Origin of the sequence: Rhizobium sp. GN54 (genome assembly GCF_021026345.1) — a bacterium.
In the GTDB taxonomy this organism is placed as follows: domain Bacteria; phylum Pseudomonadota; class Alphaproteobacteria; order Rhizobiales; family Rhizobiaceae; genus Mycoplana.
This window is the reverse complement of the sequence record NZ_JAJNCZ010000001.1, coordinates 167,906-281,369: the sequence shown is the minus strand read 5'-3', so window position 1 is coordinate 281,369 and position 113,464 is coordinate 167,906. Positions and strand designations below refer to the sequence as shown.

Genomic DNA, 113,464 nt, shown 5'->3' with positions numbered 1-113,464 from the left:
GGCCGGCTGATGGTCAGCCCGAACGTGGAGCCCGAGGTGATTTCGCTCGCCGCCGCCAAAGGCATGGTGACGATGCCCGGCGTCTTCACGCCGACCGAAGCGCTGGCCGCCGCGCGCGCCGGCGCCACGGGGCTGAAGTTCTTCCCGGCCAGCGTCCTCGGCCCGTCCGGCATCCAGGCGATCCGGGCGATCCTGCCAAGCGAGCTCGAGATCGCCGCCGTCGGCGGCGTCTCGGAGACGAATTTCGGCGACTATGCCAAGATCGGCGTGAAGAGCTTCGGCCTCGGCTCCAGCCTCTACAAGCCAGGCATGGGCGCAGCCGAGGTGGCGGAGCGAGCGCGCGCCACGGTCGAGGCCTACGACCGCGTCTACGGGGCGGGACGATGACTGGGACGATAGCTGGGACGACGAGCGAGACCCTGCCTTTCGCCGGCGGCATCCTCTGCCACGTCAACAGCGAACTCGGCGAGGGCCCGAGCTACGATCCGGCGACCGATACCGCCTGGTGGTTCGACATCAAGGGCCGCAAGCTGCATGAACTGCACCTCGGTTCCTCGGCCAAGCGGGTGCACGAACTGCCCTTCATGGGCAGCGTCCTTGCCGTCATCGACCCTGCCCGGCAGCTCATCGCCTCCGACGAAGGCCTGTTCGTCCGCCATGTCGACGGCGGCAGGCTGGAACGGCTGGGAGCGATCGAGGACAAGCCGGAATGCCGCTCCAACGACGGCCGGGTCCACCAGAGCGGCACGCTCTGGATCGGCACCATGGGCCGGTCGGCCGAAAAGGGCGCCGGCTCGATCTACCATGTCGCCGGCACGACGGTAACGAAGCTCTATGCCAATGTCGGCATCCCGAACGGCATCTGCTTCTCGCCGGACGGGGCCACGGCCTATTTCACCGATTCCGCGGTCAACCATTTCATGCGCGTCGCCGTCGATCCCGCCACCGGCCTTCCCGTCGGCTCGCCGGAGATCCTCAGCGACGAGAGCGGTTCACCCGGCGATATCGACGGGGCGGTGTGCGACGCCGACGGGCTGATCTGGAACGCCCGCTGGGGTGCGGGGACGATCGACGTCTATCGGCCAGACGGCACCAAGCTCCGCCGCCATGCCGTTCCGGTCACCCAGCCGAGCTGCCCGGCCTTCATCGGCGCCAGGGCCGACCGGCTGCTCGTCACCTCCGCCTGGCAGGGCCTGGACGAGGCCGGCCGGGCGTCGGATGTCCATGCCGGTCGCACGCTCGAGCTGGGCGTCGCGGTGCGCGGCCGTTTCGAGCCTGCCTTCCGGCTCTAGCACCATCCCTGCCGATCTTGACGGCGCTGCAGCTTCGGATTGTCGTCCGGAGCTGTTTTTCCTTGAGAAATTCCCCCACCCTGCCGTCGAATTTTCTGCGGAACCATTCCAGCTTGCGTGAGTTTTCCAAGCATCAGCCCGGTGCGGACGGACAACCATAACGGTTCCGCCGCTCCAAGACCGAAAGCAAAGAAAGGCAGGTTCGACATGACCAACAAGCTTCTGACTTCCGTTGCCGCTGGTGCCATTTTCCTCGGTGCAGCCATCGCTCCCGCGGCCTTTGCGCAGGACACCACCCAGCCGCAGACCGCCCCGACCATGGAGGCTCCGGCAACCGCCCCTGACGCTGCCCCGGCCACCGGCGCCGATGCCGGCCAGGCCCAGCCGATGGACGACATGAACAACGCCCAGACGGAAGCCCCGGCGGCTGCCGACCCGGCAACCGATACGGCAGCGTCCACGACGGACACGTACCTGACCGAACAGGCCGAGACGCAGATCAGCGCCAACACCTATATCGGTCAGTCGGTCTATAACTCCGCCGACGAAAGCATCGGCTCGATCAGCGACCTGATCCTCGAGAAGGACGGCGGCATCACCGCTGCGGTGATCGGCGTCGGCGGCTTCCTCGGCATCGGCGAAAAGGCCGTGGCGGTACCGTTCAACAACATCACCGTCATCCAGGCCCCGGACGGCGGCGAGGTCAAGCTGACCACGACGGAGACGGCCGAGAGCCTGCAGGCAGCACCGGAATTCAAGACGCTGTCGCAGAAGGTCGCCGAACGCGAGCAGGTCGACACCTCGACCACCTCGTCCACCGATCCCGCTCCGGCAACGGCACCCGCTGAATAATCGGCGGATCGGAGCTTCGAGGCCCGGCGACGCGAAAGCGCCGCCGGGCATTTTCTCGTCCTGCCTCTGGGACGCAGACTCATAATCGCGTAGCCACACGGATTGCGACAGGATGCGTGAAAGAGGAGATTTCCATGGACAGGCTTCGTTACCGCAGGGCCACCGCAGCGGACGTGGAGACGATCGTCGCGATGCTGGCCGATGACGTGCTCGGTTCGTCCCGGGAAAGTGCGTCGCCTGAAGGGATCGAGCGCTACCACCAGGCCTTCGCCGAGATCGATGCAGACCGGAACCAGTTCCTTTGCGTGATCGAGGACGGGCAGCAGATTGTCGGAACCCTTCAACTGACCTTCATCCCGGGGCTCGCTCGCAATGGCGCCAAACGCGGACAGATCGAGGCGGTGCGGATCGCGAGCGATCGTCGGGGCGAGAACATTGGTCAGGCGATGTTTGCCTGGGCGATCGATGAATGCCGGGCGCGGGGGTGCTCGCTGGTGCAGCTCACGACGGACAAGGCCCGGCCGGATGCCCATCGCTTCTACGAACGTCTGGGTTTCGAACCAACCCATATCGGGTACAAGCTGAAGGTCTGAAGAAGGGCAACGCCCGCACTTCAAGCCTTTGCGCGACACGCTTTAGAGTCTGTCCGGGCTAGATTGCAGCATTCTGCCGGAGCAGGTTTTCGTTGGGGCAACGGCGATTGGCGAAGGGCATACCACAGGGTCTGTCCGAGCCGATCGCCGTTGATCCCTACGGAAAGATGCCCGGCAGAATGCTGCAATCTAGCCCGGACAGACTCTAGAACAGCACGCCGTAGCGCAGGGCGTCGTAGATGCCGGCGTGGATGTTGCGGCTGTGGACGGCGTCGCCGATGCGGATCAGGTCGAAGGCGCCTTCGGGGTTGCGGGTCTCGATCGGGTTTTCCTGCCGGATCAGCGCCTTGTAGTCGACCGCGCCGAGATTGCGCGACCTGGGCTTCAGCTCGAAATAGAGGTCGGCCATCGCCATGGTGCCGTGCTCGACCACCACCTGCGCCACCCGCCGCTCTACACGTGCGATCGCGGAAAAGTCCGAACCCAGCGTCGCCACCAGCCCGTTGCCTTCGCGGCGCACCGCCTTCAGCCGCGTGTTGATCGTCACGCGCACGTTTTTCTCGGCGAAGGCCCGCGCATAGGGCACGTGGTTCATGCCGCCGATCTCGGGGGCGAAGAAGCGTTCCGGCGAGACCACCTCCAGCTCGACCCCGGCATTGGCGATCAACTCGGCGGCCGTCATGCCGGAATGGGTGCCGGCATCGTCGTAGAGCAGCACCGGGCCCTCCGGCCGGATCGCACCGGCGATGATATCCCAGCTGGAGACGACGAGATCGTCGCCCGCCTCCAGTTCCGGGTTCTGTCCGATGCCGCCGGTGGCGATGACGACGAGATCGGGCGCGCGCTCCAGGACGTCGTCCTCGCCGGCGAAGACGTTGTAGTGGATCGGAACACCGAGGCGTTCCAGCTCCGACAGCCGCCAGTCGACGATACCGATCAGTTCCTTTCGGCGCGGATTGCGGGCGGCAAGCAGGATCTGGCCGCCGGCCGAGCCCGTCGCCTCCAGCACCTCGACCGCATGGCCGCGCTCGGCAAGCACCCGCGCGGCTTCCAGTCCGGCAGGGCCGGCGCCGACGACGACCGCCTTGCGCAACGGCCCGGTCGTCTTCGAAATCACGTGCGGTACCATTGCCTCGCGGCCGGTCGCCGCATTGTGGATACAGAGCGCGCCGCCGCCCTCGTAGATGCGGTCGAGACAGTAGGTGGCGCCGACACAGGGGCGGATCTGCGCCTCCCTGCCCTCCTCGATCTTCCTGACGATATACGGATCGGCGATATGGGCGCGGGTCATGCCCACCATGTCGAGTTTGCCCTCGGCGATCGCGTGGCGGGCAGTGGCGACGTCGGCGATGCGGGCGGCGTGGAAGACCGGGAACTTCGTCGCAGCCCGTACCTCGCCGGCGAAATCCAGATGCGGCGATGCCGCCATGCCCATGATCGGGATGACGTCGTTCAGATGCGCGTCGTGATCGAGATGGCCGCGGATGATGTTGAGGAAGTCGATCTTGCCGGAGGCCACGAGCCTCCTTGCGATCTCGATGCCGTCCTCCTTCGTAAGCCCGATGTCCCAGGCCTCGTCTGCGACCATGCGGGTGCCGACGATGAAATCGGGCCCGACCGCCTTGCGCACGGCGTCGACGACCATGTTCGAAAAGCGCGTGCGATTTTCCAGCGAGCCACCATATTCGTCATCGCGTCGGTTGGTGGCCGGCGACCAGAAGCCGTCGATGAGGTGACCGTAGGCCTCGATCTCGATGCCGTCGAGCCCGGCGGCCTGCATGCGCTGTGCGGCCGCGGCATAGTCGCCGACGATCCGCTCGATGTCCCAGTCCTCGATCTCCTTCGGAAAGGCGCGGTGTGCCGGCTCGCGAATCGGCGAGGCGGACAGCACCGGCAGCCAGTCGCCCTTGTTCCAGCTGGTACGCCGGCCGAGATGGGTGAGCTGGATCATCACGGCGGCACCGTGCTCGTGACAGTCGTCGGCGATCTTCTTCAGCCAGGGGACGATCTCGTCGGAATAGGCATAGAGATTGCCGAAGGCCGGCGGCGAATCCTCCGACACCAGCGCCGAGCCCGCCGTCATTGTCAGCGCGATGCCGCCCTTGGCCTTCTCCACGTGGTAGAGCCGGTACCGGTCCTTGGGCATTCCGTCTTCCGAATAGGCCGGCTCATGCGAGGTCGACATGATGCGGTTCTTCAGCGTCAGGTGTTTCAACTGATAGGGCTGGAGCAGCGGGTCTTTCGAATGCGTCATTTCCGGAATGTCCTTGGGCAGGCGTGTCAGTACCAGGCGTCGGCCATGGCCGCCTTCCTGCGGCTCACATAGTCGCAGAGTGCTTCGTCGACCGCGATGTCCAGCGGCGGCGCTTCGTATTCGGCCAGCGTCTTTTTCCACGCGGCGTTGGCGCGGGTGGCGATATCGGTGGACCCGCCCTCCTCGCTCCACTTCTCGAAGGGTTCGTTGTCGGAGAGCGCCGAATCCCAGAAGGCCGTCTGGTAGTTGCGCATGGTGTGGTCGCAGCCGAGGAAATGGCTGCCGGGGCCGACCTGCAGGAAGGCATCCATGGCCAGCGTGTTGTCGTCGATGGTGACGCCGGCCAGATAGGAATGCAGCGCGCCGCAGAGGTCGGCATCCATCACGAACTTCTCGTAGGACATGGCAAGCAGGCCATCGAGGAAGCCCGCCGAATGCAGGATGAAATTGGCGCCGCAGTGGACGGCCGACAGCATCGACATCAGCCCTTCCTGCATGGCCTGCCCGTCCGGCAGCTTGGAATTGGAGAAGTTGCCGGCGCAACGCAACGGCAGGTTCAGCCGGCGGGCGAGCTGTCCGACCACCATGGAGCCGATCGCCGGCTCCGGCGTGCCGAAGGTCGGCGAGCCGGACCGGAGCGACATGGAGGAGAGGAAATTGCCGAAGATGACGGGGGCGCCCTTGCGCTCCAGCTGCGTCAGCGCGCAACCGGCCAGCGTCTCGGCGAAGGATTGGGCGATCGCGCCGGCATTCGTCACCGGTCCCATTGCGCCGCCGAGGATGAAGGGAACGATGACGGCCGCCTGGTTGGCGCGGGCATAGGCGCGCAGCGACTTCGTCATGGTGCCGTCCCAGACGAGCGGGGAATTGACGTTGACATTGCCGAGGATGACGCAGTTCCGGTCGACGAAATCTTCGCCGAACAGGATGCGCGCCATGTCGATGGAATCCTCCGCCCGGTCCTCGGCGGTGATCGAGCCCATGAAGGCGCGGTCGGAATATTTGATATGGCTGTAGACCATGTCGAGATGGCGCTTGTTGACAGGCACGTCGACCGGCTCGCAGATGGTGCCGCCGGAATGGTGCAGCCAGGGGCTCGACTGGGCGAGCTTGATGAAGTTGCGGAAATCCTCGATCGTGCCGTAGCGCCGGCCCTTGTCGAGGTCCATCACGAAGGGCGAGCCATAGGCCGGTGAGAAGACGACGTTGCTGCCGCCGATCCGCACGCTTCTTTGCGGATTGCGCGCGTGCTGGGTGAACTCCGCGGGCGCGGTGGAGACGATCTCCCGCAACATCCCCGGCTCGAAGCGCACCAGCACGCCGTCCACCGTCGCGCCCGCCCGCTTCCAGTGCTCGACTGCGGCCGGATCGTCGCGGAACTCGATGCCGACCTCGGCCAGGATGCGGTCCGCCGTCCGCTCGATCTTCTCGAGATTCTCTTCGGAGAGAATGTCGTAGGTGGGGATGTTGCGGACGATGTAGGGCACGCCGACGGCCTTTGCCGCCCTCTCGCCGCGCGGCGGCCGCCCGCTCCTCGTCCGACGCGTCGCATTTTCCACCACAGCCGCAGCCACCATCTCGTCCTCCATAATCTCAGGCGAGGCTATTGCGGATGAATACGCCTGTAACGCTGGAAAAAACTTGGGACTGGTATAAACCACACTTATGGAAACACTGCGCCGCCTGCTGCCGTCCGCCGCAAGCCTGATCGTCTTCGAGGCGGCCGGGCGGCACCTGAACTTCACCCATGCGGCGAAGGAGCTCGGCATGACCCAGGCCGCGGTCTCCTATGCGATCCGGGGGCTCGAGGACCAGCTGGGCGTGCTCCTGTTCCACCGCGCCCATCGCGCCGTGGCGCTGACGGATGCGGGCGAGCGGTTCCATACCGAAGTTTCGGTGGGGCTGGCGCGCATCCAGAAATCGGCCGAGGACATCCGGGCCAAGGGGCGCGAGGTGAACGTGACGCTCGCGGCCTCCACTGCCTTCGCCTCGATGTGGATGCTGCCCCGGCTTGCCAGGCTGCGGGAGGACCTGCCGGAGATCGACCTGCGCATCCAGACGAGCGTGCGCGACCTCGATCTGGAGGAGGAGCCGATCCCGCTCGGCATCCGCGGCGGCGATCCGGCGGCCTGGCCCCGCTATCACGCGGCCCTGCTCGCGCCCGAGGTCATCAATGCGGTCGCAAGCCCCGCCTTCATCGAGGCGCACGGCATGCCGCAGACGCCCGAAGACCTGCTGCGGCTGCCGCTGATCCACCTGGAGGAGCCGGTCCGGCAGGCCTGCGACTGGCCGGACTGGTTTGCGAGCGCCGGATTGCGCTTTCCCGCGCGGTCACGCCGGCTGACGATCAACGACTATGTGCTGGTGATCCAGGCCGTGCTCGCCGGCGAGGGCATCGCGCTCGGCTGGCAGCACCTGATCTCGGGGCAGGTGAAGTCGGGCGCGCTGGTGCCGATCGGCACGCATGTGCTGGAGACAGGGCTGGCCTTCTACGTGGTGTGGCCGCGCTCGCGCGAACTGAACAGCCAGGCGCAGCGCGTCCGCGACTGGCTACTGGACGAGGGGAAGAAGGACCTTCCCCTTGTCGGATCCTCGACCGCCGTCAGCGGCGGATGACCGGTTTGACTTCCTCGTGGAAGAAACGGAAGTAGGAGGAGATCTGCGCCAGGGCATTGGTGTTGAGCTTGTACTCGATCCCGACGCGGCCGTTGTTGTACCAACGCACCGTCCCCGACAGACGCCCCAGTTCCTCGCTCTCCATGCTGATGAGCTGTCCCGGCACGATCCGGATCGGCTTCTCGATATCCAGCGCCATGCCGGACGGCGACAGGTCCACGACACGTGCAAGGCTCTCCTGGTGCATGACCTTCACCTTGACGAAAATACGGACCTTCGAGCGATCGGAGGCCCTTACCGGCATATCCTTTATGTTCTGCAGCATCCCAAAATCCCTTTGTTTTTCTAGGACGGGGCTACTTTAGGGGGCACGCATTTATTCCGTGCTAATCCGGATGGTTAACGGGCGCTCTACGCGCCGGAAATCGCTCAGGCCAGCAACGCCTTCGGCTCCAGCCCGATGTAGCGCTCGGCGAGGAAGCGCTGTGTCGTCACCGCGTCTGCGGGCTTGCCGTAGAAATAGCCCTGCCCCATGCCGCAACCGAGCGCCTTGAGCTTCAGCGCCTCGGAAAAGTCCTCGATGCCTTCGGCAACCACCTCGAGATCGAGCCCTTCGCACATGGCGACGATGGCCTTGATGATGTGCTCGGAGACGCGGTCGTCGGAAATGCGCGAGACGAAGGCGCGGTCGATCTTGACCTTGTCGAAGGTGAAGTCGCGAAGGCGACCGAGGCTCGACTGACCGGTGCCGAAATCGTCGAGCGAGATCCGCACCCCGGCCGCGCGCAGCTCGGCGACGATCTTCTGGGCGGTGGCGGCATCCGTCATGACAGCCGTCTCGGTGATCTCCAGCTCCAGCCGGCGCGGGTCGAGGCCGGCGCGGTTGAGGATCGCAAGCGTCGTCAGGCTCGTCTTCGGATCCATCAGCTGGGCGGAGGAAAGGTTGAACGACAGGAACAGTTCCTTCGGCCAGGAGAGCGCGGCTTCGGCGGCCTTGCGCAGAAGCGTGTCCGAGAGCGCGTCGATGAAGCCGCGTTCCTCGGCGAGCGGCACGAAGACGGCCGGCGAGACATAGCCGAGATCGGCGTCGCACCAGCGCGCGAGCGCCTCGAAGCCGACGACGAGATCATCCTTCAGGCGGACGATCGGCTGGAAGTGCACGTCGACCTCGTTGGCCATGATCGCGTTGCGCAGCGCCTGCTCCAGGTGCGTCGCGCGCTTCATCTCCTGGGCGATCTCCTGCGAATAGACGGTGATCTGCCCGCGCCCGCGCCGCTTCGACCGATAGAGCGCGGTGTCGGCGCTCTTGATCAGCTCGGTGAACTCCTCGCCGGCGAAGGGATAGATCGAAAAGCCGAAGGAGGCCGACAGCCGCACGTTGCGGTCGCCGAGGTCGAAGGGCGCCGAAAGCACCTCGCGCAGCATCTGGCCGATCTTCTCCGCGCCCTTGCGCTCGAAGACCAGCGGAAAGAGGAAGGCGAACTCGTCGCCGCCGTGGCGCGTCACCGTCGCGCCGTCGGGGATGCAGGCCTTGAGGCGATAGGCGACCTGGCAGAGGATCTCGTCGCCGGCTTCCGGCCCGAAGAGATCGTTGATCGGCTTGAAGCCGTCGAGATTGGCGATGGCGACGGTGAAGGGCGCGGGGTCTTCGGCGCGTTCGGCGGCCAGCTGGCGGACCTTGTCGCGCAGGCGATAGGTATTGCCGAGCCCCGTCAGCGGATCGGTGTAAGCCATGGCGTGCAGGTCGCTCTGCGAAACGTCCGCCACCGAATACCGACCCGATTTCATTTACGCAATTCCCGATGCCATGTTCGGGGTGAAGGATGAAGCATGGGGATTAACAAAGGCATAGCATTCGTGCTCATGATCTGGGGACGGTGATCCCGAGATCTCGGGGTTGACGGCAAGAAGCGCGATCAGGCCGCGCTCCGCCCCGCGGCCTCTGCCACGAACTTGCTGTAGATGCGCTCGATCATGTCCGGGCTGACCGGCTTGGTGATGTAGTCGTCCATGCCGGCGTCGAGGCAATTCTGCATGTCGACGTTCAGCGCCTGGGCGGTGACCGCGACAATAGGCGTATGGACGCCCAGCACCTTCTCCGCCTCGCGGATCTCGATCGCCGCATCGATGCCGTTCTTCAGCGGCATGGCGATGTCCATCAGCACCAGCCGCGGCATGTACTTGCGCCAGAGTGCGACCGCCTCCTCGCCGTTCTCGGCGATCCTGTGCGAGATGCCGAGGCCTTCCAGGATCTGCGAGAAGACGAACTGGTTGACCTGGTTGTCCTCGGCGACGAGCACCTCGATGTCGCCGCGCATGGCCGGGGCGAGCGCATCGGCTTCTGTCGCGATGTGCCAGTCGTCGAAGAGCGAGGCGGCCATGACCGGATCCGCAGGCGCTTCGTCCACCTCCACCATGACCGCGTGCGGCTCCACCAGCGCGCGGAAGACATCCGCACCGATGCCGTCGGGCATGATCGTGCGGACCGGCAGGCCCGCCTGCGACACGGCCTCGTATCCGTCCATCGCCGCGTCGAGCAGCACCATGTCGATCGGAACGCCGCAGTCGCCTGCGACATCCACGAAGGCGCGGAACTCCGCTTCCGAGCGCACGGCGCAGCAATCGGCGCCGCGTGCCTGAAGCTCGCCGACGACCAGGCTCTCGATCCGGGCATTGCCCGTGACCACGAGGATCCGCCTGCCTGCGAGATCGGTCGCCTCGTCGGAGCGGCATTGCTCCAGGAGCAACCGCTTCTCCACCGCCCGGACCGGATCGAAGCAGTTCTGCCCGCTCTCGAAGCGGATGCCCGCTCGCAGCGCGAGCCGGCCCGCAGCCGCATCCGGCTCGATGATGTCGGTGAGATCCTCCATGACGGTGACGAGCACCGGCCGATCCGGCGGGCCGGCCCTGTGCTTGCGGGTGATGGCATAGAGGCGGCTGCCGTCGGCCTTGACGATCTCTTCGGCCAGCCGGAACGGCACGCCGCTCGCAAGCACCTGCCGGTCGCTCTCCTCGATCCGCGCCGCCTGTTCGGGATCGACGAGATCCCAGCTCGTGCGCCCCAGCATCGCCCCGCCTTCCAGTCCGTGGACGGCGCGAAAGGCCCGGTTGAGGGCGACATGGGCGAGATTGCGGTCCTTGACGGCCAGCGGATGCGGCAGCGTATCGAGGATCTGCTCGGTCAGCGCTGCCCGCTCCATGTCGGCCCGCCACTTGTCCTCCTGCTTCCGCTGCTCGGTGACGTCGGAAAGGGTGGAGATGTTGTAGCCGTTCGGCAGCCGGCGCTTGCGGAAGCGGATCCAGCGGTCCTTGCCGATCCGTTCGACGCTGTCGTGCTGCTCGCGCCAGTGGGCGGAGATGCGCGTGGAGATCCAGTCCTCGCGGCTCACCCTGTGCCGCTGGTCAGCGTCGACACCGTAGCGCAGCCCGGCGTCGAAGATCGCGCCAAGAACGTCGCGCAGGCGCGTGCCAGCGATCAGGGCCTGCGGGTCGAGCGGCAGGAACTGCCGGGCCTGCCGGCTGACGAAGACGAGGCAATCGTTGCCATCATAGACGAACACGCACGCGCCGAGGATATCGCAGGCCGCGTTGAAGATTTCAGACTGGATGCTTGCGTCGACGGACGCGCCATCGGTCATTTCGTGCTGGCCCCGCCGCCGCTCGCTATCTGGGAAGCATGCTGATCGGGCGGAAAAGCCCTTGGACACAGGTAGGCCAGCGGCCAGCGACGCTGAACAGGTCCGCCGGGTTTGCCGGCCAGCTTGTGCTCATACAAGCGAGAAGCAGACGTTGGCAGTATTTTATTAAAGCTGAATTAAGCCCGGCGGAAACGACGGGAGAACCGCTGCAACGGCGCTTTCTTGCTTCCCACGGGCGTCCGAATCCCCGAAAATGGCGACCATGACGATACAGCAGCTGTCCGAGACCCTGATCAACCAGATTGCCGCGGGCGAGGTCATCGAGCGACCGGCGAGCGCCGCCAAGGAACTGATCGAGAATGCCATCGATGCCGGCGCCAACCGCATCGAGATCGCCACCGCCGGCGGTGGCAAGACGCTGCTGCGGGTCACCGACAATGGTCTCGGCATGTCCGCCGGGGATCTCGCGATGGCGGTGCGGCGCCATTGCACGTCGAAGATCAGCGACAGCCTCAACGACGTGCGCACCCTCGGATTTCGCGGCGAGGCGCTGCCCTCGATCGGTTCGGTGGCGAGGCTCACGATCCAGAGCCGGACCGGCGATGCCCCGGAAGGATCGCAGATCGTCGTGGCCGGCGGACGGGTCGAGCCGGTGCGACCGACGCCGGCCAATCGCGGCACCGTGGTCGAGGTGCGCGACCTGTTCTTCGCCACGCCCGCACGGCTGAAATTCATGAAGAGCGAGAAGGCGGAAGCGGCTGCGATCACCGAGGTCGTGCGCCGCATGGCGATCGCCTTCCCCGCCGTCCGCTTCGTGCTTTCGGGGCCGGACCGCTCGACGCTGGAACTGCCCGCCACCGGCGACGACCGGCTGGCGCGCATCGCCCAGGTGCTGGGCCGGGACTTCCGCGACAATGCGATCGAGATCGACGCCGGGCGCGAGGGCGTGCGGCTTTCCGGCTTTGCCGGCGTGCCCACCTTCAACCGCGGCAACAGCCTGCAGCAGTTCGCCTTCGTCAACGGCCGGCCGGTGCAGGACAAGCTGGTCTGGTCGGCGCTGCGGGCGGCCTATGCCGAGACCATTCCGAGCGGCCGCTATCCGATCGCGGTGCTGGAGATCGGGATCGATCCCGAGCTCGTCGACGTCAACGTCCATCCGGCCAAGTCGGACGTGCGCTTCCGCGATCCGGGCCTCGTGCGCGGGCTGATCATCGGCGCGATCCGGCAGGCGCTGTCGCGCGAGGGCGACCGGGCGGCGACCACGGGGGCGGCCGGCATGCTGCGCGCCTTCCGCCCCGAACAGCCACGGCCCGCACAGCCCTGGACGCCGTCGGCGTCGCCCTATCGGCCGCTCGATCCCGCGCCGGCCGCAAACGGCTTCGCGGAGGCGCGGCAGGCCGGCTTCGACCAGGCCGGCTTCGACATGGGGATCCAGCCGTCGGCCCGGGCCGAGCCGATGACGGCATCCGGCCATGCGGAGACCGTGCAGGAGCCGGCGCGCCATCCGCTCGGCGCCGCACGCGCGCAGTTGCACGAGAACTACATCGTGGCGCAGACGGAAGACGGCCTCGTCATCGTCGACCAGCATGCCGCGCACGAGCGGCTGGTGTTCGAGGCGATGCGCAACGCCCTGCATTCGCGGCCCGTCGCCGCCCAGACCCTGCTCATCCCCGAGATCGTCGACCTGCCGGAGGACGATTGCGACCGGCTCGTCGCCCATGCCGAGAACTTCTCGAGGCTCGGTCTCGGCATCGAGCGCTTCGGCCCCGGCGCGATCGCCGTGCGCGAGACGCCGGCGATGCTGGGCGAGATGGACGCGGCCGGACTGGTACGCCAGCTTGCCGACGAACTCGCCGAATGGGACACCGCGAGCGGCCTTGCCAGCCGGCTGGAATATCTGGCGGCGACCATGGCCTGCCACGGCTCGGTGCGCTCCGGCCGGCGCATGCGGCCAGAGGAGATGAACGCGCTTCTGCGGCAGATGGAGGTCACGCCCGGTTCCGGCCAGTGCAACCATGGACGGCCGACCTATATCGAGCTCAAGCTCGCCGATATCGAGCGTCTTTTCGGGCGAAGCTGAAAGTGCTGGAAATCGCGCGAAGGGCGCGATATGGCACAGGGACTATCGCTGCCGCCGAAGCGGTGTGCCGGCGGCAGGGGCTTTCAATGCGCCGGCGCACGGTTCTCGGCCCGGACGGGATCGAGGGGCGTGCGATGGAGCGGTCCGGAATGTTGCGGCGGCCATCGCGCTCGCTTCCGGGCGAGCGACGCCGGCGGCGAGACCAACAGGAGATGCGGATGATGAACCGACTGGAAGGAAACGGGAGCCGCGAGGCGAAGATCCGCTATCTCGACGCGGATTTCCAGATCCTGGTGCCGGGTTCCTACGTCGTCTGCGCGGTCACCGGCGAACAGATCCCGCTCGACGAGCTGCGTTACTGGAACGTCGCCCGCCAGGAAGCCTATGCCGACGCCGCCGCCTCGCTGAAGGCGGAACTTCTCCACGGCGACCATCCGGCACGAGGCTGAGGCGGAGGGAGCCCCTCCCCCGCCCTGTCCGTCAGGGTTCTCTATCCCTGTCTCCCGCCCTCGAGCCTGCGCTTTCGCGCCGAAGCAAGGGCCGCGTCGATGATCTTGTCGGGTGCGCGCGGGTCGTCGAAGCGGATCTCGACCTCGATCACCCTGCTTTTCTCCTTCAGCTGCGCCGCCGGCCCGTGCTCTCCGGCAAGCCGCACGCTGTCCTTCGCCGTCGTCACGATCGCATAATGGTGGGCGTCGGCGTGGTCGAGGATCTCGGCTGCCTCGTCGTCGGACAGGTGGTGATGGTCGGGGAAGCTGCGCGTGGCATAGAGGCTGGCGCCGGTGCCTTCGACGGTGCGGAAGAACTTGTCGTTGTCGGCAAGGCCCGACCAGGCGAGCACGGCGCGGCCGGACAGGTCCTGCGCATCCACCGTCGCGAGGTTGGCCGTATGCACCGGCTTGCCGGCGCGGGCGGCCCGGCGGATCAGCGCATCGGCCGCCTTGCCGTCACCGACGACGAGAAGCGCCGAGGTCTGGCGCAACTGTTCCTCAAGCGGCGCGCGCACCGGCCCGCTCGGGACCAGGTAGCCGTTGCCCAGTCCCCGCCGTGAATCGATCACCAGCAGGGCATAGTCGAAGACGAGCCTGGCGCTCTGGAAGCCGTCGTCCATGATGATGAGGTCGACGCCCTCGTCGACCAGCCGCCGCGCGCCCCCGACCCTGCGACGGGAAATCACCGTGACCGCCTCGCGCGCCAGAAGCAGCGGTTCGTCGCCGACGTCGCGGGCCCTGTGGCGATCCGGATCGACGACGGTGATGACGTCGAGCGAACCGCCATAGCCGCGGCTGAGAAAGCCCGGGCGCAGGCCGCGGGCCTTTGCCGCGCGCGCGAGCGCGATCGAGGTGGGCGTCTTGCCGGCGCCGCCGACGGTGAAATTGCCGACGCAGACGATCGGCACCGGGACCGAAGCCCGGCGCGCCCGGCGCATCCGCGTCCCTGCGACTAGGCCGTAGAGCCGCGAGACCGGCCACAGCGCATAGGCGCGCCAGTCCGGCTTCGTCCACCAGAAGGGCGGAGCCTCAGAAACCATACACTTCCCCCGATCCTGCCGCCCTGCGGCGGCATGCCCCGTTTCGCTGGAACCACGCACACCCCTCGAATGCGCCGCAGACGCCCTGTCGAAGCGTCCGCGCAGACAACAAAGCCCGAAAATCGAACGAATGCAACGGTTTCAGGCGCGCGCCGCCCGTGCCGGGCCATTGGCCGGCAGGAGCGCGGGCAGTTCGGTGATGTCGTTGAGGCAGTAGTCGGAGGCCGAAGACAGCGTCTCCCGCGATCCGGTACCGGTGAGGACGGCGACGGTCAGCCCGGCGCCGGCGCTTCGTCCCATGTGCAGATCGTGGTTGTTGTCGCCGACCACGGCCACCTCGTGCGGATCGAGCCCGGTCGCCGCGCAGAAGCCGAGCACCATGCCGGGTTCCGGCTTGACGCCGTGGCCGCTGTCATAGCCTGCGACATAGTGGAGATACTGCTCGAAGCCGAAGCGGCGGGCGGTCTCGCGGATCGACCGCTCGTTGTCGCTCGAGGCGACGCCGAGCCGGTATCCCTTGGCGTGCAAGGCCGAAAAGAAGCCGGCGAGATCGGTCACGGCGACCGCCATCGAGGCCGACTGCGCGAAGAGGCCGTCGAACAGCGCGGCGAGTTCGGCGGCGCCCATCGGCGCGCCGGCGGCGACCATGCCTTCGGCGATCTCGACGGTGTTGCCGGCCGCAAGCAGCGTATCGGGCGCCACGTGGCCGGTGTCGGGATCCATGCCGCAGGCCGACAGGAGCCGGCGCGCCAGATCCTCGTCGCCGCCGGCTGCGATCCGGGCGAGCTCGTAGTTCACCGGTACCCAGCTCTTCGCATAGTCGAGCAGCGTGCCGTCCTTGTCGAACAGGATGCCGGATATGGTCTGGGTCTTCGTCATGCCGGCTCGCTCGTCACATCTCGCGCGGATGCAGCCGCGCCTTCACGGTCAAGGGGTTGAGATAGGGCTCGAGCCCGCGGATGGTATCGGCCAGCGCGCCGCGCATCTCCTGGACCGTATCATGGCCCGCCTCGATCATCTTGTTGCGCATGTCGGCATGGCTCAAAAGATAGCCGACGCCCTTGGCCAGCATCTCGACATCGCGCACCATCTTGGCGCTGCCGCTCTTGGCGAGCCGCTGGTAGCTTTCGCGGAAATTCTGCACGTTGGGACCCGACAGCACGGCGCAGCCGAGCATGGCCGGCTCCAGCGGGTTCTGCCCGCCTTCGCCGAACAGCGAGCGGCCGACGAAGGCGATCTCCGTCATGCGCAGGTAGAGCCCCATCTCGCCGATCGTGTCCCCGAGAAAGATGTCGGTGTCCGCGGTGAGCGGATCGTTGCGCGTCCGGCGCGCGACCTTCAGCCCCTTGGCGACAAGCGCTTCCTCGATCGCGTCGGAGCGCTCGGGATGGCGCGGGACGATGATCGTCAGCAGCCCGGTGCGCTCCCTCAGAGCCCGGTGGACGGAGCCTGCCGCCGCCTCTTCGCCCTCGAAGGTGGAGATCGCAGCCCAGGTCTTGCGCTCGCCGAGCTGGCCGAGATAGCCGGCAAGCACGGCGGGGTCGTAGGGCGGCGCGTCGGTCTCGACCTTGAGATTGCCGGTGACGATCACCGGCAGGGCGCCCAGCGCACGGAAGCGCTCCGCATCCACCTCCGACTGCGCCACGACCAGGGCGAACTTCTCGAACAGGGCATCGGCGATCGCCGGACGCTTTTTCCAGCGCTGGAAGGACCGGTCGGACATGCGCCCGTTGACCAGCACCTGGGCGATGTGGCGGGCGCCGAGTTCGAGGATCGTCATCGGCCAGATCTCGGATTCCGCCATGACGGCAAGATCGGGGTGCCAGTGGTCCAGGAAGCGGCTGACGGTCGGCTTCAGGTCGAGGGGGACGTACTGGTGGATGACCGTCTCGCCGAGCCGCTCGCGGGCGACGCGGGCGGAGGTGACGGTGCCGGTCGTCAGCAAGACGTTGATGCCGCGGCGGCGCACCTCGCGGATCAGCGGCAGCAGCGCATTGGTCTCGCCGACGCTTGCGGCGTGGAACCAAACGAGCGGGCCGGCCGGCCGCTCGATGCTGGCATGGCCGAAGCGCTCGCGCCGGCGTCCGCGCTCCTCCTTGCCCTTGGCCGCGCGGATGGCGAGATAGGGCCGCATGACCGGATAGAGGCAGAGGCCGACCCAGCGATAGGCGGACAATGCGAAGCGCGCCAGAGCACTGCTCATCGGCGCCCCCTGGCTGCAATGATCCGTCCGCTGGGCTTCATGGGAATTCCGGTCATCGATGGGCCTCCGGCGCTACGGGACGCCGGGAGGCGACGTGAAGGCATCAGCCGTTTTCGGGATCGAGCAGCTTGTGCATGTGGACGATGAAGTAGCGCATGTGCGCATTGTCCACCGTCTGTTGCGCCTTCGACTTCCAGGCCACGAGGGCGGAGGCGTAGTCGGGATATATCCCGACGATGTCCAGCTTCTCGAGGTCGCGGAACTTTAGGTCCTTCAGCGTGGTGAGCTCGCCGCCGAAGACGAGGTGCAGGAGCTGCTTGCTGTCGCCAGTCTCTGTCATTTTCATCTCATCAATAGTGGTATTTTTCACACAGGGTTTGCGGCATCCGGGCGAAAAGGTCAATGGCCGTGAAGGCCGCCTGCCGCGCTTATCAACCTTCCAAGAACGGAGGATCCTGCGGCGCAGAGCACGTCGTGGCGGACATCGGGGCGATTGTAGGTGAGCGGCTTGCCGTCGAGGTCGGCGAGCCCGCCGCCGGCATTGGCGAGAATGAGGTCCGCGGCTGCCAGGTCCCAGTCCTGCGCGTTCCTCTTCACCAGCGTTCCGTCGATGCGTCCGTCGGCCACCATCGCCAGCCGGTAGGCGAGCGAGGGCACGTGCGGGATGCGTTCCACGGGTCCGAGGGCGGCCCGGTCGAGCCGGGTGACCATGTCCTCGGCGGCGGCCAGGCGCAGCGGATGCGCCCCGTCCGGCTCGGACGCGCGGACGGGTTGCCCGTTCTTCAGCGCAGGCCCGCCTTCCACCGAGGCGAACACTTCCTCGAGAGCGGGTGCGAACAGCACGCCGGCGACCGGTCGCCCGCGGTGGACCACCGCAGCACTCACGCACCAGAGATCCTTGCCGGCGATGAAGGCGCGGGTGCCGTCTATCGGGTCGATCACGAACAGCGTCTCGCAGGACAGCCGCGCCGGATCGTCGTCGGTCTCCTCCGACAGCCAGCCATAGTTGGGCCGGGCGGTCAGCAGCATCGACTTCAAGAGATCATTTGCGGCGATGTCCGCGGCGCTGACGGGGGAGCGTCCCTCGTTCTTCCACCAGACGTCCGGCCCGTTGCGGAAGAACGCCATCGCCCGCTCGCCCGCAGCGCTTGCGGCGCGCTGCAGGAGATCGAGATCGTCTGCCCAACGATGTCGGGCATTGCCGGCCGGCGTATCCATTGTCCGTTTCCGCTTCCGGGCGCGCCTTGCACCCAACACTTCCGATGGCGCTCGATCGCGTCCAATGAAGGCCTATTCAAGACCGGCCGCGGAACCAGGCGGGGCCCTGTCGAAAAAAGCCCGCGCGGACTGGCGATCCTAGAGACCCGCCAGCGTCATGCCCTCGATCGCCAGCGTCGGCGCGGCGACGCCGAACTTGCGGTCGATGTCGCTTGCCGGCGTGATCCGCATGAACATGTCGGTCAGGTTGGAGGCGATCGTCACCTCGGAGACCGGATAGGCCAGTTCGCCGCTCTCGATCCAGAAACCGGAGGCGCCGCGGCTGTATTCCCCGGTCACCATGTTGGCGCCGTGGCCGATCAGTTCGGTGACGTAGAAACCGGTGCCGACCTGGCGGATCAGGTCCTCGGGCAGGATGTCGCCGGGCTCGAGCGCGAGGTTGGTGCTGGCGGGGCCGACCGAGGTGCCGCCGCGCACGCCGCGACCGTTGGTCTTGAGGCCAAGCTCGTTTGCCGTGGAGGTGGAGAGAAACCAGTGGTTCAGCACGCCGTCCTCAATCATCACCAGACGCTCGCCCTTCACGCCTTCGCCGTCGAAGGGCCGCGAGGACGAGCCGCGGACGACCAGCGGGTCGTCGGTTACCGAAAGCCCTGCCTTCAGCACTTGCTTGCCCATCCTGTCGCGCAGGAAACTCGTCTTGCGGGCCACGGATGCGCCGTTGATCGCGCCGGCGATATGCCCTGCGATCCCCCGGGCCATCCGCGGATCGAAGACGACGGTGACGTTCTTCGCCGTCGGCGCCTGCCGCGGATTGACGCGTTTGGCGGCCCGCTCGCCGGCCATCCGGCCGATCTCGGCCGCATCGCGCAACTCGGCGAAATAGAGGCGGCTGTCATAGTCGTAATCGCGCTCCATCTTCGTTCCCTCGCCGGCGATGGCGCTGACGGAACGGCCGAAGCGGCTGGCGCTGTAGGCGCCGGAAAACCCGTGCGAGGTGACGAGCACGAGCCCGCCCCTGCCAGCGGACGCGCCGGCGCCGCTCGAATTGGTGACGCCGGCGACATCGAGGGCCGCCGCCTCCATGGCGAGTGCGGCCTCGGTCAGGGTGTCGGAGGATACCTCTGTCGGGTCGAAGAGATCGAGATCCGGCCACTCGCGGGCGAGATCGGACGGGTCGGCCAGCGAGGCGAAGGGGTCCTCCGGCGAGGCCTTGGCCATGGCGACCGCGCGCTCCGCCAGTTGCTGCAGGTCGAAGCCGGGATTGGCGGAGACGCTCGCGACGCGCTTGCCGACGAACACCCGAAGCGAGAAATCGTCGCTCTCGGAGGCCTCCGTTCCCTCGACCTTGCCGAGGCGCACGGAGACGGAACGGGAAGCGCCGCGCACCACGACCGCATCGGCGGCGTCGGCGCCGGCCTTGACGGCGCGGTCGATCAGCTCTCCGGCACGGGCGAGAAGGCTTCCGGAATCGATGGTCTCTGACATGATTTGGCCTTTCATTCCTGTCCCATTTATTGTGCAGTGGCGGGGGCATCAAGGGCTGGCTCGTGATTCTTGCCTCCCGCCAATCCACATACCGAAGGAAACCCGTCCGCATGGCTGATACGCATGCGCTGTTCGCCGAAGTATTGATTCTCCTCGGGGGTGCCGTTCTGGCCGCGCCGATCTTCAAGCGCCTGGGGCTCGGGACGATCCTGGGCTACCTGGCGGCGGGCGTCGTCATCGGCCCGATCCTGCACTATATCCACGACGGCGAGGAGATCCTGGGGGTGGCCGAACTCGGCATCGTCTTCCTGCTGTTCCTGATCGGGCTGGAATTGCAGCCCTCGCGCCTCTGGCAGCTTCGGCGGGAGATCTTCGGGCTCGGGACGGTGCAGGTGGTGACGACCGGGCTGGCGCTAACGGCGCTGGCGCTCTTGCTCGGCGTGGAGGGCTGGCAGGCGGCGCTGATCATCGGCTTCGGCCTCGCCCTTTCCTCCACCGCCTTCGCCCTGCAGATTCTCGACGAGAAGGGCGACACCAATACGCGCTACGGCCAGCGCGCCTTCTCGCTGCTCCTGTTCCAGGATCTCGCCATCGTGCCGCTGTTGGCGCTGATCCCGCTGCTGGCCAAGCAGGCGCCGGAGGACACGACCACCGCGTTCCAGGATTTCATGGTCGCCGTCGCGGCAATCCTGTCGATGCTGGCGATCGGGCGCTACGTCCTCAATCCGCTGTTCCAGGTCATCGCCAGGACCGGCGCGCGCGAAGCGATGATCGCCGCCGCCCTCTTCGTCGTGCTCGGATCGGCGACGCTCCTGCAGTTCGCCGGCCTCTCCATGGCCATGGGCGCCTTCCTCGCCGGCGTGCTGCTTTCGGAATCCTCCTACCGGCACGAGCTGGAGGCCGACATCGAGCCGTTCCGCGGAATCCTGCTCGCGCTCTTCTTCATGGCCGTCGGCCTGTCGCTCGACATCGACGTGGTGTTCCGCAACTACCAGATCATCCTCATCGCCGTGCCGGCGCTGATGGTGGTGAAGGCGATCGTGATCTACCTGATCTGCCGCATGGGGCGCTCGCCGCACAACGACGCGGTCCGGGTGGCGCTGCTTCTGCTGCAGGGCGGCGAGTTCGGCTTCGTGCTGTTCTCGGCCGCGGCCACCTCCGGCGTGTTCTCCTCCGCCGTCGCCTCCCTGCTCGTCGTCATCGTCACCGTTTCGATGGCGCTGACCCCGATCGCAGCCCTTCTCTCCGGCGTGCTGATCAAGGACGACGCGCGCGAGGAAATCGAGGAGGACTTCGAGGGCGCCGGTTCGGACGTGCTGATGGTCGGGTTCTCGCGCTTCGGCCAGATCGCCTCGCAGATCCTGCTCGCCAGCGGCCGCGACGTGACCATCATCGATTTCTCCGCCGACCGCATCCGCCAGGCGGCCAGCTTCGGCTTCCGCATCTATTTCGGCGACGGCACGCGCAAGGAGGTGCTGCGCGCCGCCGGCATCGAACGGGCCAAGATCGTCGCCGTCTGCACCCACAAGGCTGATATCACCGACAGGATCGTCGACCTGGTGCAGTCGGAGTACCCCAATGCGCGGGTCTTCGTGCGCTCCTACGACCGCATCCACACGCTGTCGCTGCGCTCCCGCCGCGTCGATATGGAAGTCCGCGAGACCTTCGAATCCGGCCTGGTGTTCGGGAGAAAGACGCTCGAGGCGCTGGGGGTGGCGGACGAGGAGGCGCGGGCGATCACCAACGACATCCGCCGCCGCGACGAGGCCCGCCTCAACCTGCAGGCCGCCGAGGGGCTGGCGGCCGGGCGCGACATGCTGCATTCGCGCCCCGTCCGGCCGGAGCCGCTGATCAAGCCGAAACATACCGAACAGATAGCCGACGACGATGACGACCTGATCACGCCGGAAACGCAGCCGGCGGTCGACTGATACCGGCTATCGCTGCGGCCGTTCGCGCGGCCGGTTTCAGCCGCGCTTGCGCGCATGCCGCTCGAACTGGACGTCGAGCGCCCGCTTGAATTCCTCGCGGATGCCGGCCGTGTGTTCGAGGATTTCCCTTGCGCGCAGGAAATCGAGGACACGGAAGCGGCCGACTTCGGGGCGGAGGAAGATGTCGGGCGCGCCCTGCTTCAGCTTCAGCTCGATCATCGCCCGCATCGTCAGCTGACTGGCGCCGTAGAGGCTGTCGATGCCGTTCGGGAGCTGGCCCTCGTCGCCGGACGGGTGGCCGACGACGTCGACGCCGACGGTGATGTCGGCGGTGCCGGCCAGATGGTCGAAGGGCACCGGGTTCCAGAGGCCGCCGTCGACGAGCACGCGGCCGTCGATCCTGACCGGCATGAACAGGGCCGGCAGGGAAGCGGAGGCGGCGATCGCCGGAAAGAGCGCGCCGGTCTCGCATATGTGCTCGCGCTGGGCATAGAAATCGGCGGTGACCACCTTCAGCGGGATCTTCAGCTCTTCGAAGCGATCGGGGATGTCGGGATGGAGAAAGGCGCGCAGGACGCGTTCGAGGTTGAACTGGCCGAAGCGCAGGCCATTGGACCAGAAGTCCGACAGCGTCGCCGGCCGCAGGCCCCAGATTCGGCCGAGGGCGTCGCCGGGCCTGCCCACGGCGTCGAGCGTGTGTTCGCGCACCTCGCGGCCACTCAGGCCCGCCGCCATCGCCGCCCCCATGATCGCGCCGATGGAGGAGCCGGCGATCAATTGCGGACGGATGCCGAGTTCGTCCAGGACCTCAATCACGTGGATATGCGCCAGTCCGCGCGCACCGCCGCCGCCGAGTGCAATCGACACCGTGGCGTCTGCCGTCCGGTGTGCGGACGTCTGCGGGGCAAGGGCATCGCTCGACATGAAACCTCCATCACGCACGGGATACGCCCCGGGTTCGGCCCGGGATCGCCCGGCCCGTGTCCGTATCCCGGCAGCGTCCGGCGGTCGATCAGCCGGGCGTGTACCGGTAGAAATGCATCCGCGTGTCGCCGAAGGTGCGAACCTCGAGAGGATCGAAGCCATCGGGAGCGGCCGGGGCAATATCGGCACGCTCCTCCAGAATTGCAAGCGCCCCCGGCACCAGCCAGCCGCCGCTCGCCGCCGCCGCCAGCGCCTTTTCCCCGAGGCCGCGGCCATAGGGCGGATCGGCGAAGACGAGGTCGAACGGCTCCATCGTCCCGACCCCGCCGAGCGCCGTCGCGTCGCGCCGGAAGATCTTGGCCCGGCCCTGCAGGCCGAAGGCCTCGACATTGGTGTGGATCAGGCCGCGGCCCTCGACGCCCTGCTCGACGAACAGCGCCGCCCGGGCGCCGCGGGAGATCGCCTCCAGGCCGACGGCGCCCGTGCCGGCGAACAGGTCAAGGACGCGCGCGCCCTCGACATGCTCGGGGTAGCCGTGGCCCAGGATGTTGAACAGGCTCTCGCGCGTGCGGTCCGTCGTCGGACGGATGTCGTCACCCTTCGGCGTCGCCAGCGTGCGGCCGCGGAATGTGCCCCCGACGATGCGCACGGCGCGTCAGTTCCCCCGTCCGCGCGGCTTGCCGCCGGCCGGCCGGCCACCCGGCTTGCCCCCTGCCCTGCCGCCGCCGGGCTTGCCACCGGCAGGCTTGCCGCCAAAGGACTTGCCACCGGCGGGCTTGCCGAAGGAGGGCTTGCCGCCGAAGGATTTTCCGCCCGGCTTGCCGCCGAAGCCGCGTTCGCCCGCAGGACGGTCGCCGAAGGACCGCTCGCCGGCAAACGACTTGCCGCGGGGCTTCCTGTCTTCGTTGAACGGCCGGTCCTCGCGCGGACCGCGATCGCTGCGGGGCGCGCGGTCGCCGAAATCGCGGCGCGGACGCTCGTCGAAGCCGCCGCGGCCGGAACCGCGGGCGCCCTCGTCACGCGGGCGCCGTTCGGGCTCGCTGGCGCGGATCCAGTCGCCACCCTCTTCGGCATTGAGCACGCGCGCCTTGCGTTCGCCGCGATCTGGACCCGGGCGGGCGGCAGCCGCACGGCCGGGGCCGCTCTTGCGGTCGGGATCGAACTTGTGGGTGGTACGGGTCGCCTCGCCGTCGCGGGTGCGGCCGTAGCGCTTCGTCTTCGGCGCGCCCTCGGGACGGGCGCGCGGCTCGCGCTTCACGGCGTCTTCGCCCTCGGCCGCCTTCGCCTTCTTCTCGGCCAGGGGACGGGCGCCGGGCGCCATCCAGACGTTGGACTTGCGGGCGCGGCCGCCGGGCTCGTGCTTCGGCCGATCGGAGAAACGATCGTCGTCGCGGCCGCGCTTGTCTGCACCGCCGTGCTTGCCTGCGCTACCACGCTTGTCACCGCGCTCGCCGAAACGGCCCTCACGGCCGCCGTCGTCACGCCGCGTGTCGAGGCGCGCGCGCGCCTTTTCGCGGCGGTCGCCGTCGTTCTCGCGGCTGCCGCGCTCCTCGCGTTCCCAGCCGCTTTTTGCCGGGCGGGCAGGCGCCTCTTCCTTTTCACCGGGCCCCTGTTCGAATAGCGGCGCCTCGAAATTCGCCTTCGCCTCGTCGATCAGGCGAGGGCCGAGCTGGTCGCGCAGCGTGCGGCCGCGGATTTCCTGCGCGTGGCCCTCGGGCAGTTCGCCGAGCTGGAACGGGCCGTAGGAGATACGGATCAGGCGGTTGACCTCGAGGCCGAGCGCGCCGAGCACGTTCTTGACCTCACGGTTCTTGCCCTCGCGCAGGCCCATGGTGATCCAGACGTTGGAGCCCTGCACCTTGTCGAGCGTCGCCTCGATGCCGCCATAGAGCACGCCGTCGACGGCGATGCCTTCCTTCAACCGGTCGAGCGCTTCCTGCTCGATCTTGCCGTGGGCGCGGACGCGGTAGCGGCGCAGCCAGCCGGTCGCCGGCAGTTCCAGCACGCGGGCGAGACCGCCGTCGTTCGTCAGGAGCAGCAGGCCCTCGGTATTGATGTCGAGGCGGCCGACCGACATGACGCGCGGCAGGTCCTCCGGCAGGTGCTCGAACACCGTCGGGCGGCCTTCCGGATCGGCATTGGTGGTCACGAGGCCTGCGGGCTTGTGGTAGAGCCACAGGCGCGTGCGCTCGATGCCACGGATCGGCTGGCCGTCGACCTCGATGTGGTCGGCGAAGGTGGCGTTGAGAACGGGCGTGTCGAGCACGACGCCGTTCACGCTGACCCGGCCATCCATGATCATGCGCTCGATATCGCGGCGGGAGGCGACGCCTGCCCGGGCGAGCAGCTTGGAGATGCGCTCGGGGGCCTGTGCTGCTGCGTGATCGGCAGCGCCGGCCGAGACGGACGGCCGCGCCTTTTCCGGCTTGCGGGCAGCGTCCTTCCTGATGCCGGCCTTGTCGACCGTCGCCTTTGCAGGGCTCCGCTCGCTCTTTGCCGCGCTGCCGGATTTCGCAGCGGCGCCGAAGGGCTTCTTGCCGCCCGTCTTCTTGGCACCGTCATGCGGCTTGCGATCGCGGTCGAAGGGCCGGGCGCCCGGCCGTCTTGGCTTGTCTTTGGATGTCATTTGAAGTTTGCCTAGCGTTTTGGCGTGTCGTATCAGGTCAGGCGGTCCGGGTTAAGAGGAATTCTGAGCGGAAATGTCGAATAGCTTCATGGACGAGGCACTGGCGGAGGCCCGCAGCGCAGGCGCGCGCGGCGAAGTGCCGATCGGCGCGGTGCTGGTGGTCGACGGCGCGATCGTCGGCCGCGGCGGCAACCGGACCCGCGAGCGGAACGACGTGACCGCACATGCCGAGATCGAGGCGATCCGTGCGGCTTCCGCCCTTCTCGGGCGGGAGCGGCTGACCGGCGCCGACCTCTACGTGACGCTGGAGCCCTGTGCCATGTGCGCCGCCGCGATCTCGTTCGCCCGCATCCGCCGGCTCTACTACGGCGCCGAGGACCCGAAGGGCGGCGGCGTCGACCATGGCGGACGCTTCTATGCGCAGCCGACCTGCCACCATGCGCCCGAGGTCTATTCCGGCATCTGCGAGGGCGAGGCGGCGGAGATCCTGCGCCAGTTCTTCCGGGAGCGGCGGGACGAGGACTGAGGGACGATCATCAGGACGCGGGATCAGGCCGCGACCGGGTCCACTTCGCGCCCGTCGATGACGATGCGGTTACGGCCGCCGGACTTGGCGCGATAGAGATCGTCGTCGGCACGGCGAAACAGCTCCATCGGCGCGCAGGGGGCCTGCGCGCAGGCGACGCCGATGCTGACGCTCAAGGGAACCGGCCGCCCGTCGGCCAGCAGTTTCGTTTCCGCCACGGCGAGCCGCAGGCGCTCGGCCGCCCCGATCGCCGCGCTGCGCCCGGTATCGGCCAGAAGTGCGGCGAATTCCTCGCCGCCGATCCGGCCCCAGACGCCGCTATCCCCGATCGCATCCGCCATCACCCTGCCGATCCGGCACAGCGCCTCGTCGCCGACGAGGTGGCCGAAGCCGTCGTTGATCTGCTTGAAGTGATCGGCATCGGCAACGATGAGCGCCATCGGTCCGTTGCCGTGTGCGGCCGCCTCCTCCAGCGCCTCGAAGAAGGCGCCGCGGTTGAGGCCGCCGGTCAGGGCATCGGTGCGGGCCTTCTCGCCGAGGTCGGCATGCAGGCGCTTGAGCTCGGCATGAGCGTCCTCCAGCTTCACATGCATGCGGGCGATCGCATCGCGCTGGCGGGCGATGGTTTCCGTCTGGTGGAACTGCCAGGTGCTGGCGGGGCCGGCGATCAGCAGCGGGCACAGCACGCTCATCCAGAAGCCCGGACCATCCGGCTGCCCGCCGAGCATCGGCACCAGCAACAGCACGACGCCGACCGAGACCGCGACGGACGCCGCCGTCGCAGCCGCCGCCTTCATGGCCGTGCGCCTGCTGATCCCCAACATGCGGCGGACGCTAGCGCGCAGGTGTTAACGGCCCGTAAGGTTGAAAACGAAATCTGTAACGAAGACCGGCCCGGCCGTTCTCAATCCCCGGCGGCGAAGGCCCTCAGGCGCTCGCCGGACAGGCGGTAGCGCGTCCATTCGTTTTGCGCCTCGGCGCCGATCGCCTCGTAGACGCGGATCGCCGGCTCGTTCCAGTCCAGCACGCTCCATTCGAAGCGGCCGCAGCCTTCGGCCACCGCGACCTTGGCGAGGTGGCGCAGAAGCATGCGCCCGGCGCCGGCGCCGCGGTGTTCGGGGGTGACGTAGAGATCCTCGAGATAGAGGCCGTTGCGGGCCTGCCAGGTCGAATAGTTCAGAAACCAGATCGCAAAGCCCGCCGGCGCGCCGGCATCGGTCTCGCAGATCACCGCGCGGGTGACCGAACCTTCGCCGAAGATCGAGCGGGACAGCGTCTCCACCGTCGCCTCGACCTCGTGGCCGGCCTTCTCGTAGACGGCGAGTTCGGTGATGAAACGCAAAATGACCGCGGCGTCGGCCGCGGTCGCGTTACGGATGCGATAGGTCATCTGCGCTGGCCCGGAAATTAGAAGGGCCACCACTTCTTGGCGCCGGAGTTGGCCACTTCGGCTTCCTTCTTGCGACGGCGTTCCTTCTTCCGCTCGGGCTCGCCGAGATCCTCCGTCGCTTCCGCGGGCAGCTTGCGGTAGTCGAGCGGCGGGTCGCTGAGGTAGCGGCGCTTGTCGGAATAGAGACCCTGCTCCAGCTTGCGCGCCTCGCGATACTGCTCGAGCTGTTCCTTGGTGGACAGCTTGCGCATGGTGTTGTTCTGGGTCTGCAGCGGCGAATTGTAGCCGATGCTGCGCTCGTTCTCGGTCGCTTCCGCCTTCAGGCGGTCACGCATGTCCTCCGGGCTTTCGACCCATTGCGGGTTGTCCTCGGTGGAGGCGAGCGTCTTCTGCGGCTCGACGAGTGCCGGCGCCTCGCCCTGCTTGGGCACGACGAGACCGCCGCGCGGCTGGTAGGCGATCTTTTTGTCGTTACCATTGCCCGGCTTCAGCATCACGGCGTTGCCGAGGTCGTCCATCAGCTGTTCGCCACTGGACTTGTCGGTTCCGTAGGTCGGACCGCCGATGCAACCCGAGAGGACGGCGCAGGCGCCAAGCAGCGCTGCCGCGCCGGCCAGTCGAATTTCTCGCGTCATTCCCATGCAACCTCTTCCCGGCCCGGCCGGTGGATAGCCTCGATAATATTCGTCGGATGCCGTGCGTTGACGGCAAAATCCGACGAATTTCGGGCAGGAATACCGGATGAAGCGCGAAAGCGCAATTCATCCGGTCACTTACATGCCTTGTTCACAACCTTTCGTGATCGCGCGGCCTCAGGCGGCCGCGCGAAAACCGATCTCGCGCAGCGCCGCCGCATCGCGCGCGGAGACGTCCGGATAGTCCGGATCCGAACCGACATCGGTGGTGATCCGCCAGGAGCGGGCGCACTTCGTACCCTCGGCAAGCTTCGGCTCGACGGCAACGCCTGCAACCTCGGCAAGGCGGAACGCCCCGGCCGGACCCTCGCCGGCAACCAGCGTGATTGCGGACGTGATGCAGATCTCGGCGAAATCCTCGCCTTCGAGCGCGGCCAAAAGGGCCGGATCGTTGACATGGACGACCGGGGCCGCCTCCAGCGACGAGCCGATCCGCTTCTCGCGGCGCTCGATCTCCAGCGCGCCGGTAACGACGGTGCGCACCGTGCGGATCTTCTCCCACTTTGCTTCCAGCGTGTCGTTGCGCCACTCGGCCGGGATCTGCGGGAACTGTTCCAGATGCACCGAGACCGCATCGGGCTTGAGCGACAGCCAGGCCTCTTCCGTCGTGAACGGCAGCATCGGCGCCAGCCACAGGACGAGGCAGTCGAACAGCTTGCGGATGACTGACAGGGCCGAACGGCGGCGCAGGCTGGAGGGCGCGTCGCAGTAGAGCGCATCCTTGCGGACGTCGAAGTAGAAGGCCGAGAGCTCGACGTTGGCGAAGTCGATCAGCGCGCGGGCAATCTTCTTGAAGTCGAAGGCGTCGTAGCCCTCGCGCACCAACTGGTCGAGTTCCGACAGCCGGTGCAGCATCAGCTTTTCCAGCTCCGGCATGTCGGCATAGGCGATCTCCTCGCCCTTGTCGTGGGCGAGCGTGCCGAGCATCCAGCGCACCGTGTTGCGAAGCTTGCGGTAGGCGTCGATGTTGGTCTGGATGATGGTCTTGCCGAGGCGCTGGTCTTCCCAGTAGTCGGTGGTCATGACCCAGAGGCGCAGGATATCGGCGCCGGCGTCCTTCATCACGTCCTGCGGCGAGACGACGTTGCCCTTGGACTTCGACATCTTCTCGCCCTTCTCGTCCATCGTGAACCCGTGGGTGACGACGGCGTTGTAGGGCGCGCGGCCGCGCGTGGCGCAGCTTTCAAGCAGCGACGAATGGAACCAGCCGCGATGCTGGTCGGAGCCTTCGAGATAGACGTCGGCCGGCCATTTCAGGTCGGGACGGTCTTCGAGGGTGAAGGTGTGCGTCGAGCCCGAGTCGAACCAGACGTCGAGGATGTCCATCACCTGCTGCCAGCGGGCATGGTCGTGATCGTTGCCGAGGAAGCGGTCCTTGGCGCCCTCGGCGAACCAGGCGTCGGCGCCCTCCTCTTCGAAGGCTGCGAGGATGCGTTCGTTGACGGCGTCATCGACCAGCACGTTGCCGTCCTCGTCGGCGAAGATCGCGATCGGCACGCCCCAGGCGCGCTGACGGGAGAGCACCCAGTCCGGGCGGGCCTCAATCATGGCGCGCAGGCGGTTCTGGCCGGTGGCGGGGACGAAGCGGGTGTCGTCGATGGCAGACAGCGAGCGCGAGCGCAGCGTGGTGCCGTCACCGAGCTCCTTGTCCATGTAGACGAACCACTGCGGCGTGTTGCGGAAGATGACCGGCTTCTTGGAGCGCCAGGAATGCGGATAGGAATGCTTCAGCCGGCCGCGGGCAAAGAGCGCGTGACGGGCGATCAGCGCCTTGATGACGCGGTCGTTGGCATCGCCCTTCTTGCCCTTGTCGTCGATGACGCGGGCGGGGCCGCCCTCGGCGTCGGGGCCGAAGCCCGGTGCATCGAGGGTGTAGAAGCCGGCGTCGTCGACCGGGAACGGGATCGCAGACGAGATGCCGCGCTGCTCCAGTTCGCGCGCCTTGTCCATCCAGGCGTCGAAGTCCTCGCGGCCGTGGCTGGGGGCGGTGTGGACGAAGCCGGTGCCGGCATCGTCGGTGACGTGGTCGCCGTCCAGCAGCGGCACCTTGAAGTCGTAGCCGCCGCCGAGGCCATGCAGCGGATGGGCGCAGGTGATCGCGGCCAGTTCGTCGCCCTCGATGTCGCGGACGAAGTTGAAGGTCAGCTTGGCCTTGGCGGCGGACTCGTCGGCAAGGCGCTTGGCGAAGATCAGCTTCTCGCCCGGCTGCGGGCCGAAGTCGTTCTCGGCCGTCGCGACCTCGTAGAGGCCATAGGCATAGCGCGAAGAATAGGCGATCGCGCGGTTGCCGGGGATCGTCCAGGGGGTCGTGGTCCAGATGACGACGAAGGTGCCGGCAAGAGCGTCGGGGCCTTCCTTGACCGGGAACTTCACCCAGATCATGTCGCTCTCGACGTCGGCGTATTCGACCTCGGCCTCCGCAAGTGCCGTGCGCTCGACCACCGACCACATGATCGGCTTGGAGCCGCGGTAGAGCTGGCCGCTCCTGGCGATCTTCATCAGTTCGCCGGCGATGCGGGCCTCGGCGTGGAAGTTCATCGTCGTGTAGGGGTTGTCGAAGTCGCCCTCGATGCCGAGGCGCTTGAACTCGTCCGACTGGACCTTGATCCAGCCGGTGGCGAAGTCGCGGCATTCCTGGCGGAACTCGTTGACCGGAACCTCGTCCTTGTTCTGGCCCTTCTCGCGGTACTTCTCCTCGATCTTCCATTCGATCGGAAGGCCGTGGCAGTCCCAGCCGGGCACGTAGTTGGCGTCATAGCCGCGCATCTGGAACGAGCGGTTGATGACGTCCTTCAGGATCTTGTTCAGCGCGTGGCCGATATGGATGTTGCCGTTGGCATAGGGCGGGCCGTCGTGCAGCACGAACTTTTCGCGGCCGGCGGCAGACGCGCGCAGTTGCTTGTAGAGCCCCATCTTCTGCCAGCGGGCCACGGTCTCGGGCTCCTTCTGCGGCAGGCCGGCGCGCATCGGGAAATCCGTCTGCGGCAGGTAGAGCGTGGAGGAATAGTCGATCTTCTCGGACGTGTCGGTCATGGCTCAAGCAATCGTTTCATCGCGCGATCTTTCGCGCAGGCAGGGAAAATTGTCGGTAACGGCGCGGGCGCATCGGAACGCCCAGGAACCCGGACCTCCCGGCCTCGCTCAGAGCGCGCGGAAGGCCGGGCCACTAATTCGGGATATGACACAAAAGCTGTGTGGCGCCATGGTGGCGGTTGTTTATGTGTTTTTGCCCGAAAAGGAAAGAGGGGCGCGGCCCGAATAGCCGATATCGGAAACAACGGACACGGAAGCGACGAATGCTGCGCGGCCCGGCTCAGAATGCGATCCGGGCGTCGATCTCGCCGATCGGGCGCACGCCGGAGAGCAGCGCCCGCGCCTCCTCCTCGTCGCGCCTGATCTGGACGACCAGCGCGTCCAGCCCGTCGAACTTCAGCTCGTCGCGCAGATGCTCGAAGAAGGAGACGGTACAGATCTCGCCGTAGAGGTCGCCTTCGAAGTCGAAGACGAAGGTTTCCAGAAGCGGCGCGCCGTCGCTGTCCACCGTCGGCCGACGGCCGAAGCTGGCGACGCCGTCGTGGATCGTTCCGCCGGGACGGCGGAAGCGGACGGCATAGATGCCGTTGCGCAGCGCGGCTTCCGGCGGCAATTGCATGTTGGCGGTCGGAAAGCCGAGCGCGCGGCCGAGCTGCTTGCCGCCGATGACCTCGGCCTCGACGGTGTAGCGGTAGCCGAGCAGGCCGGCTGCCTCCGTCACCGCCCCCTCGCAGAGCAGCGCCCGGATGCGGCTGGAGGAGATGACGTCGGCGTTCTCGTCGCGGAAGGCATCGACCAGGGTCACGCCGAAACCATTCTGCTCGCCGGCGGCGATCATGAAGGCCGGGCCGCCTTCCCTGCCCTTGCCGAAATGGAAGTCGAAGCCGGTGACGACGTGGCCGGCATGCAGCCAGTCCCGCAGCACGCCTGCGACGAACTCGCCGGCCGACATCAGGGCGAACTGGCGGTTGAAGGGGTATTCGATCACCGCGGCGAAACCCATGCCCTCCAGGATGCGCGCCTTCAGCGGCGCCGGCGTCAGCCGGAAGACCGGCTGGTCGGGGCGGAAGACGCTGCGCGGATGCGGCTCGAAGGTCAGGAGAAGCGCCGGCACCCCGCGTTCACGGGCGATCTCGAGCGCCCGGTTCAGCACCGACTGGTGGCCGCGGTGAACGCCGTCGAAATTGCCGATCGCCACGACCCCGCCGCGAAGATGATCCGGCAGCGGCTGCTTCGTCTCGTTGCGGTGGAAAACGGTCATGGCGCTTTCGTCCGTCCTGTCACTGCAGCCTGGGCATCCACCATTTCGCAGACGCCTTCTCCCGCTCCAGAAATGCCTGGAGCGCTGCCTCGTCGGTCTGCCCGTCGACGACATATTCCTGCGCATGGATGCCGCCGGAGACGTAGAGCACGTCCAGCCCATAGGCCTGCGCACCGCGGACGTCGGTTGGCATGCCGTCGCCGATCGCGATCACGCGGGAGAGATCGAACGGACCGCGGACGTCGCGGGCTTCCTCCAGCGACTTCTCGTAGATCGGCCGATGCGGTTTTCCGGCAATCAGGGTGCTGCCGCCGAGATCGTCATAGAGCTTGGCGAGCGCACCGGCGCAGGGGATCAGGCGGTGGCCGCGCTCGACGACGAGGTCCGGGTTGGCGCAGATGAACGGCAGGTGGCGGCCGCTCAGCACTTCCAGTTCGCCGCGGTAATCCTCCGCCGTCTCGCTCTCGTCGTTTCGCAAGCCGGCGCAGACGACGATGCCGGCCTCGCTTGCGGAAACGGCCTCGACGCCGAGGCCGTCGAGCAGGGCAAGGTCCTTTTCCGCGCCGATGAAGTAGATCCTGTCCGGGCCGGAGGCGATCAGCGCCCGCGTCACGTCGCCGGAGGTGACGATGCGGTCATAGGCCTCGTCGAGCACGCCGAGGTCGCGGATCTGCACCTTCACGCCCGGAAAGGGGCGCGGCGAATTGGTGATCAGCACCACCGTAAGTCCAGCCTGGCGCGCGCTCGCCAGCGCCCGCGAGGCTTCCCGGAACGCTTCCACGCCGTTGTGCAGGACGCCCCAGACGTCGCAAAGCACCACGTCGTAGTGTTCGGTGATCTCGCTGAAGGACTGAATGCGCTTGGCCATGCTGTTTATCCGATGCTGAGGGCCCGGGTGACATCGCAAAGCCCGGCCAAGAAAACAAGGCCCAAATGGCAAAATCGCAGGCAGGCGAAAGAAACCGGCGACCGCTTGCGGGGAGCGCCACGGCAGGCTTGCGAGCAATCCATGCACGCCGCATCGGGCAAAACGGAACGAAACGGCCGCGCGCCGACCGTGGCCGGAGAATATTTTCTGGAAGGCCGTCCTTGACTCCGTCCGGGGCCAAGCCTATCTCGGCTTCGCTAGCACTCGACAGGAGTGAGTGCTAACACCAATCCGCCGGATCGTTTCCGATCCGAGAATGTCATTTGATCGAGGGATTAGACAATGGCAACCACCAATTTCCGTCCGCTTCACGACCGCGTCGTCGTCCGTCGCGTTGAATCCGAAGAAAAGACCAAGGGCGGCATCATCATTCCCGATACCGCAAAGGAAAAGCCGCAGGAAGGCGAAATCGTCGCCGTCGGCTCCGGCGCCCGTGACGAATCCGGCAAGGTCGTCGCACTCGACGTCAAGGCCGGCGACCGCGTCCTGTTCGGCAAGTGGTCCGGCACCGAAGTCAAGATCAACGGCGAAGACCTTCTGATCATGAAGGAAGCCGACATCATGGGCATCATCGGCTGATTTCCAGCCGCTTGCCTTCACTGAAATATCGCTGACACCTCTTTTCAGGAGTTCTCAAAATGGCAGCTAAAGAAATCAAGTTCGGCCGCACCGCGCGCGAAAAGATGCTGCGCGGCGTCGATGTTCTCGCTGACGCCGTCAAGGTCACGCTCGGCCCGAAGGGTCGCAACGTCATCATCGACAAGTCCTTCGGCGCTCCGCGCATCACCAAGGACGGCGTATCGGTCGCCAAGGAAATCGAACTGGAAGACAAGTTCGAGAACATGGGCGCCCAGATGGTCCGCGAAGTCGCTTCGAAGACCAACGACATCGCCGGCGACGGCACCACGACCGCAACTGTTCTCGCCCAGGCCATCGTCCGCGAAGGCGGCAAGGCCGTTGCAGCCGGCATGAACCCGATGGACCTGAAGCGCGGCATCGATCTTGCCGTTGCCGAAGTCGTCAAGGATCTCCAGGCCAAGGCCAAGAAGATCAACACCTCGGAAGAAGTCGCACAGGTCGGCACGATCTCCGCCAACGGCGAAAAGCAGATCGGCCTCGACATTGCCGAAGCCATGCAGAAGGTCGGCAACGAAGGCGTCATCACGGTTGAAGAAGCCAAGACCGCCGAGACCGAACTCGAAGTCGTCGAAGGCATGCAGTTCGACCGCGGCTACCTGTCGCCCTACTTCGTGACCAACCCGGAAAAGATGATCGCCGACCTCGAAGACGCCTTCATTCTCCTCCACGAGAAGAAGCTCTCGAACCTGCAGGCCATGCTCCCGGTTCTCGAAGCCGTCGTCCAGACCGGCAAGCCGCTCGTCATCATCGCTGAAGACGTCGAAGGCGAAGCTCTTGCAACGCTCGTCGTCAACAAGCTGCGTGGCGGCCTCAAGATCGCTGCCGTCAAGGCTCCGGGCTTCGGCGACCGCCGCAAGGCCATGCTGGAAGACATCGCCATCCTCACGGGCGGCACGGTCATCTCCGAAGACCTCGGCATCAAGCTCGAAAACGTAACGCTCGACATGCTCGGCCGTTCGAAGAAGGTTTCGATCTCCAAGGAAAACACGACGATCGTCGACGGTGCCGGCCAGAAGGCTGAAATCGAAGGCCGCGTCGCGCAGATCAAGGCCCAGATCGAAGAGACCACCTCCGACTACGACCGCGAGAAGCTGCAGGAACGTCTTGCCAAGCTCGCCGGCGGCGTTGCCGTCATCCGCGTCGGCGGCTCGACGGAAGTCGAAGTGAAGGAAAAGAAGGACCGCATCGACGACGCCCTCAACGCGACGCGCGCTGCCGTTCAGGAAGGTATCGTACCGGGCGGCGGCGTTGCCCTGCTCCGTTCGTCGACGAAGATCACCGCAAAGGGTGAGAACGACGACCAGGAAGCCGGCATCAACATCGTCCGCAAGGCTCTGCAGGCCCTGGTTCGCCAGATCGCCGACAATGCCGGTGACGAAGCTTCGATCGTCGTGGGCAAGATCCTCGACAAGAACGAAGACAACTACGGCTACAACGCCCAGACCGGCGAATATGGCGACCTGATCCAGCTCGGCATCGTCGATCCGGTCAAGGTCGTGCGCACCGCTCTGCAGAACGCCGCTTCGGTTGCCTCGCTGCTGATCACGACGGAAGCCATGATCGCCGAGCTGCCGAAGAAGGACGCTCCGGCCGGCATGCCTGGCGGCATGGGCGGCATGGGCATGGACGGCATGATGTAATCGGATCGCATCCGGCTACAACCATGGGGGCGGCCTTCGGGTCGCCCCTTTTTTTCATCTACTTACTTAGCAACTTCGAATTTACTTGATATATTCCGTTTTTTGGATGCAACCCATTGCCGGTTGCAGTCGAGGCAGTGTAGATACCCCAAAAACTTAACGGACTCTAAACGGGAGCAGGGTTCAGGAAGCACGGCACAAAATGTGCATTTCGCGCTATCCGTGTGTCCGCGAGCCCTTTGAAGTCAGCATAGCGATCAATATCAGGTTGTCGGCGCGATGAGGGATCGAGTTGGCTGCTGGCCAGTCATATTCCCCGAAGCTGCCGACATCACTGCAATATGCGTACCGGCAAAGCCCGCATCTTTGCCGGTCTGCTCATCGGGGGACGGTGCGCTTCCCAAGGGGTGCGCGGGCAGGTCGGACCTGCCGGCTGGGGTTCATTTTGTTCAAGATTGCAAGATCCACTTTCACAATGCCTTTTCTTCCGGGTTCGATCGGCTTCGACCAGGTCGACAACGAGTACCTGGCGCAATATTGCCTGACCGAACGCTGGACCGGAGACCTGTCCAACGGCCTCTTTCAGCTCGGGGAAAGGGCCGCCCGCCTGCACGGGCTGGAGCAGCGCAATTGCGGCCTGCTCAATCTCGTCCGCTGCTACACGGCACAGGACCGCAGCCACGTGCTCGAACTGTTCGAGCAGGCGGCCACGATCTCGTCCTCCTTCTGCTTTTCGACCACGATCGAGGCCGGCGGCACGCCGCGGCAGCCGGTCATGTGCGTCGGCGAGTCCATGGGGCTGGAGCAGCGCTATGCGGGCGCGATCATCGGCGTTTTCATCTTCCCGCGCTTCCAGCTCGACACCCCCGGCACGGTCGTCCCCCAGCAGTAGACCGGAGGCGGCCGCGCGGTCCCGCCGCCGGCACGGCTCACGAGGCCGCGCTCAGGCCACCTTTGCGCGGCCGGCAGACGCCATCGGCGCGGGGCGGCCGAGGTAGTAGCCCTGCGCCTGGTCGCAGCCCTCGTGCAGCAGGATGCCGAGCTGCTCCCGGGTTTCGACGCCTTCGGCCAGCACCGGTATCTCCAGCGTCTGCCCCAAAGCGACGATCGCCCGCAGGATCGCCTTGGCCTGCGGATTGTCCTCCACCTCGACCATGAAGCTGCGGTCGAGCTTGATCTTGTCGAAGGGGAACGAGCGCAGCGTTTCGAGCGACGAATAGCCGGTGCCGAAGTCGTCGATCGCGATGGTCACGCCGAGCGCGCGGATCAGGCCGAGCGTCTGCAGCGCGCGGTCCTTGTCGCGGATGATCGTCGTTTCGGTGATTTCGAGCTCCAGCCGGTGCGGGGCAAGGCCGGTTTCCATCAGGACCCGCAGGACGAGATCGGCGACATCGGCATTGGCCAGTTGGACCGGCGAGAGATTGACCGCAATCTTGTGCGGCTCCGCCCAGCTCGCCGCCTCCCGGCAGGCCTCCCGCAGCACCCATTCGCCGATCGGCAGGATCGCCCCGCATTCCTCGGCGACGGGGATGAACTCCATCGGGGAGACCATGCCGCGCTCGGGGTGAAGCCAGCGCAAGAGCACCTCGTATCCGGTCACCGCACCGGTCTCGACCGCCTTCTGGACCTGGTAGTGCAGGCGGAACTCGTCGCGTTCGGCGGCAAGCCACAGATCCTTGGCGAGAACGCGCCGGCTGCGGGCCGCCTCGTCCATCGAGACCTCGTAGAAGCAGACCGTCTGGACCAGCTCGTCCTTGGCGCGATACATGGCGAGGTCGGCATTGTTGAGCAGCGCCTCGAGATTGTCGGCGTCCTGCGGATAGATGGCCACGCCGAGGCTGGCGCCCGGCTTGATCTCGAGGCCGTCGATCTCGATTGGCTCGTGGAAGCAGCGCTCCAGCCTCTCGATGAACGCCTCGAGCTCGGCCATATCGTCGTATCGCTTGCTGGCGGCGAACTCGTCGCCACCGAAACGCGCGACCGTCTCGCCCGGCTCGAGGCAGGCCTGCATGCGCTGCGCCAGCGTCGTCAGGACGAGATCGCCGGTGGCATGGCCGCGCGTGTCGTTGACCTCCTTGAACTTGTCGAGGTCGATGCCGATCGCCGCGACCTTACCGGACGAATGCCGCGCATCCTCGATCGCGACAGCGAGCGTATCGGTGAAATCCGCACGGTTCGGCAGGCCCGTTAAGCTGTCGTGCCGCGCCATGTAGGCGATCTGCTCCTCGTTTCTGAGCCGCTCGGAGATGTCCTCGTAGGTGGCGACCCAGCCGCCATCCGGCAGGGTGCGGTAGCGGACCTGCACGGAAGCGCCGGTCGAGAGCTTTTCCACCATCGATCCGCCGCCACTCGTGATGAGCTGGCGATGGCGCCCATAGAATTCGGCGGCCAGCGGCTGCCAGATTTCGGGCAGCCAGTGGCTGTCTGCCATCGCCCGGTCGATCAGTTCCTTGAAGGTCGTGCCGACGTCCGGCCGGCCGACCGGGAAGCCGAGGATCTCGGCGCTGCGCCGGTTGGAAAGCACCAGCCGCTCGTCGCGGTCGAACAGGAACAGGCCCTGGGACATGTTCTCGAGCGCCAGATCGAGGTTCCGGCTGACCTCGGCGATGCGGTCGGCGTCGGCCTTTTCCTTGGTCACGTCTTTGGTGATGGTGGCATAGCCGATCAGCGCCCCGTCGGCATCGCAGATCGGATCGATGATGACGTGGGCCCAGAAGCGCGTTCCGTCCTTGCGATGGCGCCAGCCTTCGGCCTCGTGCTTTCCCTGCTCGAAGGCGACCTGAAGCGATTGCTGCGGCACGCCCGCGGCCTGATGCTCCTCGCTGTAGAAGCGCGAGAAATGCCGGCCGACGATCTCGTCCGCCCCGTAGCCCATGTTGCGCTCGGCGCCGACGTTCCAGTTGGCGACGATACCGTCCGGATCCAGCATGTAGATCGCGTAGTCGGACACGCCCTGCACGAGAACGGCGAAAAGGCGCGTGCTCTCGTTCATCGCCGTCTCCGCCTGACGGGCCAGGAAGGCCGCCGTGAGGCCGCAGAAGAGCAGCGAGAAGGCGACGGTGGCGATCAGCGGCGCCATCAGTTCGGGCGAAAGCGTCATGGTGTCGTCGGCCAGAACCGGTTCCGGGACGACCGTCACCGCAGCCATGCTGACGAAATGGAGGCTCACCACGCCGAGCGCCATCAGCACGCCGGCGGCGATGCGCGCCCCTGCCCCGCGATGCCTGTGCAGGACGATGAATGCGGTGCTGCAGAAGGCGGCGCCGCCAGCCAGCGAAAATGCGACGAGCGCCCGGTCCCACTCGATCCGGCCGGGGAGTTCGAGCGCCGCCATGCCGAGATAGTGCATGGTGGCGATGCCGGCAGCCACGACAAGCCCGCCGCCGGCAATTGCGGCCATGCCCGGCAGGCAGGTCGCGATCGCGGCGCCCGCCGCCGTCACGGCGATCGCGACGGCGAGCGAGCCCAGCGTCAGTTGCGTGCCATAGCCCATCACGACGCCAGGATCGTAGGCGAGCATGGCGATGAAATGCGTCGCCCAGATGCCGAAGCCGCTGGCGACGCCGGCAGCGCCGAGCCAGAGCGCCCGTGCCCGTCCTGCGGCGGAGCGCGCCCGCTGCAGCAGCGAGACCGCGGCATAGCAGGCGAGCAGGCAGATTATGGCGGCGAGGAGAACCAACCGCAGATCATGTTCCACGGTGATACAGGTGAGAATGCGCAACATCGAAATTCCGGTCGTCCAACTTTCGCGTGCACTCCGCCGGACAAAGCTGAAAAATGGATGAATCAGCGCCCGAACGCGCCGTTCAAGCACTTGCATTCATGAGAAAATACTTAACGAAAGGCGAATCGCCGGCGGGCTGGGATCGAACCAGTCGCGCCGGCCGGCCGCGGCGGTCCGGCCGCCGAAAGCCTCAGAGCGTGAGCGCCTTGAGGTCCGTCGCCGGGTCCTCCAGTGCGGCCCGGTCCGGCGTGCGGCCTTGCTCCAGCAGCTTCTTGCCGACGACATAGGCTTTGGCGTCGTTGACCGCGTCGACGGCGATCAGGCGGCCGGCGCGGAAATACCAGACCGAGACGCTGCCCTCGCGCTGGCCGGGGCGGACGAGCGTATCGTCATAGCCGGCGCAGAAGCCGGCGATCTGCAGCTTGACGTCGTACTGGTCCGACCAGAACCAGGGCCTGGGCAGGTACGGATCGGTTCCGCCGGCGATGACGGCGGCGGCGGCCTCGGCCTGGTCCACGGCGTTCTGCACCGATTCCAGCCGCACCCGGCTTCCCTCGAAGGGCAGCACCGCGCAGTCCCCCATGGCGAAGATCGCCGGATCGGAGGTGCGGGCGTGCGCGTCGACGACAATGCCGTTTTCGACCTCCAGACCCGCCTCGCGGGCGAGCCGGTCGTTGGCGGAAACGCCGATGCCGACGATGACGATGTCGGCGGGGAGCACGAAGCCGTCGGAGAGTTCGGCGCCGGTGACCCGGCCGTCCTCGCCGATCAGCCGGACAAGGCCGGTCTTTTCGCGGACGTCGACGCCGCGGGCGATGTGGATGGCCTTGAGGATGGTCGCGGTCGCGGGCGAGGCCACGCGCTGGAGGATACGGTCGGCCATCTCGATGACGGTGACGTCAAGCCCCCGGCCGCGGGCGACGGCCGCAGCTTCCAGCCCGATATAGCCGCCGCCGACGATCAGCGCGCGCCGGCCCTCGCTCATCTCGAGCCCGATCCGGTCGGCGTCGAGATAGTCGCGGACGGTGTAGACGCCCTTCAGCGCGCCGCCGATCTCTGCCGGCAGGCGCCGGGGTGTCGCACCCGTGGCGAGCGCGAGACAGGCATAGGCGAGTTCGGAGCCGTCACTGAGCGTGACGGTCTTCCTTTCCCGGTCGATCGCGGTGACCTCGGTCGACAGCCTGAGATCGACGTCGTTTTCCGGGTACCAGGTTTCGGGACGGAAATGCAGCCGGCCGAGGTCGGCCTCGCCGAGCAGGTACTTCTTCGACAGCGGCGGGCGCTGGTAGGGCGGGCTGGCCTCGGCGCTGACGATGGTGATCGGCCGCATATCCTTCAGCGCCCGGAGCCTGGCGACCAGTGCAAACGCAGCCTGGCCGCCGCCGACGACTACCAATCTTCCCGTCACGACGATGTTCCTACCCTCATTCTTTTGCGCCAAGAGGTAGCGCGCCGGAGCGGGCGGCGTCAACGTGTCAACGCGCCGCCCGCTCGCCCCTTTGCGTCACGCCTCGGCCGTGGCCTTGACGGGTATGTCGATCCCCCTCTGCGAGGCCGGCCGGGCCATGCAGCGGTCGAGCCACTCCATCACGGCGGGGAAATCGCCATAGCCGATGACGTCGCGGCCGCCATAGAAGACATCGGCGCCGCGCACCCAGGGAAACAGCGCGATGTCGGCCACCGTATAGGTGTCGCCGACGATCCACTGCCGGTCCTTCAGCTGCGCTTCCATCACGCCGAGCAGGCGCCTGGCCTCGTCGCGGTAGCGCTCCATCGGATAGGAATTGTTGGCGACCTTCTCGGCGGCGAACTTGTAGAAATGGCCGAACTGGCCGAGCATCGGCCCGACCCCGCCCATCTGGAACATCACCCAGCAGAGCGTCTCGTACTTCCTCGCGGGATCGGCGGGGATCAGCTTGCCGGTCTTCTCGGCGAGATACCACAGGATCGCGCCGGATTCGAACAGGCCGATCGGCTTGCCGTCCGGGCCGTTGGGATCGATGATCGCCGGGATGCGGCCGTTCGGGTTCAGCGAGACGAATTCCGGCGTCTTCTGGTCGTTGGGCCCGAACTCGATCCGGTGCGGCTCGTAGGGAAGGCCGAGTTCCTCGAGCGCGATCGACACCTTCACGCCGTTCGGCGTCGGCAGGGAATAGAGCTGGATGATATCGGGGTTCCTGGCGGGCCACTTCTTGGTGATCGGAAAGGCGGAAAGATCGGTCACGGACTGCTCCTCGTGCTTTGCGGTGCAGCATAGATAGGGTGAAGGATTGCGCGGGGAAAGGGGGTGGAAGGACGGCGTTACCAGGTCTCCACCATCGAGCCGTTGGTCGCCTTTCAATCGATCGGATCGGTCAGCGCCCATCTCCGCCGTCACACCGCCCCCCGAGCCGGTGTCTAGCAGCGCCGCGTCGGCGGCGCGGGAAAAGCACTTTTCCGCGCAAGGACTTGCGCGGGCTGGATGCCGGCTCGGGGCCGGCATGACGGGGGGAATGTATCGCGACGGACAAGGTGGCGGCCGCGACCAGGGCGCGACTGTGCCGAGCAGTCACTTTCGGACAGGCCGCACGCCTCCGTCACACCGGCCCCCGAGCCGGTGTCCAGCAGCGCCGCGTCGGCGGCGCGGGGAAAGCACTTTTCCGCGCAAGGACTTGCGCGGGCTGGACGCCGGATCTAGTCCGGCGTGACGGGTGTTTGGGCTGACGGCCGTCTTCCGGCTACCCCCACACCTCAGAGCGCGCCGCGGACCGCTGCGATGATCTCGCCGACCACCGGGTCGGCGTCGTGGCCGGCCTTGCGGGCGCGGACGAGGCAGGCCTCGGATCCCAGGATCACCCCGTCGGAGAGGATCTTGAGATTGTTGGCGCGCAGCGTCGAGCCGGTGGAGGTGATGTCGACGATGATGTCGGCGGAGCCGGAGGCGGGCGCGCCCTCGGTGGCGCCGAGGCTTTCGACGATGCGGTAGAGCTGGATGCCGTGATTGCCGGAGAAGAACTGCTGCGTCAGCCGCCAGTACTTGGTGGCGATCGTCAGCCGGCGGCCGTGGCGGGCGCGGAAATCGGCGGCGACATCGCCGAGGTCGGCCATGGTCTCGACGTCCAGCCAGATCTCCGGCACGGCGACGACGACGTCGGCGTGGCCGAAACCGAGGCGGGCGCAGAATTCGACGCGCTCGTCGGCCTGGGCCAGTCCCTCGCGCACCAGGTCCTCGCCGGTGACGCCGAAGTCGACGGTGCCGTTGCCGATCTCGCGCGAGATCTCGGAGGCCGAGAGAAAGGCGATTTCGATATCGTCGCGGCCCTCGACGCGGCCGCGATAGGAGCGGTCGTTGCCGACGGAGGCGATGGTATAGCCGGCGCGCCGGAAGATCTCCGAGGCGTCCTCCTTCATGCGGCCCTTGGAGGGAAGCGCGATGGTGACCGTCATGCGCGCGCTCCCTGAGTGGTCGCCTGATCTGCCGGCCGTGCGATCGCCTGCTCGATGCGGTCGAGCCAGAGCGAGAAGCCGACGGCGGGGATGCGCGTCTTCGCGCCGAGCAGCGTCATCAGCCGGTCGAACCGCCCGCCGCCGGCGAGCACGGCCGGATCGTCGCCGGTGGCGATCTCGAAGACGAGACCGGTGTAATAGTCGAGCGGGCGGCCGAAGGCACTGCGATAGGTGATCGCCGCCGTGTCGACGCCGGCTGCGGCGAGCGCGCGGGTGCGGGCATCGAACCGCGACAGCGCGTCGTCGATGGCGAGCCCGTGGCTGCGGGCGAAATCGTGGAGGGCGGCCGGCGCATCGGCGAGCGCAAGCTCGATCGACAGGAAGGCGCGCAGCGTCGCAAGCGTGCGCGCGTCGAGGCGGGTGCTGGCGAGTTCCATCTTCTCGCGCAGCCGGCGGGCGATCTCGGCCGGGCTACGGCTGGCATTGGTGGAGTAGCCGGTCGCCTGCATCGTCCCGTCGATGTGGCTTTCGAGCCGCGCCTCGTCGTCGAGGATGCCGAGGATGGCCAGCCGCTCGACCTCCGCGCCGAACACGCCCTTGGCGGCCGGTTCGGAGAGTTCGGCCAGCAGGCCGCGCAGGCGATGCTGGTTGCCGAAGGCATGGATCAGCCGCTTCTGCCAGCCGGCGGGCAGGCCGCAGGCGGCGACCACCGCCTCGAACACCGACTGGTCGCCCAGCACCACCTTCAGCGTGCGCCCCGGCAGCCGGTTTGCGAGCACCTTCAGCGCGTCATGGACGGCACGGGCATCGGCGCCGGCGACGTCGCCCTCGCCGAGATCCTCGATGCCGGCCTGGTAGAACTCGCTGCCGCCCTCGCGCCGCTGGCGGAACACTTCGCCGAGATAGGCATAGCGGCGCGGCGTGCCCGTCGCGCTCTCGATATGACGCAGGCAGACGGGAATGGTGAATTCCGGACGCAGGCACAGGCTCTCGCCGGTCTCGCTCTCGGTCATGAAGATGCGCCGCCGCAGATCCTCCCCCGCCATGTCGAGGAAGGGCTCCGCCGGCTGGATCACCGGCGTATCCACACGCTCGGTGCCGAGGCTTGCGAAGTCTGCGAGGAGGTCGGGGGCGAAGGCCGGCAGATTGATCAGCGGCATGGGACTTTACCCCCCTCTGTCCTGCCGGACATCTCCCCCTCAAGGGGGGAGATTGGCCGGGGCACCGTTTCGCCCATCGCAAGCCGTTGAATTGGCATCGTGGTCCCGCGCCTTGCCGATCTCCCCCCCTGAGGGGGAGATGTCCGGCAGGACAGAGGGGGGTGCTGCAGCGGAGAAACAGCCATCTTTATCAGCCTGCCCGCCTCCGGTCGTCGGCCTGGTGGGCGAGGATCTCGCGGACGCGCTGGACCATGTCCTCTTCCGAGACGACGACCTGCGCCACGCGGGCCTCGCGCCAGGTGACGTTATCCTCGATCTCGCCGGCAAAGCGCTTGCCCTCGACCAGGTCCTTGATCTGGACGACGCCCAGCGCCCGCTCGTCGCCGCCCTGGATGATGGCGATCGGGCAGTTGCGGCGGTCGGCATATTTCAGCTGGTTGCCGAACTTCTTCCAGTTGCCCTGGTACATCTCGGCGCGGATGCCGGCGGCCCTGAGCGCCTGGGTGAAGCGCTGGTAGCGGCCCATGCTGTCGGCGTCGCCGTCCATGACGGTGACGAGCACGGGGGCCACGACCTCGTCCTGGCCGAGCTTGCCGAGGTTCTTCAAGGCCGTCATCAGGCGCGAGACGCCGATGGAGAAGCCGGTGGCCGGGACCGGCTGGCCCATGAAGCGCGAGACGAGCCCGTCATAGCGACCGCCGCCGCCGACCGAGCCGAACACAACCTTCTCGCCCTTCTCGTTGGTGACGGCGAACTGCAACTCGGCTTCGAAGACGGGGCCGGTGTAGTATTCGAGGCCGCGGACGACGGAGGGGTCGATGAGGATGCGCTTTGTGCCGTAACCCGCCGAGTGGAATAGCTGAGCCATGGTTCGCAACTCTTCCGCGGCCGCTCGGCCAGTCTCATTGTCGGCACCACGTTTACCGACCATCTCGGCAAGATCCAGATTGTCCAACCACAGAGCCTCAGGATCATTGAGTAAGCGATCGTCCAAAATAACGTTGTCCGACAGGCCACCTTCCTTTGCACGGGTGAAGCGAGCGCCGGTCGAGAAAAAGATCACCTTCTCTTCAACGACGTTGATCTGCTCGTCATTCAGCCCCGCGCCCTTGGTGAAGTCGCCGCTCTCGTCCTTGCGGCCTTCACCCAAAAGCAGACGAACCCCCTCCGGGCCGAACTTGTCGAGCTTGTCGATGGCGCGCAGCACCGTCAGGCGCCGGCCGGCATTCTCCTCGCCGCCGAGGCCGATGGCCTCCATGACGCCGTCGAGGACCTTGCGGTTGTTGACCCGGATCACGTAGTCGCCGCGCTTGATGCCGAGCGCCTCCATCGTGTCGGCCATCATCATGCACATCTCGGCATCGGCCTGCACGCCGGCGGCGCCCACCGTGTCGGCGTCGAACTGCATGAACTGGCGGAAGCGGCCGGGGCCGGGCTTCTCGTTGCGGAAAACGTAGCCGGCGCGGTAGGTGCGGTAGGGAAGCTGGATCTCGTTGAAGTTTTCCGCCACGTGGCGGGCGAGCGGCGCGGTCAGGTCGTAGCGCAGGCTCATCCACTGGTCGTCGTCGTCCGTCAGCGAGAAGACGCCCTCGTTCGGGCGGTCGCTGTCTGGCAGGAACTTGCCGAGCGCATCGGTATATTCGAACAGCGGGGTTTCGACCGGATCGAAACCGTAGCGCTCGTAGACCTCGCGGATCTTGCCCGTCATCTCGTCGACGGCGCGGATGTCGGCGGCGGAGCGGTCGACGAAGCCGCGCGGCAGGCGCGCCTTCAGTTTCTGCGGTTTCTTCTGCTTTTCGCTCATCGGGACGCCCGGATTTTCTGACATGGCCATAGGGCCGCTTCCCTAGCGGATCAGGCCGGTTGCGGCAAGGGCGGCAGTGGCCGCGGGCGCAATCGGCAAGGCTGCCGGAAAGGTTTCCACCCGCAAGGTGCGGGTGTGCCCTTTTCAACGGCGCGCCGACATCCTAGGTTCAGGCCATGAAACGCCTGTTCCTCATCCTTGCCATGCTTGCCGCGATGGTGTCCGGCTGGACGCCGGCGCTGGCGGCGGCGCAGCAGGCCGGGATGGCCGCAGCGCATGGCGCTCATGACACCCAAGGCTCCCAAGTCCCCGGCATCGCACAGCATACCGGCGGCGTTCACGAGGATGGCGGCCATGGGGACGACCTGCGCGCCGACGCGGGCCAGGCCTCCCACCCCGCTCACGGGGAGCACCGCGACGGACAGAAGCACGGCGCCCTGCATCCGCTCCTGTGTTCGGCCTGCTTCGCCGTCGTCGCCGGGGGCGTGGCCCTGCCGGTGACCGGCGCCAAGGCCGGCGCCGCGGCGCTGCCGGTCGCCATCTTCCACGGTGGCGAGGTCCTGCCGCCGGTGCCGCCGCCCCGTCCCGTCCGCCGCTGAATTTTCGTCACGACGCGTGAGCAGCCGCTCCGCGAAACGAAAGTCCACTCGGAAGGACAAGACATGTTGAGAAAAACCATTGCGCCGGGCATTGCGCTTGCGCTTCTTTTCGCGCCTGCGGCGCTGTCGCAGGATCACTCCGGCCATGGCGACATGGGGACCATGGACCATGCGTCGGGCCAGATGGACCCGGCCGCGCCGAAGGGCGACCAGGGACCGGCCAGCAAGGCCTTCGCCGAGGCCAACGCGCGCATGCATGCGGGCATGGACATCGCCTATAGCGGCAATGCCGACGTCGATTTCGTCCGGGGCATGATCGCCCACCACCAGGGCGCGATCGACATGGCCCGGGTCGAGCTGGAACACGGCAAGGATCCGGAACTGCGCAAGCTCGCCGAAGAGATCATCCGCGCCCAGGAGGGCGAGATCGCGATGATGAAGGCGTGGCTGGACAAGAACGCGAAGTAGCCGGAACGGCTTGACGCGGAAGGGCCCGGCCCGTCAGGTGCCGGGCCTGTTCGCCAGCGGCCATGCGCTGTCTACCTGGCGGGCTGCGCGCCTTGCTATTTTGCCGGCTGCACGTCTTGCTATTTTGCCGGCTGCGCGCCGGTGGCGACGGAGGCTTCCAGCAGAGAGGCCGCGATGACCTTGGCGAGCATCATGCTGTGCTCGCGAATTTCGGTATTGTTGCCGGTGCGCGCGGAGCGGATGAGATTGAACCCTTCGCGAAGGACTATCTCCTGAGCCTTGCTGCAGGCCCATGTTTCCATCTTCTGGCCGTCTTGCGTCATCTCTTCCCCGTCGGCTAAATCATTTAGCACCGTTCGGCACGCATCCCGGGTCGAAAACGCAATGTGAACCCGGATGAATTCCGTCTTTCCGAACGCCCCACAACCCAGACGATACATGATTCTCTAAAAAACACAGACCGAAAGTATCGCCCGCCAGCCGTGCCGCAACCCTCGCACAAGCTGCCGTTACGTGAGCTTCCGGGACGGTGCCGTTTCAGGGGGAGGCGTTTCAGGAGGCGGCGGTTGCGGCGAAGCGGCGGTCCAGCCTGTCGCGCATCGCCTCCACTTCCGGTTGGCAGAAGCAGCCGTCGAGATGGTCGTTGACCAGCCCCATCGCCTGCATGAAGGCATAGACCGTCGTGGGGCCGACGAAGGTCCAGCCGCGCTTCTTCAGGTCCCTGGAGATCCGCTTCGAGGCCGGCGTCATCGGATTGGCGACCAGCGTCTCGTAGTCCATCACCGCGGGCCGCTCGTCCACGGGCGGTTCCTGGCTCCAGAAATAGCAGGCGAGCGAGCCGAATTCGGCGCGCATCTCCTGCGCGCGGCGGGCGTTGTTGATCGTGGAGACGATCTTGCCGCGGTGGCGGACGATGCCGGCATCGGCGAGGCAGCGGGCGATGTCGTCGTCGCCGAAGGCCGCCACCCGGTCGTAGTCGAAGCCGGCGAAGGCTGCGCGGAAGTTCTCGCGCTTGCGCAGGATCGTCAGCCAGGACAGGCCGGACTGGAAGCCCTCCAGGCAGATCTTCTCGAACAGGCGGATATCCTCGGTGACCGGACGGCCCCATTCGGCGTCGTGATAGCGGCGATAGTCCTCCAGGTTGCCGTGCCAGGCGCAGCGCTGCCGTCCGTCGTCGCTGACGATGATCCCGCGTGCCGTCATGTTGCGCTCCTTCCGTTTCCGCTTTGTTCGCGTTTACCACTCATCAACCAGATTCGGAAAGCCGGCAATAACCCTACCCGAAGGTTTCCACGGTCCGTCGCCCTTTAATGAACGGGAATTTACCTTTCGCTTTCCACAGGGTGCGAGCATCCGGGCCGATATCGTTCGAGGTCCGCCGCCCGCAGGCGCGCCGTCCCGTCAGGTGATAAGGTTGAGAGTACGCCCGATGCTGAAGAAATCGCTGTTGCTTGCCGCAAGCCTTGTGCTTGCCGTCCCCGCCGCCGAGGCCAACGACCGCTACGCCACCCGCCCGCCGGTGGTCGTCAGCCCCGACCTGACCGCGCCCTGGGTAATGCAACTGACCGGCCAGGGCGTGCGCCCGGCGGTGTCGCAGCGGCGGATCGTCACCCGCCAGCAGGCCCAACAGCGCCGCAGCCAGCGCCAGCGCAACCCCGAAAGCGTGCAGCTTGCGGCGGTGACCGGTGCCGCACGGCCGGTGCAGACGCAGATGGACCCGATGTTCCTGCCGCAGATCGTCGCCTACGAGACGACGCACAAGGCCGGCACGATCGTGATCGACACCAACAACCGCTTCCTCTACCTCGTGCTGTCCGACGGCAAGGCGCGGCGCTACGGCGTCGGCGTCGGCAAGCCGGGCTTCGAATGGGCCGGCACGCACAAGGTCACCTCCAAGCGGGAATGGCCGAGCTGGACGCCGCCGAAGGAGATGATCGCCCGCGAGGCCGCCAAGGGGCACTACCTGCCGGCCTTCATGGAGGGCGGGCCGGAGAACCCGCTCGGCTCGCGCGCGCTCTATCTCGGCTCGACGCTCTACCGCATCCACGGCACCAATGCGCCCTGGACGATCGGCTACGCCGTCTCCTCGGGTTGCATCCGCATGCGCAACGAGGACGTGATCGACCTCTACGAACGCGTCGCGGTGGGCACGAAGGTGATCGTCATCTGAGACGGCCCGCCCGAAATCGCAGCGCCCGCGCCGCCGGCGCGGGCTACGGGACTGTGCGCGTTGCGCAACACCTGCGCCAATATTAGCGCCTCATTGCCTTCACAATCTGCCTTTACGGCGCGCGCCGCTTGAAACGCGGGAAGAGTCCGCTAGCGTTTCGGGCCTATGCGACCAAAAGGAAAACAGGACATGAGGAAACTCGTTCACGCGCTGCTGGCGGGAGGTATCACGCTTGCGACCGTTCTGCCGGCAGCCACGGCGAACGCCTTCGTGCCGGCATCGGGCAGCGCGCCCGCCGCCGCATCGACCGACGTGATCACCGTCGCCCAGCCGAAACCGGTGCCGCAGAAATACCATCGCCGCGTGGTGCGCCTGTCGACGGACGAACGTCCGGGCACGATCATCGTCGATACCAACAACAAGTTCCTCTACCTCGTGGAAGGCAAGAACCGCGCGGTCCGCTACGGCATCGGCGTCGGGCGCGAGGGCTTCGGCTGGTCGGGCGTCGTCAGGGTCGGCCGCAAGGCCGAGTGGCCGGGCTGGACGCCGCCGCCGGAAATGGTCATCCGCGAGCGCAAGAAGGGCCGGATCCTGCCCGCCTACATGGAAGGCGGCATCAACAATCCGCTCGGCGCGCGCGCGCTCTATCTCTACAACAAGGCCGGCCACGACACCGCCTTCCGCATCCACGGCACCAACGAGCCGTGGTCGATCGGGCTGAACATGTCCTCCGGCTGCATCCGGATGATGAACAAGGACGTCGAGCACCTCTATACCCGCGCCAATGTCGGCGCCAAGGTGATCGTCGTCGGCCCCGGCGGACGCGAGGGCAAGGTCAGCTACGACGACCGCGGCGTCGACGTGCTGCGCACGCTGTTCGGCAGCTTCGGCGGCTGACACCGGGAACCGACCGTCAAGAATTGCGGACCACGCAGGCCGGTGCCCGCGTGGTTCGTCGCGTTTTGCGGACAGGCACGTCGCCACGCCCTTCCCGCTTCTCAAGCCGCCTTGCTGAAGGCGCGACCGCCCGCGGCGAGGTAGGCGTCGAAGGCGGAGGCGGCGATGCGCACGACGAAGCGGTGGCGCTCGTCGACGCGCAGGGTGGCGCCGTCGATCTCGATCAGGCCGTCGCGGTGCAACGCCTCGAGCGTCGCGTTGTCCGACAGCAGCGGGCCGGCGGCAAAGCCGTGCCGTTTCGCAACAGCCTCGACGTCGACGGCGAAATCGCACATCACCCGTTCGATGAGTTCGGCCCGCAGCCTGTCCTCCGCGGTCAGGCCGTAGCCCTTTGCCGCGGCGAACCGCCCCTGCCCGATGCGGTCGGCATAGAGGCCGAGCGGCACGGCGTTCTGGACATAGCCTTGCGCAAACTTGCCGATCGCCGAGGCGCCAAGCCCGATCAGGGTGCGACATTCGTCGGTGGTGTAGCCCTGGAAATTGCGATGCAGGCGGCCGGTGCGCGCGGCGATGCAGAGATCGTCCTCCGGCAGGGCGAAATGGTCGAGGCCGATCCGCTCGTAGCCGGCGGCCACCAGCGCGTCGGCGATCGCCTCGGCCTGCTCGTTGCGCCCCTGCGCATCGGGAAGGGCGTTCTCGTCGATCATGCGCTGGTGCTTCTTGAAGTCGGGAACATGGGCATAGCCGAACACGGCCAGGCGATCCGGCCGCAGCGCCACCGCGGCCTCAACCGTCTCGACGCAGGACTTCACCGTCTGGTGCGGCAGGCCGTAGATGAGGTCGAAGCTCAGGGCGGAAATGCCGGCCTGCCGCAGGCGCTCGACGGCAAGAGCGGTGCTCTCGACGCTCTGGATGCGGTTGATCGCCTTCTGCACGACCGGATCGAAGCTCTGGACGCCAAGGCTCGCCCGGGTGACGCCGGCAGCGCCGAGGGCGGCGGCCATCTCCCCGGTCAGCGTACGCGGGTCGATCTCGATTGCGACGTTGACCTTGTCGGCAAAGCCGAGCCGGTCTTGCAGCGCATCCATCAGCCCGGTCAGCGCGGTTGGCTGCATGATCGTCGGCGTGCCGCCGCCGAAGTGGATCTCGCCGACATTGAGGGAGCCATTGCGCGCCTCAGCGACCAGTTCGGCCTCGCGCCGCAGCAGGTCGACATAGTCGGCGATCGGCTGGTCGTGGCGGGTGATCGTGGTGTGACAGCCGCAATACCAGCACATGGCCCGACAGAAGGGCACGTGCAGATAGAGGGAGGTGCGTTCGCCCTGCCCGATCGCGCCGATCCATTCGCGATAGGACGCGACATCTTCGAGCGGTCCGAAATGGGGGGCGGTCGGGTAGCTGGTGTAGCGGGGCAGACGGGCCTCGCCGTACTTCGCCATGATGGCCTGGGACATGGGTCTTGCTTTCGTTCGTTCTGATCCGGAAGCGACCCTAGGAGGCCCCGCCCGCACCGTCTTTGACGAATCTCAAACGGCCGGGGGTGTTTGGACCCGCAGGCCCGTCTCGCGCACTCTTGTCGCAGAGGCCGCCGGACCGGGTCCGGCGGCCTCTCTTCTCACAGGTCCGACTGCGGACACGATCAGATCAGGATGAAGTCGCTGGTGGAGAGCGAGGTCACCTTGTCGAGGGTTGCGACCAGCACGCCGTCGGCCTCGTTGCCGGTGCCGTCGGCGTCATACCAGAGCCGGCCGTTGTCCTTCTCGAAGAAGAACTGCGCCGCCGAGCCCGTGGCCTTCAGGTCGTTTCCGGAATAGAGCGCCAGCTTGGAGAAGCCGAAGACGGCCTTGTCGATGACGAGCTTGTCCTCGCCGCGCTTGAAGTCGGTGATCTGGTCGCCCGAACCGATCGCCTCCGAGGTGGCGTAGATGAACTGGTCGCGACCAGCGCCGCCGGTGAGCAGGTCGCCGTCGCCGCCGCCCTCGAGCTTGTCGTTGCCGGCGCGGCCGTCCAGCTTGTCGTCGCCGAGCCCGCCCTTCAGGTAATTGGCGGCGCTGCTGCCGAGGATGGTGTCGTCGTTGTCACTACCGATGACGTTCTCGATGCTGGACAGCGACAGGCCCGAGGCGATGCCGCCGTTCCTGGCGTTGTTCTGCAGGTCGATGATGACGGAGCGGTCGGAGACGACGTTGAACTCCAGCGTATCGACGCCGGCGCCCCCGGAGAAGTAGTCGGTTCCGCTCTCGTCTGTGTAGCGGGTGAACCAGTCGTTGCCGCCGTCGCCATAGAGCTTGTCGTTGCCGGTGCCGTCGACGAGGCGGTCGTTGCCGCTGCCGCCCTTGAGCGTGTCGTTGCCCGCGCCGCCGTTCAGATAGTCGACGCCCTTGCCGCCGGTGACGGTGTCACGACCGCTGCCGCCGATGTAGTCGAGCGCTTCCATGCCGGTGAAGGAGGTGGTGGAGTTCACCTTGACCGTTCCGTTGCTGAAGGCGAAGGAGACGTCGGAGCTCTCGTCCTTGAAGTCGACGACGACGCGGTCGGCGCCAGCGCCGCCCGAGGCGTAGTCGCGGACGTTCATGTGGATGACATCGTTGCCGGCGCCGCCGTAGAGCATGTCGCGGTCGTTGTCCTTGATGCCGCCGCTGCCGTAGATGGTATCGTTGCCGTTACCGCCGTAGATCCTGTCGGCGCCATTGCCGCCGGTCAGTTCGTCGTCGCCGCCGAGACCATAGAGCTTGTCCTTGCCGGCCATGCCGTTCAGCAAGTCGGCGAGCTTGCCGCCGGTCAGCTTGTCGTCACCCTGGCCGGACGAGATGTGCACGCTTTCGAAGTTCTTCGCCGTGACCCCGCCATTGACGAGGGTCGCCTTGGCAGAGAGCGTGAACGTCAGGTTGGCCTTGCTGTCATAGCGGTTGATCCAGAGGATATCCGTGCCGGCGCCGCCATCGGCCGTGAAGCGTCCCGCCGTCGAGCCGCCGGCATTGTTGATCGTGACTGTGTCGTTGCCGGAACCGCCCAGCATGGTCGTCAGCGCTTTGCCGGTCCGGGCTTCGGCGGACAGGTAGTCGTTGCCGTTGCCGCCGTCGAGCAGGTTGGTGCCGCCGCCGGAATCGATCAGCCGATCGTCGCCGTCGCCGCCCTTGACCGTGTCGTTTCCGGAAGTGGAATAGAACTGGTCGTTACCCTTACCGCCGGTCATGCGGTTGTTGCCGCTGCCGGCATCGAAATCGACTTGCGCCGCTGGTCCGGCCTTGAGCACGTCGTTGCCCTTGCCGGTGACGATGGTGAAGCTCTCGGCGTCGGTCACCACGCTGCCATCCGACAGCTTGGCGGTCTTGCCCGATACGCTGAAGGTGAGGTTGCTCTTGATGTCGGAGCGGTCGATCCAGACGCTGTCGAAGCCCTTGCCGGCCTTGATCGTATCCTTGCCGCCGCTGCCGACGATCAGCAGATCGTTGCCGTTGCCGCCGTCGAGATAGTCGATGCCGAGGCCGCCATCCAGATGGTCGTTGCCGCCGAGCCCGACCAGCCTGTCGTTGCCCGACATGCCGGAGAGCGTGTCGTTGCCGCTGCCGCCGGTGAACTTCTCGGCCTTCTCCGTGCCGCTCAGCGTGTAGTTCTCGAAGTTGACGAAGGTGGTGCCGTTGGAAAGCGTCTGCTTGACCGTGGATGCCTTGGCAGTGAACGTGCCGGCCAGTCCGTTCAGCACGAGGGTGTCGGTGCCGGTGCCGCCGTCGAGGATGTCCTTGCCGTCACCGGCCCAACTTTCCATGCTGTGGCTGATCGTATCGTTGCCGGAGCCGCCGCGCACCGTGTCGTTGTCCGAATCGCCGGCAAGGAAGTCGTTGCCGGAGCCGCCGTCGATCACGTCGCTGCCGCGGCCGCCCTGGATCGTGTCGTTGCCGCTGTCGCCATACATCTTGTCGTTGCCGTCGTGGCCATAGATGTAGTCGTCGTTGGCGCCGCCGGAGAGCGTGTCGTTGCCGTCCTCGCCGGAGAGCCAGTCGCGCCCGTAGCCGCCGGAGATGTAGTCGTCACCGGCCTCGCCCATGAGCGAATCGTTGCCGTTGCCGCCATAGATCTTGTCGTTGCCGTCGCCGCCCTGCAGCCAGTCGTCGCCGATCTCGCCTTTCAGCGTGTCGTTTCCGCCACCGCCGACGAACCAGTCCTTCCAGCGGCCGCCGACGAAGGTGTCGGCATGGTCGCTGCCGGTCAGGTTGAAGCGTTCGACGTTGACGATGGTCGCGCCGAGAACCGATTTCGCCGTGGCCGGATCGAACGCCGAAAACGAGACGCCAGTGCTCGAGGCGGCGAAGTTGACGCCCAGTTCGTCGAAACCGAGGCCGCCGTCGATCCTGTCGCCCGCAAGGTCCGCGACCGCGTAGTTGGAGATGGTGTCGTCGCCGGTGCCTGCATTGATCGTATCGGCACCGAGGCCGCCGCTGATCGTGTCCCGTCCTGAGCCGGTGCTCAGGGTATTCGCGTCGGCATCGCCGGTGACGTACTGCGAGCCGACGCCGGGGATGGTGTAGCTTGCGGCGAGCGGATCGAGCGCGAACGCCGACTGCAGCGGCGCAATGACTTTCAATTTATTGCTCATGGGCTTCCTCAAAAGTTAAGGTTGCAGCGCCGACATGGCGCACGCCTACTGCTAGACAAAGCCGCAGCCGCCGGTTGTTCCTGCGGGAACAGGCGTGTGACCGCCTTCCCTTTTTGCGTTGCGCAGCGACTTGGCGAATCTTATCAATAGGATCACGCTGGGGATTCCGCGCCGGACGCCTCGTCCGCAGCCGGGCGGCACAGGCAGGAAATCGGCGGTTCGGGGAGCAGAAGGGGCCTTGGGATGAGCGCGAGGAACGCAGCGACAGTGCCGGCGAAAGGGGTGTGGCGCGGTTCGCTGCGCACGCTTCTGGGCGTCGTCATGGTCGCTCTGCTGCTCGCCGTCTCGGGCGTGCTGATCGCGATCGACTTCAATCGCGCCCGAAACGCTGCTCTCGCGACCGCCGAGGGCCGCATGCGCGGCTTCGAGGAACGGCTGATCACCCGCATGCAGAGCCTGTCCGGCGACACGTCCGGACTGGTCAACCTGATCGTCTCGATCGCCAACTCCTTCCTGGCCGGGCCGGACGAACGCATCGCCGACAAGGTGACGATCCTCAGGGCGGCGCTCGCCCGCTCGCCGCAGATCGACGGCGTCTATGCCGGCTATCCCGACGGCGGCTTCTTCCACGCCGTCAACCTGTCGTCGACCGACTGGCGGACGGCCCTGAAAGCGCCGCCCAATGCCACGATGGCGGTGCGCATCCTCAGTCCGAACGACGGCGCGCCGATCGCCCACATCCTGTTCTACGATGGCGCCGGCAAGCAGCTATTGCGGCGCACGGAGACCGGATGGGACTTCGACCCGCGCCAGCGCGCCTGGTATCGGGCTGCGGCCGGGGGGAGCGGGCCGGTCGCCACCGGTCCCTACAGCATGGCGACGACGAGGACGCTCGGGATGACCATCTCCCAGGCGCACAAGGGAAATCCCCAGATCGTCGTCGGCGCCGACGTGGTGCTCGATCACGTGACCCGGTTCATCGCCAGCGAACGGTTGACGCCGAGCTCCGTCGCCTTCGTCGTCGATGCGAACAAGAAACCGCTCATCCATTCCGACCGCCGGCTGATGAACGCGATCGCAGCCTCGAAGAGCGAGCGGGACTTCGACCCGTCTTCGATGCGCGATCCGCTGTTGGAAGCGATCAGAGATAAGCCGCCGTCGCTGGACACGATGGGAATGGTCGAGGCGGCCGGCCGGCGCTGGGTGGTGCTGGGCTCGCAGGTCGACAGCGCCATCCTCTTTCCCGGCCACGTCGCGGTGATCGCGGCACCGGTCGACGAACTAATGGCGCCCGCGATCCGCGGGCTGTACCAGGGGCTCGCCATCTCCGGCGCGGTCGTCGTGCTGGCGATCCTCGGCGCGCTTCTGCTGGCGCACCTCATCACCAAGTCGCTGCACCAGCTGACCGCCAGCGCCAACCGCCTGCAGGATCTCGACTTCCGCACGCCGATCGACGTGCCGACGCGTGTGCGCGAGATCGCCACCCTCGGCGGCGCGATGAACAGGGCACGCGACGCGATCTTCACCTTCGGGCTCTACGTGCCGAAGGAACTGGTGCGCAAGGGGCTGGAGGCCGGCCATTTCGGCCGGACGGCGCGGCGCCAAGACGTGACCGCCATCTTCACCGACATCTACGACTTCACCACCATCAGCGAGCGCCATTCGCCGGAAGAGGTCGTCAGCATGCTGTCGGAGTATTTCGACATTCTCAACGACACGGTGAGCGCGCATGGCGGTACGATCATCCAGTTCCTGGGCGATTCGATCTTCGCCATGTGGAACGCACCGGCTGCCGATCCCGACCACGCCGAGAACGCCTGCCGCGGGGCGCTGTCGATGCGCGCGCGCATCGATGCGTTCAACGAGAAGCAGCGCCAGCTCGGCCTTCCGCAGTTCCGCACCCGCTTCGGCATCCACACCGGCACCGCCGTCGTCGGCAGCGTCGGCGCCAGCGACCGCCTGCAGTACACGGCGATGGGCGACAGCATCAACGTCGCCTCGCGGCTGGAAGGGATGAACAAGACCTACGGCACCACGATTCTCGCCAGCGGCGCCGTGTTCGAGCAGTGCCACGACAGCATCCGCTTCCGCCCGCTCGGAAAAGGCCAGGCGAAGGGGCGGACGACCGAGCTCGACCTCTACGAGGTCATCGGCGTGGTCGGCCGGATGGACGAACGGGAGCCGCAGGCGCCGGCGGCCCGGCCCCTTTCCTCCGGGCGCTGAACCGGCTCAAAAGGTCGGCGGCGTGCAGGCGCTGATGACCTCGCAGGGTACCGGCCCGACGCAGCGGAAGCGATGCGGCCTGCGGCTTTCGAAGTAATAGGCGTCGCCGGGGCCGAGGATGCGCCGCTCGTCGTCGACCGTCACCTCGAGCCGCCCGGACAGGACGATGCCGCCCTCCTCGCCCTCATGCACCAGCGGCACCTTGCCAGTATCGGCGCCGGGCTGGTAGCACTCCTTGAGAATCTGCAGGGCCCGGCCGAACAGGTTTTCGCCGACCTGGCGGTAAGAGATCGGCCCCTTGCCGATCTCGACCAGTTCGTCGGCCCGGTAGAAGGCCTGCTTCGGGCGCTCCGGCTCGAAGGCGAAGAATTCGGCAAGGCCGATGGGGATGCCATCGAGGATGCGCTTCAGCGCGCCGACCGAGGGATTCGACGCGTTGGATTCGATCAGCGAGATGGTGGAATTGGTCACCCCGGCCCGCTTTGCCAATTCGCGCTGGGACAGGCCGTGCCCGATCCGCAGGCTGCGCAGCCTGTTTCCGATATCGACCGACATGACACCTCCCGCGACCGTGCAACTGCGGCCTGTTTGCCTTGTTCGAAATATCGAAAACATGGCGAGAACGGTCCATATTTTTCAATGACTTCATAGCAGGCAGAAAAGGACTTGTTCAAGATCGCAAAGCATGGCCTCAATCCCGCCAGCCAGAGGAGATCGCCATGAACGTTCACAACAAGCCCAACGCGCCCGTGCTCGACAGCTACTGGATGCCGTTCACCGCCAACCGCCAGTTCAAGGCGGCACCCCGCCTGCTCGCCGGCGCCGAGGGCATGCACTATACGACGAATGACGGCCGCACGGTGCTCGACGGCACTGCGGGCCTGTGGTGCGTCAATGCCGGCCACGGCCGCCGGCAGATCGCGGCCGCCGTCGAGCGGCAGTTGTCGACGCTGGACTACGCGCCCTCCTTCCAGATGGGCCACCCGATCGCCTTCGACTTCGCCGAGCGGCTCGCCGAAATCGCGCCGGGGCCGGAAGGCGCCAAGCTCGACCGCATCTTCTACACCGGCTCCGGCTCGGAATCGGTCGATACCGCCCTGAAGATCGCGATCGCCTACCAGCGCGCCATCGGCCAGGGCACGCGCACGCGCCTGATCGGCCGCGAGCGCGGCTATCACGGCGTCGGCTTCGGCGGGATTTCGATCGGCGGCCTCGTCAACAATCGCCGGGTCTTCCCGCAGCTCCCCGGCTCCGACCACCTGCGCCACACCCACGATCTTGCGAAGAACGCCTATGTGAAGGGACAGCCCGAGCACGGCGCAGAATTGGCCGACGATCTGGAGCGACTGGTGGCGCTGCACGGCGCCGAGACGATCGCCGCCTGCATCATCGAGCCGGTCGCAGGCTCCACCGGCGTGCTGGTGCCGCCGAAGGGCTATCTGGAGCGGCTGCGCGCGATCTGCGACAAGCACGGCATCATCCTGATCTTCGACGAGGTCATCACCGGCTTCGGCCGCCTCGGCGCGCCCTTTGCTACCGACTTCTTCGGCGTGACGCCCGATATCGTCACCACCGCCAAGGGCCTGACTAACGGCGCGATCCCGATGGGCGCGGTGTTCATCAGCCGCAAGGTGCACGACGCGCTGATGCAGGGGCCGGAGGGCGCGATCGAACTGTTCCACGGCTACACCTATTCCGGCCATCCGGCCGCCTGCGCTGCGGGCATCGCCACCCTCGACATCTATCGCGACGAGGGTCTGCTCACGCGCGCGGCCGAGTTGCAGGACGACTGGCACGCGGCGATGCACTCGCTGAAGGGCCTGCCGCATGTCATCGACATCCGCACGATCGGCCTGATCGCCGGCATCGAGCTTTCTTCCCGCGACGGTGCGGTCGGCGCGCGCGCCTATGACGTCTTCGTCGACTGCTTCGAAAAAGGCCTCCTGATCCGGGTCACCGGCGACATCATCGCGTTCTCGCCGCCGCTGATCGCCGAGACGAAGCACTTCGACGAGATCGTCTCGGTGCTGGGCGAGGCGCTGAAGCGGGCGAAATGACCGACGCGCGATGAAATGGAAAGGCCGGTCTGCGAGGACCGGCCTTTGCTTTTGTCATCAGACCGATTTGGTCTAGAACTTGACGGCGAGGCCGATGATCGGTCCCTGTTCGACAATATCGAAGACGAAGCCGTCATTGCTGTAATCGACGCCAAGGGCGCGGTAGCCGATGACCGACGAGAACGTTTCGTTGAATTTGTAGCCGACCGTCGCAGCGACGTCCCAGTCGATATCGGCACCGCCGCCGCCAACCAATCCCCAGCCGGTCAGGAAGATATTCGGCGTGATGAAATAGGTGCCCTTCACGCCGCCGACGGCATCGACCCAGGTGTCGCCGTCGCTCGTCGAGCGGCCGTCCAGCAGGCCTCCGCTGAGAGAAATCGTCGTATCGACCGACCAGACGCGCACACCGCCGACGATATCGAGATGTCCGGTATTGTCCTGCAGAACCGAGTAGCCGACGCCGAGAAGACCTGCGAACGTCTCGCTGTCTACTGTCGCCTCGTCGGCCACAATGCCTCTTGGCGTGCCGGCGCTGCCGGACAACTTCACATACATGAGATCCGCGAAGATACTGTAGCGATCATAGCGGGCTTCCCCGATCGCCATTGCCGCAAAATCGAGATGGTCCCAGATGTCGCCGAAGGACGAGTCCACATCGACAGTGGGTTGAAAGCGCCCGATGTTCATTCCGACGTCCCCGGACATTCCCGCCGCCCAGAAATAGGGCGCGAAGGTGAAGGTCCAGCCGCTCTCCGTCTCGATCTGCTGTGCCTCCGGCGCCATGACAGGGGTGATATCCGCGGCGGCGGCGTCCTGTCCCAACATGCAGAGCCCTACGCAGAAAATGGTGGCTGCGATGCGATGCGTCATATGTCCCTCCAGAGGTCACAAGGGCGACCGTTTACATCTGACAGCAGTCTCCCGGCAGGCACAGTCCCCACTGCCACGCCGGGCATCGTCGCATCCGTCGAATCGACGGACAACGACGACACAGGAATGACACCAATTTGCACGACGCTTGACAAGCAAATCCGGCGACCGGACGGCTCCCCTGGAGAAATCGGCTGCCGGATGCGACGGAAATCACGCACTATCCGCCATGGACGCCCGATCCCGCCGCAATGGGCGGGCGGCCACCAGCAAATTTGTCGGCCGCCCCTGTCGGGATTACCGGCCCGCAACCGTCTTTCATGGGACCGGAAGCTCGAACGCAACAGGAGAACGCATATGCGCAAGATCGTAGTCGGAGCCTTCACCAGCCTGGATGGCGTGATGCAAGCCCCGGGCGGGCCGGACGAGGACCCCATCGGCGGCTTCAGGCACGGCGGCTGGGCCGTCCCCTACTTCGACGAGGCAATGGGGGAAGCGGTGGATGCAATGTTCGCCGCGCCCTTCGACCTTCTACTCGGGCGCAAGACCTACGACATCTTCGCGGCCCACTGGCCCTATGCGGGAGCGGACGATCCGATCGGCACCCTGTTCGACCGCATCACCAAATATGTCGCCACCCGCAATGCGGCCTTCGACCCCACCTGGAAGAACAGCCGCACGCTCGGCCCCGACGTGGTTGCGCGGCTGCGGAAACTGAAACTCGAGGACGGACCGAACCTGCTGACGCAGGGCTCCACCGAACTCCTGCAGACGCTGTTCCGCCACGACCTCGTGGACGAGCTCCATGTCTTCGTCTTTCCGGTCGTGCTCGGCGGCGGCAAGAAACTGTTTGCGGACGGTGCTGCGCCAGTCGCCCTGAGGCTGGAGAGCTCGAAGACGTCGCCCTCCGGCATCAGCGCCAACAGGTACACGCGCGCCGGCGCGGTCGAGACCGGCTCGTTCGAATTCGAGCAGCCAACCGAGGCGGAACTGGAACGGCGGCGGAAGCTGACCTGAGGCGGAGTGCCTTTTTCCCGTCCCGGATGGGCGTGGCACTTCTGATTGCATTTTGCAATTGGTTTTGTTAGGGTGCCGTCGTCATCCGGAGGCGGGGAGGAAACCGTGAGCCTTATCCTTTATGCACATCCGTTCTCGTCCTACTGCCAGAAGGCGCTGATTGCGCTCTACGAGAACGAGACGCCCTTCGAATTCCGCATGCTCAGCCCGGAACAGCCGGAGATCCTGCACGAATTCGAGGCGCTGTGGCCGGTGAAGCGGTTTCCCATCCTCGTCGACGGTGACCGGACGTTGCTGGAGGCGAGCGTCATCGTCGAATATGTGGCGCAGGCCCGTCCCGGCCCGTTCAAGCCGATACCGGAGGATCGCGCAGAGGCGATCGAGGTTCGCATGCTGGACCGGATCTTCGATAACTATGTCAGCACGCCGCAGCAGAAGATCGTGTTCAACGCGCTCCGGCCCGAGGCGGACCGCGATCCCCATGGCGTCACCGAAGCCCGCACGATGCTGGAGCGCGCCTACCAGTGGCTGGACCGGCACATGCAGGGCCGCGAATGGGCGGCGGGCGATCGTTTCAGCCTTGCGGACTGCGCTGCCGCACCGTCGCTGTTCTATGCCGACTGGACCCACCCGATCGATCCGGCCCTGACCAACCTTGCGGCTTATCGCGCCCGCCTGCTCGCCCGCCCCTCCTTCGCCCGCGCCGTGGACGAGGCGCGGCCGTACCGGACGTACTTCCCGCTCGGCGCACCCGACCGGGATTGAGGCGCGCCCTCCAGGCAGATGCAATCGATCCGTCTGAAATTTCGCCGCGGGCGGGCGGACGGGCGCGCCTGCCGCGCCGGCCGGGTTGACGGGGCACGGCCTTGCCCACACACTTCGGCGGGCGGATGACGGCGGGCGAAAGCGCGTCGAAACGGGAGGTTTCATCCGCGGGAGGAACACATGACGGAATCCATCAGGCTCTTTCGGGGCCCGTTCGGCCATGTCTCGCTGCTCAATGTCGGCGGCAATCTCGTCACCCATGCCCATCCGGAAGCGCACATCGTCATCTGGCTCGCCGGCGCGCCCGGCCGCATGACGGTGGGCAACAGGACGATCAGGCCGGAGCGCGGCGTGGCGGTCGGCATCAACTCGTTCGAGCCGCACAATCACGTCTTCGCCGAGGGCGAGGTGCCGGGGCAGTTCCTGGCGTTCTACATCGACATGGACTGGCTCACGGCGCGGCGCGGCCTGGCCGCCGGCACTAAGGCCTTCCACGGCCCGCTCATTGCGCTCGAAGGCTGGATCGCCCGCAACATCGAGACCCTGACCGCGCGGCTGATGGCGATCGACGAGGACTACGACCTCGTCGCCTACGAGCTCGAGCGCTTCATCGACCACGTGCTCGACCGGGCGGAAGCGGCGCGGCCGAAGAACCGGGTGCTTTCCGGCAGCCGCGGCGGGCGCGACTACCGCATCCGCAAGGCGCTGGCGCTGATGGAGGCGAATGTCGGCGAGCGCATCTGTTTCGACCAGGTGGCCCGCAGCGTCGGCCTGTCGCGGCCGCATTTCTTCGCCCTGTTCAAGGAACAGATGAGCGTGACCCCCAATGTCTACTGGAACACGCTCAGGATCGCAGAGGCGCTGCGCTGCCTGCAATCGACCGACGAGACGCTGATCTCGGTCGCCTGCAACCTCGGCTTCTCGACGCAGGGAAACTTCTCCCGCTTCTTCCGCGAGCACACCGGCGTGCCGCCGACGGTCTACCGCTCGGCCGCCACCGAAGGTCCCCACCGGATGGTTGCCGGGCGCCGGCTGCCTGCCGATCACTGTCGATGACGGCGCTTTTTCAGACGCTGCGATAGGCGGCCAAGACTTTCCGATAAGCGGACCCGGATGGCGGGCGTAGGCTGCCGTCACCAGAGACCGACAGGAAAAGATCCATGGCACACGTCTTCATCTCCTCCGTCATTCCCGCGCCGATCGACAAGGTCTGGGCGAAGATCCGCGACTTCAACGGCTTGCCGAGCTGGCATCCGCGCATGGTCAAGAGCGAGATCGAGGACGGCCTGCCGGCCGACCGGATCGGCTGCGTGCGCCGGTTCGAGCTCGTCAGCGGCGCCACGCTGCGCGAGCAACTCCTGACCTTCTCCGACATCGACCGCTCGGTCAGCTACACGATCCTGGAGACGCCGCAGCCGATCACCAACCACAAGGCAACGCTGACGCTGCGCCCGATCACCGACGGCGACCAGACCTATGCGGAATGGAGCGCCACCTTCGACGCGCCGGCGGAGGAAGCCGACAAGGTTGCGGCCGGCATGGGCACCAACGTGTTCCAGGGCGGCTTCAACGCGCTGAAGGAACACTTCGCGGCCAAGGCCTGAGGAGGCGACGATGGGGCTCGGCCTTGAGACCTTTCCCACGCTCGCGGCCGCCGGCGAGGCGCTGGCCGCAAATGCCGCGGCCCGCTATCTCGGCGGCGGCACGCTCGTCGTGCGCAGCGCCAACGAGGGCGATGTCGGCTTCGAGACCTATGTGACCGCAAGCGAGCGGGCCCTCACCGACATCGTGGTCGCGGACGGACGCGCGACGATCGGCGCGGGCGTGACCATGGCGCGGATCGCCCGCGAACCGGCGCTCGGCTTTCTGGCACCTGCGGCCAGGGCCGTGGGCGGACCGGCGATCCGCAACATGGCGACGGTCGGCGGCAATCTGTTCGCCCCCGTTCCCTATGGCGACTTCGCCGTGGCCTTGCTGGCGCTCGATGCCAGCCTCGACATCGACGGAGAGCCGGTCGCCGTGTCCGCCTTCCTCGCCGGACGGGACACGACGCATGCCGGCGCGCTGGTGCGCTCGGTCTCCTTCACGCTGCCCGCCGAAGGCAGCTTCCTTTTCGCCAAGGCCTCGCGGGTCCGGCCCAAGGGCGCGTCGGTGGTGACGATCGCCGCCGTCGTCGAGGAGCGGGCGGGAACGATCTCCAGCGCGCGGATCGCCTATGGATGCATGGCGGACCGGCCGATCCGCGCGCCCGCGGTGGAACGGGCGCTCGCCGGCAAGGCCCGGACAGCGGAGGGGATCGCGGCGGCGCTCGCCGTCGCGACGGAGGGCACCGCGCCGCCGACCGACGCGATCGCGAGCGCCTGGTACCGCGGCGAGGTGCTGCCGGTGCACCTGAAGAGACTGCTGCTTCCGGCGTGAAGGCGGCGCGGGCGCCGGCGGGAGGCCGACGCCGCAAGACGTGCAGGCAGGGACAGGCAGCATAGGCAAACACGGTTCGGGAGGACCGCATGAAGAAGGTTCCGGTGCAGTTCACCCTCAACGGCGAGGAAAAGGCCGAGTTCGTCGAAAGCGGCGTGACGCTCCTGAAGGCGCTGCGCGAGAAGATCGGCGACACCTCGGTCAAGGCCGGTTGTCAGCAGGGCACCTGCGGAAGCTGCGCGGTGATCGTCGACGGAGAGCTTCGGCTCTCCTGCCTCACGCTCGCCGAGCGCTGCGGCGGTGCGGCGATCGAGACGACCGGGGGGCTCGCGCATGGCGAGGTGCTGCATCCGCTGCAGCGTGCCTTCAACGAGGGTTTCGCCACCCAGTGCGGCTTCTGCACGCCGGGGATGATCATGGCGGCCAAGGCGCTGCTCGACCACAACCCGCAGCCGAGCCGCGAGGACGTGGTGGAGGCGATCTCCGGCAATATCTGTCGCTGCACCGGCTACGAGCCGATCATCCAGGCGATCCTGGCCGCCGCCCGGGCCAATTCGCTGAGCGCGGCCTGAGGGGAGAGAAGCATGGAACTGCGCAAGGAATACTTCGCCGACGAGCGCAAGGACGACCTGAAGGAGATCGGCCAGCCGCGGCTGCGCGCCGACGCGCTCGGGCACGTCACCGGCACGACAACCTTCTTCGCCGACCGCAACCTGCCGGGGCTCCTGCACCTGAAGATGGTGCGCAGCCCGCACCATCACGCCCGCATCCGTTCGATCGATCTTTCCGAGGCCGGACGGCATCCGGGCGTGGTCCGCATCCTGACGGCGGACGACGTGCCGCACAACGTCTACACGATCCTGACGCTGATCCAGGTCGGCCCCGAAGACGAGACGGTGCTGGCGACCGACAAGGTGCGCTGGAAGGGCGAGGCGATCGTGGCGATCCTGGCCGACAGCGAGCGCGCCGCGCACGAGGCGGCGCAGAAGGTGAAGGTCGACTACGAGGTGCTGCCGGCGGTGCTTTCGATCGACGAGGCGCTGGCGCCGGGTGCGCCTGTTGTCAACGAATATCACGGCCAGAACTTCTATCGCTACGACAGCGGCGAATGCCGCAAGGTGCGGTTCGGCGACGTCGAGGCCGGCTTTGCCGGGGCCGACCACATCCTCGAGCAGACCTACGGTTCCGGCCCGATCGAGCATGCGCCGACAGAGACGACCGGCTGTATCGTCATGCCGGAAGGCAGCGGCCGCTTCACCTGCTACACCAACACGCAGGCGATGTTCTTCACCCTCGACAACACCTCGATCATCCTGCAGATGGACGGCGCCAAGCTGCACATGGTCGGCGGCACCGTCGGCGGCGGCTTCGGCGGCAAGGTGGACGTCACCGTCGAGCCGATCGCCATCCTCGGCGCCAAGCTGACCGGCCGCCCGGTCTCCTTCATCTATTCGCGCGAGGAAGAGATGCAGATCTCGTCCCCTCGCGCGGCGGAAAAGCTCGTCATCAAGGACGGGGTGATGAAGGACGGGCGCATCGTCGCCCGCTACGTCAAGGCCTATATCGATGCCGGCGCCTATTCGCGGCATTCGCCCTATGGCGCGCAGAAGTCGGCCGCGCATTTCCCGGGTCCCTATACGGTCGAAAACGTCTGGGTGGACAGCTACTGCGTCTACACCAACCGCACACCGTCCAGCGCCATGCGCGGCTTCGGGGTGACGATCGGCGACTTTGCGCTGGAGGTGCAGATGGACAAGCTGGCGCGGCTCGTCGGCATGGACCCGCTGGAGTTCCGCTTCGTCAATGCCTATCGCGACGGCGACATGAAGGCGCATCGCCAGCCGACCGAAGGGGCGGCACTGATCGAATGCATGCAGGAGGCCTCGCGCGCGGCGCAATGGCCGGTGGCCGAGAAGTACCTGCAAATGTCGTCCGCGCGGCGGGAGGGGTGAGCGATGGCAATGCGACAGGGCCGCGGGGTGGCGGCGGTGAACTACCCGACCGGCATGAACCTCGGCGGCGACCCGACCCAGGCGCTGGTGCACTCCACGCCGACCGGGAACTTCATGGTGTCGCTGTCGAGCGTCGACCTCGGACAGGGGATGAAGCAGATCATGGCGCAGATCTGCGCCGAGACGATCGGCGTGCCGACCGACCGCGTCATCATCGACACGGCCGACACCGATACCGGCCCGCATTGCATGGGCACCTTTGCCTCGCGCGGCACCCACCGCGCCGGCAACGCCGTCATCGCGGCGGCGAAGGAAGCGCGGCAGGTGATGCTGGAGGTGGCGGCGGAGGAGCTTGAAGTCAACGCTTCCGACCTCGACACCGACGGCACCGGCAACATCCACGTCAAGGGTGCGCCACAGCGCTCGATCTCGATCTTCGACACCGCACTGGCCGCCCATTTCAAGCGGGGGCGCTCGATTTCGGGGCGCGGCATGTTCCTGATCCCCCGCTCCTATCCGGATGCGGAGACGGGCGCGATGAAGCCGTCGACCTGCTATGCCCATGCCTGCACGGTCGCCGAAGTCGAGGTCGACGACGAGACCGGCGAGGTCAACGTGCTGACGGTGAAGAACGTCTTCGAGATCGGCCGGGCGCTGAACCCGAAGATGGTCGAGCAGCAACTCGTCGGCGGCTCGTGGATGGGGATCAGCCACGCGCTCTACGAGACGACCGAACCCTACTATCCGAGCCGCGAGCATGGCGGGCGCGACTTCAACGAATATCTGATGCCCGGCCCCGGCGATCTCGCGCAGACCGAGGTGATCGTGCTGGAGCGCCCGGCGGCGGACGGTCCCTATGGCGCCAAGGGCCCGGGCGAGATGTGCGCCAATCCGCAGATCCCGGCGATCGCGAACGCGATCTTCGATGCCGTCGGCGTGCGCATCGACACGCTGCCGATCACGCCGGAGCGGATCCTGCGCGCGCTGAAGGCAAACGGTGCGGAAGACGCGGGCACGGTGGCGCATTGAGAACGATGCGGCGCGCGCGGGCGACGCCTGACACGCCCTGCCCGCAGGAGGAGCGATAGATGCGGGAGGATACCGCAAGCAAGATGCTGGAGACGCCGGAAACGGTGGCGGAACTGTTCGAGGACGTCGCCTACATCGCCGACGACGGGCTTGCGACGGCCGTCTTCCTCGCCGTCCAGCTTGGCAAGCCGCTGCTTCTCGAAGGCGCGCCCGGCGTCGGCAAGACGGAAGCGGCGAAGGCGGTGGCCGACATTCTCGGGCGGCAACTGATCCGGCTGCAATGCTACGAGGGGATCGACGCGCAGCACGCGCTCTACGAGTGGAACTACCAGCGCCAGTTGCTGGCGATCCGGCAATCCGACACTCGGGCCGGCGAGAACGAGGTGGATATCTACGACGACCGCTTCCTGATCGCCCGGCCGCTGCTGCGCTCCCTGCAGGCGCCGGAGGAGACGGTGCTGCTGATCGACGAGATCGACCGCTCCGACCACGAGTTCGAGGCGCTGCTGCTGGAATACCTCTCGGACTTCCAGATCTCGATCCCCGAGCGCGGCACCGTCACGGCGGCGGCGCGCCCGATCGTGATCCTGACCTCCAATCGCACGCGCGAGCTCGCCGAGGCGCTGCGCCGCCGCTGCGTCTACCACTGGATCGCCTATCCGGACCCGCTCCTTGAGGCGGCGATCATCATGCTGAGGGCGGGCGACGTGGCCGAGCGGACCGCGCGCGCGGTGGCGAACGCCGTCGGCGCCATCCGCGCCCGGCCGCTCGCCAAGCCGCCCGGCATCTCCGAGGCGGTGGAATGGGCGAACGCGGCGACCGTCCTGGAAAAGGGCGGCAGCCCCTGGCCGGAGGCCTTCCGCCGGGCGATCGGCGTGCTGATCAAGGACGAGGAGGACCTCGCTTTCATGGCGCCGGAGCTGGACGCCATCGTGGAGGAGGCCATGGCATGACAGGCCCGGACGGCCAGCACGGCGGGGGCAGGCCATGATGCGCGCCGAAACCGCCAGCCGGCGACGGGCCGGCCCGCTTCCCCGCGCCTGCGGCCCCTTAATGGCGTTCGTGCAGGCCCTGCGCGCTAACGCCTTTACCGTCGCGCCCGAGCAGGCGACCAGCTTCCTTGCAGCGGTCGCCCTCGTCGGCCCGAGGAGCATGGAGCATATCCGCCAGGCAGCGATTGCGACGCTTGCGCCGCCCCCCGAGCGCCGCGGCGCGTTCGACGCGCTTTTTCGCGCCGTCTTCTTTGCCGATGCCCCGCTTGCAGCCGTGGGCGACGACGAGGACGAGGAGACCCGCATCCGCGATGCCGGCGGCAGGGACGAGCGCCGCGAGATCCCGCTGAAGCGGGAAAAGGGCGGGGCGATCTCCTCGACAACGGAGCAACTCTCCGTCCGCAGCTTCGCCACCGGCGAGGATGCGGCGCTTTCCGCCTTCCGGCGGTCGCTCGCGCGCGCCCTGCCCGTCCGCCGCACGTTCCGGCAGCTGAAGGCCCTGTCGGGCGGCAGCATCGATCTCAGGCGGTCGATGCGGGAGATCGTACGCGGCGACGGCGACGTACCCTCGCCGGACTATCGCCGGCGCCAGCCGGTGCCGCGCCGGCTGGTGCTGCTGATCGACGTTTCCGGATCGATGCGCGAGCACACCGAAGCCCATCTGCGGCTGGCGCACGCGGCGGTGCAGGCCACCGCTACGGCCGAGGTCTTCACCATCGGCACGCGGCTGACGCGGATCACCCGCGCGCTGCGCATCCGCGACCGCGAGCGGGCGCTGGCGCTCGCCGCCGACACGGTGGCCGACTGGGACGGCGGTACACGGATCGGCCCGGCGCTGCTGGCCTTTCTCTCTGTGCCGCGCTTTGCGGCCCTTTCGCGCGGCGCGAGCGTCGTCATTCTATCGGACGGCCTGGAACGCGGCGACCATACAGCGCTGGAGACGGCGATGCGCCGGCTGTCGGCCCGCGCCTTCCGGCTGTCGCTCGCAAGCCCGCTCGCCGGCGATCCGCGCTTTCGGCCCGAGACGGCGGCGCTGGCCGCAATCCTCCCCTTTCTCGACGACCTCGTCGACGGCGCCTCTGTTTCGGCATTGACGGATTTCTTGCTTTCGCTCGGCCGACCCGCACCCCGCGCCGAGGCGATCTGGGGGAGGAGAAAACATGAACGGCATCGTTGACTCGCATTTCCATATCTGGCGGCAGAAGGACCTGCCCTGGCTGAACGGGCCGATGGTGCCGCGCATCTTCGGCCCCTACGAGCCGATCCGGCGCGACTATCCGATCACCGAATATCTCGGCGACCTGCAGGGATCGGGCGTGGAGAAGGCCGTCTACGTCCAGACCAACTGGGCCAGGGAGGACTACGAGAACGAGGTCGACTGGGTGAGCGCCACCGCCAAGGAATTCGGCTGGCCGCATGCGATCGTCGCCTATGCCGACATGAGCGTGCCGGACGTTCGGCCGCAGCTCGACCGCCTCAAGGCCTATCCGCTGGTGCGCGGCGTGCGCATGCAGCTGCACTGGCACCCGGTCGAGGAATACCGTTTCGCCCCCGATGCGAAGCAGGTGATCGATCCGGCCGTGCGCGCCAACATCGCCCGGCTGAAGGACTACGGCTTCTCCTTCGACCTGCAGCTGTTTCCGGCGCAGATGAAGGATGGCGCGCGGGTCGTTGCGGAAAACCCGGAGACGGACTTCATCCTCACCCATTGCGGCATGCTGGTCGACCGCGAGCCGCAGACGGTCTCGGCCTGGCAGGAGGGGCTGCGGCAGTTCGCCCGCATGAAGAACTTCCATGCCAAGCTCTCCGGGCTCGGCACCTTCATCCACCGCAACGACGCCGACCTCATCGGCTTCGTCGTCGACCAGGCCGTCGAAATCCTCGGCAGCGACCACCTGATGTTCGGCTCGAACTTCCCGATCGAGAAGCTGTGGACCGACTATCCGACGCTCATCGAGACCTATCGCGAGGCCACCGGCCGGCACGATCCGGCAGCCCGGCAGAACATGCTGCGCGATACCGCCATGCGGGTCTATCGACCGATGTGAACAGCTGCGGACGCCGGTTCACGCGAGATCCCGTTCCGATTCCTGGTGCATTTACGCTGGATCGGGTTGGACTCAATGTCTCCGGTCTGCCACAAGCCCTTGAGGACGCGACTGCCGTTATCTCTAGAACGGAGTCGGGCAACAGATTGACGTCACGTTGCTGCCGCGAGATCACGCCGGCCGTCCTGCCAATCTCCTCCGCTCGGCCCAGACGCCTCGTCCCGACCCTTTTTGAGAACGGCTTCCGCTCAGAGCAGGTCGCGGCCTGCTAGGTTGCGCATCAGTTCGGCGATGCCGAAGGTCCAGGGCGGGCATTCGGTCGACAGGCGGACCGTGTTCGTCAGGGCGCCGAGTTCGGCATTGGAGATCGTCACCCGGTCGCCGATCTTGTGCGTGAAGCCCTCGCCCTTGACGTCGCGGTCCTCGACCGGGGCAAACAGCGTGCCCATGAACAGCATGAAGCCGTCGGGATACTGGTGGTGGCGGCCGATCGTCTGGGCGACGAGGTCGAGCGGGTCGCGGCTGATCTCGCGCATCGTGCTCGACCCCTTGAGGACGAAACCGTCCTCGCCCTCGATCGTCAGATCGAGATCGGCCCTGCGGACGTCGTCGATCGAATAGGTCTCGTCGAACAGGCGGATGAAGGGGCCGATGGCGGCAGAGGCGTTGTTGTCCTTCGCCTTGCCGAGCAACAGCGCCGAGCGGCCCTCGACGTCGCGCAGGTTGACGTCGTTTCCGAGCGTGACCCCCTTCACCGTGCCGCGACCGTCAACGGCCAGCACGATCTCCGGCTCGGGATTGTTCCATCTGGAGACCGGATGCAGGCCGACAGAGGCGCCCCAGCCGACGGCGGAGAGCACCGGCGCCTTGGTGAAGACTTCGGCGTCCGGGCCGATGCCGACCTCCAGATATTGCGACCAGACGCCCTCCTCGATCAGCGCCGCCTTGACCTTGACGGCCGCGTTTGAGCCGGCCTTGAGATCGCGCAGGCTGTCGCCGATAATGGCGGTGACGCGCTCGCGGATCTTCTGCGCCAGCGCCGGATTGCCGGCCGCCTTCTCCTCGATGACGCGCTCGATCATCGAGCGGGCGAAGGTGACGCCGCAGGCCTTGACCGCCTGCAGGTCGCACGGGGCGAGCAAGTGGACGCGCGACAGATCGCCGGTACCTTCGACGGAATTGTCGAGCACGGCCGGAAGCGGTGCCACGACCTCGCCGGCCGCGGCGCGGACATGGGCGACCGGATCGTCCATCTCCAGAAGATCGCGCATCGTCGGCGCCGCCTTGCTGGTGATGTCGACCAGCATGCCGTCACGGACGACGACGAGCGAGGGCCCTCTCCGCTCGGCGCGCCAGATGCGCCCGACAAAGGTGCCGCGACCGAATTCTCCTGCCTGCAATGCCATGCCGATCTCCTCCCGAACTGCGGCGCTATTCATGCCCGATGAAGACAGGGCGGGGCAAGGGGGTGCGTGGTCATTGGCGGTGCAACAGCCTCCCCTCTTCTCCCCTCGGGGAGAAGGTGGCCCGAAGGGCCGGATGAGGGGGCGGCAAGGCAAGGCCCCCTCATCGCCTCACTGCGTTCGGCACTTCTCCACGCTCGGGAGAAGAGGGAATGTGCCGTGCGATGGCGCGTTGCCCTTTCCCCCAATGGGGATGCTCACCCCACCCGATCCCCCTTGTCGTCGAAGACGTGCAGGTACTTCTGCGGGAAATCGACGCGCACCGTTGGTCCCGCCGAGAGCGCCTCGCGGTCGAGGGTGAAGATCTTGAAGGGCAGGCCGTGCAGGGAGAGGTGGAGGATGATGCCGAAGCCGGTGGGCTCGACCAGGTCGACGCTCGCCTCCAGCATGCCGGTGTCGCTGATGACGACGTGTTCGGGGCGGATGCCGAGGGTGACGGTCGCGTCCGGACCGATGCCGGTACGGCTCGCGACCGGGACGACGGTGCCGTCGGAAAGGCGGATACCTGCGCCCTTCCCTTCGCCCGGAACGACATAGCGCCCCTCGAGGAAGTTCATGCCCGGCGATCCGATGAAGCCGGCGACGAACAGGTTGGCGGGAGTGTCGTAAAGCTCCAGCGGCGAGCCGACCTGCTGGACGACGCCGCCATGCATGGCGACGATGCGGTCGGCGAGCGTCATCGCCTCGATCTGATCGTGGGTGACGTAGATCGAGGTGGCCTTGAGATCGGCGTGCAGCTTCTTGATCTCGGCGCGCATCTGTTCGCGCAGGCGGGCGTCGAGATTGGAGAGCGGTTCGTCGAACAGGAACGCCTTGGGCTTGCGGACGATGGCGCGGCCCATGGCGACGCGCTGGCGCTGGCCGCCGGACAGCGCCTTCGGCCGGCGCTCCAGAAGCGGCTCCAGCCCGAGCTTGGCGGCGGCACCGCCGACAGCACTTGCGATCTTCTCTTTCGCCGTCTTCCGGAGCCGCAGGCTGTAGCTCATGTTGTCGGCCACGCTCATGTGCGGGTAGAGCGCGTAGGACTGGAACACCATGGCGATGTCGCGGTCCTTCGGCGCGAGATCGTTGACGCGGTTGCCGGAGATGCGGATGTCGCCGGAGGTCACCTCCTCCAGCCCCGCGATCATGCGCAAAAGTGTCGATTTTCCGCAGCCGGAGGGGCCGACGAGGACGATGAACTCGCCGTCCCTGATGGTGAGATCGACACCGTGCAGGACGGGAAACGGGCCGTAGCTCTTGCGCACACTTTCGATATCGATGGAAGCCATGACAATTATCCCTTGACCGCGCCGGCCGTCAGGCCCTGCACGAGGTAGCGCTGGATGAGGAGGAAGAACAGGCAGGCCGGGATCAGCGCGAGCACGCCGGCGGCCATCATCTGCCCGAAATCGACCGAGAACTTGGAGACGAAGGTCAGGAGTCCGACCGGGAAAGTCGCCGCATCGTTGCCAGAAATCAGCATCAGCGCGAACAACAGCTCGCTCCAGGCGGCGGTGAAGACGAAGCCGAGGGTGGCGGCGATGCCCGGCAGCGTCAGCGGCAGGATGATCTGGCGGAAGGCGACGAACTGGGTGGCGCCGTCGATCATCGCCGCCTCCTCCAGGTCCTTCGGGATGCCGTCGAAGAAGGACTGCATCAGGAAGGTGGCGAAGGGGACGTTGAAGGCGGAATAGACGATGACGAGACCGGTGAGGCTGTTGGTCAGCCCCAGCGGCGAGAGCATCTTGAAGATCGGCGCCACCAGCATGACCAGCGGAAACATCTGGGTGATCAGCATCAGCGCCACGATCCAGTACTTCGCCCGGAAGGAGAAGCGCGACAGCGCATAACCGGACAGCGAGGCGAGGATGGTGACGACGACGGCGGTGGCGCCCGACACGATCAGACTGTTCTTGAAAAAGGTCGGAAAGGCGCTGTGGGCGATGACGAAGTTGAAATGCTCGAAGGTCGTGCGCGACGGCCACATGCGCACGCCCTCGCTGTAGAGCAGGTCGTTCGGCGTCACCGAGACCTTCAACAGCCAGAACAGCGGAAACAGCGCGAAGACCACATAGACGAGGATCGCCCCGCGATGGGCGCCGATGAGGAGAAGCTTGCCGGGTCTCATGGGTTCAGCCCTTGTTCAGCATGGTCTGGCGGAGCAGCACGATCAGCATCGAATAGACCAGCAGCAACGCCAGCAGCACGAGCGCGATCGCCGAGGCATAGCCGAAATCGAGCCGCCTGAAGGCCTGGGTGAAGATGTAGCTGGCGACGATCTGGGTGCGATCGGCCGGGCCACCATTGGTCATGACGACGATCAGGTCGGCGAAATTGGAGATCCAGACGGTGCGCAGCAACACGGTGATCGCGATCGTCGGTGCGAGAAACGGCAGGGTGATCGACAGGAAGCGTTGCACCGGGCCGGCGCCGTCGATGCTGGCGGCTTCGTAAAGGTCGCGCGGGATCGCCTGCAGGGCGGCGAGCAGGGTGATGGCGAAGAAGGGGATGCCCCACCAGACGTTCGCCACGATCGGCCCCCACATGGCGAGATGCGGATCGGAGAGGATATTGTGCGGCTCGTCCATCAGGCCGAGCGCCACGAACCAGTGCGGCAGCGGGCCGATCACCGGATTGAACAGCCAGGCCCAGTTGAGGCCGGCGAGGAAGCTCGGCACCGCCCAGGGCAGAAAGACCAGCGCCTGGACGAGGCCGCGGCCATAGAACGGCTTGTCGAGCAGCAGCGCCAGGATCAGGCCGAAAGTGAACTGGAAGAACACCGAGGCGCCCGTCCACCACAGCGTATTGCGCAGCGCGCCGAAGAAGGCCTGGTCCTGCCCGAGCGCGCGAAAATGGTCGAGGCCGACGAAGCCACCGGAGAACGGGTTCAGCAGCTGGATGTCCCGGAAGGCATAGGAAATGCCGACGACGAGCGGCACCAGCATGACCGCGGCGATCAGGATCAGCGCCGGCGCGCTATAGAGATAGGGCTCCGACGCATCGGCAAGCCGCTTCCTGAGCGGCGGGCGATGCTTCTGGATCGGCTGGTGCATCATCGCAAGTCTTCCGTTGGCGTTTCTGGCCGAGGCGCTGTGCGTGGGCGGCGCCTCGGAAGTTTCGAAGTGGAGCGCTCGGGGACAGGCCGTGGCTGTGCCCCTCATCCGCCTGCCGGCACCTTCTCCCCGCAGGCGGGGAGAAGGAACAAGCCGCAACGCTTCCGTTCCCCCTCGCCCCGCTTGCGGGGAGAGGGTGCGCCGAGCGGAGCGGAGGCGGGGTGAGGGGCCGTCTGCGCCAGCGCTTGAAAGGATCAAGCCAGCTGTGAGACGACACGCTCACGCCCGCAGCGTTCGCTGCCCGGCCTACTTCTTCGCCAGGTACTTCTGCTGCGCCTTGGTCAGATACTCGGCCCACTGGTCGGCCAGTTCCTGCGGCGTGATCTCGCCAAGCAGCGCCTTTTGCGAGGTCTGGATGACGAGCGAATCCTTGAAGAAGGCGAACTCCTCCAGGTAGGTCGGCATGACCGTCGGAACGGCGTCCTTGTCCTCCAGTTCGGCGAACCAGCCCTTGAACTGCTCGCTGGCATAGAAGGGGTCCTTCTCGGCGGAGGTGTGGACCGGCAGCGCGCCGGTGCGCTTGTTCCACTCGATGTTGCCTTCCGGGCCCTCCAGCGTCTCGATCAGCTTCCAGGAGAGATCCTTGTTCTCGCTGTTGGCCATCATCGACCATCCTGCGTAGCCGATGGTCGGGAAGGTCTTGCCATCAGGGCCCTTCGGCATGGTCATGATGCCGTAGTCCTCAGCCTTCATGCGCTCGGCGATCGCGATCAGCGCGTCCGGGTCCTGGTCGAGGAAGGCGCAAGTGCCGCTGTAGAAGCCGGCGACGATCTCGTTGAAGCCCCAGTTGACGCTGTCCTTGGGCGCATAGCCGTTCTTGTAGAGGTCGATCAGCCAGGTCAGGCCCTTGACCCAGCCCTCGCTGTTCATGGTCGAGGTGCCGTCCTCGTTGAAGAACTTGTTGTCGCCGGCCATGGTGGCGCCGAACATCATCCAGCCGTTCAGGCCACCCGGGCCGCCGCGCAGGCAGTAGCCGGACTTGCCGGGCAATGCCGAGACCTTCTTGGCGGCTTCCGCGAACTCGTCCATCGTCTTCGGCGGCTCGCCGACGCCCGCCTCTTCGAGCAGCTTCTTGTTGTAGAACATGGCCCGGAGATAGAAGCCGTAGGGCAGCATGTAGGCGGTGTCGTTGACGTCGCGGCCGAGTTCGAGCGCGCGGGACGTCAGGCCCGAGGTGTGCTCCCACTTGGAAAGGTAGGGCTCAAGGCTCTCCAGCATGCCGTTGTTGGCATAGAGCGACAGCCAGGTGTCGGGCATCTCCATCACGTCGGGGATCTCGCCGGCGGAGACCATGGTGGCAAACTTCTGGAAGGCCTCGCCCCAGGGTAGCGAGATGATCTCGACCTTGGTGCCGGGGTTTGCAGCCTCGAACTTGCCGACGATCGATTTCAGCGTCTCGGTGCGCTCGGGACTGGTAATCACCTCGACGAGCTTCAGCGTCGTGTCGGCGAGTGCCGTCCCCGACATCATCGCGGCGAACAATGTGGCAGTCAGCAGTTTCTTCATGGTCGCTCCCCTTTTGGGCTTTGGTTTATTGCTCTTTAGTCTTGGGAAGCGGCTGCAATCGCCGCCTCCAGATCACTCCACAGGGCCTCGGTTCCCTCGAGGCCGACATGGAGACGCACGGACCGCGGATGGATGCCGAAGGCCTGCGCGGAATTAGGTTCGGCCTTCTGCTGCAGCACCACCTGACCCGGCACGATCAGGCTCTCGTGGCCGCCCCAGCTGACGCCCAGCTTGAACAGGTCCAGCCTGTCGGCGAAGGCGCGGATGTCTATGCCCTCGCGGAAGACGAAGGAGAACAGGCCGGAGGTGCCGGTCAGGCCCGGCGGCAGGCGGTTGGCGAGTGCCGGATGCTGCACGCTTTCCACGATGTCCAGCGCCTGCAGGCGGCGGGCGATTTCGAGGCCCGAGGCCTCGTGCGCCTTCATGCGGATCGGCAGGGTGCGCAGGCCGCGCACCAGCAGCCACGCATCGAAGGGCGAGAGCTTGCCGCCGAGATAGGGATAGGCCTCGGCGCGGATGCGGCCGATCATCTCCTTCGAACCGGTGACGACGCCGGCGACGACGTCACTGTGGCCGCCGAGATACTTCGAGGCCGAATGCAGGACGAGATCGACACCGAGCGACAGCGGTTTCTGGAAGACCGGGCTCGCCCAGCTGTTGTCGATGACGGAGACGATCCCGTGGCGTTTCGCGAGCGCTGCCAGCGCGCCGACGTCGTGGGCGTCCATGACCCAGCTCGTCGGACTTTCCATGTAGAACAGCTTCGCGCCGGGCAGCGCGCGCGCGACCGCCTCCTCGTCGCGGCCGTCGACATAGGTCACCTCGACCTTCATCCGCTTCAGGATGGTGCCGAACAGGCGGAAGGCGTCGGGATAGACGTGCCTGACAGCGACGATGCGGTCGCCCGGCTCGACGAAGGACAGCACGGTGGACGAAATCGCAGCCATGCCGCTGGCAAAGCCCATGGCGTCCTCGCCGCCCTCCAGCTTCGCCAGCATCTCCTCGAAGGCCCGCACGGTCGGGTTCAGGCCGCGGGTGTAGATCGGCCGGACGATCTCGCCGCGATAGGCCTGCACCATTTCGTCATAGGAGGAGAAGGTGAAGAGCGAGGTCTGCACGATCGGCGGCACCACGGCCTCGAAGGCGTTGCTCTCGTCATGGGCGACGATGAGGGAGGCGAGCTCGAACGGGTCGGAGCCGTTGATCATTTTGACATTTCCTTGATGTCTTCCTCGACGACGTCGAGAATCTTGAGCGTTTCGCGTCGGGCAGCCTCGGTGTCCTGCGCTGCGATCGCGTTGAAGAGCGTGCGGTGGAACGGAAAGGAACGGCGGGCGAAATCCGGCCGGTCGAAGGGTTCGTCCCAGAAGCGTTCGAACATCTCGCGCATCTGCTCCAACAACTGGCGGAACAGCGGATTGTGGGTGGCGTCGTAGATGGCGAGGTGGAAGGCCAGATCTTCCGGACCCGATGTGCCCTTGGCGAGGTGCACCCGCTCCATCGCGTCGAGCTTCTCCTCGATCACGACGAGATCACCGGCGGTGCGCCGGCGGGCGGCCACCATGTTGGCCTCGCATTCGATGCCGCGGCGAACTTCCAGCGTCTGCAGCAGCGCATCGCGCAGGTGCGCCGCGTCGAAAGAGAGCGGCATGTGGATCGTCGCGGTCGTGACGGGTTTCAGCAGGTAGGTGCCGCTGCCCTTGCGCGTTTCCATGACGCCGAGAGCCTGGAAATGGCGGATGACCTCGCGGATGGTGGAACGGCCCACGGCAAGGGCCGCCATCAGTTCGCGCTCGGCCGGCAGCCGGTCGCCGGCCCTGAGATTGGCCTGGCCGATATAGGTGGCCAGCGCCTCGGTCACCTGGCGCGCCCGATCCATCGGCGGCAATGGCATGATCGCCGGCTTGGCATCCATTCTCGCCGTCATGCGGCCTGTTCCCCGTTTCGTGTCAGCTTCTCAAATTGGTCTGACATCTGATCATTATGGAGGTGGAATATCCGGAGTCAAGAGTGCCAAGAAAAATCCTGATGACTGTGAAATTGTTGAAATTTCAGACACTTGTCGTTGACACGCCCTCTTCGACCGCTCGGACCGTGCCGTTGCATTCGGCGCGGTCGCCGGATAATCAGGTCCATCGCACCGCACAGGAAAGCCGACCATGAGCATCATTGACGAACTGACGACCGCGCTGGGCCCGGATCTGGTGCTGGCCGGCACCGCGATCGGCGAGCGCTACCGGAGCGACGAGAGCCTGATGGGGCGGATCCTGCCGCTTGCCGTCATCCGCCCGAGGACGGTCGAGGATGTCTCGGCGGCGCTGCGCATCTGCCACGCGCACGGGCAGCCGGTCATCCCGCAGGGCGGATTGACCGGGCTCGCCGGCGGCGCCAATGCCGCAGGCGGCGAAATCGCCATCTCGCTGGAAAACCTTGCCGGGATCGAGGAGATCGACACGGCGGCAGGGACGATGACGGTCAGGGCCGGCACCATGCTGGAGACCGCGCAGAACGCGGCGGCGGAGGCCGGCATGCTGCTGCCGATCGACCTCGGCGCGCGGGGGAGCTGCCAGATCGGCGGCACCATCTCCACCAATGCCGGCGGCATCCGAGTGATCCGGCACGGCGTGACGCGCGACAACGTGCTGGGGCTGGAGGTGGTGCTTGCCGACGGCACCGTGCTGCCGATGCTGAACAAGATGACGAAGAACAACACCGGCTACGACCTGCGCCAGTTCTTCATCGGCGCGGAGGGAACGCTCGGCATCGTCACCCGCGCCGTGCTGAAGCTGAAGCCGTCGACGCCCGGCCGGCAGACGGCGCTGGCGGCGCTCGATAGCTACGAGGCCGTCGTTGCGTTCCTCAACAAGGCGCAGCGCGGACTTTCCGCCCTCTCCGCCTTCGAGGCCATGTGGCAGAGCTATGTCGGTTTCAATGCGCGCGCAGCAGGGGTGAAGCTGTTTAACGCCGAGCATCCCTTCCTCGTCATCGTCGAGCAGGACGACGACGGTTCGGATGCGGCGCGCGAACGCTTCGAGGCCTTCCTCGGCGAGGCGCTCGAGGAGGAACTGATCGTCGATGCGCTGGTCGCCCAGTCGGAGAAGGACGTGCTGCGCTTCTGGTCGGTTCGCGAAGGTCACATGATGGGGCAGCTCCTGCCGTCGCTGGTCAATCTCGACGTCAGCCTGCCGATCGGCGAGATCGGGCGCTTTGCCGAGGCGTGCGAGACAGCACTGCTGCAGCGCTTTCCCGGCGCCCATGTCTCCTTCTTCGGCCATGTCGGCGACAGCAACCTGCACATTGCCGTTTCGGTCGGCGATGCGTCGGAAGACGACCTGCATGTGGTCGACGCGATCGCCTACGATCTGGTGCAGCGCTTCAACGGCTCGATTTCCGCCGAGCACGGTATCGGCACGCTGAAGCGGCCCTATCTCGACCGTTCGCGCAGCCCGGAGGAGATCGCAACTATGCGACTGGTCAAGCAGGCGCTCGATCCGAAGGGGATCCTCAACCCCGGCAAGGTGCTCTGAGGAAAACGGGTGGCGGAGCGCGGCCGCCCGCAGGTAGAGTGCCTTTCCGTGGAACCTAAGGCCACCTGCTCCGTTTTCCAGCCCTACGAAAGGAAGGGCTCATGCCGGCACGGATATTGCTGATCGTTCTCATGGTCATGGTCGTCTCGATCCTGAGCATCGTCGTCTTGCAGCAGACGTCGGGTTCCGGCAGCAATACGCAGCCGCCCGAGGGCGAACTGCTTTCGACGCCTTCGAAGATGGTGCACGAGCTCTAGCCGCTCCCACAAGACGCGGGATGGCCCCGGCGAGACGGCACCTCCCGGTCCGACGCGTATTTTTCGCGTTCCCATCTTCGGGCGATCTCTCTAGGAATGCAGCATGCGGACGGCGCGGCGGCGCTGACCAACAGACAGACCGGCCAACATGCGAGGGTTCAGATGACCGATGGCAAGCGACGCATACTCGTGACGGGCGCGACCCGCGGGCTGGGGCTGGAGATCGCCCGCGCCTTTGCGCGGGAGGGGGCCACGGTCGCCCTCAACGGCCGCGACCGGGACCTGCTCGAGAGCCATGCGGCGCAATTGCGCGACGAGGGTCTTGCGGCCTCGGCGCTCCCCGGCGACCTCTCCGCCGATGCGGAAGGGATCGTGCGGCAGGCGGCCGAGACGCTGGGCGGCCTGGACGCGGTCGTGCATGCGGCGAGCCTGCGCGACCGCCGCCCGACCGAGGCGCTGGACGGGGCGGCCTTCGCAGCGCTTCTCGACGTGAACCTGACGGCGGCCTACCGGCTGGCGCGGGCGGCCCTGCCGCTCCTGCGGCAATCGGCGGCGGGGCGGCTGATCTTCGTGACCTCGATCGCAGCGCGGATCGCGCGTGCACCGGACGCCGCCTACACCGCCTCGAAGGGCGGGCTTGAAGCCCTGACCCGCTCGCTCGCCGTCGAGTTCGGCTCGGACAACCTGACGGTCAACGCGATCGCGCCCGGCTGGTTCGTCACCGATCCGAACCGGGCCATGGCGGAAGACGCACGGGTGCAGGCCTATGTCGACGTCCGCATCCCGCTCAGGCGCTGGGGCCGGCCGGAGGAGCTGGCGCCGGCCGCCCTCTTCCTCGCCTCCCCGGCCGCGAGTTTCGTCAACGGCATCACGCTGACGGTCGATGGCGGCATGTCGGCGCAGATGTAAGGGGCAGAGAGGACGTCCGGCCTGCCGGCTGCCCTCACGCCTTCTGGCAATAGTTTGCGGCCTTTTGCTCACCGGTCTCGAAATCACCCGGCTGGGGCGGGGCGATCGGCTTGAACAGCGAGCGGTCCGGCTTGAGGTCGAGCAGCGGTGTGCCGTCGAGGCAATCGAGGCCGCGCACCAGCAGGACATTGCCCTCGATCCCGTCGAGGACCACGATCGACGTGCCGATCGGATTGGGGCGGACCGGCGTGCGCAGCGAGAAGGTCCCGTGCACCTTGCCGTTGCTGGCCGGGCTCTGCAGCACGAGGTCGCGCCGCGACCGGTCCAGCCAGTAGAGCACCTCCAGCCGCTCGAACGCCTCGACGCCGGCAAGTGCGGGCACCCACGGCTCGAAGATCTCGATCCGGCACTGCGGCCCGTCGTGACGGCCCTGGCGCGGACACAGAAGCCGCGAATCCCACGGCGTGCGGATGCGGCCGATGAAGGTCAGCCCCGCATCCACGGATTCGGGCGGGGTGACCGCAACCTCGTTCTCCCGGATTTCGTTTTCCCGCACCATGCCGCACTCCTGTCGTCCCAAGGCAGACCGCCCGCATATCCCTGTTCGCGCACTGTCGCGGGCGGGCGGGCTTTGCGCAAGCGATATATTTCTACGAACATAACACTAGCCAACAGCCTGACAGCGTTATATTCCTTGGAATATCTCGCACAACAGGAGCACGGACATGGAGTTCAAACGTCGTCATCTGGCGAAGGCCGCCCTCGCCTCCTTCGCCCTCGCCTGGCTGGGCGTCGCCGCCCTGGGCACGCAGGCGTCGGCCGCAGACAAGGTCACCGTCTTCGCGGCCGCCAGCCTGAAGAATGCCCTCGACGCCGCCAATGCGGCCTGGGCGAAGGAAAAGGCGACGGAGACGACGGTATCCTATGCGGCAAGCTCGGCGCTCGCCAAGCAGATCGAGGCCGGCGCGCCGGCCGACGTCTTCATCTCCGCCGACCTCGCCTGGATGGACTACGTGGCGGAGAAGAAGCTGATCAAGGACGACACGCGCTCGAACCTGCTCGGCAACCGCATCGTGCTCGTCGCCCCGAAGGATGCAGCCCAACCGGTCGAGATCAAGGAGGGCTTCGATCTTTCCGCCCTCGTCGGCGACGGCAAGCTCGCCATGGGTGCGGTCGACAGCGTGCCGGCCGGCAAGTACGGCAAGGCCGCCCTGGAAAAGCTCGGCGCCTGGTCGTCCGTCGAAAGCAAGGTCGCCGGCGCCGAAAGCGTGCGCGCGGCGCTGGCGCTGGTCTCCCGCGGCGAGGCGCCCTATGGCATCGTCTACCAGACGGACGCCGCAGCCGACCCGGGTGTCGCGGTCGTCGGCACCTTCCCCGAAGACAGCCATCCGCCGATTATCTACCCGGTCGCGATCCTGACGGAATCGAAGAGCGCCGACGCTGCCGCCTATCTCGACTTCCTGAAGTCGGACGCGGCGGCCCCCTTCTTCACCGAGCAGGGCTTCACCATCCTGAAGTGATCCCGCATCCTTGCCGCGCCGCGCGCCCTTCCCGGCGCGCGGCGTTTTCTTTAGGGATATGGCGCTATCCTGCCCGTCATTCCGCATTCCGGCCGAACGCCTAGGCCGCCCCGCAAGATCGTGAGTTGACCCGAATTGGACTGGCTGACCCTGAGTGAAGAGGAACTGACGGCGATCCGGCTCAGCCTGCTGGTGTCCACCGTCGCGGTCGCCGCCAGCCTGCCCTTCGGCATCCTCGTCGCACTCGCGCTGTCGCGCGGCCGCTTCGTCGGCAAATCGGTCCTCAACGGCATTGTCCACCTGCCGCTGATCCTGCCGCCCGTCGTCACCGGCTTCCTGCTCCTGATCCTGTTCGGCCGTAAGGGGCCAATCGGCGCCTTCCTCGACCAGTATCTCGGCATCGTCTTCTCGTTCCGCTGGACGGGGGCCGCGCTCGCCTGCGCGGTAATGGGCTTTCCCTTGCTGGTCCGCTCGATCCGGCTCTCGCTCGACGCTGTCGACCGCAAGCTGGAGGACGCCGCCGGCACGCTCGGCGCCAGCCCTATCTGGGTGTTCCTCACCGTCACCCTGCCGCTGATCCTGCCCGGCGTGATCGCCGGGATGATCCTGTCCTTCGCCAAGTCGATGGGAGAATTCGGCGCGACGATCACCTTCGTCTCCAACATCCCCGGCGAGACGCAGACGCTGTCGGCGGCGATCTACACCTTCACCCAGGTGCCGGGCGGCGACCTCGGCGCGATGCGGCTGACGATCGTCGCGATCGTGATCTCGATGGCGGCCCTGCTCGCCTCCGAGTTCATGGCGCACATGATCGGCAAGCGGGTGAACTTCGAATGACGCTCTCCGTCCATGTCCGCCACCGGTTCGGCGATTTTCATCTCGATGCCGGCTTCGAGGCGGAGGGGGGCGTCACCGCGCTGTTCGGCCGCTCCGGCTCCGGCAAGACCTCGCTCGTGCGCGCGATCGCCGGCCTGATCCGCCCGGACGAAGGCCGCATCGCGCTGGACGGCGACGTTCTGGTCGACAGGAAGCGGGGCCTCTTCGTGCCGAAGCACCGGCGCCGCTTCGGCTACGTCTTCCAGGAGGCGCGGCTGTTCCCGCACCTGACCGTCAAGGGCAACCTGACCTACGGCCGCTGGTTCGCGCCGCGCGACGCCGTCCCCGAGCGCTTCGACAGGGTTGTCGACCTTCTCGGCATCGGCCATCTTCTGGAGCGGCGGCCGGCCAACCTTTCCGGCGGCGAGCGTCAGCGCGTCGCGATCGGCCGGGCGCTGCTCTCCGCGCCGCGGCTGCTTCTGATGGACGAGCCGCTCGCAGCCCTCGACGAGGAGCGCAAGGCCGAGATCCTGCCCTATCTGGAACGGCTGCGGGACGAGACGAACGTGCCGATCGTCTATGTCAGCCATGCCGTCCACGAGGTGGCGCAGCTTGCCGACCGGGTGGTGGTGCTGCGCGACGGCAGGGTCGAGGCGATCGGGCCGGTTTCGGAGGTGCTGAGCCGCCCCGGGCTGCCGACTGCCGCCCATCGCCGGGAGGCCGGCAGCGTGCTTGCGGGCGTGGTCGAGGCCTTCGATCCGCCGCACCGGCTGGCGACGGTGCGGCTGAAGGGCAACACGATCCATGTGCCGAACGCCACCGTCGAGGCCGGCAAGACCGTGCGGCTGCATATCCCCGCCCGCGACGTGATGCTCGCCACCAGCCGGCCGGAAGGCATCAGCGCGCTGAACATCCTGGAAGGCACGATCGAGGCGATCGCCGACGACGACGAAGGCATGATCACCGTCCGGATCGATTGCGGCGGCGATATCGTCCACGCCCGGGTGACGGCGCTCTCCGGCGAGCGGCTCGCCCTTCACCCCGGCAAGACCGTCTTCGCCGTCATCAAGACGGTCGCGCTCGACCCTCGCTAGCCTCGGCCTGCCGTTTACGGAGGTCGGACGAGAGGTTGGCGCGCAGCCAGTCGAGATCGTCGCCGATCGCGGCCCTCGCCTTGGCCTCCATCGCCCGGAACCGGGCCAGCAGTTCCTCGCCGAAGGCCGTGACGACCGCGCCGCCGCCCTGCCGGCCGCCGCGCTGGGATTCCACGACCGGGCTGGCGAACATGCGGTTCATCATGTCGACGAGGAGCCAGGCGCGGCGGTAGGACATATCCATCGACCGGCCGGCGGCCGAGATCGAACCCGTCTCCCGGATCCGGGCCAGAAGCATCATCTTGCCGCGCCCGAGCCGGTCCTCGCGCGAGAAATCGATCCGCAGATTGACGGCTATGTCGTCCCGGGCGCCCGTTGTCATCGCTTCCCTTCCCTTCTGCCTTCCATCCCCGCCAAGGCCTATCGCGCGCTCCGGCCCTTGAAACGGCGCGTGTCGCGGCCGCAGAACCGCAGCATAGTTTTGCGCGCAGCGCCGACAATCCGATTCGACCGCGGATCAGACTTGCGCCATCGCCGCCCGCAAGCCAAGAGTGCGCCGTGCGGAAACGGAGACGGCTTGCGGAATGGCACAGGACGAGATCGCGGTGATCGGCGGCGGGCCAGCGGGCCTTGCGGCCGCCGAGGTGCTGTCGGCAGCGGGGCGGCCGGTCGCCGTCTACGAGGCGATGCCGACGGTCGCGCGCAAGTTCCTGCTCGCCGGAAAATCCGGCCTCAACATCACCCATTCCGAGCCGTTCTCCCGCTTCGCCGCACGTTTCGGCACCGCGTCCGGACGGCTCGGGCCGGCGCTTGAGGCGTTCACGCCGGCGGACGTGCGCAACTGGGCGGCCGGCCTCGGCGTCGAGACCTTCGTCGGCACCTCCGGCCGGGTCTTTCCGACGGCGATGAAGGCCTCGCCGCTGCTGCGCTCGTGGCTGCGCCGGCTGGAGCAGCAGGGCGTGACGATCCACACGCGCCATCGCTGGATCGGCTTCGATGGCGAGGCGGTCGTCTTCGAGACGCAGGAGGGGCACAGGACCGTCTCCTGCCGTGCCGTCGTCCTTGCACTCGGCGGCGCGAGCTGGCCGCGGCTCGGCTCGGACGCTTCGTGGGTGGAGACGCTGCGCGGGCGGGGCGTACCCGTCGTCCCCTTCCGTCCCGCCAATTGCGGCTTCGACGTCGCCTGGAACGCGGGCTTCACCGCGCGGTTCGCCGGCGAACCGCTCAAGGGAACGACCGCGACGTCCGACGCCGGCACCTTTCCCGGCGAATTCGTCGTCTCCCGGCACGGGATCGAGGGCAGCCTCGTCTATGCGCATGCCGCAGCGCTTCGCGACCGGATCGAGGCGGAGGGGGCGGCAAGCCTCGTCCTCGACCTCGCGCCGGGACGGGAGGCGGCCCGCATCGCACGCGACCTCGCAAGGCAGGACACCAAGGCCAGCCTCGCCAACCGGCTGCGCAAGGGCGCCGGCCTTGCCGGCGTCAAGGCCGGCCTCCTGCGCGAACTCATGCCCGATGCCGGGCGATATGCGCCCGACGAGCTGGCGCGGCTCATCAAGGCGCTGCCGGTGCCGCTGCTGCGCCCGCGGCCCATCGCCGAAGCGATCTCGTCTGCCGGGGGGATCAGTTGGAGCGGGATCGACGGAAGCTTCATGCTGGGCGCCATGCCGGGCGTCTTTGCGGCCGGCGAAATGCTCGACTGGGAGGCGCCGACGGGCGGCTATCTGCTGACCGCCTGCCTCGCCAGCGGCCGCGCCGCGGCGCGCGGCCTCTCGCACTGGCTCGAAAACACAGCCTAGGGTAGATCCACGCCGGCGCGGAGACTTCGGTGGTGCGCGCCGGCAAGAATATCCGCCCCGCGCCGAAATCCATCGGCATCATTTTCCTTGGCTTTCCGCAGTCGAACGTCCCGTCTCTTTCTCATCGCGGGACAGCCAAATTGTATTGTTATGACACATAGCGTACTTAACAAGAAATTAATTCGGATTTAAACCTGCGGTAATTAGTGTTACAAATAGAACCAGCACATGCTGGGGCCATCCGTGACTGAAGAAGACAACACGACCACCTTTGCGGGCAATCGCGTCCTTGCCTCATTGCGGCCGGACGTTCGCGATTTCCTGCTTGAACGGGGCGACATACGCCCGATACTTGCGGGCGATACCGTTTTCGACGACGGCGCGCCGCTGACCCATATCGTCTTCCCGCTGGAGGGGGTGATATCCTACGTCACCGACATCGCCAGCGGCAGGCATGTGGAGAAGGCCTCGCTCGGATGCGAGGGTGCGCTCGGGCTGGCCGTGGTGCTCGGCGGCGGCAAGGCGCTCGGCCGCTCCGTCGTGCAGGTGCCCGGCCGGGCGCTGTGGATCGCGGTGGCCGAATTCGAGCAGGCGCTTCACCGGTTCGAGGGGATGCGGGCGGCGATGTACGGCTATGTCCGCGCCTTCATCGAGCAACTGATGGAACAGGCTGCCTGCAACAGCCGGCACACGGCCGAGCAGCGCGTCTCGCGGTGGCTGCTGCAGGCGCACGACCGGATGGCGGGCGACGAGTTCCACATCACCCAGGAGGCCGTGTCGCAACTGCTGGCGCTGCGGCGGGCGACGGTCAACGCCGTCTGCACCGACCTGATGAATGCCGGCGCCATCGCCTACAACCGCGGCCGCCTGACCGTGCGCAACCGCCATCTCCTGCACGGGCGCAGTTGCTGCTGCTACGACCGGATGCGGCGCGCCATCGAGGCGTGACGGCGGCGGTGCGGGCCTGCGGGCGCTGCGCGATCAGAAGCCGCTGACCAGCTCTATCTTCGAGCCGTCGGTGAAGCGCGACAGGCGGAAATCCCTCGGGTCCACGATCGGGGTGTCGCCGGTGACGAGGTCGGCTATCAGCCGCCCCGCGCCCGGGCCGATGCCGAAGCCGTGGCCGGAAAAGCCGGTGGCGATGTGGAAGCCGGGGATCTTGTCGACGGCGGAGATCACCGGCACCGCATCGGGGGTGACGTCGATCATGCCGCCCCAGCGCTGCGCGACCTGCGCCCGGTCGAACACCGGAAAGGCGCGCCGCAGGTTGGCGAGCGCGTTGTCCGCCATCTTCCGCGACGGCACCGGATCGAGGACGCGGCAATATTCGAACGGGCTCGGCTCGTCCAGCGCCCAGCCGTTTGCGATCCGCGCCTCGTCGAAGAAGCGCCAGCCGGCGCGGAACTTCAGGGAGCGCCATTCCTTCTTCAGGGCAGGGATGAAATCGCGGGCGAAACGGAAGGACTTCGGCACGATGTCGACGATGTTCTCGTGGCCGGAGGCGACCGTGTAGCCGCCGTCCTGGCGCTTGCGGAAGGCGAAGCCGGTGGCCCACATCGTCTGTTCGGGCGCGCCTTCCAGCGGCCTGGTCCGAATGACGGAGTTCAGAACTTTCAGCTGCGGCAGGTGGATGCCGAGCGTGCCGGCGAACAGGCTGGACCAGGCGCCGCCGGCGAGCACGACCGCCCTGCAGGCGATGGCGCCGCGCTCGGTGACGACGCCGCAGACCGCGCCCGCAGCCGTCTCGATGCCGCGCACCGCGCATTCGGTGAGGATGGCAGCCCCGCTCGCCCTCGCCGCCTCGGCGATGGCGGGGGCCGCCTTCTGCGGCTCGGCGCGGGCATCGGTCGGCGTATAGAGCGCGCCCTTCAGCTTCATCGTCGTGCCCGGATACATCGCGCTGAACTCGGCGCCGCCCAGCATGCGCGCCTCGATGTCATAGCCATCGAGGTTGTTGATCCAGCGGCTGTGGTCGGCAAATTCCTGCTCGGTCGAGGAGGTGAAGATGATGCCGGCGCGCTTGAAGCCGGTGTCGCGACCGGTGCGCCGGTCGAGCGTGTCCCAGATCTGCAGCGATTGCGCCATCAGCGGCACCTCGCGCGGGTCGCGGCAGGCGATCCGGACCCAGCCCCAGTTACGGCTCGACTGTTCCTGCGCGATCCCGCCCTTCTCGCACAGGGCGACGCGCAGGCCCCGCTCGGAAAGCTCCAGCGCCGTCGAGGCGCCGATGATGCCGCCGCCGATCACGACGACATCGACCTCCTTCGGCAGTTCGGGATCACCGTGGACGGGCACGACATAGGGACCGGGCATGTTGGGGAGGTTCTCCGGGCAGGCTTGCGGATGGGAAGGCGATGGTCGCTCGTCCCGCAGTCAGGGCGCGATGTCAAGCTGCGATGGCGGGGTGACTGTGACGGCGAGAAGGCGCGGGGACGGGGCATGAACGCTCGCGGCCGCGCGCCGGAGCGGGAAACCCCGGCAAGAAACGTTGCAGGACCGCAAGCCCTGCATGGCGAGATGGCCCGGCCCGGCCCGGCCATGCTTCTGTCATTGCCATGTGCCCCAGGTTCCGCCTTCAGGCCTTGGGGTCAGGCCTTGAACGACGGCGCCCCGGGGGCGGAAAGGCCGTCGTTGCGGCGCAGCTTGCGCAACTGTTCCACGAGCGTGCGGACGCCCGCGGCCCGGGCGGCCGAGCGTTCTGAGCTGCCGGCGATCGTCGCGAGCACGCTCTCCGCCTCGTCGGCGGACACGACGCCGCGCATGGCAAGGTCGCCGATGAGATTGACCAGGGCGCTCTCCACCGCCAGCGACCGCCGCTCCACCTCGTTCTGATTCGATTTTTCATGCATCTGCCTTGTCTCCTTGCATCGCTAGGTCAACGGCATGTTGCAGCAATGGTTCCGCCCGTTTTTTCAACGCCGGGCGGCGGCGGACATGCAGATGGAGGCGGAGCGGAGAGAGTGGCTGTCAGGGGGGACTTCAGGGTGCCGGCGCGCGCGCCGGCGGGGTCATGCCCGGACGATGCACGGAGCCGGAGTGCGCATAAATGTCGCAGGCCGAATCAATCTATCCGACGCTGTTGGCAAGGTCCGAAAAGACGTGTTCAATACTCTTCATGGCCGTTCGCACTGAGTCTCTGCTCAAGAACCCTGGCTGCCAGAAAAGCTTCGCCTCCGACGAGACGGACGCCTTGGTCCCTGCGACCTCCGATCACACAATTCACCCGGAATGCCAATTATGTGAAAGGAACATTCATCCATGAAATCCGTTTTCCTGTATAATGATTCCACAGGCATTGATTCCATCCGACTTCAGCCGGTTGTCTCGGGAGACAAACATGCAAAGGGGTGAATCCGACGTCTTCAATCTGTTCTCGGAGATCTACTCAAGCACTGCGCGCGAGGAGATGTCTCTTCAGGAATATCTCCTAGCGTGCAGAGATGACAAAAGCATGTACGCCACCGCCCAGGAGCGGATGGTGGAAGCAATCGGCGAGCCTACCCTGATCGATACCAGCGCCGACGAACGGCTCGGGCGCATCTACTCCAACCGCACCATCAAGATCTATCCGGCGTTCTCCGAATTCTACGGCATGGAGGACACGATCGAGCGGATCGTCGGCTACTTCCGCTATGCGGCGCAGGGGCTGGAGGAACGCAAGCAGATTCTCTACCTGCTCGGCCCGGTCGGCGGCGGCAAGTCTTCGCTCGCCGAACGGCTGAAGAAGCTGATGGAAGTGAAGCCGATCTACACGCTGATGGTGGACGGCAAGGTCAGCCCCATCTTCGAAAGCCCGCTCGGCCTGTTCCATCCCGAGCGCATGGCCGACCTCCTGGAAGACAAGTACGGCATCGGCCGGCGGCGCCTCACCGGGCTGATCTCGCCCTGGGCCGCCAAGCGGCTCGACGAGGTCGGCGGCGACATCTCCAAGTTCAGCGTCGTCAAGATGCTGCCGTCGCGGCTGCGCCAGATCGCGATCGCCAAGACCGAACCGGGCGACGAGAACAACCAGGACGTCTCCTCGCTGGTCGGCAAGGTGGACATCCGCCAGCTGGAAAACTACAGCCAGGCCGATCCGGACGCCTATTCCTACTCCGGCGGCCTGAACCGGACGACGCAGGGCCTGCTCGAATTCGTCGAGATGTTCAAGGCGCCGATCAAGGTGCTGCATCCGCTGCTGACCGCGACCCAGGAAGGCAACTACAACGGCACGGAGAACTTCGGCGCCTTCCCCTATCAGGGCATCGTGCTGGCGCACTCCAACGAATCCGAGTGGCTGCAGTTCAAGAACAACAAGAACAACGAGGCCTTCCTCGACCGCATCCTCGTGGTCAAGGTGCCCTACTGCCTGCGCGTCACCGAGGAACGGCAGATCTACGAGAAGCTCCTGCGCGAAAGCGAGCTCGCCAAGAACCCGTGCGCGCCGGAAGTGCTGGAAACGCTCAGCCGCTTCACCGTCTCGACAAGGCTTGCCGTGCACGAGAATTCCTCGCTCTACACGAAGATGCGGGTCTATGACGGCGAGAACCTGAAGGACGTCGATCCCAAGGCGAAGTCCGTGCAGGAGTACCGCGACGCCGCCGGCGTCGACGAGGGCATGACCGGGGTCAGCACCCGCTTCGCCTTCAAGGTGCTGTCGGAAACCTTCAACTACGACACGAAGGAAGTGGCCGCCGATCCGGTGCACCTGATGTACATCCTCGAGCAGGCGATCCGGCGCGAGCAATATCCCAAGGAGACCGAGGCCGCCTATCTCGACTTCATCCGCTCCGAGCTTGCCAGCCGCTATGCCGAGTTCATCGGCCACGAGATCCAGAAGGCCTATCTGGAATCCTACAGCGAGTACGGCCAGAACCTGTTCGACCGCTACATCGCCTATGCCGATGCATGGCTGGAGGACCAGGACTTCAAGGATCCCGACACCGGCCAGATCCTCAACCGGCAGATCCTCGACAGCGAGCTGTCGCAGATCGAAAAGCCCGCCGGCATCGCCAACCCGAAGGATTTCCGCAACGAGGTGGTGAAGTTCACGCTCAGGGCACGGGCGAAGAACAGCGGCCGCAACCCGTCCTGGACCAGCTACGAGAAGCTTCGCGAGGTGATCGAGAAGCGGATGTTCGGCCAGGTGGAGGATCTCCTGCCGGTGATCAGCTTCGGTTCGAAGAAGGACAGCGCCACCGAGAAGCAGCATGCCGAATTCATCAGCCGCATGATCGAGCGCGGCTATACCAAGCGGCAGGTCCGCCGGCTGGTCGACTGGTACATGCGCGTCAACAAGGCCGGCTGACGCTTCAGCGAGCGGTCCGGGGGTGCATGTCATCCCCTGCCCGCGACCGGTATGCACTCCACCCGGAGGGACCTCGGAGATGGCGGCAATCCTCGCCGGCGCAGATGGCCGTCGCAGCATCGGGGCCGGGCAGGCACCTCCCTCCCAGCCCGCCATAAATTGCCTGAAATGGCGGTCCACTGTGCGATGGCAGCAGCATGAATGACAACCATCATCCGGGGCGCTGAGGCATGCCGAATTTCATCGACCGGCGTCTGAATCCGAAGGACAAGAGCATCGGCAACCGGCAGCGCTTCCTGAAACGGGCGCGCGAGGAACTGAAGCGTGCCGTCAAGGAGCAGGTGAAGTCGATCGGGATCGCCGATGTCGGCGGCGGGCAGAACGTCTCGATGCCGACGCGCGGGGTGGGCGAGCCGACCTTCCAGCCGGCCGGCGACACCGGCGACCGGGAGCGGGTGCTTCCCGGCAACCGCGAGTTCTCGCCGGGCGACCGGCTGCGCAAGCCGCAGGGCGGCGCCGGCGGCAAGGGCGGCGCCGGCACGGGCGAGGACGAGGACGACTTCCAGTTCTCGCTGTCGCAGGACGAGGTACTGGACCTGTTCTTCGAGGACCTCGAACTGCCCGACATGGTCAAGCTCTCGCTCAAGGAGACGCTGACGTTCAAGCCGCGGCGCGCGGGCTATGCGGTGACGGGATCGCCGACCAACATCAACGTCGGCAAGACCATGCGCAACAGCCATGGCCGGCGCATCGCGCTGAGAAGGCCGAAGCAGGCCGAGGTCGACGCGCTCGCAGCCGAAATCGCGGAACTGGAGAAGAAGGCCAGGCCGGGGCCGAAGGACAAGGAACGGCTCGCCATGCTGCAGGCTGAGCTGGACTGGCTGGAGCGCCGCCGCCGCCGCGTCCCCTTCATCGATACGGTCGACATCCGCTTCAACCGCTTCGAGCAGCAGCCGCTTCCGAATGCGAGCGCGGTGATGTTCTGCCTGATGGACGTCTCCGCCTCGATGGGCGAACGCGAGAAGGACCTGGCCAAGCGCTTCTTCGTGCTGCTGCACATGTTCCTCAGGCGCCGCTACGAGCGCATCGAGATCGTCTTCATCCGCCACACCGACGAGGCCCGCGAAGTCGACGAGGAGACCTTCTTCTACTCGACCCAGAGCGGCGGCACGATGGTCTCGACCGCGCTGGAGGAGATGCTGCGGGTAATCGAGGCGCGCTATCCGGCGAGCGAGTGGAACATCTATGCCGCCCAGGCTTCCGACGGCGACAACATCTCCGGCGATTCCGACCGCTGCGTGGCGCTTTTGTCGACGGTGATGAAATACTGCCAGTACTACGCCTATGTGGAGATCATCGACGAACGCGAAAGCGAGATCTTCGCCCGCACCGACAACGGCACTTCGCTCTGGCGCGCCTACCGGACGGTCGACGGCGACTGGCCGAATTTCCAGATGACCCGCATCGCCAAGCCCGGCGACATCTACCCGGTCTTCCGCAAGCTCTTCGCCAAGCAGCCGACGCTGCGCCAGCCGCGCAAGTAGAAGGAACCGTCATGAAGAGCTCCGGCAAGCTGCTGTTCGACGGGTCCGACTGGAACTTCGACACGCTGTCGAGGACCTATGACGCGATCGAGGAGATTGCGCTCGGCGAACTGAAGCTCGACATCTATCCGAACCAGATGGAGATCATCTCGTCGGAGCAGATGCTGGACGCCTATTCGTCCGTCGGCATGCCGCTGATGTACCAGCACTGGTCGTTCGGCAAGCGCTTCGTGTTCGAGGACCACCTCTACCGCAAGGGCCGCCGCGGGCTTGCCTACGAGCTGGTGATCAACTCCAATCCCTGCATCGTCTACCTGATGGAGGAGAACACGATGGCGATGCAGGCGCTGGTGACTGCCCATGCCGCCTTCGGCCACAACCACTTCTTCAAGAACAACTACCTGTTCCGGCAATGGACCGACGCCAGTGCGATCCTGAGCTACATGGAGTTCGCCAAGAAATACATCACCCGGTGCGAGGAACGGCACGGGACGGCCGCCGTCGAGGCGATCCTGGATTCGGCCCATGCGATCATGGACCAGGGCGTGTTCCGCTATCGCCGGCCGCCGCGGCTGTCCTCGGAAAAGGAACGCGAGCGGGCACGCGAGCGGCTGGAATACGAGGAGCAGACCTTCAACGACCTGTGGCGCACGCTGCCGACGTCGGGATCACCGAAAGAGAGGGCGGAAGCCGAGCGCGACGCCTCGGAGCGCAAGAAGGCGCTGAACCTGCCGGAAGAGAACCTGCTCTACTTCCTGGAGAAGACGAGCCTGATCCTGGAGCCCTGGCAGCGGGAGCTCCTGCGCATCGTGCGCGTGATCGCGCAGTACTTCTATCCGCAGCGGCAGACCAAGGTCATGAACGAGGGCTGCGCCACCTTCACGCACCATACGATCATGAACCGGATGTTCGAGAAGGACCTTGTCAGCGAAGGCACGATGCTGGAGGTGCTGCACAGCCACGCCAACGTGGTGTTCCAGCCCGGCTTCGACGATCCCCGCTACCACGGCATGAACCCCTATGCGCTGGGGTTCGCGATGATGCAGGACATCCAGCGGATCTGCACGGAGCCGACCGCGGAGGACCGGGACTGGTTCCCCGAGATCGCCGGCAACGGCGACTGGCGCGCGACGCTTCTCGACGCCTGGGCGAACCACCGCGACGAATCCTTCATCCTGCAATATCTGAGCCCGGCGCTGATCCGAAAGTTCCGGCTGTTTTTGCTGACCGACAGCTCCGGCGACAACTATCTCGAGGTCGCCTCGATCCACAATGAGCGCGGCTATCAGGCCGTCCGCGCGGCGCTTGCCCGCAACTACGACATCGGCGCGAACCAGCAGGACATCCAGGTGGTCGACGTGGACCTCCTCGGCGACCGGCAGCTCCGGCTGCAGCACAACGTCAAGAACGGCGTGCTGCTGGAGGAGGCCAGCCGCGATGCAACGCTACGCCACATCCGCCACCTCTGGGGCTACGACGTCAGCCTCGTGGGCGTGGATGCCGAAAGCGGAGAGGAGCTCTACGAATGCTCCACGGACGGCGACATGCTGTAAATTAGCTGGGGCGGCCGGCGCGTTCCGGCTATTCGGCGGCGTTGCGCGTCTCGATCTCGACCTCGACGTCGTAGGAATAGCCGTCCAGCATGCCGTAGGCCTGCTCGATGTCCTTGATCTGCGCCTCGGCCTTCTCGATCGCATCGGCGATCGCCTCGCTGCGAGCGCGCAGCATGCTGCCGAATACGTCCGTGGACGGGCGCTTGCCGACGCGGTCCATGTGGTTGCGGATGCGGGCGCGGTGGCGCTCCATCTCCATGATGTGGAAGCGCGCATTGACGATCTCGTTCGTCAGCTTGCGCCGGATGGTGGCGATCGGGTCGAAGCTGCCGGGCTCACGCTCGTCGAGGATCACCTCGTTGATCAGCTTCTCCAGCACCATCAGGCCCTTGAGGTCCTTGGTATCGGCGAGCTCGGGATCGTAGCCGGTGTCGTCATAGACCTTGCGGCGGACGGGATCGAGCAGGAGTTCGTATGCCGCCTTCAGCCGCGCGAAGGTATCGACGTCGCCGCCGGAATCGGGATGGGCGGTCTTGGCGCGGCGGCGATAGGCGGCCTTGATGGAGGCCGTGTTGGCGTCGCGCGCGACACCGATGATGTCATAGGGATCGATCACAGTTTCACCCGTCTTCGGCAAGTTCGATGAAGAACCGGCCCTCTCCTAAAGGCTGGCGGCGCCCGCCTCAACCCCGCAGAAGGCGTCATGCCCACTTCCTTGCGCCGTCTTGTATCGGCGGCGAGAATCATAGCCGAAATCCGACATTCCTATGTTCTCACGACCGGGGGAGCGCGACAATCGCACGCCCATCCACGGAATCTGCAATCGGTCGATATCAGTGCGGGTTGGTCTCAGTGGGGGCGCATGCCCTGATCGCGCATGTCGCCGAGCGCGCGAACGGCGTCGCGCTGGCCGGTCGCGGCAAGTGCCTCGAAGATCCGCCGCGCATCGCCCGTGCGGTTCAGGCCCTTGTAGGCATAGCCGCGCAGGACCATGAGATCGGCGCGCTCGGTGCGCAACTGCGCCAACTGGTCGAGGAAGAGGATGGTCTCGCGGAAGCGGCCGGCGTCGAAGGCGGCGACGGCGCGGTTCGACAGGATGGCCGCCTGCAGTTCCACCGCGCGTTCGCGCGGCTGCTTCGCCCTGGTCGCGGCGATGGCGGCCTCCCTGAAGAGACCGGCGCGGATATAGGCGAGGCTCTGGCCGTAGGCCGCATCGCGCCGCACGTCCGGCACCGTCGTGCGCAGTGCCGCGTCGAAGGCGGCGGCGGCCTCGAGCGGGCGGTTCAGGTCCATCAGGCACCAGCCGCGCGCAAGGGCCGTGGCGGGCGGCAGCGTCTGCGGGTCGAGGGTCGTCCTGCAGCCGGCGACGGTACGGGCACGCGCGGATTGGCGGTCGCGGCGAACCGCGCGCTCCTCGCCGGAGGGGCGAACATAGGTCACCGCCGCATCATGGGCCGCGCCTTGCGGCTCGCCGGTCGCCGCCGCCTGCGGCCGGGCCGCGCTCCCTTCGGCGCGACCGTCCCGTGTCCGCGGTTCCTGCTCGCTCACGCGCGCGATGCGCTCCGAGCGGCCCTGCCACAGCGCCTGCACGGCGCGCATACCCGTCAGGTCCCGCAGCCTCAGACGGGCGACGGCGAGGCCATAGGCGGAGGGCTCGTCGTCCTCCTTCCAGTTCAGCGCCGACAGGAACCATTGCTCCGCCGTCTTCGGCTGGTCGAAGGCGAGCGCATACCAGCCGAACTGCTGGGCGCTGGCCGGATCTTTCTCCTTCAACGTCGCAGCCGCCATCCGCTGGAGCACGTCGGCCGTGATGGCCACCGGCGGATCGAGGGCAAGCGTGTTGGCGACGGCGGCGAGATAGGTGGCCTTCGTCTCGTCGGAGGTGTCGTACCAGCGATGCATGACCTCTTCGGCTTCCAGCGGCATCTTCCGGTCGATCAGCGCCAGCGCCAGGCCCTGCGAGGCGGAGGCCGTGTCCTCGATACCGCGCGCCTTGCGGAACCAGCGCTCGGCCGTCGGCATGTCGTCTCGCCGCAGCGCATACCAGCCGAGCAGCAGCGCATCCGAGGAAAGGCCCTCGCGCTCCACCAGCCGTTCGACGCGCTGGATGTAGGGCACGGCGACGGCGAGCTTTCCGTCCTCGTCGCCGGCCGCGACGAACCGGCGGGCGAGATCGTCGCGGATGCTCTCGAATTCGCGCGTGCCGTCGGGAAGGGTCTTCTCGAAACCGAGCAGTTCCTGCATGTCGGCGTAGTCGAGCAGGGCGGCGGCCTTCTGGATGGTCGCGATGCGCTCGGGCTGGTTGGCGCAATTGCGCAGCACGTAGGCATAGGCATCGCGGGCGCGCATCGTGCGGTCGGTTCCCGCGAAGGCCTCGGCCACGCGCCAGAGGATATCGACGTCGCTGCAGGTCAAGAGGCTCGGCGTGTCCGCGGCGAGGCCGACCACCTCGGCAAACCGCTTGGCATCCGATGCCGCGATCAGCCGGCTGCGCCGCTCGGCGATGGCGAGCCGGTCCAAAAGGTCGGCCGGCGGCGTCCAGCCGGGTTCGCCCGCCTGCCGGTCGGCGATGGCGGTGCGGACGTCGGCATAGCGCGCCTCGGAATAGAGCTGCCACATCCGTTCCAGTTGTTCGTCGGCGTTCTGCGGCACGGCCAGCGGGTCACGCGGCGGCGTCCAGTTCGGATAGAGCGCGCGGAGCCGGGCGATCTCGGCCTGGAGGCGGGCGGTATCGCCCTTGCTGGCGAAATAGCGAAGGGCGCTCTCATCGACGACGGGCGCGGACGGGCCGGGCGCAGGTGCCGGTTGCTGCGGGGCCTGTGCCTGGTTCTGGGTCTGATCCTGGGCCTGTGCATGCATGACCGGCTGTGCCGCCGGTGCCTGCGGCCGGGATCGCTCCTGCGGCTGATGCCGGGCCAGCTGTGTTTCTCCGACCCTGCCGGTACGCGACGATCCGGTCGCCGCGGAACCGTCCGGGACCACCGAAGCGGTCTGGTTCATCCTGTCGATGGCCTGGTCGAACAGATGGATCTCCGGCCTCAGCACGCCGACGACGCTGCTTGCCGCCGCTCCCACACATGCGATCGCCAGAACTACGGATCTCATCGTGATGCCGGTCTCCACCTGGGGCGTCCGCGACGGGGCCCTGCCCCCGCGACGTTTCGCGTGCCGGCGGCGCGCGATTCCACCGGCAGGCGAGATATCGACAAAGCCAGACTATGGTTAACGATCGGTAAAGACGGCCCCGTCCCCACGCCTATCTGCCCTTTCCGAAACGGCCGAGCAGCGAGAAGGTGACGAGCCCCAGCAAGACGGACAGGCAGGCCAGCAGCACCGCATAGGAGAGAATGTTGGTCGACAGCCAGTTTGCGGCGATCAGCCGGTAGTTCCAGAAGGAGAACGGCTGCGTCGGCAGGAAGTCGACGCGGGTCACCGGCCGCGATTCCATGGGGGTATCGCCGATGCCGAAGAGCGTCAGCGAGCCGGAGAGACGCTCCCAGTTCGCATTGCGGGTCAGCGTGGCGGCGCCGCTCTGCAGCTTTTCGGGCGTCGGCGCGGTGAGCACGAGCCAGGCGCCGCCGCCGGACGGACCGATGCCCTGCGCCATCACCACGTTGGCGGTATCGGGCGGCACGAACATCGCCTCTTCGCCCGGCCGGAACCGCAGCGAGCCCAGTGAGATGTCGAACGTCCGGTCGAGCCATTCGCTGACGGCCGCAAACGGCTTCTGCCAGGAACTGCTGCTGGTCTTCTGGCGCCATTCGTCGAGCATGTCGGTATTGGCGTCGGCGGATGCGCTTTGCGCCGAGGTGCCCCAGATCTTGGCGGCCTCTTCGGAGAGGTGGGTCTGCGCCAGGGCCACCGGCGGGATCTGCGATATCTGGCCGACAAAGATGGCGTTGCCGCCCGTGGCGGCGGCGGACGCCTTGGGGACGGTGCGGATCGGCCGCCCGGCCATCACGGAAAGCTGGCTGAGCAGCGTGGCCGTCGCCGACAGCGTCTGGTTGTCGGTCCGCTCGACGATCAGGTCGACGGTCTCGCCGCCGCGACCGTAGGGAAATCCCGTGCCGGCCACGGCGGCGAGATTGGGAAGCTGGGCGATGCGGGCGAAATCGCCGACACGGAACTCCGAGGTGTCGAACAGGGCAAAGCGCGGCTCGTTGCTGGCGGTCGTGCCAGGCGAGCAGATCTGGTCGGCCCGGGTCTGCAGCACGGCCTCGATCTCGATCAGATTGGCGCCGGGGCGGAAATGACGCATCGTGAAGCGGATCGGATGATGGCGCAGGACATCGCCGCCCGCCCGGGTGATCGGCACCGTCGAGGCGATGCTGCCGTTCACGTAGACGTCAATGTGGCTGCCGGGCAGCACATCGCGCGAATAGGCCGCATCGAGCAGGATGCGGGCCTCGCCATAGGCATCGCCGTAGAAGTCGGAGGGAATGCCGACATGGAAACCGGTGCGGAACCGGCGGCCGCTGAACTCGGCCGACTTCAGGCCCAGCGCCGAGAACGGCAGGCGCGCGCTTCCGGTCAGAAGCGGCGTGTTCATGCCGGTCCAGCGCTGGGTCGCCAGCACCGCCCGGGTCACGTCCGGCGGCCGGTCCACCGGCGCCAGGATGTTGTCCACCACGCTCTCGACGGATTGCCAGCTCGGGCCGGTCAGGACCAGGATCGGCGCGCCGGTGGCGGGGTTCTCCATGAAGGCTGCGATGCCGCCCGAACGCGCGCCGTCGGGCAGCCTCGGCAGGATGACCTCGAGTTCGGCCGCGGTCCCGACGACGACGGTCAGTTCGCCGGCCTCGGCCTTCGCGGGAAGGCCGGTCGAGAACTCGAACACCTGGTTCGGCATCGCCGCCAGCATGCCGAGCGCCTGCGACAGCCGCAAAAGCGGGGTCATCGTCGCGGACTGCTCCAGTTTCGGCACGACGATGTTGAAGCGGGTCTGGCCGAGCGCGTTGACGCCGACGGCGCGGATATCGTCGAGGGTCGGCTGCGCGGTCATCTTGGCCGCGTCGAATTCGAGGAATGTCCGCTCGGGGACGACATCCGACCAGAGCTCGTAGGTCGACTGCACGGTGCAGTCGGTCCGGTGTCGCTGCGCGGCGCGGAAGCCGATCTTGTTCGTCCCCGGCCGCATCAGCCCGTAGGGGATCTCGAAGCTTTTGTCGGACACGTCGCCGGGCGACTGGATCGGCCCCTCGCCGATCAGGGTGTCGTTGACGAAGACCGACAGCGTCGAGGCCTCGGGGGCCACATAGATGCTGTTGCGGTAGCCGAAGTTCAGTTTCGAGGCCGCCTCGGCCTGCTCGGGGGTGAGATAGACGGTCCATTCGCGATTGGCAGTTTCGCCGGCAAGGCTGAGGCGGTCGGACGGGATGACGAACATCCGCTGCCCCGTGGTCGCGCCCGCGGGCTGCGGCAGGGGGCCGCCGGGGCTCGCCTCCGGGGCTGCCGGTGGTGCCTCGGGGCTTTCCGCCGGCGCCGGTGGCGGTTGCGGCGGGGCGCCGGTCGCGTCCGGCGAACGCTCGCCACTCATGTCGAATGGCTGCTGCGCGTATAGCGGCGCCGAAAGGGTGCTGGAGGCGATCAGCGCCGCGGCAAGGACGGCCCTCATCGCGTGGCCTCGCCGGCGACGCCCGGCCCGGCCTCTCCCGCCTTGGCCACTCTTGCCCCGGGCTTGGCGCTCCGGAGCAGATAAACGAGGCCGCGGCTCGTCTGGTAGAGCGCCACGCGCAGGAACCACAGCGTTCCGAACAGGATGCCCGGATTGCCGCGCCGGGCGAGCTGGAAATCGCTCCACTGGTTGGAATTCGCGAAGATGAGGTCGGCGACGAGGCTGTGGTGGCGCGCAACGCAGGGCGTGAAGCGGCAGCCGATCGCCGTCAGGTCGCCATGGCCCTCGACGTTGCGGACCTGCACCGGCAGTTCCTCCGGCTCGTCGCCGCCATAGGGCACGAAACGGATCACCGCATCCATGTCGAAGCCGACGTTCTGGCGGTCGATGCCGTAGACCTGCACCCGTGCGCCGTTCGCCGAGACATTCTCGATCGTTGCCGGAAAGCTGTGGCCGTCCGTCACGAAATCGCACCGGCGGCTGACCCGGACGCGCCGGCTCGCGGACTTCTCGCCACGCTCGGAGACGACGCCGAGCGCGCAGCCGGCGATGATCAGGTTGAGCAGGTTCCAGCCGCCCACCACCAACGTCACGTCGGCCTTGTAGGGCTCGGCATAGAAGCGATAGACGCTGACCAGGAGGGCGATGAACAGCACCGTGAAGATGACGAAGAACGGCCGGCTGATCTCCGACAGGCGGCTGACGAGAACCGATTCGTCCTTGGCGGTCACCTTGAAGGTCGGCTTGCGCGGGTTGAGGATCACCGAGACCACCGCCGGCAACAGATGCACGCTCTGCACATATTCGTAGAGCTCGGAAATCCAGGGCCACCGGAAGGTGCCGTAGAGATAGTTCTGCATCATCATGTTCACCAGCATGTAGGCCAGCGTGTAGCCGAGGAACTCGCCACCCGACGCGGTGAAGATCTGCAGGTCGAAGAAGAGGTAAAACAGCGGCGCGATCAGAAACATCGTCCGCGGGAACGGGAAGAACCAGAAGAGCGTCGACGACATGTAGCAGAGGCGCTGGGGGATCGACAGGCCGCGCTTGAACAGCGGAAAGCGGAACCGCAGGATCTGGATCATGCCCTGGGCCCAGCGGCTGCGCTGGCCGATGAAGCTCGCAAACGTGGCCGGCTGCAGGCCGGCAATCAGCGGCTTGTCGACATAGACGCTGTTCCAGCCGCGCGCATGCAGCGCGATCGCAGTCTCGCAGTCCTCGGTGATCGAGACGCCGCTGAAGCCGTCCGTCTCCTTCAGCGCCCGGCGGCTGAGGACCGCGGCCGAGCCGCAGAAGAAGGCGGCGTTCCACTTGTCGAGCCCGCGCTGGATGATGCCGTAGAACATCTCGTTCTCGCTCGGCATCTTCTCGAAGGTCCTGAGGTTGCGTTCCAGCGGGTCCGGGTTGAGGAAGAAATGCGGCGTCTGGACGAGGAAGAGCTTCGGGTCGTCGTCGAAATAGCCGACGGTCTCGCGCAGGAAATCGCGCGCCGGCGCATGGTCGGCATCGAACACGGCGACGAGTTCGCCGTCCGAATGGGCGAGGCCGTTATTGAGATTGCCGGCCTTGGCGTGCTCGTTGCGGGCGCGGGTGAGATAGCGCACGCCAAGTTCCTCGCAGAGCCGGCGCAGCGTGTCGTGGCGGGCAAGGGCGGCCTGCGCCTCCAGCACCTTGTGCGAGTTCCGTTTCTGCTCGGTGCTGCCGTCGTCGAGAAGCCAGACCTGCAGCCTGTCGGCCGGATAGTCCATCGCCTTGGCCGCGGCGAGCGTGTTGGCCAGCAGCGCCTCGTCCTCGTTGTAGCTCGGCACGAAGACGTCGACCCTGGGAAGGGATTTGACTTCGCTGGTGCGGCCGGTGCGCGGCGGAAGCGGCATGGAGACGACGAAGAGGCTGAGCGCGAGCATGCCGACGCTGTACATCTCCGCCAGATAGAGCAGGAAACCGGGGATGAAATTCTCGAGCTGGCTTATCGGCGGCAGCGTGCTGGTGGAGCGCCAGTAGACGTAGCGCAGGATGATCGCGGTGCCGAGCGCCAGCGCGACGAGGCGCCAGATGCCCTCGCCCTTCAGGATCTTGATGAGCGCCATGAGCGCCACGATCGTGATGCTGGCGATCAGTTGCGTCTGCATGTTGATCGGCAGGGTGATCAGGGTGAGGACGCACAGCGTGACCACTGCCCAGACTGCGACGGTGCCGATCCTGTTCATTCCCATTCCTTCGTGCGCGGGCAATAACCTAGAATTAGCCGCTTCCCGTTAACGAAAAATTAGCCGGCGGGAATTTCGCGGGCTCAATTGCAGGCGGCGTCGACGCAACCCGGCGCCGGCACGACGACCGTTGCGCCGGGTTCCGCGGTTCGCGCGCCCGTCGCAGAGGAAGGAACGGCCGCCGGAGAAGGAACGACCACCGCCGGGCGCGGCGATGGCCCGCCTTCGCCGTCTGCGGCGTCCGTTTCAGCACGCTCGACGGCAACACGCCGCACCCTCGGGGGGCTTGCGACCGGGCGGGCAGCGCGCGTCGAAAGCTCGGACGCGCCGGGCACGATCGGACTGGAATCCTCGCCGATCGCCGGATCCGCCGGACGCGGCGGGCCATAGGGGTTCCAGCCCTGCGGCTCGAACGTCCCGTTGATGGTGTAGCCGTACATGATTGCCAGCAGTTCGCGTTCGTCGGCGTCGCTGGCGCACAGGCGCGCGCGGATCTGGATGTTGCCGCGGTTCTGGAAGAGGGTGCGCTCGTTGTCGCGGGCGCGCAGCTGCTGCCAGCCGTAGAGGCAGGAATCGCCGGCCGCGCTGCGCCCGTAGGCATAGCCGAACGGGCCGTAGTGGTTCTGCAGGTAGAGCTGCGAGGTCTTCATCGCAACGCCCGGGATCTGCTGGCGCATCTCCGCGGACAGCTTGCCGGCATGCACTGGGCGGAAGCCCAGCCTGTTCTCGCCGTCCAGCGCCGCATCCATCGGTCCGAACATCTGGATGCTGAGGTAGTTCTGGCCGGGAATGGCAGACGAAGTGAAGAGGGAGACCTTCTGCTCCACGGCGTTGGCGTAGTTGCGCTGGACCACGTCGACGACGGCCGGGCCGCCGGCCGCAGGCACGATCAGCGCTTCGCTCTCGGCAACGATACGGTTGGCGGCGGGAAGGCGCACGCCATCGCGCGCCGCGCACCCGGCAACGAGGGCTGCGGCGGCCAGCGCGGCGATGCCGGTCTTCGGCCAGAATTGTCTTACGCCGCAAGCCGTTGGCAAGAGCAACGCTCCCGAATCAGTTCCGCGTTTCCATGCTCCCGTGTATAGATCACAAGGAAAGGCTGATAAACCTGCGGGGCGGCCGGCAAAGACAGAAAGCCGGCCCTTGCCGGGCGCTGCGTCAATCCATGGAACGGACGGCGGGACGCCTGCCGGGAGCGGCGCGGGCGCGCGCCTGCAGGGCCAGCACGGCCGTCAGGATCTCGGCTGTCGCAAGGGCCGCGATCACCGCCGGGCGCTTGTCGTCGAGGCCGCTGCCGCCGATCGGACAGACGAGACGCCCGGCGAGCTCCGGATGGCCGACCTCGCGGGTGAGCCAGGTTCTGAAGGTCGCGCGCTTCGTCTTCGAGCCGATCATGCCGACATAGGCCGCATCGTCCCGCCGCAGCGCCTCGGCGGCGATGAGGAAGTCGAGCGCATGGTCGTGCGTCAGGACGACGAAGGCGCTGCCGGCGGGGGCCTCGCGAACGACCGCCTCGGGCATGGCCGTCAGGCGGGTCTCGACTCCGGGGACCCGGGCGGCGGCCAGCTCTTCGGCGCGGCCGTCCAGAAGGATGGTGCGGACCGGGGCGAGCGAGAGCGCAAGCGCCAGCGCGTTGCCCACATGCCCGGCGCCGAAGAGATGGACGCAGGGCCGTGCTGCGATCTCGCGCTCGCAACGCTCGATCAGGCGTGCGGCCAGTGCGGGCGTGACCCTTTCGAAGGCGAGGCCGACGCGGCCACCGCAGCACTGGCCGATCTCGGGTCCGAGCGGAATGGACAGCGGCCCGGCTGCCTGCCGCTGCCGCAGGGCACGGCGGGCGTGGTCGATCGCCATGAACTCCAGTCGGCCGCCGCCGATTGTGGAGAAGCTGCCGCGCTGCGACACCAGCATCCAGGCGCCGGCCTCGCGCGGCGTCGAGCCGTCCACTGCCGCGATTTCGACCAGCATGCAGCCGGGCTCGGCTTGCAGGAAGGCGCGGAGATCGTCGCGGGCGACAGGCATTGAAAAGATCCTCGTCCCGCCGGCCGGGCGCTTTGGGCCGATGAGCCGGCGATAGTGCACGACGATGATAGTGCGCAAGTGCGATCGGGGACAACAAGGCGCTGCAATTTCGTCCCGCATGCGCTATCGATCGATAGGACCACCATGTGCAGACCGCATCCGCAGGGAGACGAGCATGACCGATAGAACCTATGTCGCGCCGAAGGGCGGCGCGCCCCTGCAGACGCAGTTGCTGACCGGCCGCGCGGTCTTCACCGAGGCCTATGCCTTCATCCCCAAAGGTGTGATGATGGACATCGTCACGAGCTACCTGCCGTTCTGGAACGATACCCGGCTTTGGGTACTGGCACGCCCGCTCTCCGGCTTTGCCGAGACGTTCTCGCAATACATCATGGAAGTCGCCCCCGGCGGCGGCAGCGAGCGGCCGGAGACGGACCCTGCGGCCGAGGGTGTCCTGTTCGTGATGGAGGGCGAGGCGACGGTCGAACTCGGCGGAAAGAGCCACGTGCTTTCTCCCGGCGGCTATGCCTACCTGCCGCCGTCCAGCGGCTGGCGCCTTTTCAACAAGGGATCGGAGCCGGCCCGTTTCCACTGGATCCGCAAGGCCTATGAGAAGGTCGACGGGCTGGACGTGCCCGAGGCACTGTTCCTCAACGAAAAGGACATCGCGCCGGCGCCGATGGCGCACACGGACGGCAAGTGGGCGACGACGCGCTTCGTGGACCCGTCCGACCTGCGCCACGACATGCACGTCACGATCGTGACGCTGGAGCCCGGCGCGGTGATCCCCTTTGCCGAGACGCATGTGATGGAGCACGGGCTCTACGTGCTGGAAGGCAAGGCGGTCTACCGGCTGAACCAGGACTGGGTCGAGGTCGAGGCCGGCGACTTCATGTGGCTGCGCGCATTCTGTCCGCAGGCCTGCTATGCGGGTGGTCCGGGCAGCTTCCGCTACCTGCTCTACAAGGACGTGAACCGGCACATGAAACTCTCCCTGTAGGACGGCGTCGCCGGCCGGCACCCGCCGCAAACGGGCAGGATGTGGCCGCTTTCGCGCAGGGCCGGAAAAAACGGGCCGCGGCGACCGATTTGCCGCGTGCGCCGATTGCAACGAGCGCCTTGATCGGTAAATATAATTTTACAGCGCATTGCGGGCATTGGAACGCGGTCTGCGCTACACGCTATCCCATTCTCACGAAGAGGTTCCGATTCGATTCGATATGTTTGCTGATGCCTGAAAAATTTCTGCTTCTTCTCTTATTTCTTCCCTTTGTCGGCAGCATCGTGACTGCCCTGCTTTGGCGTACCGCCGCCCGAACGCTTCCCGCCTGGCTCGCAGGCGGCGTCGCGCTTGCCGCCACGATCCTCACGGCGTTCTACTATCCTTCGGTGACGAACGGAAAGATCGTCCGGTTCGAGATAGCGTGGCTGCCCGAACTCGGGCTGAATTTCACGTTGCGGCTGGACGGCTTCGCCTGGCTCTTCACCATGCTGGTGACCGGCATCGGCTTCCTCGTGGTCGTCTATGCCCGCTACTACATGTCGGCCGAGGATCCGATCCCGCGCTTCTTTTCGTTCCTGCTCGCCTTCATGGGGGCGATGCTCGGCATCGTGCTGTCCGGCAACATCATCCTGCTGGCGATCTTCTGGGAGCTGACCAGCATCTTCTCCTTCCTGCTGATCGGCTACTGGTATCACAACGCCAATGCCCGCGACGGCGCGCGCATGGCGCTGACGATCACCGGCATCGGCGGGTTCTGCCTGCTGATCGGTTTCCTTCTGCTCGGCCATATCGTCGGCAGCTATGATCTTGACGAGATCCTGGCAGCGGGCGAGGTGATCCAGCAGCATTCGCTCTACCTGCCGGCGCTGGTCCTCATCCTGATGGGAGCACTGACGAAGAGCGCGCAGTTTCCCTTCCATTTCTGGCTGCCGAACGCGATGGCGGCGCCCACTCCCGTCTCGGCTTACCTGCATTCGGCCACCATGGTGAAGGCCGGGGTGTTCCTGCTCGTCCGGCTCTGGCCGGCGCTTTCGGGCACGTTCGAATGGTTCTGGCTGGTCGGCATAGCCGGGATCTCCACCCTAGTGCTCGGCGCCTACTTCGCCATCTTCCAGCGCGACCTGAAGGGGCTGCTCGCCTATTCGACGATCAGCCATCTCGGGCTGATCACCACCATGCTCAGCCTCGGCAGCCCGCTGGCGGCGGTCGCCGCAATCTTCCACATGGTCAACCACGCCACCTTCAAGGCGTCGCTCTTCATGGCGGCCGGCATCATCGACCACGAGACCGGCACCCGCGACATGCAGAAGCTGTCCGGGCTGTTCCGTTTCATGCCCTACACCGCCACGCTTGCCATGGTGGCCTGTGCGGCGATGGCGGGCGTGCCGCTCCTGAACGGGTTTCTGTCGAAGGAGATGTTCTTCGCCGAGGCGGTGGAAACGCATGCGGATTCGATCCTGGACCGGGCGCTGCCCTATCTCGCCACGCTCGCCGGCGCCTTCAGCGTCGCCTATTCGATCCGCTTCATCCATACGGTCTTCTTCGGGCCACCGCCGACCGACATTCCCAATCCGCATCCGCACGAGCCGCCGCGCTGGATGCGCTTCCCGGTCGAGTTCCTGGTCTTCGCCTGCCTGATCGTCGGCATCGTGCCGAGCCTGTCGATCGGCCCGTTCCTCGGTACGGCGGTGATCTCGGTGCTCGGATCCGATACGCCGCAATACAGCCTGCACGTCTGGCACGGCGTCAACCTGCCGCTCGTCATGAGCGTGATCGCGATGATCGGCGGCACCATCCTCTATTTCGCGCTGCATCGCTATCTCGCCCATGCCGAGGACGGCCCGCCGATCTTCCGGCACCTGCGCGGACAGCGCATCTTCGAGCGCATCCTCGTGACCGTCTCGTGGAAATGGGCACGCTGGCTCGAGGCGAACCTCGGCACGCGGCGGCTGCAGCCGCAGTTGCGGCTGGTGGCCGGGATCAGCTTCCTGGCCGCCTTCGTGCCGCTCTATTTCTCCGGTTTCGAGGCGAAGCTGCCGCCCTTGACCGGAGTGGACCCGGCCTTCGCGATGCTCTGGGCGATCGGCATGCTTTCGGCGCTGAGCGCCGCCGTCGTCGCCAAATACCACCGGCTCGCCGCGCTTTTGATGATCGGCGGCGCCGGCATCGTCACCTGCGTGACCTTCGCCTGGCTTTCGGCACCCGATCTCGCAATCACCCAGTTGCTGGTGGAGATCGTCACCACCGTGCTCCTGCTCCTCGGGCTGCGCTGGCTGCCCAAGCGGCTGGGGAAGGTCGACGACAGCACCAGCTTCACCGCACGGATCAGGCGCCTGCGCGACTTCGCCATCGCCGCCACCTGCGGCGTCGGCATGTCGATCCTCGCCTATGCGGTGATGACGCTGCCGGTGCCCGATACCATCGCCAACTACTTCCTGGAGCACGCCTATACGGAAGGCGGCGGCCGCAACGTCGTCAACGTCATCCTGGTCGATTTCCGCGGCTTCGACACCATGGGCGAGATCGCCGTCCTCGGCATCGTGGCGCTCACGGTCTTCGCGCTGCTCCGCCGCTTCCGTCCGGCGGTGGAGAGCATCGAGGTGCCCGAACAGCAGCGGATCCAGAACGCCTACGACCACGACCAGCCGGAGCGGCAGGAGGGCGACACCGTGCGCGACTACCTGCTCGTGCCGTCCGTGGTCATGCAATGGCTGTTCCCGGTCATCATCACCTTCGCCATCTTCCTGTTCATGCGCGGCCATGACCTGCCCGGCGGCGGCTTTGCCGCGGGCATCACCATGGCGATCGCCTTCCTGCTGCAGTATCTCGGCGGCGGCACGCGCTGGGCGGAAGACCGGCTGAGAATCCTGCCGCTGCGCTGGATCAGCCTCGGGCTGCTGGTGGCGGTGGCGACGGGCGCCGGATCGTGGTTCCTCGGCTACCCGTTCCTCACATCGCATTCGCAATACCTGACGCTGCCCCTGATCGGTAAGGTCCCGGCCGCCACGGCACTGCTGTTCGACCTCGGCGTGTTCGTCCTGGTCGTGGGCGCGACCGTGCTGATCCTGATTGCGATCGCCCACCAGTCGATCCGTACCTATCGGGTCAAGACCCCGCCGAAACCGGAGGACGCATGATGGAACTCATTCTCTCGCTCGGCATCGGTATCATGACGGGTTCGGGCGTGTGGCTGATCCTGCGCCCGCGCACCTACCAGGTCATCATCGGCCTGTCGCTCCTGTCCTATGCCGTCAACCTCTTCATCTTCGGCGTGGGCGGATTGAAGGTGAACGCGCCAGCCATCCTCACCGACGGCGTGCCGGTTTCCGCCTACACGGACCCCGTGCCGCAGGCGCTGGTGCTGACGGCGATCGTGATCGGTTTCGCCACCACCGCGCTCTTCCTCGTGGTGCTGCTCGCCTCGCGCGGGCTGACCGGCACCGACCACGTCGACGGTCGAGAGCAGTCGCAATGAACCTGGCCCATCATCTCATCGTCGCGCCGATCCTGATCCCGCTCGTCACGGGCGCGGCACTGCTCCTGTTCGACGAGCGCCAGCGCACCCTGAAGGCAATGATCGGCCTCGCCTCGTCGCTGCTGATCTTCGCCGTGGCGGTCGCGCTGTTCCGCTTCGCCGACCGCATCGACGGACCCGAGGCCGCCCGGCAGGGCGTCTACCTGCTCGGCAACTGGGCCGCCCCCTTCGGCATCGTGCTCGTGGTCGACCGCCTCTCGGCGCTGATGCTGGTGCTGACGGCGACGCTGGCGGTTCCGGCGCTGATCTTCGCGATGGCGCGCTGGCACACGGCCGGCGCCCATTTCCACAGCCTGTTCCAGTTCCTGCTGATGGGGCTGAATGGCGCTTTCCTAACCGGCGACCTGTTCAACCTGTTTGTCTTCTTCGAGGTGATGCTCGCCGCATCCTATGGCCTGCTTCTGCACGGCTCCGGGCTGCAGCGCGTCAAGGCCGGGCTTCACTACATCGCCGTCAACCTGGCCGCAGCACTCCTCTTCCTAATCGGGGTCAGCCTCATCTACGGGGTGACGGGCACGCTGAACATGGCCGACCTTGCCGAGCGCGTGGCCACCGTGGGTGCGGAACAGCGGATGCTGCTCGAGGCCGGCGCCGGGATTCTCGGGGTCGCCTTCCTGATCAAGGCCGGCATGTGGCCACTGAATTTCTGGCTACCTCCCGCCTATACGGCCGCCTCGGCGCCTGTCGCCGGCATCTTCGCCATCATGAGCAAGGTCGGCATCTACGTCATCCTTCGGCTCACCCTTCTGGTCTTCGGCGAGGGAACGCCGTCGTCCGGCTTTGGACTGCACATCCTCCTGATCGGGGGGCTCGCCACCATCACCTTCGGCGCGATCGGCGTGCTCGCCTCGCAGGCGCTGGGACGGCTTGCCGGCTTCTCCGTGCTCGTCTCCTCCGGCACGATGCTGACCGCCATCGGCATGAGCAGCGGCGGGATCACCACCGGCGCGCTGTTCTATCTCGTCAGTTCGACGCTGACGATCAGCGCCTTCTTCATGCTGATCGAACTCGTCGAGCGCGGCCAGGACGCCGGCGCCAGCGTGCTCGCCGTGACCATGGAGGCCTATGGCGACGCCGATGCGGACGACGAGGAGGAAGAGGGCGGCGGCGGCTTCGCCATGCCCGGGACCATGGCCATGCTCGGCATCTGCTTTGCGGCCTGCGGCATCCTGCTTGCGGGCCTGCCGCCGCTGTCCGGCTTCGTCGCGAAATTCGCGATGCTGTCGGCGATGCTGAACCCTGCCGGTGGCGACAGCGCCGCCCCGGTGCCGGCCTATATCTGGTTCGTCGTGTTCCTGATCATCCTGTCGGGGCTGTCCGCCCTGATCGCCATGACGCGTACCGGCATCCGCACCTTCTGGGCATCGATGGAGGGCACGGCGCCGCGCGTGCTGGTGATCGAGATGGCGCCGGTGCTGCTCCTGCTGTTCGCCACCATGCTCCTCACCGTCCAGGCCGGCCCGGTGATGCGCTACATGGATGCCACGACCGAAGCGCTCGGCGCCACGCACCACTATGTCGATGCCGTGACCGGCGCCCGGCGCGTCGGCGCTCCCGGCCAGGAGGTGCAGCCATGAGCGTGCTTCCCTACCCGCTCCTGTCGCTGTCGCTGGTGCTGATGTGGATGGCGCTGAACAGCTTCACCATCGGTCACCTCCTCCTTGGCAGCGTCATCGCCACCTTCGCCTCCTGGGGGATGGCGGCGCTCCGCCCGCACAAGCCCCATATCCGCCGCTGGCACCTCCTGCCCTACCTCATCGGCATCGTGCTCATCGACATCGTGCGATCGAACATCGCCGTCGTCTCGATCATCGTGGCCGGGCGGCGGCAACGGCAACGCTCCGGCTTCCTGACGATCCATCTGGACCTGAAGGACCAGACGGCGCTGGCCATCCTCGCCGTGATCGTGACCAGCACGCCCGGCACGGCCTGGCTGGAGTACAATTCCTCCAACGGCACGCTGCTGATTCATGTGCTCGATCTCGTCGACGAGCAGGAATGGACCGACCTCGTCAAGAACCGCTATGAAAGACTGCTGATGGAGATCTTCGAATGAGCGCCATCATCCTTTACTACGCACTGACGGCCGCCCATGTGATGCTGTCGCTCGCTATGGCGCTGGCGCTGCTGCGCATGATCCGCGGGCCGCGCGCCCAGGACCGGGTGCTGGGGCTGGACACGCTCTACGTCAACTCCATGCTGCTTCTTCTGACCTTCGGCATCGGCAGCGGCAGGACGATCTATTTCGAGGCGGCGCTGATCATCGGGCTGCTCGGCTTCGTCGCTACCGTGGCGCTGGCGAAATTCCTGATGCGCGGGGAGGTCATCGAATGAGCCAGGCCGCCGACCTGCCGCTGTGGGCGGCCATCGCCGTCTCCGCCTTCCTCCTGCTCGGTTCGGCGCTGGCGCTGATCGGCACGATCGGGCTGACGCGCCTGCAGAGCTTCTACGAACGCCTGCATGCGCCGACGCTGGGCACGAGCTGGGGGACCGGCGGCGTGGTGATGGCGTCAATGATCTTCTTCACCGTGACCGAGGCCCGCCCGGTCTTCCAGGAGATCCTGATCGGCATCTTCGTCACGGTGACCACGCCGGTCACGCTGATGCTGCTCGCGCAGGCGGCCCTCCACCGTGACCGCGCGGAAGCCAATCCCGAGGTGCCGCCATGGGCGACCGCGGGAACGGATCTGGAAAAGGATGCGCCCGGGGCCGTCGACTGACGGACAGCCCAGCGTTCCGGCTGACGCGGTTCTGCCGTCGCGCTATCGCGCCGGGCTGCGCGAAGCTATCCTCGCCCCGTCTGCAACAACCCTGCCGCATCGCTCACGCCATGACAAAGCTCGAACTCGAGACCTTCCTGCCCTACCGGCTGAACCGCATCAGCGCTGCGGTGTCGCGCGAGTTCCGCACCGTCTACGGTCCGGACTTCGACCTCAGCGTGCCCGAATGGCGCGTTCTGGCCACGCTCGGCCAGTTCGAGGTGGCGACGGCCAAGGCGATCGGGACCCATTCGGCGATGCACAAGACCAAGGTGAGCCGCGCGGTGAAGGCGCTGGAGGACCGGCGCTGGCTGCGGCGGCGGCCAAGCGAGGCGGACCGCCGCGAGGAACTGCTGCAGCTGACCGATCTCGGCCGCGGTATCTATCTCAGGATCGTGCCGCGGGCCAAGGCCTTCGAGACGCGCCTTCTCGCTTCGCTCGGCGACCATGCGGAAGCCTTCCTGCGAGGGCTGGAGATGATCGAGGCACAACACCTCGACGGCATCCCGCAGGACGGTCCCGACGAGACTGTCTGAACGGGCGCGCACTGCCGCGCCGGATCAGTCGTCCGGCGTCAGGCGGAGCAGGCGGCCGGGGCTATTGTCCTCGATGAGCCAGAGCGCGCCGTCCGGGCCGACAGCGACGTCGCGGATGCGATCCTCCATCTCCCAGCGATCGGCCTCGTCGGCCCCGCCATTGCCGTCGAAGGCGACGCGGATCAGCGCGGTGGCGGCAAGCCCGCCGATGAAGGCCGATCCCTGCCAGCCGGTAAACATCGCGCCGTCGTAGATCACCATGCCGGCGGGCGCGATGACGGGGTTCCAGTAGAGCGCGGGGGCTGCGAATTCCGGGCGCGTTGCATGGCGGGGAATGCGGGCGCCACTATAGTTGTCGCCGTTGGAGACGACCGGCCAGCCGTAGTTCTTCCCCGGCTCGATCAGGTTCAGTTCGTCGCCGCCGCGCGGGCCCATCTCGTGCAGCCACAGCTTGCCGTCGGGCGCAAAGGCGAGGCCGTAGGGGTTGCGGTGGCCCGTGGTCCAGGTCTGCGCGCGCACGCCGCCTTCCGCGCTTTGCGGATTGTCGTCGGGCGTCGAGCCGTCGAGATTGAGGCGCAGCACCTTGCCGCGGGTATCGTCCGGGTCTTGCGCCGTCTTCGGCCGCATGCGGTCGCCGGAGGTCAGAAACAGGTGCCGGCCATCCGGGGCGAAGGCGATGATGCCGCCCGGCTGGCCGCGGCCGCCCTGCGGCTCCTGCCGCCAGATCACCGACAGGTCTTCCAGCGCGGCCGCTCCATCGCTCTCGCCCAGAACGGCACGGGCGAGCACGAGGCTGCCGCCGCCGGAGCCCGGCTCGACATAGGTGATGTACACTGTACGGGTGGAGGCGAAATCCGGGGAGGCTGCGACATCGAGCAGGCCGTTCTGCCCGGACGCCGCCACCTCGGGAACGTTTGCGACCGGCGTCTTCGCCCCTTCCTGCGTCACCAGGAAGATCGCCCCGGGCTTTTCCGTCACCAGCATGCGACCATCGGGAAGGAAAGCGATCGCCCAAGGGGTGTCGAATTCCGCCACGGCGCGGGCTTCGAAGGGCCTGTCGGGAGAGGCCGCGCGATCGCCGGCATTGATGCCCTGCGCCTGCGCGCCCGAACCCAGCGCGAACGCGGCGATGCCGAGTGCCAAGAGACTGTGCCTGCCTGCAATCATGGTCGCTCCCTGCTGCGCTCTTCCTGTGCGATCGGTCATCCTTAACACGCCGCCGCCGGCACGGTTCCTTCACGTCTGCGTGTGCCGGGCGTGACGCCAACGTGACGCCACGCCGCTGCAGCCCGGGTCGTCGTGCAGCACGATGATAATGTCGTAGACAGGCTCTACACACGGTGACACAAGCCCTAATATCCGCCTCCGGTATCAAATCAGGGTCGCACGCAATGGCTGAATTTCCCACAAACGCAAAGGTCGTCATCATCGGGCTCGGAGGCATCGTCGGCGCTTCGATTGCCCACCATCTGATCGAGCGCGGCTGGGACGACATCGTCGGCATCGACAAGTCCGGCATCCCGACCGACATCGGTTCCACGGCCCATGCGTCGGACTTCTGCTACACCACCAGCCACGACTATCTCTCGGTCTGGACGACCCAATACTCGATCGATTTCTACGAGAAGATGGGCCACTACGCCCGCATCGGCGGCCTCGAAGTCGCCCGCACCGGCGACGACGCCTGGATGGAAGAGATCAAGCGCAAGCTTTCCTCCGCCAAGGCCTTCGGCACCCGCGCCCACTATGTCAGCCCCGCCGAGATCAAGGAGAAGTTCCCGCTGATCGAGGAAGGCCAAGTGCAGGGTGGCCTGTTCGACCCGGACGCCGGCCTCGTCATCCCG

Annotated in this window: 100 protein-coding genes (2 of these 100 cut by a window edge); 49 read left to right on the top strand and 51 right to left on the bottom strand. The window is 66.7% G+C overall.

What is annotated here, in order from left to right; all coding sequences use genetic code 11:
• Nucleotides 1–387, top strand: the 3' portion of a protein-coding gene (locus LQK81_RS01320; protein WP_230802869.1) for a 2-dehydro-3-deoxy-6-phosphogalactonate aldolase. The gene continues 252 nt to the left of window position 1, outside the view; only the last 387 of its 639 coding nucleotides appear in the window; the start codon falls outside the window, past its left edge; the stop codon is at nucleotides 385–387.
• Nucleotides 384–1,292, top strand: a complete 909-nt coding sequence (locus LQK81_RS01315) for an SMP-30/gluconolactonase/LRE family protein (RefSeq protein ID WP_230802868.1) — start codon at nucleotides 384–386, stop codon at nucleotides 1,290–1,292. Before LQK81_RS01320 ends, LQK81_RS01315 begins: the two co-directional genes overlap by 4 nt.
• Here the strand turns inward: LQK81_RS01315 and LQK81_RS01310 are convergent.
• Nucleotides 1,289–1,501 (bottom strand): hypothetical protein, encoded by a 213-nt coding sequence (locus LQK81_RS01310; protein WP_230802867.1) that lies wholly within the window; start codon nucleotides 1,499–1,501, stop codon nucleotides 1,289–1,291. The two genes, LQK81_RS01315 and LQK81_RS01310, sit on opposite strands and share 4 nt — an antisense overlap.
• Here LQK81_RS01310 and LQK81_RS01305 point away from each other — a divergent pair.
• Together LQK81_RS01305 and LQK81_RS01300 are read left to right on the top strand one after the other, a co-directional pair.
• Entirely contained in the window at nucleotides 1,500–2,144 is a 645-nt protein-coding gene (locus LQK81_RS01305) for a PRC-barrel domain-containing protein (protein ID WP_230802866.1), read from the top strand. The two genes, LQK81_RS01310 and LQK81_RS01305, sit on opposite strands and share 2 nt — an antisense overlap.
• A gap of 134 nt (nucleotides 2,145–2,278) precedes the next feature.
• Nucleotides 2,279–2,737, top strand: a complete 459-nt coding sequence (locus tag LQK81_RS01300) for a GNAT family N-acetyltransferase (protein WP_230802865.1) — start codon at nucleotides 2,279–2,281, stop codon at nucleotides 2,735–2,737.
• Nucleotides 2,738–2,942: 205 nt separating this feature from the next.
• On the opposite strand, the gene LQK81_RS01295 is transcribed toward LQK81_RS01300, so the two are convergent.
• Both LQK81_RS01295 and LQK81_RS01290 read right to left on the bottom strand, forming a co-directional pair.
• Nucleotides 2,943–4,991 (bottom strand): NADH:flavin oxidoreductase, encoded by a 2,049-nt coding sequence (locus LQK81_RS01295; protein ID WP_230802864.1) that lies wholly within the window; start codon nucleotides 4,989–4,991, stop codon nucleotides 2,943–2,945.
• Nucleotides 4,992–5,017: 26 nt separating this feature from the next.
• Nucleotides 5,018–6,568 (bottom strand): trimethylamine methyltransferase family protein, encoded by a 1,551-nt coding sequence (locus LQK81_RS01290; protein ID WP_230802863.1) that lies wholly within the window; start codon nucleotides 6,566–6,568, stop codon nucleotides 5,018–5,020.
• A gap of 88 nt (nucleotides 6,569–6,656) precedes the next feature.
• Here LQK81_RS01290 and LQK81_RS01285 point away from each other — a divergent pair, with 88 nt between their 5' ends.
• Nucleotides 6,657–7,607 (top strand): LysR substrate-binding domain-containing protein, encoded by a 951-nt coding sequence (locus LQK81_RS01285; RefSeq protein WP_230802862.1) that lies wholly within the window; start codon nucleotides 6,657–6,659, stop codon nucleotides 7,605–7,607.
• On the opposite strand, the gene LQK81_RS01280 is transcribed toward LQK81_RS01285, so the two are convergent.
• The 3 genes from LQK81_RS01280 to LQK81_RS01270 all read right to left on the bottom strand — a co-directional run bounded on the left by LQK81_RS01280 (nucleotide 7,594) and on the right by LQK81_RS01270 (nucleotide 11,245).
• Nucleotides 7,594–7,932, bottom strand: a complete 339-nt coding sequence (locus LQK81_RS01280) for a PilZ domain-containing protein (protein ID WP_230802861.1) — start codon at nucleotides 7,930–7,932, stop codon at nucleotides 7,594–7,596. The two genes, LQK81_RS01285 and LQK81_RS01280, sit on opposite strands and share 14 nt — an antisense overlap.
• A 104-nt stretch (nucleotides 7,933–8,036) precedes the next feature.
• Nucleotides 8,037–9,395 (bottom strand): putative bifunctional diguanylate cyclase/phosphodiesterase, encoded by a 1,359-nt coding sequence (locus LQK81_RS01275; protein WP_230802860.1) that lies wholly within the window; start codon nucleotides 9,393–9,395, stop codon nucleotides 8,037–8,039.
• Between the two features lie 128 nt (nucleotides 9,396–9,523).
• A complete protein-coding gene (locus LQK81_RS01270) occupies nucleotides 9,524–11,245 on the bottom strand; it encodes a response regulator (protein ID WP_230802859.1) in 1,722 nt (573 codons plus the stop codon).
• A 262-nt stretch (nucleotides 11,246–11,507) separates the two neighbouring features.
• Here LQK81_RS01270 and mutL point away from each other — a divergent pair, with 262 nt between their 5' ends.
• Both mutL and LQK81_RS01260 read left to right on the top strand, forming a co-directional pair.
• The gene (gene mutL, locus LQK81_RS01265; protein ID WP_230802858.1) at nucleotides 11,508–13,325 is read left to right on the top strand and encodes a DNA mismatch repair endonuclease MutL; all 1,818 of its coding nucleotides are present in this window, start codon (nucleotides 11,508–11,510) and stop codon (nucleotides 13,323–13,325) included.
• 218 nt (nucleotides 13,326–13,543) lie between these two features.
• The gene (locus LQK81_RS01260; RefSeq protein WP_230802857.1) at nucleotides 13,544–13,774 is read left to right on the top strand and encodes a DUF2093 domain-containing protein; all 231 of its coding nucleotides are present in this window, start codon (nucleotides 13,544–13,546) and stop codon (nucleotides 13,772–13,774) included.
• 41 nt (nucleotides 13,775–13,815) lie between these two features.
• Here the strand turns inward: LQK81_RS01260 and lpxK are convergent, their stop codons facing one another.
• The 6 genes from lpxK to LQK81_RS01230 form a co-directional block, all read right to left on the bottom strand.
• Nucleotides 13,816–14,856 (bottom strand): tetraacyldisaccharide 4'-kinase, encoded by a 1,041-nt coding sequence (gene lpxK / locus LQK81_RS01255; RefSeq protein ID WP_230802856.1) that lies wholly within the window; start codon nucleotides 14,854–14,856, stop codon nucleotides 13,816–13,818.
• Between the two features lie 141 nt (nucleotides 14,857–14,997).
• On the bottom strand, nucleotides 14,998–15,735 hold the full coding sequence (locus LQK81_RS01250; protein ID WP_230802855.1) for an HAD family hydrolase: 738 nt from the start codon (nucleotides 15,733–15,735) through the stop codon (nucleotides 14,998–15,000).
• A 13-nt stretch (nucleotides 15,736–15,748) separates the two neighbouring features.
• A complete protein-coding gene (gene waaA / locus LQK81_RS01245; RefSeq protein ID WP_230802854.1) occupies nucleotides 15,749–17,059 on the bottom strand; it encodes a lipid IV(A) 3-deoxy-D-manno-octulosonic acid transferase in 1,311 nt (436 codons plus the stop codon).
• Nucleotides 17,060–17,162: 103 nt separating this feature from the next.
• Nucleotides 17,163–17,399: a DUF4170 domain-containing protein gene (locus tag LQK81_RS01240; RefSeq protein WP_230802853.1), complete on the bottom strand. Its 237-nt coding sequence runs from the start codon at nucleotides 17,397–17,399 to the stop codon at nucleotides 17,163–17,165.
• 59 nt (nucleotides 17,400–17,458) lie between these two features.
• A complete protein-coding gene (locus LQK81_RS01235) occupies nucleotides 17,459–18,277 on the bottom strand; it encodes a 3'(2'),5'-bisphosphate nucleotidase CysQ (RefSeq protein ID WP_230802852.1) in 819 nt (272 codons plus the stop codon).
• 138 nt (nucleotides 18,278–18,415) lie between these two features.
• Entirely contained in the window at nucleotides 18,416–19,762 is a 1,347-nt protein-coding gene (locus LQK81_RS01230; protein ID WP_230802851.1) for a TldD/PmbA family protein, read from the bottom strand.
• A 110-nt stretch (nucleotides 19,763–19,872) separates the two neighbouring features.
• On the opposite strand from LQK81_RS01230, the gene LQK81_RS01225 reads away from it, so the two are divergent.
• Entirely contained in the window at nucleotides 19,873–21,693 is a 1,821-nt protein-coding gene (locus LQK81_RS01225; protein WP_230802850.1) for a monovalent cation:proton antiporter-2 (CPA2) family protein, read from the top strand.
• A 36-nt stretch (nucleotides 21,694–21,729) separates the two neighbouring features.
• Here LQK81_RS01225 and LQK81_RS01220 read toward each other — a convergent pair whose 3' ends face one another.
• The 3 genes from LQK81_RS01220 to LQK81_RS01210 all read right to left on the bottom strand — a co-directional run bounded on the left by LQK81_RS01220 (nucleotide 21,730) and on the right by LQK81_RS01210 (nucleotide 25,243).
• On the bottom strand, nucleotides 21,730–22,617 hold the full coding sequence (locus LQK81_RS01220; RefSeq protein ID WP_230802849.1) for a patatin-like phospholipase family protein: 888 nt from the start codon (nucleotides 22,615–22,617) through the stop codon (nucleotides 21,730–21,732).
• 88 nt (nucleotides 22,618–22,705) lie between these two features.
• A complete protein-coding gene (gene rsmD, locus LQK81_RS01215; protein ID WP_230802848.1) occupies nucleotides 22,706–23,266 on the bottom strand; it encodes a 16S rRNA (guanine(966)-N(2))-methyltransferase RsmD in 561 nt (186 codons plus the stop codon).
• A gap of 6 nt (nucleotides 23,267–23,272) precedes the next feature.
• Entirely contained in the window at nucleotides 23,273–25,243 is a 1,971-nt protein-coding gene (locus LQK81_RS01210; RefSeq protein ID WP_230802847.1) for a pseudouridine synthase, read from the bottom strand.
• Between the two features lie 88 nt (nucleotides 25,244–25,331).
• Between LQK81_RS01210 and LQK81_RS01205 the strand changes: the two genes are divergently transcribed.
• Nucleotides 25,332–25,769, top strand: a complete 438-nt coding sequence (locus LQK81_RS01205; RefSeq protein ID WP_442967073.1) for a nucleoside deaminase — start codon at nucleotides 25,332–25,334, stop codon at nucleotides 25,767–25,769.
• A 23-nt stretch (nucleotides 25,770–25,792) separates the two neighbouring features.
• Here the strand turns inward: LQK81_RS01205 and LQK81_RS01200 are convergent, their stop codons facing one another.
• The 6 genes from LQK81_RS01200 to LQK81_RS01175 all read right to left on the bottom strand — a co-directional run bounded on the left by LQK81_RS01200 (nucleotide 25,793) and on the right by LQK81_RS01175 (nucleotide 33,016).
• The gene (locus LQK81_RS01200; protein WP_230802845.1) at nucleotides 25,793–26,566 is read right to left on the bottom strand and encodes a GGDEF domain-containing protein; all 774 of its coding nucleotides are present in this window, start codon (nucleotides 26,564–26,566) and stop codon (nucleotides 25,793–25,795) included.
• A 107-nt stretch (nucleotides 26,567–26,673) separates the two neighbouring features.
• A complete protein-coding gene (locus tag LQK81_RS01195) occupies nucleotides 26,674–27,159 on the bottom strand; it encodes a GNAT family N-acetyltransferase (RefSeq protein ID WP_230802844.1) in 486 nt (161 codons plus the stop codon).
• A gap of 17 nt (nucleotides 27,160–27,176) precedes the next feature.
• Complete coding sequence (locus LQK81_RS01190; RefSeq protein WP_230802843.1) at nucleotides 27,177–27,800, bottom strand: hypothetical protein; 624 nt, start codon at nucleotides 27,798–27,800, stop codon at nucleotides 27,177–27,179.
• Between the two features lie 171 nt (nucleotides 27,801–27,971).
• On the bottom strand, nucleotides 27,972–30,887 hold the full coding sequence (ileS, locus tag LQK81_RS01185; RefSeq protein ID WP_230802842.1) for an isoleucine--tRNA ligase: 2,916 nt from the start codon (nucleotides 30,885–30,887) through the stop codon (nucleotides 27,972–27,974).
• 280 nt (nucleotides 30,888–31,167) lie between these two features.
• A complete protein-coding gene (locus tag LQK81_RS01180; protein ID WP_230802841.1) occupies nucleotides 31,168–32,148 on the bottom strand; it encodes a bifunctional riboflavin kinase/FAD synthetase in 981 nt (326 codons plus the stop codon).
• Nucleotides 32,149–32,167: 19 nt separating this feature from the next.
• The gene (locus tag LQK81_RS01175; RefSeq protein ID WP_230802840.1) at nucleotides 32,168–33,016 is read right to left on the bottom strand and encodes a TIGR01459 family HAD-type hydrolase; all 849 of its coding nucleotides are present in this window, start codon (nucleotides 33,014–33,016) and stop codon (nucleotides 32,168–32,170) included.
• Nucleotides 33,017–33,358: 342 nt separating this feature from the next.
• On the opposite strand from LQK81_RS01175, the gene groES reads away from it, so the two are divergent.
• From groES to LQK81_RS01160, 3 genes are all read left to right on the top strand, one after another.
• The gene (gene groES / locus LQK81_RS01170) at nucleotides 33,359–33,655 is read left to right on the top strand and encodes a co-chaperone GroES (RefSeq protein ID WP_007530391.1); all 297 of its coding nucleotides are present in this window, start codon (nucleotides 33,359–33,361) and stop codon (nucleotides 33,653–33,655) included.
• 59 nt (nucleotides 33,656–33,714) lie between these two features.
• On the top strand, nucleotides 33,715–35,355 hold the full coding sequence (groL, locus tag LQK81_RS01165; RefSeq protein ID WP_230802839.1) for a chaperonin GroEL: 1,641 nt from the start codon (nucleotides 33,715–33,717) through the stop codon (nucleotides 35,353–35,355).
• A gap of 445 nt (nucleotides 35,356–35,800) precedes the next feature.
• Nucleotides 35,801–36,247 carry a hypothetical protein gene (locus tag LQK81_RS01160; RefSeq protein ID WP_230802838.1) on the top strand — a complete coding sequence of 149 codons (447 nt, stop codon included), beginning with the start codon at nucleotides 35,801–35,803 and terminating at the stop codon, nucleotides 36,245–36,247.
• Between the two features lie 51 nt (nucleotides 36,248–36,298).
• Here the strand turns inward: LQK81_RS01160 and LQK81_RS01155 are convergent, their stop codons facing one another.
• From LQK81_RS01155 to hisS, 6 genes are all read right to left on the bottom strand, one after another.
• Nucleotides 36,299–39,079, bottom strand: a complete 2,781-nt coding sequence (locus tag LQK81_RS01155; RefSeq protein ID WP_230802837.1) for a bifunctional diguanylate cyclase/phosphodiesterase — start codon at nucleotides 39,077–39,079, stop codon at nucleotides 36,299–36,301.
• 190 nt (nucleotides 39,080–39,269) lie between these two features.
• On the bottom strand, nucleotides 39,270–40,487 hold the full coding sequence (locus LQK81_RS01150) for an NAD(P)/FAD-dependent oxidoreductase (protein ID WP_230802836.1): 1,218 nt from the start codon (nucleotides 40,485–40,487) through the stop codon (nucleotides 39,270–39,272).
• A 96-nt stretch (nucleotides 40,488–40,583) separates the two neighbouring features.
• Nucleotides 40,584–41,303 (bottom strand): glutathione S-transferase C-terminal domain-containing protein, encoded by a 720-nt coding sequence (locus LQK81_RS01145; protein WP_230802835.1) that lies wholly within the window; start codon nucleotides 41,301–41,303, stop codon nucleotides 40,584–40,586.
• Between the two features lie 506 nt (nucleotides 41,304–41,809).
• Nucleotides 41,810–42,505 carry an ATP phosphoribosyltransferase gene (gene hisG / locus LQK81_RS01140; protein WP_230802834.1) on the bottom strand — a complete coding sequence of 232 codons (696 nt, stop codon included), beginning with the start codon at nucleotides 42,503–42,505 and terminating at the stop codon, nucleotides 41,810–41,812.
• Nucleotides 42,502–43,665: an ATP phosphoribosyltransferase regulatory subunit gene (locus tag LQK81_RS01135; RefSeq protein WP_230802833.1), complete on the bottom strand. Its 1,164-nt coding sequence runs from the start codon at nucleotides 43,663–43,665 to the stop codon at nucleotides 42,502–42,504. Before LQK81_RS01135 ends, hisG begins: the two co-directional genes overlap by 4 nt.
• Nucleotides 43,666–43,855: 190 nt before the next feature.
• Nucleotides 43,856–45,469 carry a histidine--tRNA ligase gene (hisS, locus tag LQK81_RS01130; protein WP_230804369.1) on the bottom strand — a complete coding sequence of 538 codons (1,614 nt, stop codon included), beginning with the start codon at nucleotides 45,467–45,469 and terminating at the stop codon, nucleotides 43,856–43,858.
• Between the two features lie 176 nt (nucleotides 45,470–45,645).
• On the opposite strand from hisS, the gene LQK81_RS01125 reads away from it, so the two are divergent.
• Together LQK81_RS01125 and copM are read left to right on the top strand one after the other, a co-directional pair.
• The gene (locus tag LQK81_RS01125) at nucleotides 45,646–46,068 is read left to right on the top strand and encodes a hypothetical protein (RefSeq protein WP_230802832.1); all 423 of its coding nucleotides are present in this window, start codon (nucleotides 45,646–45,648) and stop codon (nucleotides 46,066–46,068) included.
• Nucleotides 46,069–46,131: 63 nt separating this feature from the next.
• Nucleotides 46,132–46,536, top strand: a complete 405-nt coding sequence (gene copM, locus LQK81_RS01120) for a CopM family metallochaperone (RefSeq protein WP_230802831.1) — start codon at nucleotides 46,132–46,134, stop codon at nucleotides 46,534–46,536.
• Between the two features lie 119 nt (nucleotides 46,537–46,655).
• On the opposite strand, the gene LQK81_RS01115 is transcribed toward copM, so the two are convergent.
• Nucleotides 46,656–46,976: a hypothetical protein gene (locus LQK81_RS01115; protein ID WP_230802830.1), complete on the bottom strand. Its 321-nt coding sequence runs from the start codon at nucleotides 46,974–46,976 to the stop codon at nucleotides 46,656–46,658.
• A gap of 112 nt (nucleotides 46,977–47,088) precedes the next feature.
• The gene (locus LQK81_RS01110) at nucleotides 47,089–47,739 is read right to left on the bottom strand and encodes a DNA-3-methyladenine glycosylase I (protein ID WP_230802829.1); all 651 of its coding nucleotides are present in this window, start codon (nucleotides 47,737–47,739) and stop codon (nucleotides 47,089–47,091) included.
• 226 nt (nucleotides 47,740–47,965) lie between these two features.
• Between LQK81_RS01110 and LQK81_RS01105 the strand changes: the two genes are divergently transcribed.
• A complete protein-coding gene (locus LQK81_RS01105; protein WP_230802828.1) occupies nucleotides 47,966–48,706 on the top strand; it encodes a L,D-transpeptidase in 741 nt (246 codons plus the stop codon).
• 189 nt (nucleotides 48,707–48,895) lie between these two features.
• Nucleotides 48,896–49,603, top strand: coding sequence for a L,D-transpeptidase (locus LQK81_RS01100; RefSeq protein WP_230802827.1), 708 nt, complete (start codon nucleotides 48,896–48,898; stop codon nucleotides 49,601–49,603).
• Between the two features lie 101 nt (nucleotides 49,604–49,704).
• Here LQK81_RS01100 and hemN read toward each other — a convergent pair whose 3' ends face one another.
• Nucleotides 49,705–51,057 (bottom strand): oxygen-independent coproporphyrinogen III oxidase, encoded by a 1,353-nt coding sequence (gene hemN / locus LQK81_RS01095; protein WP_230802826.1) that lies wholly within the window; start codon nucleotides 51,055–51,057, stop codon nucleotides 49,705–49,707.
• 185 nt (nucleotides 51,058–51,242) lie between these two features.
• Nucleotides 51,243–54,200: a calcium-binding protein gene (locus LQK81_RS01090; RefSeq protein ID WP_230802825.1), complete on the bottom strand. Its 2,958-nt coding sequence runs from the start codon at nucleotides 54,198–54,200 to the stop codon at nucleotides 51,243–51,245.
• Nucleotides 54,201–54,443: 243 nt separating this feature from the next.
• On the opposite strand from LQK81_RS01090, the gene LQK81_RS01085 reads away from it, so the two are divergent.
• The gene (locus tag LQK81_RS01085; RefSeq protein ID WP_230802824.1) at nucleotides 54,444–56,423 is read left to right on the top strand and encodes an adenylate/guanylate cyclase domain-containing protein; all 1,980 of its coding nucleotides are present in this window, start codon (nucleotides 54,444–54,446) and stop codon (nucleotides 56,421–56,423) included.
• 6 nt (nucleotides 56,424–56,429) lie between these two features.
• Here LQK81_RS01085 and LQK81_RS01080 read toward each other — a convergent pair whose 3' ends face one another.
• The gene (locus LQK81_RS01080; protein ID WP_230802823.1) at nucleotides 56,430–56,978 is read right to left on the bottom strand and encodes a cupin domain-containing protein; all 549 of its coding nucleotides are present in this window, start codon (nucleotides 56,976–56,978) and stop codon (nucleotides 56,430–56,432) included.
• A 164-nt stretch (nucleotides 56,979–57,142) separates the two neighbouring features.
• On the opposite strand from LQK81_RS01080, the gene LQK81_RS01075 reads away from it, so the two are divergent.
• Entirely contained in the window at nucleotides 57,143–58,480 is a 1,338-nt protein-coding gene (locus LQK81_RS01075) for an aspartate aminotransferase family protein (RefSeq protein WP_230802822.1), read from the top strand.
• Between the two features lie 72 nt (nucleotides 58,481–58,552).
• Here LQK81_RS01075 and LQK81_RS01070 read toward each other — a convergent pair whose 3' ends face one another.
• Nucleotides 58,553–59,353, bottom strand: a complete 801-nt coding sequence (locus LQK81_RS01070) for a hypothetical protein (protein ID WP_230802821.1) — start codon at nucleotides 59,351–59,353, stop codon at nucleotides 58,553–58,555.
• Nucleotides 59,354–59,710: 357 nt separating this feature from the next.
• Here LQK81_RS01070 and LQK81_RS01065 point away from each other — a divergent pair, with 357 nt between their 5' ends.
• The 11 genes from LQK81_RS01065 (at nucleotide 59,711) to LQK81_RS01015 (ending at nucleotide 69,574) form a co-directional block, all read left to right on the top strand.
• Nucleotides 59,711–60,370 (top strand): dihydrofolate reductase family protein, encoded by a 660-nt coding sequence (locus tag LQK81_RS01065; protein ID WP_230802820.1) that lies wholly within the window; start codon nucleotides 59,711–59,713, stop codon nucleotides 60,368–60,370.
• 105 nt (nucleotides 60,371–60,475) lie between these two features.
• A complete protein-coding gene (locus LQK81_RS01060) occupies nucleotides 60,476–61,135 on the top strand; it encodes a glutathione S-transferase family protein (protein ID WP_230802819.1) in 660 nt (219 codons plus the stop codon).
• 180 nt (nucleotides 61,136–61,315) lie between these two features.
• Nucleotides 61,316–62,191 (top strand): AraC family transcriptional regulator, encoded by an 876-nt coding sequence (locus LQK81_RS01055; RefSeq protein ID WP_230802818.1) that lies wholly within the window; start codon nucleotides 61,316–61,318, stop codon nucleotides 62,189–62,191.
• Between the two features lie 104 nt (nucleotides 62,192–62,295).
• Nucleotides 62,296–62,739, top strand: a complete 444-nt coding sequence (locus LQK81_RS01050) for an SRPBCC family protein (protein WP_230802817.1) — start codon at nucleotides 62,296–62,298, stop codon at nucleotides 62,737–62,739.
• A gap of 10 nt (nucleotides 62,740–62,749) precedes the next feature.
• Nucleotides 62,750–63,553, top strand: a complete 804-nt coding sequence (locus tag LQK81_RS01045) for an FAD binding domain-containing protein (protein WP_230802816.1) — start codon at nucleotides 62,750–62,752, stop codon at nucleotides 63,551–63,553.
• 89 nt (nucleotides 63,554–63,642) lie between these two features.
• The gene (locus LQK81_RS01040) at nucleotides 63,643–64,125 is read left to right on the top strand and encodes a (2Fe-2S)-binding protein (protein ID WP_230802815.1); all 483 of its coding nucleotides are present in this window, start codon (nucleotides 63,643–63,645) and stop codon (nucleotides 64,123–64,125) included.
• A gap of 12 nt (nucleotides 64,126–64,137) precedes the next feature.
• On the top strand, nucleotides 64,138–65,505 hold the full coding sequence (locus LQK81_RS26310) for a xanthine dehydrogenase family protein molybdopterin-binding subunit (RefSeq protein ID WP_330166527.1): 1,368 nt from the start codon (nucleotides 64,138–64,140) through the stop codon (nucleotides 65,503–65,505).
• Between the two features lie 3 nt (nucleotides 65,506–65,508).
• Nucleotides 65,509–66,534, top strand: coding sequence for a xanthine dehydrogenase family protein molybdopterin-binding subunit (locus LQK81_RS26305; protein WP_330166526.1), 1,026 nt, complete (start codon nucleotides 65,509–65,511; stop codon nucleotides 66,532–66,534).
• Between the two features lie 83 nt (nucleotides 66,535–66,617).
• Nucleotides 66,618–67,487, top strand: a complete 870-nt coding sequence (locus LQK81_RS01025; RefSeq protein ID WP_230804368.1) for an AAA family ATPase — start codon at nucleotides 66,618–66,620, stop codon at nucleotides 67,485–67,487.
• Nucleotides 67,488–67,521: 34 nt separating this feature from the next.
• The gene (locus LQK81_RS01020) at nucleotides 67,522–68,703 is read left to right on the top strand and encodes a vWA domain-containing protein (protein ID WP_230802814.1); all 1,182 of its coding nucleotides are present in this window, start codon (nucleotides 67,522–67,524) and stop codon (nucleotides 68,701–68,703) included.
• A complete protein-coding gene (locus LQK81_RS01015; RefSeq protein ID WP_230802813.1) occupies nucleotides 68,687–69,574 on the top strand; it encodes an amidohydrolase family protein in 888 nt (295 codons plus the stop codon). Before LQK81_RS01020 ends, LQK81_RS01015 begins: the two co-directional genes overlap by 17 nt.
• Before the next feature lie 248 nt (nucleotides 69,575–69,822).
• Here the strand turns inward: LQK81_RS01015 and LQK81_RS01010 are convergent, their stop codons facing one another.
• The 7 genes from LQK81_RS01010 to LQK81_RS00980 form a co-directional block, all read right to left on the bottom strand.
• Entirely contained in the window at nucleotides 69,823–70,980 is a 1,158-nt protein-coding gene (locus tag LQK81_RS01010; protein ID WP_230802812.1) for a fumarylacetoacetate hydrolase family protein, read from the bottom strand.
• A 254-nt stretch (nucleotides 70,981–71,234) separates the two neighbouring features.
• Complete coding sequence (locus LQK81_RS01005) at nucleotides 71,235–72,308, bottom strand: ABC transporter ATP-binding protein (RefSeq protein WP_230802811.1); 1,074 nt, start codon at nucleotides 72,306–72,308, stop codon at nucleotides 71,235–71,237.
• 5 nt (nucleotides 72,309–72,313) lie between these two features.
• A complete protein-coding gene (locus tag LQK81_RS01000) occupies nucleotides 72,314–73,147 on the bottom strand; it encodes a carbohydrate ABC transporter permease (RefSeq protein WP_230802810.1) in 834 nt (277 codons plus the stop codon).
• Between the two features lie 4 nt (nucleotides 73,148–73,151).
• Nucleotides 73,152–74,075 carry a carbohydrate ABC transporter permease gene (locus LQK81_RS00995; RefSeq protein WP_230802809.1) on the bottom strand — a complete coding sequence of 308 codons (924 nt, stop codon included), beginning with the start codon at nucleotides 74,073–74,075 and terminating at the stop codon, nucleotides 73,152–73,154.
• A gap of 303 nt (nucleotides 74,076–74,378) precedes the next feature.
• The gene (locus LQK81_RS00990; protein WP_230802808.1) at nucleotides 74,379–75,638 is read right to left on the bottom strand and encodes an ABC transporter substrate-binding protein; all 1,260 of its coding nucleotides are present in this window, start codon (nucleotides 75,636–75,638) and stop codon (nucleotides 74,379–74,381) included.
• A gap of 35 nt (nucleotides 75,639–75,673) precedes the next feature.
• A complete protein-coding gene (locus tag LQK81_RS00985; RefSeq protein WP_230802807.1) occupies nucleotides 75,674–76,846 on the bottom strand; it encodes a PLP-dependent transferase in 1,173 nt (390 codons plus the stop codon).
• On the bottom strand, nucleotides 76,843–77,565 hold the full coding sequence (locus LQK81_RS00980; RefSeq protein ID WP_230802806.1) for a FadR/GntR family transcriptional regulator: 723 nt from the start codon (nucleotides 77,563–77,565) through the stop codon (nucleotides 76,843–76,845). Before LQK81_RS00980 ends, LQK81_RS00985 begins: the two co-directional genes overlap by 4 nt.
• A gap of 232 nt (nucleotides 77,566–77,797) precedes the next feature.
• Here LQK81_RS00980 and LQK81_RS00975 point away from each other — a divergent pair, with 232 nt between their 5' ends.
• From LQK81_RS00975 to LQK81_RS00965, 3 genes are all read left to right on the top strand, one after another.
• On the top strand, nucleotides 77,798–79,165 hold the full coding sequence (locus LQK81_RS00975) for an FAD-binding oxidoreductase (protein WP_230802805.1): 1,368 nt from the start codon (nucleotides 77,798–77,800) through the stop codon (nucleotides 79,163–79,165).
• A gap of 101 nt (nucleotides 79,166–79,266) precedes the next feature.
• Complete coding sequence (locus LQK81_RS00970; RefSeq protein WP_230802804.1) at nucleotides 79,267–79,422, top strand: hypothetical protein; 156 nt, start codon at nucleotides 79,267–79,269, stop codon at nucleotides 79,420–79,422.
• A gap of 162 nt (nucleotides 79,423–79,584) precedes the next feature.
• The gene (locus LQK81_RS00965) at nucleotides 79,585–80,331 is read left to right on the top strand and encodes an SDR family NAD(P)-dependent oxidoreductase (RefSeq protein ID WP_230802803.1); all 747 of its coding nucleotides are present in this window, start codon (nucleotides 79,585–79,587) and stop codon (nucleotides 80,329–80,331) included.
• A 34-nt stretch (nucleotides 80,332–80,365) separates the two neighbouring features.
• Here the strand turns inward: LQK81_RS00965 and tsaA are convergent, their stop codons facing one another.
• Nucleotides 80,366–80,890, bottom strand: coding sequence for a tRNA (N6-threonylcarbamoyladenosine(37)-N6)-methyltransferase TrmO (gene tsaA / locus LQK81_RS00960; protein WP_230802802.1), 525 nt, complete (start codon nucleotides 80,888–80,890; stop codon nucleotides 80,366–80,368).
• Between the two features lie 166 nt (nucleotides 80,891–81,056).
• Between tsaA and modA the strand changes: the two genes are divergently transcribed.
• The 3 genes from modA (at nucleotide 81,057) to modC (ending at nucleotide 83,761) form a co-directional block, all read left to right on the top strand.
• Nucleotides 81,057–81,851, top strand: a complete 795-nt coding sequence (modA, locus tag LQK81_RS00955; protein WP_230802801.1) for a molybdate ABC transporter substrate-binding protein — start codon at nucleotides 81,057–81,059, stop codon at nucleotides 81,849–81,851.
• Between the two features lie 135 nt (nucleotides 81,852–81,986).
• Nucleotides 81,987–82,688 (top strand): molybdate ABC transporter permease subunit, encoded by a 702-nt coding sequence (modB, locus tag LQK81_RS00950; protein ID WP_230802800.1) that lies wholly within the window; start codon nucleotides 81,987–81,989, stop codon nucleotides 82,686–82,688.
• Entirely contained in the window at nucleotides 82,685–83,761 is a 1,077-nt protein-coding gene (gene modC / locus LQK81_RS00945) for a molybdenum ABC transporter ATP-binding protein (protein WP_230802799.1), read from the top strand. Before modB ends, modC begins: the two co-directional genes overlap by 4 nt.
• Here the strand turns inward: modC and LQK81_RS00940 are convergent.
• Entirely contained in the window at nucleotides 83,733–84,143 is a 411-nt protein-coding gene (locus LQK81_RS00940; protein WP_230802798.1) for a winged helix-turn-helix domain-containing protein, read from the bottom strand. The genes modC and LQK81_RS00940 overlap by 29 nt on opposite strands.
• 202 nt (nucleotides 84,144–84,345) lie before the next feature.
• On the opposite strand from LQK81_RS00940, the gene LQK81_RS00935 reads away from it, so the two are divergent.
• Both LQK81_RS00935 and LQK81_RS26300 read left to right on the top strand, forming a co-directional pair.
• A complete protein-coding gene (locus LQK81_RS00935; protein WP_230802797.1) occupies nucleotides 84,346–85,560 on the top strand; it encodes a TIGR03862 family flavoprotein in 1,215 nt (404 codons plus the stop codon).
• A gap of 243 nt (nucleotides 85,561–85,803) precedes the next feature.
• Nucleotides 85,804–86,508: a Crp/Fnr family transcriptional regulator gene (locus LQK81_RS26300; protein ID WP_230802796.1), complete on the top strand. Its 705-nt coding sequence runs from the start codon at nucleotides 85,804–85,806 to the stop codon at nucleotides 86,506–86,508.
• Between the two features lie 33 nt (nucleotides 86,509–86,541).
• Here the strand turns inward: LQK81_RS26300 and LQK81_RS00925 are convergent, their stop codons facing one another.
• Both LQK81_RS00925 and LQK81_RS00920 read right to left on the bottom strand, forming a co-directional pair.
• Nucleotides 86,542–87,873: an NAD(P)/FAD-dependent oxidoreductase gene (locus LQK81_RS00925; RefSeq protein WP_230802795.1), complete on the bottom strand. Its 1,332-nt coding sequence runs from the start codon at nucleotides 87,871–87,873 to the stop codon at nucleotides 86,542–86,544.
• Between the two features lie 275 nt (nucleotides 87,874–88,148).
• The gene (locus LQK81_RS00920) at nucleotides 88,149–88,409 is read right to left on the bottom strand and encodes a hypothetical protein (protein WP_230802794.1); all 261 of its coding nucleotides are present in this window, start codon (nucleotides 88,407–88,409) and stop codon (nucleotides 88,149–88,151) included.
• 488 nt (nucleotides 88,410–88,897) lie between these two features.
• Here LQK81_RS00920 and LQK81_RS00915 point away from each other — a divergent pair, with 488 nt between their 5' ends.
• The 3 genes from LQK81_RS00915 to LQK81_RS00905 all read left to right on the top strand — a co-directional run bounded on the left by LQK81_RS00915 (nucleotide 88,898) and on the right by LQK81_RS00905 (nucleotide 93,944).
• Complete coding sequence (locus tag LQK81_RS00915; protein WP_230802793.1) at nucleotides 88,898–90,847, top strand: PrkA family serine protein kinase; 1,950 nt, start codon at nucleotides 88,898–88,900, stop codon at nucleotides 90,845–90,847.
• A gap of 230 nt (nucleotides 90,848–91,077) precedes the next feature.
• Nucleotides 91,078–92,391, top strand: coding sequence for a YeaH/YhbH family protein (locus tag LQK81_RS00910; RefSeq protein WP_230802792.1), 1,314 nt, complete (start codon nucleotides 91,078–91,080; stop codon nucleotides 92,389–92,391).
• A gap of 11 nt (nucleotides 92,392–92,402) precedes the next feature.
• Nucleotides 92,403–93,944 (top strand): SpoVR family protein, encoded by a 1,542-nt coding sequence (locus LQK81_RS00905; protein WP_230802791.1) that lies wholly within the window; start codon nucleotides 92,403–92,405, stop codon nucleotides 93,942–93,944.
• A 28-nt stretch (nucleotides 93,945–93,972) separates the two neighbouring features.
• Here the strand turns inward: LQK81_RS00905 and LQK81_RS00900 are convergent, their stop codons facing one another.
• The 6 genes from LQK81_RS00900 to xdhC all read right to left on the bottom strand — a co-directional run bounded on the left by LQK81_RS00900 (nucleotide 93,973) and on the right by xdhC (nucleotide 103,787).
• On the bottom strand, nucleotides 93,973–94,560 hold the full coding sequence (locus LQK81_RS00900) for a J domain-containing protein (RefSeq protein WP_230802790.1): 588 nt from the start codon (nucleotides 94,558–94,560) through the stop codon (nucleotides 93,973–93,975).
• Nucleotides 94,561–94,793: 233 nt separating this feature from the next.
• Entirely contained in the window at nucleotides 94,794–97,049 is a 2,256-nt protein-coding gene (locus LQK81_RS00895) for a cellulose synthase (protein ID WP_230802789.1), read from the bottom strand.
• A 151-nt stretch (nucleotides 97,050–97,200) separates the two neighbouring features.
• Nucleotides 97,201–99,558, bottom strand: coding sequence for a cellulose biosynthesis cyclic di-GMP-binding regulatory protein BcsB (locus tag LQK81_RS00890; RefSeq protein WP_230802788.1), 2,358 nt, complete (start codon nucleotides 99,556–99,558; stop codon nucleotides 97,201–97,203).
• Nucleotides 99,555–101,765, bottom strand: a complete 2,211-nt coding sequence (bcsA, locus tag LQK81_RS00885; RefSeq protein WP_230802787.1) for a UDP-forming cellulose synthase catalytic subunit — start codon at nucleotides 101,763–101,765, stop codon at nucleotides 99,555–99,557. Before bcsA ends, LQK81_RS00890 begins: the two co-directional genes overlap by 4 nt.
• Before the next feature lie 83 nt (nucleotides 101,766–101,848).
• Nucleotides 101,849–102,802 carry a cellulose biosynthesis protein BcsN gene (gene bcsN, locus LQK81_RS00880; protein ID WP_230802786.1) on the bottom strand — a complete coding sequence of 318 codons (954 nt, stop codon included), beginning with the start codon at nucleotides 102,800–102,802 and terminating at the stop codon, nucleotides 101,849–101,851.
• A gap of 121 nt (nucleotides 102,803–102,923) precedes the next feature.
• The gene (xdhC, locus tag LQK81_RS00875) at nucleotides 102,924–103,787 is read right to left on the bottom strand and encodes a xanthine dehydrogenase accessory protein XdhC (protein WP_230802785.1); all 864 of its coding nucleotides are present in this window, start codon (nucleotides 103,785–103,787) and stop codon (nucleotides 102,924–102,926) included.
• A 175-nt stretch (nucleotides 103,788–103,962) separates the two neighbouring features.
• Between xdhC and LQK81_RS00870 the strand changes: the two genes are divergently transcribed.
• The 8 genes from LQK81_RS00870 to LQK81_RS00835 all read left to right on the top strand — a co-directional run bounded on the left by LQK81_RS00870 (nucleotide 103,963) and on the right by LQK81_RS00835 (nucleotide 111,620).
• Nucleotides 103,963–104,787: a bifunctional allantoicase/(S)-ureidoglycine aminohydrolase gene (locus LQK81_RS00870; RefSeq protein WP_230802784.1), complete on the top strand. Its 825-nt coding sequence runs from the start codon at nucleotides 103,963–103,965 to the stop codon at nucleotides 104,785–104,787.
• 224 nt (nucleotides 104,788–105,011) lie between these two features.
• Nucleotides 105,012–107,927, top strand: a complete 2,916-nt coding sequence (locus LQK81_RS00865; protein WP_330166525.1) for a monovalent cation/H+ antiporter subunit A — start codon at nucleotides 105,012–105,014, stop codon at nucleotides 107,925–107,927.
• Nucleotides 107,927–108,265, top strand: coding sequence for a Na+/H+ antiporter subunit C (locus LQK81_RS00860; RefSeq protein WP_230804367.1), 339 nt, complete (start codon nucleotides 107,927–107,929; stop codon nucleotides 108,263–108,265). Before LQK81_RS00865 ends, LQK81_RS00860 begins: the two co-directional genes overlap by 1 nt.
• Nucleotides 108,262–109,902, top strand: coding sequence for a monovalent cation/H+ antiporter subunit D (locus tag LQK81_RS00855; protein ID WP_230802782.1), 1,641 nt, complete (start codon nucleotides 108,262–108,264; stop codon nucleotides 109,900–109,902). Before LQK81_RS00860 ends, LQK81_RS00855 begins: the two co-directional genes overlap by 4 nt.
• Nucleotides 109,899–110,381, top strand: a complete 483-nt coding sequence (locus LQK81_RS00850) for a Na+/H+ antiporter subunit E (RefSeq protein WP_230802781.1) — start codon at nucleotides 109,899–109,901, stop codon at nucleotides 110,379–110,381. The genes LQK81_RS00855 and LQK81_RS00850 overlap by 4 nt, the downstream gene beginning before the upstream one ends.
• Nucleotides 110,378–110,659, top strand: coding sequence for a K+/H+ antiporter subunit F (locus tag LQK81_RS00845; RefSeq protein ID WP_230802780.1), 282 nt, complete (start codon nucleotides 110,378–110,380; stop codon nucleotides 110,657–110,659). Before LQK81_RS00850 ends, LQK81_RS00845 begins: the two co-directional genes overlap by 4 nt.
• On the top strand, nucleotides 110,656–111,045 hold the full coding sequence (mnhG, locus tag LQK81_RS00840) for a monovalent cation/H(+) antiporter subunit G (protein WP_230802779.1): 390 nt from the start codon (nucleotides 110,656–110,658) through the stop codon (nucleotides 111,043–111,045). Before LQK81_RS00845 ends, mnhG begins: the two co-directional genes overlap by 4 nt.
• Nucleotides 111,046–111,155: 110 nt before the next feature.
• Entirely contained in the window at nucleotides 111,156–111,620 is a 465-nt protein-coding gene (locus LQK81_RS00835; protein WP_230802778.1) for a MarR family winged helix-turn-helix transcriptional regulator, read from the top strand.
• Nucleotides 111,621–111,644: 24 nt separating this feature from the next.
• Here LQK81_RS00835 and LQK81_RS00830 read toward each other — a convergent pair whose 3' ends face one another.
• On the bottom strand, nucleotides 111,645–112,787 hold the full coding sequence (locus LQK81_RS00830; protein WP_230802777.1) for a PQQ-dependent sugar dehydrogenase: 1,143 nt from the start codon (nucleotides 112,785–112,787) through the stop codon (nucleotides 111,645–111,647).
• Nucleotides 112,788–113,011: 224 nt separating this feature from the next.
• On the opposite strand from LQK81_RS00830, the gene LQK81_RS00825 reads away from it, so the two are divergent.
• A protein-coding gene (locus LQK81_RS00825; protein WP_230802776.1) for a GcvT family protein crosses the window boundary here: on the top strand, nucleotides 113,012–113,464 show its 5' portion. Its footprint extends 2,109 nt past the window's final position; only the first 453 of its 2,562 coding nucleotides appear in the window; its start codon is at nucleotides 113,012–113,014; its stop codon lies beyond the right edge, outside the window.

Coding starts and splice junctions, on each gene's coding strand:
- LQK81_RS01005 (WP_230802811.1), bottom strand. CDS start 72,308: ATGGCTTCCATCGATATCGAAAGTGTGCGCAAGAGCTACGGCCCGTTT.
- LQK81_RS01045 (WP_230802816.1), top strand. CDS start 62,750: ATGGGGCTCGGCCTTGAGACCTTTCCCACGCTCGCGGCCGCCGGCGAG.
- bcsA (WP_230802787.1), bottom strand. CDS start 101,765: ATGAACAGGATCGGCACCGTCGCAGTCTGGGCAGTGGTCACGCTGTGC.
- LQK81_RS01065 (WP_230802820.1), top strand. CDS start 59,711: ATGCGCAAGATCGTAGTCGGAGCCTTCACCAGCCTGGATGGCGTGATG.
- LQK81_RS00905 (WP_230802791.1), top strand. CDS start 92,403: ATGAAGAGCTCCGGCAAGCTGCTGTTCGACGGGTCCGACTGGAACTTC.
- LQK81_RS00940 (WP_230802798.1), bottom strand. CDS start 84,143: ATGACAACGGGCGCCCGGGACGACATAGCCGTCAATCTGCGGATCGAT.
- xdhC (WP_230802785.1), bottom strand. CDS start 103,787: ATGCCTGTCGCCCGCGACGATCTCCGCGCCTTCCTGCAAGCCGAGCCC.
- LQK81_RS01155 (WP_230802837.1), bottom strand. CDS start 39,079: ATGTTGCGCATTCTCACCTGTATCACCGTGGAACATGATCTGCGGTTG.
- copM (WP_230802831.1), top strand. CDS start 46,132: ATGTTGAGAAAAACCATTGCGCCGGGCATTGCGCTTGCGCTTCTTTTC.
- LQK81_RS00870 (WP_230802784.1), top strand. CDS start 103,963: ATGACCGATAGAACCTATGTCGCGCCGAAGGGCGGCGCGCCCCTGCAG.
- LQK81_RS01305 (WP_230802866.1), top strand. CDS start 1,500: ATGACCAACAAGCTTCTGACTTCCGTTGCCGCTGGTGCCATTTTCCTC.
- tsaA (WP_230802802.1), bottom strand. CDS start 80,890: ATGGTGCGGGAAAACGAAATCCGGGAGAACGAGGTTGCGGTCACCCCG.
- LQK81_RS00975 (WP_230802805.1), top strand. CDS start 77,798: ATGAGCATCATTGACGAACTGACGACCGCGCTGGGCCCGGATCTGGTG.
- LQK81_RS01025 (WP_230804368.1), top strand. CDS start 66,618: ATGCTGGAGACGCCGGAAACGGTGGCGGAACTGTTCGAGGACGTCGCC.
- LQK81_RS01010 (WP_230802812.1), bottom strand. CDS start 70,980: ATGGCATTGCAGGCAGGAGAATTCGGTCGCGGCACCTTTGTCGGGCGC.
- LQK81_RS01085 (WP_230802824.1), top strand. CDS start 54,444: ATGAGCGCGAGGAACGCAGCGACAGTGCCGGCGAAAGGGGTGTGGCGC.
- LQK81_RS01190 (WP_230802843.1), bottom strand. CDS start 27,800: ATGGGAATGACGCGAGAAATTCGACTGGCCGGCGCGGCAGCGCTGCTT.
- LQK81_RS01225 (WP_230802850.1), top strand. CDS start 19,873: ATGGCTGATACGCATGCGCTGTTCGCCGAAGTATTGATTCTCCTCGGG.
- LQK81_RS01230 (WP_230802851.1), bottom strand. CDS start 19,762: ATGTCAGAGACCATCGATTCCGGAAGCCTTCTCGCCCGTGCCGGAGAG.
- hisG (WP_230802834.1), bottom strand. CDS start 42,505: ATGACGGTCACCATCGCGCTTCCCTCCAAGGGCCGCATGAAGGAGGAC.
- lpxK (WP_230802856.1), bottom strand. CDS start 14,856: ATGGTTTCTGAGGCTCCGCCCTTCTGGTGGACGAAGCCGGACTGGCGC.
- LQK81_RS00925 (WP_230802795.1), bottom strand. CDS start 87,873: ATGCCCGGTCCCTATGTCGTGCCCGTCCACGGTGATCCCGAACTGCCG.
- LQK81_RS00985 (WP_230802807.1), bottom strand. CDS start 76,846: ATGATCAACGGCTCCGACCCGTTCGAGCTCGCCTCCCTCATCGTCGCC.
- LQK81_RS00995 (WP_230802809.1), bottom strand. CDS start 74,075: ATGATGCACCAGCCGATCCAGAAGCATCGCCCGCCGCTCAGGAAGCGG.
- LQK81_RS01015 (WP_230802813.1), top strand. CDS start 68,687: ATGAACGGCATCGTTGACTCGCATTTCCATATCTGGCGGCAGAAGGAC.
- hemN (WP_230802826.1), bottom strand. CDS start 51,057: ATGTCCCAGGCCATCATGGCGAAGTACGGCGAGGCCCGTCTGCCCCGC.
- ileS (WP_230802842.1), bottom strand. CDS start 30,887: ATGACCGACACGTCCGAGAAGATCGACTATTCCTCCACGCTCTACCTG.
- LQK81_RS01280 (WP_230802861.1), bottom strand. CDS start 7,932: ATGCTGCAGAACATAAAGGATATGCCGGTAAGGGCCTCCGATCGCTCG.
- LQK81_RS01235 (WP_230802852.1), bottom strand. CDS start 18,277: ATGGATACGCCGGCCGGCAATGCCCGACATCGTTGGGCAGACGATCTC.
- LQK81_RS01220 (WP_230802849.1), bottom strand. CDS start 22,617: ATGTCGAGCGATGCCCTTGCCCCGCAGACGTCCGCACACCGGACGGCA.
- LQK81_RS26305 (WP_330166526.1), top strand. CDS start 65,509: ATGGCAATGCGACAGGGCCGCGGGGTGGCGGCGGTGAACTACCCGACC.
- LQK81_RS00910 (WP_230802792.1), top strand. CDS start 91,078: ATGCCGAATTTCATCGACCGGCGTCTGAATCCGAAGGACAAGAGCATC.
- LQK81_RS01055 (WP_230802818.1), top strand. CDS start 61,316: ATGACGGAATCCATCAGGCTCTTTCGGGGCCCGTTCGGCCATGTCTCG.
- LQK81_RS00845 (WP_230802780.1), top strand. CDS start 110,378: ATGAGCGCCATCATCCTTTACTACGCACTGACGGCCGCCCATGTGATG.
- groL (WP_230802839.1), top strand. CDS start 33,715: ATGGCAGCTAAAGAAATCAAGTTCGGCCGCACCGCGCGCGAAAAGATG.
- LQK81_RS00830 (WP_230802777.1), bottom strand. CDS start 112,787: ATGATTGCAGGCAGGCACAGTCTCTTGGCACTCGGCATCGCCGCGTTC.
- LQK81_RS26310 (WP_330166527.1), top strand. CDS start 64,138: ATGGAACTGCGCAAGGAATACTTCGCCGACGAGCGCAAGGACGACCTG.
- mutL (WP_230802858.1), top strand. CDS start 11,508: ATGACGATACAGCAGCTGTCCGAGACCCTGATCAACCAGATTGCCGCG.
- LQK81_RS00855 (WP_230802782.1), top strand. CDS start 108,262: ATGAACCTGGCCCATCATCTCATCGTCGCGCCGATCCTGATCCCGCTC.
- LQK81_RS01195 (WP_230802844.1), bottom strand. CDS start 27,159: ATGACCTATCGCATCCGTAACGCGACCGCGGCCGACGCCGCGGTCATT.
- LQK81_RS01070 (WP_230802821.1), bottom strand. CDS start 59,353: ATGACGCATCGCATCGCAGCCACCATTTTCTGCGTAGGGCTCTGCATG.
- LQK81_RS01240 (WP_230802853.1), bottom strand. CDS start 17,399: ATGACAGAGACTGGCGACAGCAAGCAGCTCCTGCACCTCGTCTTCGGC.
- LQK81_RS00890 (WP_230802788.1), bottom strand. CDS start 99,558: ATGAGGGCCGTCCTTGCCGCGGCGCTGATCGCCTCCAGCACCCTTTCG.
- LQK81_RS01270 (WP_230802859.1), bottom strand. CDS start 11,245: ATGACCGATGGCGCGTCCGTCGACGCAAGCATCCAGTCTGAAATCTTC.
- LQK81_RS01300 (WP_230802865.1), top strand. CDS start 2,279: ATGGACAGGCTTCGTTACCGCAGGGCCACCGCAGCGGACGTGGAGACG.
- modA (WP_230802801.1), top strand. CDS start 81,057: ATGGAGTTCAAACGTCGTCATCTGGCGAAGGCCGCCCTCGCCTCCTTC.
- LQK81_RS00850 (WP_230802781.1), top strand. CDS start 109,899: ATGAGCGTGCTTCCCTACCCGCTCCTGTCGCTGTCGCTGGTGCTGATG.
- LQK81_RS00935 (WP_230802797.1), top strand. CDS start 84,346: ATGGCACAGGACGAGATCGCGGTGATCGGCGGCGGGCCAGCGGGCCTT.
- LQK81_RS01180 (WP_230802841.1), bottom strand. CDS start 32,148: ATGACCGTTTTCCACCGCAACGAGACGAAGCAGCCGCTGCCGGATCAT.
- LQK81_RS01310 (WP_230802867.1), bottom strand. CDS start 1,501: ATGTCGAACCTGCCTTTCTTTGCTTTCGGTCTTGGAGCGGCGGAACCG.
- LQK81_RS01000 (WP_230802810.1), bottom strand. CDS start 73,147: ATGAGACCCGGCAAGCTTCTCCTCATCGGCGCCCATCGCGGGGCGATC.
- LQK81_RS00965 (WP_230802803.1), top strand. CDS start 79,585: ATGACCGATGGCAAGCGACGCATACTCGTGACGGGCGCGACCCGCGGG.
- LQK81_RS01090 (WP_230802825.1), bottom strand. CDS start 54,200: ATGAGCAATAAATTGAAAGTCATTGCGCCGCTGCAGTCGGCGTTCGCG.
- LQK81_RS01250 (WP_230802855.1), bottom strand. CDS start 15,735: ATGACGAAGACCCAGACCATATCCGGCATCCTGTTCGACAAGGACGGC.
- LQK81_RS01285 (WP_230802862.1), top strand. CDS start 6,657: ATGGAAACACTGCGCCGCCTGCTGCCGTCCGCCGCAAGCCTGATCGTC.
- LQK81_RS01040 (WP_230802815.1), top strand. CDS start 63,643: ATGAAGAAGGTTCCGGTGCAGTTCACCCTCAACGGCGAGGAAAAGGCC.
- LQK81_RS01125 (WP_230802832.1), top strand. CDS start 45,646: ATGAAACGCCTGTTCCTCATCCTTGCCATGCTTGCCGCGATGGTGTCC.
- LQK81_RS01105 (WP_230802828.1), top strand. CDS start 47,966: ATGCTGAAGAAATCGCTGTTGCTTGCCGCAAGCCTTGTGCTTGCCGTC.
- mnhG (WP_230802779.1), top strand. CDS start 110,656: ATGAGCCAGGCCGCCGACCTGCCGCTGTGGGCGGCCATCGCCGTCTCC.
- LQK81_RS00980 (WP_230802806.1), bottom strand. CDS start 77,565: ATGACGGCGAGAATGGATGCCAAGCCGGCGATCATGCCATTGCCGCCG.
- LQK81_RS01075 (WP_230802822.1), top strand. CDS start 57,143: ATGAACGTTCACAACAAGCCCAACGCGCCCGTGCTCGACAGCTACTGG.
- LQK81_RS00860 (WP_230804367.1), top strand. CDS start 107,927: ATGGAACTCATTCTCTCGCTCGGCATCGGTATCATGACGGGTTCGGGC.
- LQK81_RS01110 (WP_230802829.1), bottom strand. CDS start 47,739: ATGACGGCACGCGGGATCATCGTCAGCGACGACGGACGGCAGCGCTGC.
- LQK81_RS01290 (WP_230802863.1), bottom strand. CDS start 6,568: ATGGTGGCTGCGGCTGTGGTGGAAAATGCGACGCGTCGGACGAGGAGC.
- LQK81_RS00990 (WP_230802808.1), bottom strand. CDS start 75,638: ATGAAGAAACTGCTGACTGCCACATTGTTCGCCGCGATGATGTCGGGG.
- hisS (WP_230804369.1), bottom strand. CDS start 45,469: ATGAGCGAAAAGCAGAAGAAACCGCAGAAACTGAAGGCGCGCCTGCCG.
- waaA (WP_230802854.1), bottom strand. CDS start 17,059: ATGAGCAGTGCTCTGGCGCGCTTCGCATTGTCCGCCTATCGCTGGGTC.
- LQK81_RS01050 (WP_230802817.1), top strand. CDS start 62,296: ATGGCACACGTCTTCATCTCCTCCGTCATTCCCGCGCCGATCGACAAG.
- groES (WP_007530391.1), top strand. CDS start 33,359: ATGGCAACCACCAATTTCCGTCCGCTTCACGACCGCGTCGTCGTCCGT.
- LQK81_RS00915 (WP_230802793.1), top strand. CDS start 88,898: ATGCAAAGGGGTGAATCCGACGTCTTCAATCTGTTCTCGGAGATCTAC.
- LQK81_RS01100 (WP_230802827.1), top strand. CDS start 48,896: ATGAGGAAACTCGTTCACGCGCTGCTGGCGGGAGGTATCACGCTTGCG.
- LQK81_RS00895 (WP_230802789.1), bottom strand. CDS start 97,049: ATGAGATCCGTAGTTCTGGCGATCGCATGTGTGGGAGCGGCGGCAAGC.
- modC (WP_230802799.1), top strand. CDS start 82,685: ATGACGCTCTCCGTCCATGTCCGCCACCGGTTCGGCGATTTTCATCTC.
- LQK81_RS01275 (WP_230802860.1), bottom strand. CDS start 9,395: ATGAAATCGGGTCGGTATTCGGTGGCGGACGTTTCGCAGAGCGACCTG.
- LQK81_RS01115 (WP_230802830.1), bottom strand. CDS start 46,976: ATGTATCGTCTGGGTTGTGGGGCGTTCGGAAAGACGGAATTCATCCGG.
- LQK81_RS01020 (WP_230802814.1), top strand. CDS start 67,522: ATGATGCGCGCCGAAACCGCCAGCCGGCGACGGGCCGGCCCGCTTCCC.
- LQK81_RS01080 (WP_230802823.1), bottom strand. CDS start 56,978: ATGTCGGTCGATATCGGAAACAGGCTGCGCAGCCTGCGGATCGGGCAC.
- LQK81_RS01295 (WP_230802864.1), bottom strand. CDS start 4,991: ATGACGCATTCGAAAGACCCGCTGCTCCAGCCCTATCAGTTGAAACAC.
- LQK81_RS00920 (WP_230802794.1), bottom strand. CDS start 88,409: ATGCATGAAAAATCGAATCAGAACGAGGTGGAGCGGCGGTCGCTGGCG.
- LQK81_RS01175 (WP_230802840.1), bottom strand. CDS start 33,016: ATGGCCAAGCGCATTCAGTCCTTCAGCGAGATCACCGAACACTACGAC.
- LQK81_RS01260 (WP_230802857.1), top strand. CDS start 13,544: ATGATGAACCGACTGGAAGGAAACGGGAGCCGCGAGGCGAAGATCCGC.
- LQK81_RS00835 (WP_230802778.1), top strand. CDS start 111,156: ATGACAAAGCTCGAACTCGAGACCTTCCTGCCCTACCGGCTGAACCGC.
- LQK81_RS01200 (WP_230802845.1), bottom strand. CDS start 26,566: ATGAAGGCGGCGGCTGCGACGGCGGCGTCCGTCGCGGTCTCGGTCGGC.
- LQK81_RS01205 (WP_442967073.1), top strand. CDS start 25,332: ATGGACGAGGCACTGGCGGAGGCCCGCAGCGCAGGCGCGCGCGGCGAA.
- LQK81_RS01135 (WP_230802833.1), bottom strand. CDS start 43,665: ATGCCGCTGATCAATCTGCCGGCCTTCGCCCCCGACCTCCTCGCAGAC.
- LQK81_RS01315 (WP_230802868.1), top strand. CDS start 384: ATGACTGGGACGATAGCTGGGACGACGAGCGAGACCCTGCCTTTCGCC.
- LQK81_RS01210 (WP_230802847.1), bottom strand. CDS start 25,243: ATGACATCCAAAGACAAGCCAAGACGGCCGGGCGCCCGGCCCTTCGAC.
- LQK81_RS00970 (WP_230802804.1), top strand. CDS start 79,267: ATGCCGGCACGGATATTGCTGATCGTTCTCATGGTCATGGTCGTCTCG.